109 protein-coding genes, 2 tRNA genes, 2 rRNA genes and 5 pseudogenes (1 of these 118 running past the window's edge) are annotated in these 115,343 nt (G+C 52.7%); 41 read left to right on the top strand and 77 right to left on the bottom strand.

Going from position 1 to position 115,343, the window contains the following annotated elements; genetic code table 11:
- From HF685_RS14275 to cyoA, 5 genes are all read right to left on the bottom strand, one after another.
- Positions 1–481, bottom strand: partial view of an SURF1 family protein gene (locus HF685_RS14275; RefSeq protein ID WP_168820563.1) — the 5' portion only. It extends 362 nt beyond the left edge of the window; only the first 481 of its 843 coding nucleotides appear in the window; it begins with the start codon at positions 479–481; the stop codon falls past the left edge of the window.
- Positions 478–873, bottom strand: coding sequence for a cytochrome o ubiquinol oxidase subunit IV (cyoD, locus tag HF685_RS14270; RefSeq protein ID WP_211051232.1), 396 nt, complete (start codon positions 871–873; stop codon positions 478–480). The genes HF685_RS14275 and cyoD overlap by 4 nt, the downstream gene beginning before the upstream one ends.
- Entirely contained in the window at positions 873–1,505 is a 633-nt protein-coding gene (gene cyoC, locus HF685_RS14265) for a cytochrome o ubiquinol oxidase subunit III (RefSeq protein ID WP_168820562.1), read from the bottom strand. Before cyoC ends, cyoD begins: the two co-directional genes overlap by 1 nt.
- Before the next feature lie 4 nt (positions 1,506–1,509).
- On the bottom strand, positions 1,510–3,513 hold the full coding sequence (gene cyoB, locus HF685_RS14260; RefSeq protein WP_168820561.1) for a cytochrome o ubiquinol oxidase subunit I: 2,004 nt from the start codon (positions 3,511–3,513) through the stop codon (positions 1,510–1,512).
- 62 nt (positions 3,514–3,575) lie between these two features.
- Complete coding sequence (cyoA, locus tag HF685_RS14255; RefSeq protein WP_425500164.1) at positions 3,576–4,619, bottom strand: ubiquinol oxidase subunit II; 1,044 nt, start codon at positions 4,617–4,619, stop codon at positions 3,576–3,578.
- Positions 4,620–4,737: 118 nt separating this feature from the next.
- Here cyoA and HF685_RS14250 point away from each other — a divergent pair, with 118 nt between their 5' ends.
- Entirely contained in the window at positions 4,738–6,063 is a 1,326-nt protein-coding gene (locus HF685_RS14250) for an MFS transporter (RefSeq protein ID WP_168820560.1), read from the top strand.
- Positions 6,064–7,878: 1,815 nt separating this feature from the next.
- Here HF685_RS14250 and HF685_RS14245 read toward each other — a convergent pair.
- From HF685_RS14245 to HF685_RS14215, 7 genes are all read right to left on the bottom strand, one after another.
- Positions 7,879–8,328: a hemerythrin domain-containing protein gene (locus HF685_RS14245; RefSeq protein ID WP_168820559.1), complete on the bottom strand. Its 450-nt coding sequence runs from the start codon at positions 8,326–8,328 to the stop codon at positions 7,879–7,881.
- 74 nt (positions 8,329–8,402) lie between these two features.
- A complete protein-coding gene (locus HF685_RS14240) occupies positions 8,403–8,879 on the bottom strand; it encodes a UdgX family uracil-DNA binding protein (protein ID WP_168820558.1) in 477 nt (158 codons plus the stop codon).
- A complete protein-coding gene (locus tag HF685_RS14235; protein WP_168820557.1) occupies positions 8,873–9,892 on the bottom strand; it encodes a TIGR03915 family putative DNA repair protein in 1,020 nt (339 codons plus the stop codon). The genes HF685_RS14240 and HF685_RS14235 overlap by 7 nt, the downstream gene beginning before the upstream one ends.
- Positions 9,873–11,114 (bottom strand): putative DNA modification/repair radical SAM protein, encoded by a 1,242-nt coding sequence (locus HF685_RS14230; RefSeq protein ID WP_168820556.1) that lies wholly within the window; start codon positions 11,112–11,114, stop codon positions 9,873–9,875. Before HF685_RS14230 ends, HF685_RS14235 begins: the two co-directional genes overlap by 20 nt.
- A gap of 440 nt (positions 11,115–11,554) precedes the next feature.
- Positions 11,555–11,782 carry a hypothetical protein gene (locus tag HF685_RS14225; RefSeq protein WP_168820555.1) on the bottom strand — a complete coding sequence of 76 codons (228 nt, stop codon included), beginning with the start codon at positions 11,780–11,782 and terminating at the stop codon, positions 11,555–11,557.
- 75 nt (positions 11,783–11,857) lie between these two features.
- Positions 11,858–12,595: a Crp/Fnr family transcriptional regulator gene (locus HF685_RS14220; protein WP_168820554.1), complete on the bottom strand. Its 738-nt coding sequence runs from the start codon at positions 12,593–12,595 to the stop codon at positions 11,858–11,860.
- The gene (locus HF685_RS14215; protein WP_168820553.1) at positions 12,595–14,100 is read right to left on the bottom strand and encodes a sensor histidine kinase; all 1,506 of its coding nucleotides are present in this window, start codon (positions 14,098–14,100) and stop codon (positions 12,595–12,597) included. Before HF685_RS14215 ends, HF685_RS14220 begins: the two co-directional genes overlap by 1 nt.
- Positions 14,101–14,251: 151 nt before the next feature.
- On the opposite strand from HF685_RS14215, the gene HF685_RS14210 reads away from it, so the two are divergent.
- A complete protein-coding gene (locus HF685_RS14210) occupies positions 14,252–14,737 on the top strand; it encodes a pyridoxamine 5'-phosphate oxidase family protein (RefSeq protein WP_168820552.1) in 486 nt (161 codons plus the stop codon).
- A gap of 77 nt (positions 14,738–14,814) precedes the next feature.
- Here the strand turns inward: HF685_RS14210 and HF685_RS14205 are convergent, their stop codons facing one another.
- A complete protein-coding gene (locus tag HF685_RS14205; protein ID WP_168820551.1) occupies positions 14,815–15,105 on the bottom strand; it encodes an ElaB/YgaM/YqjD family protein in 291 nt (96 codons plus the stop codon).
- A gap of 160 nt (positions 15,106–15,265) precedes the next feature.
- Here HF685_RS14205 and HF685_RS14200 point away from each other — a divergent pair, with 160 nt between their 5' ends.
- Entirely contained in the window at positions 15,266–16,048 is a 783-nt protein-coding gene (locus HF685_RS14200) for a response regulator (protein ID WP_168820550.1), read from the top strand.
- A 163-nt stretch (positions 16,049–16,211) separates the two neighbouring features.
- On the opposite strand, the gene HF685_RS14195 is transcribed toward HF685_RS14200, so the two are convergent.
- From HF685_RS14195 to HF685_RS14180, 4 genes are all read right to left on the bottom strand, one after another.
- The gene (locus tag HF685_RS14195; RefSeq protein ID WP_168820549.1) at positions 16,212–16,799 is read right to left on the bottom strand and encodes a sigma-70 family RNA polymerase sigma factor; all 588 of its coding nucleotides are present in this window, start codon (positions 16,797–16,799) and stop codon (positions 16,212–16,214) included.
- Positions 16,792–16,974 (bottom strand): NepR family anti-sigma factor, encoded by a 183-nt coding sequence (locus HF685_RS14190; protein ID WP_168820548.1) that lies wholly within the window; start codon positions 16,972–16,974, stop codon positions 16,792–16,794. The genes HF685_RS14195 and HF685_RS14190 overlap by 8 nt, the downstream gene beginning before the upstream one ends.
- Positions 16,975–17,306: 332 nt before the next feature.
- Positions 17,307–17,726 carry a BLUF domain-containing protein gene (locus HF685_RS14185; protein ID WP_168820547.1) on the bottom strand — a complete coding sequence of 140 codons (420 nt, stop codon included), beginning with the start codon at positions 17,724–17,726 and terminating at the stop codon, positions 17,307–17,309.
- A gap of 117 nt (positions 17,727–17,843) precedes the next feature.
- Positions 17,844–19,148, bottom strand: a complete 1,305-nt coding sequence (locus HF685_RS14180) for a mechanosensitive ion channel family protein (RefSeq protein ID WP_168820546.1) — start codon at positions 19,146–19,148, stop codon at positions 17,844–17,846.
- Positions 19,149–19,362: 214 nt separating this feature from the next.
- Here HF685_RS14180 and HF685_RS14175 point away from each other — a divergent pair, with 214 nt between their 5' ends.
- The 3 genes from HF685_RS14175 (at position 19,363) to HF685_RS14165 (ending at position 20,395) form a co-directional block, all read left to right on the top strand.
- Complete coding sequence (locus tag HF685_RS14175; RefSeq protein ID WP_168820545.1) at positions 19,363–19,803, top strand: ferritin-like domain-containing protein; 441 nt, start codon at positions 19,363–19,365, stop codon at positions 19,801–19,803.
- Between the two features lie 47 nt (positions 19,804–19,850).
- Positions 19,851–20,036, top strand: a complete 186-nt coding sequence (locus tag HF685_RS14170) for a PLDc N-terminal domain-containing protein (protein ID WP_168820544.1) — start codon at positions 19,851–19,853, stop codon at positions 20,034–20,036.
- A gap of 212 nt (positions 20,037–20,248) precedes the next feature.
- Positions 20,249–20,395, top strand: a complete 147-nt coding sequence (locus HF685_RS14165) for a hypothetical protein (protein WP_168820543.1) — start codon at positions 20,249–20,251, stop codon at positions 20,393–20,395.
- On the opposite strand, the gene HF685_RS14160 is transcribed toward HF685_RS14165, so the two are convergent.
- The 6 genes from HF685_RS14160 to HF685_RS14135 all read right to left on the bottom strand — a co-directional run bounded on the left by HF685_RS14160 (position 20,388) and on the right by HF685_RS14135 (position 26,523).
- Positions 20,388–21,761: a phospholipase D-like domain-containing protein gene (locus HF685_RS14160; protein WP_246218635.1), complete on the bottom strand. Its 1,374-nt coding sequence runs from the start codon at positions 21,759–21,761 to the stop codon at positions 20,388–20,390. The genes HF685_RS14165 and HF685_RS14160 overlap by 8 nt on opposite strands.
- A gap of 151 nt (positions 21,762–21,912) precedes the next feature.
- The gene (locus HF685_RS16760) at positions 21,913–22,233 is read right to left on the bottom strand and encodes a VOC family protein (RefSeq protein WP_211051228.1); all 321 of its coding nucleotides are present in this window, start codon (positions 22,231–22,233) and stop codon (positions 21,913–21,915) included.
- A gap of 54 nt (positions 22,234–22,287) precedes the next feature.
- Complete coding sequence (locus tag HF685_RS14150; protein ID WP_168820541.1) at positions 22,288–22,527, bottom strand: Cif family virulence factor; 240 nt, start codon at positions 22,525–22,527, stop codon at positions 22,288–22,290.
- 1 nt (position 22,528) lies between these two features.
- Entirely contained in the window at positions 22,529–23,875 is a 1,347-nt protein-coding gene (locus HF685_RS14145) for an MFS transporter (protein ID WP_168820540.1), read from the bottom strand.
- A 3-nt stretch (positions 23,876–23,878) separates the two neighbouring features.
- Positions 23,879–25,123 carry a DUF418 domain-containing protein gene (locus tag HF685_RS14140; RefSeq protein ID WP_168820539.1) on the bottom strand — a complete coding sequence of 415 codons (1,245 nt, stop codon included), beginning with the start codon at positions 25,121–25,123 and terminating at the stop codon, positions 23,879–23,881.
- A gap of 20 nt (positions 25,124–25,143) precedes the next feature.
- A complete protein-coding gene (locus tag HF685_RS14135; RefSeq protein ID WP_168820538.1) occupies positions 25,144–26,523 on the bottom strand; it encodes an MFS transporter in 1,380 nt (459 codons plus the stop codon).
- A 246-nt stretch (positions 26,524–26,769) separates the two neighbouring features.
- On the opposite strand from HF685_RS14135, the gene HF685_RS14130 reads away from it, so the two are divergent.
- The 9 genes and pseudogenes from HF685_RS14130 (at position 26,770) to HF685_RS14090 (ending at position 33,372) form a co-directional block, all read left to right on the top strand.
- Complete coding sequence (locus tag HF685_RS14130) at positions 26,770–27,021, top strand: winged helix-turn-helix domain-containing protein (RefSeq protein ID WP_168820537.1); 252 nt, start codon at positions 26,770–26,772, stop codon at positions 27,019–27,021.
- A 236-nt stretch (positions 27,022–27,257) separates the two neighbouring features.
- The gene (locus HF685_RS14125; RefSeq protein ID WP_168820536.1) at positions 27,258–28,391 is read left to right on the top strand and encodes a tetratricopeptide repeat protein; all 1,134 of its coding nucleotides are present in this window, start codon (positions 27,258–27,260) and stop codon (positions 28,389–28,391) included.
- 824 nt (positions 28,392–29,215) lie between these two features.
- Positions 29,216–29,956, top strand: a complete 741-nt coding sequence (locus tag HF685_RS14120) for a hypothetical protein (protein WP_168820535.1) — start codon at positions 29,216–29,218, stop codon at positions 29,954–29,956.
- A gap of 8 nt (positions 29,957–29,964) precedes the next feature.
- Positions 29,965–30,906: an HNH endonuclease gene (locus tag HF685_RS14115; protein ID WP_168820534.1), complete on the top strand. Its 942-nt coding sequence runs from the start codon at positions 29,965–29,967 to the stop codon at positions 30,904–30,906.
- A gap of 178 nt (positions 30,907–31,084) precedes the next feature.
- Positions 31,085–31,486: a hypothetical protein gene (locus tag HF685_RS14110; RefSeq protein WP_168820533.1), complete on the top strand. Its 402-nt coding sequence runs from the start codon at positions 31,085–31,087 to the stop codon at positions 31,484–31,486.
- A gap of 23 nt (positions 31,487–31,509) precedes the next feature.
- Positions 31,510–31,782, top strand: a complete 273-nt coding sequence (locus tag HF685_RS14105; RefSeq protein ID WP_168820532.1) for a hypothetical protein — start codon at positions 31,510–31,512, stop codon at positions 31,780–31,782.
- Positions 31,783–31,795: 13 nt separating this feature from the next.
- Positions 31,796–31,972, top strand: coding sequence for a hypothetical protein (locus HF685_RS14100; RefSeq protein ID WP_168820531.1), 177 nt, complete (start codon positions 31,796–31,798; stop codon positions 31,970–31,972).
- 84 nt (positions 31,973–32,056) lie between these two features.
- Positions 32,057–32,182: pseudogene (locus tag HF685_RS16755) on the top strand (hypothetical protein); the annotation flags it as partial.
- 146 nt (positions 32,183–32,328) lie between these two features.
- Positions 32,329–33,372, top strand: coding sequence for a LacI family DNA-binding transcriptional regulator (locus HF685_RS14090; protein WP_168820530.1), 1,044 nt, complete (start codon positions 32,329–32,331; stop codon positions 33,370–33,372).
- A 9-nt stretch (positions 33,373–33,381) separates the two neighbouring features.
- On the opposite strand, the gene kduD is transcribed toward HF685_RS14090, so the two are convergent.
- The 8 genes from kduD to HF685_RS14050 form a co-directional block, all read right to left on the bottom strand.
- Complete coding sequence (gene kduD / locus HF685_RS14085; protein WP_168820529.1) at positions 33,382–34,155, bottom strand: 2-dehydro-3-deoxy-D-gluconate 5-dehydrogenase KduD; 774 nt, start codon at positions 34,153–34,155, stop codon at positions 33,382–33,384.
- A 40-nt stretch (positions 34,156–34,195) separates the two neighbouring features.
- A complete protein-coding gene (locus HF685_RS14080; RefSeq protein ID WP_168820528.1) occupies positions 34,196–34,828 on the bottom strand; it encodes an RpiB/LacA/LacB family sugar-phosphate isomerase in 633 nt (210 codons plus the stop codon).
- Positions 34,829–34,855: 27 nt separating this feature from the next.
- Positions 34,856–36,493: a hypothetical protein gene (locus tag HF685_RS14075; RefSeq protein ID WP_168820527.1), complete on the bottom strand. Its 1,638-nt coding sequence runs from the start codon at positions 36,491–36,493 to the stop codon at positions 34,856–34,858.
- A 184-nt stretch (positions 36,494–36,677) separates the two neighbouring features.
- A complete protein-coding gene (locus HF685_RS14070; protein ID WP_168820526.1) occupies positions 36,678–37,958 on the bottom strand; it encodes a TRAP transporter large permease in 1,281 nt (426 codons plus the stop codon).
- The gene (locus HF685_RS14065) at positions 37,959–38,489 is read right to left on the bottom strand and encodes a TRAP transporter small permease (RefSeq protein ID WP_168820525.1); all 531 of its coding nucleotides are present in this window, start codon (positions 38,487–38,489) and stop codon (positions 37,959–37,961) included. It abuts the gene before it with no gap.
- Complete coding sequence (locus tag HF685_RS14060) at positions 38,482–39,528, bottom strand: TRAP transporter substrate-binding protein (RefSeq protein WP_168820524.1); 1,047 nt, start codon at positions 39,526–39,528, stop codon at positions 38,482–38,484. Before HF685_RS14060 ends, HF685_RS14065 begins: the two co-directional genes overlap by 8 nt.
- Before the next feature lie 124 nt (positions 39,529–39,652).
- Positions 39,653–40,390: a FadR/GntR family transcriptional regulator gene (locus tag HF685_RS14055; RefSeq protein ID WP_168820523.1), complete on the bottom strand. Its 738-nt coding sequence runs from the start codon at positions 40,388–40,390 to the stop codon at positions 39,653–39,655.
- 112 nt (positions 40,391–40,502) lie between these two features.
- Positions 40,503–43,544 (bottom strand): TonB-dependent receptor, encoded by a 3,042-nt coding sequence (locus HF685_RS14050; RefSeq protein ID WP_168820522.1) that lies wholly within the window; start codon positions 43,542–43,544, stop codon positions 40,503–40,505.
- Positions 43,545–43,796: 252 nt separating this feature from the next.
- Here HF685_RS14050 and HF685_RS14045 point away from each other — a divergent pair, with 252 nt between their 5' ends.
- A complete protein-coding gene (locus tag HF685_RS14045) occupies positions 43,797–44,051 on the top strand; it encodes a hypothetical protein (protein WP_246218634.1) in 255 nt (84 codons plus the stop codon).
- Positions 44,052–44,170: 119 nt separating this feature from the next.
- Here HF685_RS14045 and HF685_RS14040 read toward each other — a convergent pair whose 3' ends face one another.
- The 6 genes and pseudogenes from HF685_RS14040 to HF685_RS16445 form a co-directional block, all read right to left on the bottom strand.
- Positions 44,171–46,111 (bottom strand): DUF11 domain-containing protein, encoded by a 1,941-nt coding sequence (locus HF685_RS14040; protein WP_211051227.1) that lies wholly within the window; start codon positions 46,109–46,111, stop codon positions 44,171–44,173.
- A gap of 371 nt (positions 46,112–46,482) precedes the next feature.
- Positions 46,483–46,992: a helix-turn-helix domain-containing protein gene (locus tag HF685_RS14035; protein ID WP_246218633.1), complete on the bottom strand. Its 510-nt coding sequence runs from the start codon at positions 46,990–46,992 to the stop codon at positions 46,483–46,485.
- A 68-nt stretch (positions 46,993–47,060) separates the two neighbouring features.
- Positions 47,061–47,225: pseudogene (locus HF685_RS16750) on the bottom strand (JAB domain-containing protein); the annotation flags it as partial.
- 29 nt (positions 47,226–47,254) lie between these two features.
- Positions 47,255–48,121, bottom strand: coding sequence for a DUF1295 domain-containing protein (locus HF685_RS14025; RefSeq protein WP_168820518.1), 867 nt, complete (start codon positions 48,119–48,121; stop codon positions 47,255–47,257).
- A 2-nt stretch (positions 48,122–48,123) separates the two neighbouring features.
- Positions 48,124–48,564, bottom strand: coding sequence for a thiolase C-terminal domain-containing protein (locus tag HF685_RS16450; protein ID WP_246218632.1), 441 nt, complete (start codon positions 48,562–48,564; stop codon positions 48,124–48,126).
- Entirely contained in the window at positions 48,558–49,352 is a 795-nt protein-coding gene (locus HF685_RS16445; protein ID WP_246218631.1) for a thiolase family protein, read from the bottom strand. Before HF685_RS16445 ends, HF685_RS16450 begins: the two co-directional genes overlap by 7 nt.
- Positions 49,353–49,654: 302 nt before the next feature.
- Here HF685_RS16445 and HF685_RS14015 point away from each other — a divergent pair, with 302 nt between their 5' ends.
- Together HF685_RS14015 and HF685_RS14010 are read left to right on the top strand one after the other, a co-directional pair.
- Positions 49,655–50,827 (top strand): thiolase family protein, encoded by a 1,173-nt coding sequence (locus HF685_RS14015; protein ID WP_168820517.1) that lies wholly within the window; start codon positions 49,655–49,657, stop codon positions 50,825–50,827.
- Positions 50,828–50,875: 48 nt separating this feature from the next.
- Positions 50,876–51,805: an acyl-CoA thioesterase gene (locus HF685_RS14010; protein WP_211051225.1), complete on the top strand. Its 930-nt coding sequence runs from the start codon at positions 50,876–50,878 to the stop codon at positions 51,803–51,805.
- Here HF685_RS14010 and HF685_RS14005 read toward each other — a convergent pair.
- The 3 genes from HF685_RS14005 to HF685_RS13995 form a co-directional block, all read right to left on the bottom strand.
- Positions 51,802–53,550, bottom strand: coding sequence for a class I adenylate-forming enzyme family protein (locus HF685_RS14005; protein WP_425500163.1), 1,749 nt, complete (start codon positions 53,548–53,550; stop codon positions 51,802–51,804). The genes HF685_RS14010 and HF685_RS14005 overlap by 4 nt on opposite strands.
- Positions 53,551–53,580: 30 nt before the next feature.
- On the bottom strand, positions 53,581–55,617 hold the full coding sequence (locus HF685_RS14000) for a 3-hydroxyacyl-CoA dehydrogenase NAD-binding domain-containing protein (RefSeq protein WP_168820516.1): 2,037 nt from the start codon (positions 55,615–55,617) through the stop codon (positions 53,581–53,583).
- Between the two features lie 298 nt (positions 55,618–55,915).
- On the bottom strand, positions 55,916–56,149 hold the full coding sequence (locus tag HF685_RS13995; protein WP_168820515.1) for a hypothetical protein: 234 nt from the start codon (positions 56,147–56,149) through the stop codon (positions 55,916–55,918).
- Between the two features lie 309 nt (positions 56,150–56,458).
- On the opposite strand from HF685_RS13995, the gene HF685_RS13990 reads away from it, so the two are divergent.
- The 3 genes from HF685_RS13990 (at position 56,459) to HF685_RS13980 (ending at position 59,842) form a co-directional block, all read left to right on the top strand.
- Entirely contained in the window at positions 56,459–57,385 is a 927-nt protein-coding gene (locus HF685_RS13990; RefSeq protein ID WP_168820514.1) for a hypothetical protein, read from the top strand.
- Positions 57,382–57,924: a hypothetical protein gene (locus tag HF685_RS13985; protein ID WP_168817455.1), complete on the top strand. Its 543-nt coding sequence runs from the start codon at positions 57,382–57,384 to the stop codon at positions 57,922–57,924. The genes HF685_RS13990 and HF685_RS13985 overlap by 4 nt, the downstream gene beginning before the upstream one ends.
- Before the next feature lie 397 nt (positions 57,925–58,321).
- Positions 58,322–59,842, top strand: coding sequence for an acyl-CoA carboxylase subunit beta (locus HF685_RS13980; RefSeq protein WP_168820513.1), 1,521 nt, complete (start codon positions 58,322–58,324; stop codon positions 59,840–59,842).
- A gap of 392 nt (positions 59,843–60,234) precedes the next feature.
- Here the strand turns inward: HF685_RS13980 and HF685_RS16125 are convergent, their stop codons facing one another.
- The 4 genes from HF685_RS16125 to lptB form a co-directional block, all read right to left on the bottom strand.
- The gene (locus tag HF685_RS16125) at positions 60,235–60,393 is read right to left on the bottom strand and encodes a hypothetical protein (protein ID WP_211051223.1); all 159 of its coding nucleotides are present in this window, start codon (positions 60,391–60,393) and stop codon (positions 60,235–60,237) included.
- A gap of 256 nt (positions 60,394–60,649) precedes the next feature.
- Positions 60,650–61,624: an endonuclease/exonuclease/phosphatase family protein gene (locus HF685_RS13975; RefSeq protein WP_168820512.1), complete on the bottom strand. Its 975-nt coding sequence runs from the start codon at positions 61,622–61,624 to the stop codon at positions 60,650–60,652.
- A gap of 109 nt (positions 61,625–61,733) precedes the next feature.
- Entirely contained in the window at positions 61,734–62,642 is a 909-nt protein-coding gene (locus HF685_RS13970; protein WP_168820511.1) for a haloalkane dehalogenase, read from the bottom strand.
- Positions 62,643–62,940: 298 nt separating this feature from the next.
- Positions 62,941–63,711: an LPS export ABC transporter ATP-binding protein gene (gene lptB / locus HF685_RS13965; protein ID WP_168820510.1), complete on the bottom strand. Its 771-nt coding sequence runs from the start codon at positions 63,709–63,711 to the stop codon at positions 62,941–62,943.
- Positions 63,712–63,836: 125 nt separating this feature from the next.
- On the opposite strand from lptB, the gene HF685_RS13960 reads away from it, so the two are divergent.
- Complete coding sequence (locus HF685_RS13960; protein ID WP_168820509.1) at positions 63,837–64,586, top strand: endonuclease/exonuclease/phosphatase family protein; 750 nt, start codon at positions 63,837–63,839, stop codon at positions 64,584–64,586.
- Here the strand turns inward: HF685_RS13960 and HF685_RS13955 are convergent.
- Together HF685_RS13955 and HF685_RS13950 are read right to left on the bottom strand one after the other, a co-directional pair.
- Positions 64,555–64,728 carry an acetyl-CoA hydrolase/transferase C-terminal domain-containing protein gene (locus HF685_RS13955; RefSeq protein WP_168821542.1) on the bottom strand — a complete coding sequence of 58 codons (174 nt, stop codon included), beginning with the start codon at positions 64,726–64,728 and terminating at the stop codon, positions 64,555–64,557. The genes HF685_RS13960 and HF685_RS13955 overlap by 32 nt on opposite strands.
- Before the next feature lie 171 nt (positions 64,729–64,899).
- Positions 64,900–64,974, bottom strand: a tRNA-Thr gene (locus HF685_RS13950).
- A gap of 137 nt (positions 64,975–65,111) precedes the next feature.
- Between HF685_RS13950 and HF685_RS13945 the strand changes: the two genes are divergently transcribed.
- On the top strand, positions 65,112–65,255 hold the full coding sequence (locus HF685_RS13945; RefSeq protein WP_168820508.1) for a hypothetical protein: 144 nt from the start codon (positions 65,112–65,114) through the stop codon (positions 65,253–65,255).
- On the opposite strand, the gene HF685_RS13940 is transcribed toward HF685_RS13945, so the two are convergent.
- Positions 65,252–65,743, bottom strand: coding sequence for an acyl-CoA thioesterase (locus tag HF685_RS13940; protein ID WP_168820507.1), 492 nt, complete (start codon positions 65,741–65,743; stop codon positions 65,252–65,254). The genes HF685_RS13945 and HF685_RS13940 overlap by 4 nt on opposite strands.
- Positions 65,744–67,522 carry an aminopeptidase P family protein gene (locus tag HF685_RS13935; RefSeq protein WP_168821541.1) on the bottom strand — a complete coding sequence of 593 codons (1,779 nt, stop codon included), beginning with the start codon at positions 67,520–67,522 and terminating at the stop codon, positions 65,744–65,746.
- A gap of 183 nt (positions 67,523–67,705) precedes the next feature.
- Between HF685_RS13935 and HF685_RS13930 the strand changes: the two genes are divergently transcribed.
- Positions 67,706–69,787, top strand: a complete 2,082-nt coding sequence (locus tag HF685_RS13930; RefSeq protein ID WP_168820506.1) for a S9 family peptidase — start codon at positions 67,706–67,708, stop codon at positions 69,785–69,787.
- A gap of 241 nt (positions 69,788–70,028) precedes the next feature.
- Positions 70,029–70,427: an acyl-CoA thioesterase gene (locus HF685_RS13925; protein WP_168821540.1), complete on the top strand. Its 399-nt coding sequence runs from the start codon at positions 70,029–70,031 to the stop codon at positions 70,425–70,427.
- An 11-nt stretch (positions 70,428–70,438) separates the two neighbouring features.
- Here HF685_RS13925 and HF685_RS13920 read toward each other — a convergent pair whose 3' ends face one another.
- The 3 genes from HF685_RS13920 to hemC all read right to left on the bottom strand — a co-directional run bounded on the left by HF685_RS13920 (position 70,439) and on the right by hemC (position 73,114).
- Positions 70,439–71,413 carry a mitofilin family membrane protein gene (locus HF685_RS13920; RefSeq protein WP_168820505.1) on the bottom strand — a complete coding sequence of 325 codons (975 nt, stop codon included), beginning with the start codon at positions 71,411–71,413 and terminating at the stop codon, positions 70,439–70,441.
- 61 nt (positions 71,414–71,474) lie between these two features.
- A complete protein-coding gene (locus tag HF685_RS13915) occupies positions 71,475–72,113 on the bottom strand; it encodes a uroporphyrinogen-III synthase (protein ID WP_168820504.1) in 639 nt (212 codons plus the stop codon).
- A gap of 38 nt (positions 72,114–72,151) precedes the next feature.
- A complete protein-coding gene (hemC, locus tag HF685_RS13910) occupies positions 72,152–73,114 on the bottom strand; it encodes a hydroxymethylbilane synthase (protein WP_246218630.1) in 963 nt (320 codons plus the stop codon).
- Between the two features lie 65 nt (positions 73,115–73,179).
- On the opposite strand from hemC, the pseudogene tsaD reads away from it, so the two are divergent.
- From tsaD to HF685_RS13895, 3 genes and pseudogenes are all read left to right on the top strand, one after another.
- Positions 73,180–74,213: pseudogene (gene tsaD / locus HF685_RS13905) on the top strand (tRNA (adenosine(37)-N6)-threonylcarbamoyltransferase complex transferase subunit TsaD).
- Positions 74,210–75,211 (top strand): NAD(P)H-dependent glycerol-3-phosphate dehydrogenase, encoded by a 1,002-nt coding sequence (locus HF685_RS13900; protein WP_168820503.1) that lies wholly within the window; start codon positions 74,210–74,212, stop codon positions 75,209–75,211. The pseudogene tsaD and the gene HF685_RS13900 overlap by 4 nt, the downstream one beginning before the upstream one ends.
- 99 nt (positions 75,212–75,310) lie before the next feature.
- Entirely contained in the window at positions 75,311–76,849 is a 1,539-nt protein-coding gene (locus HF685_RS13895; RefSeq protein ID WP_425500162.1) for a lipopolysaccharide biosynthesis protein, read from the top strand.
- Between the two features lie 6 nt (positions 76,850–76,855).
- Here the strand turns inward: HF685_RS13895 and HF685_RS13890 are convergent, their stop codons facing one another.
- Positions 76,856–77,854 (bottom strand): adenosine kinase, encoded by a 999-nt coding sequence (locus HF685_RS13890; protein ID WP_168820502.1) that lies wholly within the window; start codon positions 77,852–77,854, stop codon positions 76,856–76,858.
- Positions 77,855–77,960: 106 nt separating this feature from the next.
- Between HF685_RS13890 and HF685_RS13885 the strand changes: the two genes are divergently transcribed.
- From HF685_RS13885 to HF685_RS13875, 3 genes are read left to right on the top strand one after another with little or no spacing between them, the layout of a single operon-like run.
- The gene (locus tag HF685_RS13885) at positions 77,961–78,383 is read left to right on the top strand and encodes an EI24 domain-containing protein (RefSeq protein WP_168820501.1); all 423 of its coding nucleotides are present in this window, start codon (positions 77,961–77,963) and stop codon (positions 78,381–78,383) included.
- Positions 78,380–78,646 carry a hypothetical protein gene (locus HF685_RS13880; protein ID WP_211051526.1) on the top strand — a complete coding sequence of 89 codons (267 nt, stop codon included), beginning with the start codon at positions 78,380–78,382 and terminating at the stop codon, positions 78,644–78,646. Before HF685_RS13885 ends, HF685_RS13880 begins: the two co-directional genes overlap by 4 nt.
- Positions 78,647–78,648: 2 nt before the next feature.
- Complete coding sequence (locus HF685_RS13875; RefSeq protein ID WP_246218629.1) at positions 78,649–79,014, top strand: hypothetical protein; 366 nt, start codon at positions 78,649–78,651, stop codon at positions 79,012–79,014.
- Here the strand turns inward: HF685_RS13875 and queG are convergent.
- Complete coding sequence (gene queG / locus HF685_RS13870) at positions 79,011–80,069, bottom strand: tRNA epoxyqueuosine(34) reductase QueG (RefSeq protein WP_168820500.1); 1,059 nt, start codon at positions 80,067–80,069, stop codon at positions 79,011–79,013. The genes HF685_RS13875 and queG overlap by 4 nt on opposite strands.
- A 44-nt stretch (positions 80,070–80,113) precedes the next feature.
- Between queG and HF685_RS13865 the strand changes: the two genes are divergently transcribed.
- The 4 genes from HF685_RS13865 to HF685_RS13850 all read left to right on the top strand — a co-directional run bounded on the left by HF685_RS13865 (position 80,114) and on the right by HF685_RS13850 (position 83,543).
- Positions 80,114–81,076, top strand: coding sequence for an ABC transporter ATP-binding protein (locus tag HF685_RS13865; protein WP_168820499.1), 963 nt, complete (start codon positions 80,114–80,116; stop codon positions 81,074–81,076).
- A complete protein-coding gene (locus HF685_RS13860; RefSeq protein WP_246218628.1) occupies positions 81,073–82,287 on the top strand; it encodes an ABC transporter permease in 1,215 nt (404 codons plus the stop codon). The genes HF685_RS13865 and HF685_RS13860 overlap by 4 nt, the downstream gene beginning before the upstream one ends.
- Before the next feature lie 436 nt (positions 82,288–82,723).
- Positions 82,724–83,065, top strand: a complete 342-nt coding sequence (locus HF685_RS13855; protein ID WP_246218627.1) for a helix-turn-helix domain-containing protein — start codon at positions 82,724–82,726, stop codon at positions 83,063–83,065.
- A gap of 214 nt (positions 83,066–83,279) precedes the next feature.
- Entirely contained in the window at positions 83,280–83,543 is a 264-nt protein-coding gene (locus tag HF685_RS13850) for a hypothetical protein (protein ID WP_168820498.1), read from the top strand.
- A gap of 9 nt (positions 83,544–83,552) precedes the next feature.
- On the opposite strand, the gene HF685_RS13845 is transcribed toward HF685_RS13850, so the two are convergent.
- A complete protein-coding gene (locus tag HF685_RS13845; protein ID WP_168820497.1) occupies positions 83,553–84,347 on the bottom strand; it encodes a DUF6065 family protein in 795 nt (264 codons plus the stop codon).
- A 29-nt stretch (positions 84,348–84,376) separates the two neighbouring features.
- The gene (locus HF685_RS13840; protein WP_168820496.1) at positions 84,377–85,573 is read right to left on the bottom strand and encodes a S8 family peptidase; all 1,197 of its coding nucleotides are present in this window, start codon (positions 85,571–85,573) and stop codon (positions 84,377–84,379) included.
- A gap of 369 nt (positions 85,574–85,942) precedes the next feature.
- Here HF685_RS13840 and HF685_RS13835 point away from each other — a divergent pair, with 369 nt between their 5' ends.
- Both HF685_RS13835 and HF685_RS13830 read left to right on the top strand, forming a co-directional pair.
- On the top strand, positions 85,943–87,283 hold the full coding sequence (locus HF685_RS13835; RefSeq protein ID WP_168820495.1) for an alpha/beta hydrolase family protein: 1,341 nt from the start codon (positions 85,943–85,945) through the stop codon (positions 87,281–87,283).
- A gap of 27 nt (positions 87,284–87,310) precedes the next feature.
- Positions 87,311–89,029: a solute:sodium symporter family transporter gene (locus HF685_RS13830; protein WP_168820494.1), complete on the top strand. Its 1,719-nt coding sequence runs from the start codon at positions 87,311–87,313 to the stop codon at positions 89,027–89,029.
- Here the strand turns inward: HF685_RS13830 and HF685_RS13825 are convergent.
- The 3 genes from HF685_RS13825 to HF685_RS13815 are packed head-to-tail and all read right to left on the bottom strand — an operon-like array spanning position 89,022 to position 92,086.
- Positions 89,022–89,957 carry a TauD/TfdA family dioxygenase gene (locus tag HF685_RS13825; RefSeq protein ID WP_246218626.1) on the bottom strand — a complete coding sequence of 312 codons (936 nt, stop codon included), beginning with the start codon at positions 89,955–89,957 and terminating at the stop codon, positions 89,022–89,024. The two genes, HF685_RS13830 and HF685_RS13825, sit on opposite strands and share 8 nt — an antisense overlap.
- A gap of 9 nt (positions 89,958–89,966) precedes the next feature.
- Positions 89,967–90,920, bottom strand: coding sequence for an aldo/keto reductase (locus HF685_RS13820; RefSeq protein ID WP_168820493.1), 954 nt, complete (start codon positions 90,918–90,920; stop codon positions 89,967–89,969).
- Positions 90,920–92,086 (bottom strand): Gfo/Idh/MocA family protein, encoded by a 1,167-nt coding sequence (locus tag HF685_RS13815; protein WP_168820492.1) that lies wholly within the window; start codon positions 92,084–92,086, stop codon positions 90,920–90,922. The genes HF685_RS13820 and HF685_RS13815 overlap by 1 nt, the downstream gene beginning before the upstream one ends.
- A 154-nt stretch (positions 92,087–92,240) precedes the next feature.
- Between HF685_RS13815 and HF685_RS13810 the strand changes: the two are divergent.
- Both HF685_RS13810 and msrB read left to right on the top strand, forming a co-directional pair.
- A pseudogene (locus HF685_RS13810) lies at positions 92,241–93,553 on the top strand (cytochrome P450).
- A gap of 107 nt (positions 93,554–93,660) precedes the next feature.
- A complete protein-coding gene (msrB, locus tag HF685_RS13805; protein ID WP_246218625.1) occupies positions 93,661–94,164 on the top strand; it encodes a peptide-methionine (R)-S-oxide reductase MsrB in 504 nt (167 codons plus the stop codon).
- 18 nt (positions 94,165–94,182) lie between these two features.
- Here the strand turns inward: msrB and HF685_RS13800 are convergent, their stop codons facing one another.
- The 13 genes and pseudogenes from HF685_RS13800 to HF685_RS13745 form a co-directional block, all read right to left on the bottom strand.
- Positions 94,183–94,566, bottom strand: coding sequence for a VOC family protein (locus HF685_RS13800; RefSeq protein WP_168820491.1), 384 nt, complete (start codon positions 94,564–94,566; stop codon positions 94,183–94,185).
- A gap of 56 nt (positions 94,567–94,622) precedes the next feature.
- Positions 94,623–96,422 (bottom strand): hypothetical protein, encoded by a 1,800-nt coding sequence (locus tag HF685_RS13795; RefSeq protein WP_168820490.1) that lies wholly within the window; start codon positions 96,420–96,422, stop codon positions 94,623–94,625.
- A 21-nt stretch (positions 96,423–96,443) separates the two neighbouring features.
- On the bottom strand, positions 96,444–96,896 hold the full coding sequence (locus HF685_RS13790; RefSeq protein ID WP_168820489.1) for a GtrA family protein: 453 nt from the start codon (positions 96,894–96,896) through the stop codon (positions 96,444–96,446).
- Positions 96,897–96,902: 6 nt separating this feature from the next.
- Complete coding sequence (locus HF685_RS13785; protein WP_168820488.1) at positions 96,903–98,486, bottom strand: NAD(P)/FAD-dependent oxidoreductase; 1,584 nt, start codon at positions 98,484–98,486, stop codon at positions 96,903–96,905.
- A gap of 213 nt (positions 98,487–98,699) precedes the next feature.
- Positions 98,700–98,822: a hypothetical protein gene (locus tag HF685_RS16580; protein WP_281352797.1), complete on the bottom strand. Its 123-nt coding sequence runs from the start codon at positions 98,820–98,822 to the stop codon at positions 98,700–98,702.
- Positions 98,823–98,831: 9 nt separating this feature from the next.
- Positions 98,832–99,083 (bottom strand): annotated as a pseudogene (locus HF685_RS16745) (GFA family protein); the annotation flags it as partial.
- Positions 99,084–99,190: 107 nt separating this feature from the next.
- Positions 99,191–100,753, bottom strand: a complete 1,563-nt coding sequence (locus HF685_RS13775) for an amino acid permease (protein WP_168820486.1) — start codon at positions 100,751–100,753, stop codon at positions 99,191–99,193.
- Positions 100,754–100,832: 79 nt separating this feature from the next.
- Positions 100,833–102,197: a hypothetical protein gene (locus HF685_RS13770; RefSeq protein WP_168820485.1), complete on the bottom strand. Its 1,365-nt coding sequence runs from the start codon at positions 102,195–102,197 to the stop codon at positions 100,833–100,835.
- The gene (gene nhaA, locus HF685_RS13765) at positions 102,194–103,486 is read right to left on the bottom strand and encodes a Na+/H+ antiporter NhaA (RefSeq protein ID WP_168820484.1); all 1,293 of its coding nucleotides are present in this window, start codon (positions 103,484–103,486) and stop codon (positions 102,194–102,196) included. Before nhaA ends, HF685_RS13770 begins: the two co-directional genes overlap by 4 nt.
- A gap of 87 nt (positions 103,487–103,573) precedes the next feature.
- The gene (locus tag HF685_RS13760) at positions 103,574–104,575 is read right to left on the bottom strand and encodes an LLM class flavin-dependent oxidoreductase (RefSeq protein ID WP_168820483.1); all 1,002 of its coding nucleotides are present in this window, start codon (positions 104,573–104,575) and stop codon (positions 103,574–103,576) included.
- Complete coding sequence (gene gspN / locus HF685_RS13755; RefSeq protein WP_211051218.1) at positions 104,544–105,353, bottom strand: type II secretion system protein N; 810 nt, start codon at positions 105,351–105,353, stop codon at positions 104,544–104,546. The genes HF685_RS13760 and gspN overlap by 32 nt, the downstream gene beginning before the upstream one ends.
- A complete protein-coding gene (locus HF685_RS13750) occupies positions 105,319–105,810 on the bottom strand; it encodes a thioredoxin family protein (RefSeq protein WP_168820481.1) in 492 nt (163 codons plus the stop codon). Before HF685_RS13750 ends, gspN begins: the two co-directional genes overlap by 35 nt.
- Before the next feature lie 11 nt (positions 105,811–105,821).
- The gene (locus tag HF685_RS13745; protein WP_168820480.1) at positions 105,822–106,757 is read right to left on the bottom strand and encodes a hypothetical protein; all 936 of its coding nucleotides are present in this window, start codon (positions 106,755–106,757) and stop codon (positions 105,822–105,824) included.
- Positions 106,758–106,832: 75 nt separating this feature from the next.
- Between HF685_RS13745 and HF685_RS13740 the strand changes: the two genes are divergently transcribed.
- Positions 106,833–107,342, top strand: a complete 510-nt coding sequence (locus HF685_RS13740) for an RrF2 family transcriptional regulator (protein ID WP_168820479.1) — start codon at positions 106,833–106,835, stop codon at positions 107,340–107,342.
- A gap of 3 nt (positions 107,343–107,345) precedes the next feature.
- Here the strand turns inward: HF685_RS13740 and HF685_RS13735 are convergent, their stop codons facing one another.
- The 3 genes from HF685_RS13735 to ispG all read right to left on the bottom strand — a co-directional run bounded on the left by HF685_RS13735 (position 107,346) and on the right by ispG (position 110,339).
- On the bottom strand, positions 107,346–108,233 hold the full coding sequence (locus tag HF685_RS13735) for a histone deacetylase family protein (RefSeq protein WP_211051503.1): 888 nt from the start codon (positions 108,231–108,233) through the stop codon (positions 107,346–107,348).
- Between the two features lie 67 nt (positions 108,234–108,300).
- Entirely contained in the window at positions 108,301–109,197 is an 897-nt protein-coding gene (yghX, locus tag HF685_RS13730) for a YghX family hydrolase (protein ID WP_168820477.1), read from the bottom strand.
- A gap of 14 nt (positions 109,198–109,211) precedes the next feature.
- Positions 109,212–110,339: a flavodoxin-dependent (E)-4-hydroxy-3-methylbut-2-enyl-diphosphate synthase gene (gene ispG / locus HF685_RS13725; protein WP_168820476.1), complete on the bottom strand. Its 1,128-nt coding sequence runs from the start codon at positions 110,337–110,339 to the stop codon at positions 109,212–109,214.
- Positions 110,340–110,417: 78 nt separating this feature from the next.
- Between ispG and HF685_RS13720 the strand changes: the two genes are divergently transcribed.
- Positions 110,418–111,518 (top strand): isoaspartyl peptidase/L-asparaginase family protein, encoded by a 1,101-nt coding sequence (locus HF685_RS13720; RefSeq protein WP_211051215.1) that lies wholly within the window; start codon positions 110,418–110,420, stop codon positions 111,516–111,518.
- Positions 111,519–111,663: 145 nt separating this feature from the next.
- Here the strand turns inward: HF685_RS13720 and HF685_RS13715 are convergent.
- From HF685_RS13715 to HF685_RS13705, 3 genes are all read right to left on the bottom strand, one after another.
- Positions 111,664–111,740, bottom strand: a tRNA-Met gene (locus HF685_RS13715).
- Positions 111,741–111,971: 231 nt separating this feature from the next.
- Positions 111,972–112,086: ribosomal RNA gene (rrf, locus tag HF685_RS13710) — 5S ribosomal RNA — on the bottom strand.
- 178 nt (positions 112,087–112,264) lie between these two features.
- A 23S ribosomal RNA gene (locus tag HF685_RS13705) occupies positions 112,265–115,058 on the bottom strand.
- Positions 115,059–115,343: the final 285 nt, after the last annotated feature.

Below are 115,343 nucleotides of genomic sequence, written 5' to 3'. Positions count from 1 at the left end.
GGCCGGTTATAGTTTGCGGCCCCGGCGGCGGCGCGGCAAGCCCGCCAGTAGACCCGTTGGCAATGGACCCGTTTGCAGCGGCTCCTTTGGCAGCGGAATCGGCAATAAAACCGCGGTTTATAAGCACCGTAAAACCCTGATCGGTAGCAAGCGGGCTGATGACCCAGAAGCCACTGCCATAGGCTGTGACAGCTTTTGCCAACACGGGCTGCACAGGCAAAAAGCGCCCGCTGGCTGTCACTGGCAGATATTCGCTGTTATCCGCCGTGATCCCGGCCCAGGCGCTTGGCCCAGGCGCTTGGGCAGGCGCACGATGAACCCGGGCATCGACCCGCGCGATCAGCGCCTCTTTCCATTGCAAGCGCTCGACCTGCCAAATGCCAAGGCCGCAAAGCAGCACAAAGCAAAGGGTAATTAGCGCCAGCCAAGGCGCTTTTTTGCGCGCAGGATTGCGGCCAGCTTTATGCAAAGTGGGCGTCATTGCGCGAGCTGTTGCATGGCCTCCTGCGTCATCGGCGGCATCATATTTGTGTTCATATTATACATCACCCAGATCGAACCCGAGAGCGTGATCACCACAAAAATCGCAGTAAAAACCAGCGCCAAGAGCGACCAGCCCCCTTCGACACGCGCGTTCATGTGCAAGAAGTACACCATGTGCACGACAATCTGGATGACGGCGAGGCCAAGAACGGCAAGGACCGTGGCCGAGGTGCTGCCGAGCGCGCCAGTCATCACCAGTGCGAAGGGAATGATGGTAAGCATAGCCGCCAGCACAAAGCCAGTGACGTAGCCCTTGAAGCTACCATGCGGGGCGCCGTCATCATGGCCATGCGCGCCATGCTCATCATTGGTTGCAGGCATATTGCTCATCAGACCACTCCCATCAAATAGACAAAGGTAAACACGCCGATCCAAACGACATCAAGGAAATGCCAGAACATGCTGAGGCACAGCATCCGCCGCTTGTTGGCGCGGGTCAGCCCGTGGGTCAGCGTTTGCCCCATCAGCGTCACCAGCCAGATAAGGCCAAAGGTGACATGCAGCCCGTGCGTGCCAACCAAGGTGAAAAAAGCGGACCAATAAGCGCTGGTTTGCGGGGTGACGCCTTCGCCAAAAAGATGCGAAAATTCATAAAGCTCAATGCCCAGAAAGGCGAGGCCAAACAGGCCAGTGATCGCGAGCCAAAGCAGCGTTGCGCCCTTTTTCCCCTGCTCCATCACCAGCATGGCAAAGCCATAAGTGATCGAGGAAAAAAGCAGCATGGCAGTGTTCACCGCCACCAGCGGCAGCTCAAACATCTCGCGCGGCCCCGGCCCGCCGGCAAAACTCTGGCTGGAAACCGCAAAGGTCGCAAACAAGACCGCAAAGATGAGGCAGTCGCTCATCAAATAGATCCAGAAGCCCAGCATCGTGCTGTGTCCTTCGGGATGATGCGGCTCCTCGGCCAGATGATAAACCGGCTTATCGCCGTTGAAAAAAGAGTCTTGTGATTGGAGATTCATGGCTTCAACCCTGCATAGCGAGCGCTTCTGTGCGCAGCCCCTCAACCCGCTCGACATCGGCCTGCGGAATGTAAAAATCGCGATCGTAAATAAAGCTGTAGAAAATGGCGGCAGCGATAATGGCAAAGAAGCTGCTGCCCGCCAGCCACCAGATGTGCCAGACCATGGCAAAGCCAAAGGCAACGCTGAGCGCGGCATAGACCAGCCCGATTGCGGTGTTTTTTGGCATATGGATCGGCGCAAATCCGTCCACCGGTCGCTGATAGCCATTGGCCTTCATATCCCACCAGGCATCATTGTCATGCACCACTGGCGTGAAGGCGAAATTATATTCGGGCGGCGGCGAAGTGGTGGCCCATTCCAGCGTGCGGCCATCCCACGGGTCGCCGGTTGAATCCCGGTTTTGCGCGCGGTCGCGGATGCTGACGAAGAATTGCATCGCCATGGCAGCAATGCCCAGCGCAATGAGCGCAGCGCCAAAGGCCGCAACGAGGAAGAAGGGCTGCAAGCTGGGATCATCAAAATGCTGCAAACGGCGCGTGACGCCCATCAGGCCCAGCGCATACAGCGGCATGAAGGCAAAATAAAAGCCCGCAACCCAGCACCAGAACGAGCGTTTGCCCCAGACCACGTCCAGCGTGTAGCCAAAGGCCTTTGGCCACCAATAAATGATGCCCGCGAACATGCCGAACAAGACGCCGCCGATGATCACATTGTGGAAATGCGCCACCAGAAACAGCGAATTGTGCAGCACAAAGTCCGCTGGCGGCACCGCGAGCAACACGCCCGTCATCCCGCCAATGGTGAAAGTGAGCATGAACGCGATTGTCCACATCATCGGCAGCTCAAAGGTAATCCGGCCGCGGTACATGGTGAACAGCCAGTTGAAGATTTTGGCGCCCGTTGGGATCGAAATGATCATGGTCGTGATGCCGAAAAACGCATTGACACTGGCGCCCGATCCCATGGTGAAGAAATGGTGCAACCACACAAGATACGCAAGAATGGTGATGACCACGAGCGCATAGACCATCGAGGAATAGCCAAACAAACGCTTGCGTGAGAAAGTCGCGACGACTTCCGAGAACACACCAAAGGCCGGCAAAATCAGGATATAGACCTCGGGATGGCCCCAGATCCAGATGAGGTTGACATACATCATCGGGTTGCCGCCAAGCTCGCTAGTGAAGAAATGCGTGCCCGCATAGCGATCAAGGCTGAGCAGCGCGAACACTGCGGTTAGCACAGGGAAAGCAGCAACAATCAGGACGTTGGTGCACAAAGCGCTCCAGGTGAAAATGGGCATTTTCATAATCGTCATGCCCGGGGCGCGCATTTTAAGGATCGTCGCAATCAAATTGACACCAGACAGCAAAGTCCCCACTCCGGCGATCTGCAGCCCCCAGATGTAATAGTCCACGCCCACATCCGGGCTGGCCTCAATTCCTGACAGAGGCGGCATGGCGAGCCAGCCGGTCTGCGCATAATGGCCAACAAACAAGGAGATCATGGTGAGGATAGCGCCCGCAGCCGTCATCCAGAAGCTGACATTGTTCAGCATCGGGAACGACACATCGCGCGCGCCGATTTGCAACGGCACAACATAGTTCATCAGCCCGGCGACCAGCGGCATGGCGACAAAGAAGATCATGATCACGCCATGCGCAGTAAAAATCTGGTTATAATGTTCGGGCGGCAGATAGCCCTCATTCGGCCCAAAAGCCATGGCCTGCTGCAAGCGCATCATCATGGCATCAGCAAAGCCGCGCAGGAACATCACCAGCCCAAGGATGATATACATGATGCCGATTTTCTTGTGATCGACGCTGGTGAACCAGTCCTTCCAGAGCATTGTCCAGGCTTTGGCATATGTAATATACGCCAATAAGGCGATGCCGCCAATCGCCACCACGGCAAAAGTCGCCAGCACAATCGGTTCGTGCAGCGGCAGCGCATCGATCGTCAAGCGCCCAAAAAACGGACTGGTAGCAGGAATTTCATTGGTCATGGCAATTGTCCAAAATCAAAAAGTCGATCATTCATGGGCAGCTCCCCTTGCGGGCAGCGCGGCTATTTTCTGTTCGCGGGATATTTGTCTTCCGCAGCATATTGGGCACCGCGCAGGCGGCGCGTCGGTGACTGCGCTGGAGCTGGATCGGCGCGCATCATATCGGCCATGCAGCGCTGACCCGGAGCGACGCATTGGTTGACAATGGCGGTGTAAAGCCCCGGAGATACCGAAGAAAAGCGCATGACGGGCGCAGCCTCGCTTGGTTTTGCCAAGGCTAAATAGGATGCGCGGTCCAATGATTGTCCGCCCGCCTTGCCCTTCGCTACCCAGCGATCAAACTCGGCGTTGCTGAGGCCATGGAAGCGGAAGCGCATTTTCGAAAAGCCGCTGCCGCTGAAATTGGAGCTAAAGCCTGCAAAATCACCGGGCTTGTTTATGACTGCATGCAGCTTGGTTTCCATCCCGGGCATGGTGTAGATCATCCCTGCCAGCGCCGGGATATAAAAAGCGTTCATCACGGTGGAGGACGTCAAACGAAACGCAATGGGGCGATCAACCGGCGCGGCCAATTCATTCACTGTCGCGATCTGATATTCAGGGTAAATGAACAGCCATTTCCAATCGAGCGAGACGACCTGCACCTCCAGCGGCTTCACATTTGCGGCAACCGGGCGATTGGCATCGAGCCGTTCAATCGGCCGATAGGGGTCCAGCTTGTGCGTTTCCACCCAGGTGACGGCGCCAAGGCAGATGATGATCAGCAAGGGCGCGGCCCAGATCACCAGCTCCAGCGCAGTCGAATGATCCCAATCGGGCTGATAATCCGGATTGGCATTTTGCTTGGCGTAGCGCCGCGCAAACAGGACCGTCAGGGCCATTACTGGAATGATGATGAGCAGCATCAGCACAGTTGCGATGACAATGAGGTCGCGCTGCTGCGCTGCAACATCACCCGAGGGCGAGAGCACCACAGCCTGACAGCCACCCAAAATGCCCATGAGGCAAGCAGCGGGAACCACACGCTTTGCGGCGCGAAACGGAACGGGGGAGTCGAACAAATCTTTCATGCGGATCAAATAAGCGTTTATGTTGCGCTGTGACATTGGACAATTTGTCCTATCCCGCGCACGGGGCTTTTGGCTTAATACGGCATCCTAAGAACCGCCCCTGCGTATAATGCGCTCTTTGCAGCATGGGGCAAGCAGAGTAGACAAAAAAACCATGACCAAAACCGCCAAAACCCAGCCAGCCACGCTGGAGCAAGATGTTCAACGCATCAACAGCCGCGATCATAGGGTTCAGCCGGGCGAAATCGCAATTGGCGTTATCATTGGCCGCACATCCGAATTTTTCGACTTTTTTGTGTATTCGATTGCCTCGGTGCTGGTCTTCCCTGCGCTGCTCTTCCCTTATGTCGACCGCATGACAGGCACCCTTTATTCCTTTGCGATTTTCGCGCTCGCTTTTATCGCACGGCCCGTCGGATCGGTCATTTTCAACGCGATTGACCGCTATTATGGCCGGGCCGCCAAGCTAACAACCGCGCTGTTCCTGCTTGGCACTGCAACTGTGTCGCTTGCCTTTCTGCCGGGATATGCAGCCGTTGGTTCGCTGTCTGTCGTCATTCTTGCGCTGTTGCGCATCTGCCAGGGCCTGGCCCTGGGGGGCGCATGGGATGGGCTGGCCTCGCTGCTGGCGATCAACGCGCCTGTCAAGCGGCGCGGCTGGTATGCAATGATCCCGCAATTGGGCGCGCCCATTGGCCTGATCGTCGCCAGCGGCCTCTACGCCTTTTTCGTCGCCAATCTTTCGGCTGCAGATTTTCTGAGCTGGGGCTGGCGCTATCCTTTCTTCGTTGCCTTCGCCATCAATGTGGTGGCGCTGTTCGCCCGGTTGCGCATTGTCAGCACGCCGGAATATGCCGCCGCGTTTGACAATCGCGCACTTGAGCCCGCGCCAGTGATGGAAACAGTGAAAGCCGAAGGGCGCAACATCATAATCGGCGCCTTTGCCCCATTGGCCAGCTTCACCTTGTTCCACATGGTGACCGTATTCCCCCTGGCCTGGATATTCCTTTATACAGACGAAGTGCCCTCCCGCTTTTTGATGATTATGGCGGTAAGCGCGATTTTCGGCATCGGCGCAGTGATTGCCTCGGGCATTTTGGCCGACCGGGTGGGCCGCCGGTTTCTCTTGAGCCTGTGCGCGGTCGCCATCGCCATTTTCAGCGGGTTCGCGCCACAGTTGTTGAGCCTTGGCCAAGGCGGCGAAATTGCTTATATGATCGTGGGCTTTGCGCTGCTTGGGCTCTCTTTTGGCCAATCATCGGGCGCAGTAGCCAGCAACTTTGCCGGGCATACCCGTTACACCGGCGCTGCACTCACCTCCGACCTTGCCTGGCTTTTGGGCGCAGGCTTCGCTCCGCTTGCCGCGCTGGTTCTGGCCAATAGCTTCGGGCTTCTGGCCGCCGGCGGGTATCTCCTCTCTGGCGCCTTGGTTACTCTGGCTGCGCTGTATATCAACAAAGAGCTCGCACAAATGCAGTGAAAATTTTCATGAAAAAGCCTCATCGCGGCTTCGTGTTTATCGACAAGCCATTGACCAGCTATCAGCGTCATCGTGCAGGAATGGGAAGGGCGCAGCCAAGCCGATCAACAGGGGCGTCGAGGGCGCATTCTGGGATTCATTCACTAGAACTACCAAAGAGGTATAGGTCATTATCGCAGAGAACAAAGAGCCGCCTTCCAATTCGGCGGCAGCAGTCCGCTATGAATGGCTTGCCGGAAATGAGGCCCGACCCTGCGACTGAGTTGGTTTCATTCCTGAGGCACCCAGCAGCTCATGCTAAAGCTCGAGATAGGCTTTCTCCAGACTACACAAAGCAAAGTCATCGACGCTCGCAGCCAATTACGAACCGACGGCAGCTTGCCGCCTCTCGGGCGGAATAAGAGACTGTCGGCAGCGTCGAACATTGCTGCCAATTCGATTGAGCTAATCTGCTGTCAGCATCAAGTTGTTTTGCATAACTGATTGCAAATCAGAGATCGAATGGAAGTAGAAACTGAGCCCGTTTCCGATACGGCGAATCAACAATGAAGTGATTCGCAAATTTCCGTATCGGTCGCAGATATTCCTCTTTTAGGAATCGAACCTGTTTACTTTTTGTTCCTGATGGTACGACCGATGGACGAGCCTCCAAAATGCTCTATTTATATTAACTATTACAATCACATAAAGAAGCAATTCGATTCCCGTAGGGTCACCATTTTTCCGGAAACAGATAGCATCCGGGGGATGCAATCCCGGAAAAATCCCGAGCGTGAGCGAAGGGTCTCAGGGCTCCATCCAGACGGATTGACCTTCAAGCTATCACCCCAACCACCTTTTCATCTCGTCATATAAACTCCTTTCGTTGGAATTGACGCGCACAAAACTGCTGGCTTTGGTTGACACCAACCGCATATTTTATTTTCTGTGTCCTTTGCCTGTATCCTACGGAAAAGCGGGACCGGATAGCTGCGGTCAGCCCACAATGTGTGACCTTCTGCAGCGACCCTGCCCGCCCGGCTCGCACTGGTTGCGGGAGGAGACCAGCGCCCTGCCCACCCTACGTAATAATATTACAAAGTTTAGGAAAGTGAGCCTTACTCGTGCGCGCGCCCGCGCGCGTTGCAAGAAACGTTCCCAACATTTGGGCGGGCATCTGGTGCGGCGTCGGAAGAAGCGCGGCGGCTGGCGGGTTTGGGTTGAACATGCGATGGCTCATGGGGCGAGCATGGCATGGGGAGTGGTGTGTAGGAAAGGGTGTTGGATTTCTGTAGTTAGTTAAGCGGTGAAACTTCACCATATAGCTGTATCAAATGCTCAGATGACATATCCAGAATCGGTTCGTACATGAACGAGTTTATATGGATATTCTCTGGTGTCATTAAGTTGACTTTTTCCATGAGTTTAATGTCCTCGTCAGCACTTGCATCAGTGCTAAACTGACTTTTAAACCGCCCGATCAGCTTTCCTGTCTGGTTTTTAATGATTGAGCCAACAAAAGCTTCATCTGCAATTTTCTCAATTTAGTATTCCTCTGCCTTAAGCTTAATCGCAATTGATAGTGTGATATTTGCTTCGAGCGACGCGTCTACCCCTAGCGTCTTCATCTTCTTCTCACCACGATGGCGATATTTGACCATTCAGGTATCCCGAAATCAATGCCGTTCATTTTCGAGTAGCCGCGAATGCTGGCAATCCCGGCCAGCGCGACCATAACAACGTACACAACAAGCTGCACCAGCGCATGAGTACTAGTTGCACCTATTCTGAGCTGCCCAGTCTTCAAACGTGATAATGCTGTTTTCTTGCAGCGTTCTATATGACCTTATCGACCTCGGCTGGTTTGCGGTCATTGAATATCTTCAGTAATTCTCCAGCGCGCTGATCGCTCAGCCCCTCCTTGGCGGGTGGGAAGATATCATTTTCCTCTTCTTCCATATGATGTTCGAGTTCGTGCTTGAGCGTTTTGAACCGGGTCAGCCAGCCGGTGTCGTCAAAAGGTTTTTCAGATAGTTCTTCGAATATGTCGTCCGCTTCCTTATGCTCGGCCACCGAATGACGGCCCTTGTCCTGCAAATCAGGCCTAGAGAGCATCTCGGCATACAGCGACTGTTCCTCGGCATTGGCGTGGGCCGACACATCAATGCGCAATTGCTCGAAAGCTTCCCTGCGTTCCTTGCTGTCGCCGCTGGTGTCGGCAACTCTGGCCAGCATTTCGCGATGGCGGTCATGATCTTGCTTGAGGCGGGTAAAAATATCACTCATGTCTGTCTCCGTTTGTTCGTCTCTAACCCGAATTACGCTCGAGAACGAAAATAGTTGCGTTTTCGGATGAAGGATCAGCGGACGGCATTCATCGCGGCGGAAAGATCGCGGACCAGCTTTTCATATTCAATTTCCTGACCGGCTTTATCAGGAATTCTGAGGATATAGGAGGGGTGCGCTGTTATCATCAGAAGGCTGTGCTCAGCATGTTCCAGCAATTCACCGCGGGTTCGCGAGATTGTGACCGATTTCCCGGTCATGGCCCGCGCTGCAATTGCGCCAAGCACCACGATGATGTCCGGTTTGACCAGTTCGCATTCCTGTTCGAGCCACCAGCGATAATGCTTGATGTCAGCAAGTGATGGCGTCTGGTGAATCCGGCGTTTCCCTTGCTGTACATATTTGAACCGCTTTACTGCGTTGGTGAGATAGGCGGCTTCGCGGCTGATGCCTGCTCGCGCCAAGGCCCTGTCTAGAATTTGCCCGGCGGGACCGACAAAGGGGCGTCCGGCAAGATCCTCCTGATCGCCCGGTTGTTCACCTATCAGCATGATGCGGGCATCCCATGGCCCTCACCGAAGACCGCGTTAACAGCAGAGTTCTCGCTGATTGATCGGGTATGCGTAGCCATTTCTGCATTCAGCGCTTCGAGCGACGCCGGCTTGGTGCGGTGTTCAACAGTCGCTTCATCGCCCAGCACGAGTTGCTGCTCTTCTTTCTCCATCATCTGCTGAACCATTGCTCCAGACTTTTTGATCAGCGATGGAATGAGCGCTGTCTCCGGCAAGTTATGCCAGTATTTGACCGGCATCTCGGATTTCATCGCCCGCGTTTTCAATCGGGCCGGATTGAAAATATTGCGGTAATAAGTGGACCATTCCTGCTCTACTGCATCGTCCGTCGGCACATCCTGCTTGCAGCCACCCGGACCATTAATCAAAGACTTTCCATCCCAAGAAAGGCTGGCTTCGGGCGTAACGATGATCCAGTCCATCCCGGTGAAACGGTTACGGAAGAAAGGGCCGACGGCTTCGACAATATGATGGTCTGGCTCAAACCATGCGATAAATTGTTCACGGTTTTCACGGAGTCCTGTTTTCCGAAACCGGACAAAGGCATGCATTTTGTGAATATCGCGCCGCACCGATTTGGCGTAGGCGGATAGGCGTTTCCCATCGCTGTCCGCCGGATTTTGATAAATTTTGGGCGCGTGGCGCATCCGGAACAGCAAGCGGTATGCGAGATCAAACCGATCCTCATTGCGGTGCAGCAACGCGGTATTGATCAGCCGCAGACATTCTTTGGCGACACGAAAATCGGACGTGCCAGCTGCTGTTGATAATTTTGGCGGCTCGGCCACGCCAAAATCAAACTGGCTATTGTTCGCTCGGCTCCGCACTGTCCAGTCGAGCTGTTCCGGCGGTATATTATTAACTAACAGCGTGCGCGCTTCCTCTCGCCAGCCCGCAATGTCAGTTTCGTTTTTCACTTCAATACGATATTGTTCGGTCGGCGTTAATGATGATGAACAGTCTGCAGGCATGTCAGCTACTGAATAGGTCAAGCTGCTTTGGTGGTGGTTTCAGTCGGTCGTAAAGGCTCAATGAATCGAGCTGGTTTCCAGGATTCCAGTCGGTTAGAGTAACGAACGGCAGAATTTTCTTCACCGATTGGCAAATATTTTCCAAATCGCGCAATCGCAACGCTGAAAATCGGCGGGCTCGGAGGATTTTTCCCACGCCGGTTGTGCCCAAACCCGGCACCCGTAGGAGCTTTTCCTTTTCTGCACGGTTGATATCGACTGGGAATTGCGCCCTGTTCTGCAACGCCCAGGCCAGCTTGGGGTCAATGGACAGGTCGAGATGCCCGGTCTTCGCGCCCGACATGATCTCATCTACCGAAAAACCGTAAAAACGAAGCAACCAGTCGGCCTGATACAACCGGTGTTCGCGCATCAGCGGCGGCGCCTTGATTGGCAAACTCCGGCTTGCATCGGGGATAGGACTAAAGGCTGAATAATAAACCCGCTTCAGGCCAAATTTTCCGTAAAGACTATTACTGGTTCTGAGGATTTTTCCATCATCGGATGCATCAGCTCCGATAATCATCTGCGTGCTGTGACCGCCCGGAGCAAATATGGGAGCCTTACGCGAGATTGTGCGTTCGGCTTTTGCTTCACTGATTTTGTTGCCGAGACCGGCCATGGTTTTCCGAATCAGTTCGCCATTTTTTTCGGGGGCTAGTCTGGCGATGGATTTGTCATCGGGCAGCTCGATATTAATCGACAATCGGTCAGCATAGCGTCCCGCTTGTGCCAGCAGATCGGGATCAGCCTCCGGAATGGTCTTCAAATGGATATAGCCGCTAAACCGGTGGGTGGTTCGCAGGTGCCGGGCGACCTCCACCAATTGCTCCATCGTATAGTCGGGACTGCGAATAATGCCCGATGAGAGGAACAGACCCTCAATATAATTGCGTTTGTAAAAATCCAGCGTCAGGTCGACGATTTCCTTCACCGTGAAGGCCGCCCGGCGGACGTTACTCGACGTGCGGTTTACGCAGTAGAGGCAGTCAAACATGCAATAATTGGTCATCAGGATTTTGAGCAGCGAGATGCAGCGCCCATCCGGAGCATAGCTGTGGCAAATGCCCATTCCGCTGGTCGAACCGATACCGCCGGACTTTAATGAATTTCTCCTGGTAGAACCGCTCGATGCGCAGGACGCGTCATATTTGGCAGCGTCGGCGAGAATCGCCAGTTTTTCAGCTCGGGTGAGTTTGGACATTACTCTTCCTTAGCAAATGTTCTGTTTATGTTCTATAACATATGTTAGGAGGGTGTTTGTCTTTCAGGCGTCGCGCTTTTTTTTGGAAATTTTAAGGCGGGAGCGACGGCATCACAGATGGTATTCACTGTCGGGACAGCAGGAAATGTTGCGAATTATGCCACAAATCAAGCCGACGAAATAATTTTGATTATTTTAGGAACGAATTTGCGCAACCGCGGTTATCTATGAGATGATGTTTCGCACTTCACCCGAATTCGGATTTCATTTTCAAAAGTCAGGCTGGGAAATTGGCCTATTCATGTCCCCATTGATCCCGGGTACAGTTTCCCAGCCGAATTTTCCACACACACACTTCTTATGCATTCCAGACGAGAATTTATTGCGCAAAAAAAGGCCGGACAATTCGCCCGGCCTGATAAAATCTGGTATTTTCGAGACTATTGCTCGGAAGGCATCTTCACATCAACGTCAGGAACATCAACAGTGACTTCTTCGGTTCCTACTTCGATGTCAGCCGTTTCAACATCAATCTCTGGCAGAGAACCGGCATCGCCGGACACTTCTACATCCATTGATGGCATTTCGCCTTCTTCTTTTACACTTGCTTCACAAGCAGTCAAAGACAGTGCGGTAGCCGCAACAGCAACAATTGAAATTTTATTCATTAGTGAACTCCCTTCATTGGTTCAAAGGGATCAACGCTCGTCGCCATATCCAGTTCCGCACTCGCAAAATAATTTCTAGTCGCGCCCTAATCGCATCCGAAACGCATCAAGATGAAAGTAGCTCGGATCAAATTGGCATATCTCCGCCAATCGGCCGGCATCCTTGAACACAACCCAGCCTTTTTCACGTTCGATCAGTTCATCCCGCTCCAATTGCCGAAGTACCCGGTTGGTATGAATGGGCGTCAAGCCCAGCGCATCGGCAATCACGGTCTGGGTAAGCGGCATGCGGAATCCGTCTCGTGTACCCTCATCTGCTATTTGCAGCCTGCGATGCAACTCTAGTAAAAAATGGCCGATCCGTTCTCGTGCAGTCTGCTGTCCGTTGCGCACGATCTGTTCTCGCAGAAATGCTTCTTCTTGCACCTGCATCCACCAGAAAGCCAATGTCAGTCGGCCTGATTCGGTCAATAACCCCCGAAAGACTGATGGTTTGACCGACAGAGCATCCAGCGTGGTTATGGTTGATACCGAATGATCAGCTTCGGCCGCAACAAGCACCTGCAAATCAAACATATCGCCTGGAAGCAGCACGTTCAGCACCTGACGGCGCCCGTCTTCCAGCGTTTTATAACGAATGGCCCAACCGTCCTTGACGATCAAAATACTATCCAGCTCCTGCCCGGCATCTATAAGATCGGAATTGCGTTCAAACCGTTTTTCATGACCCTTAAGCTGTATGATGACGTCTTTATCGTTATCATCGAGATCGGCATAAAAGGAAATACGTCGCAAAAGCGCCTTTCGGGCCATTATTTTTTTCCATCTTCAGGAACGGGAAAAATAATCGTGCAGACCAAACCATCCGATGTCCAGTCACGATTTACCTTTCCCTGCAGGTTGCGAGTTATACTGTGGTCAATCAATGATGATCCAAAGCCCGTGCTAGCCGGGGCATCATCGCTTTTTCCGCTGCCTTGTTCGGACCAGCACAATTTGACTTGCGGTCCTGAATCGTTGGAATGGACTTCCCAATCGATATTAACCTCTCCTTCATCGGCTGCCAAAGCCCCATATTTAGCGGCATTGGTGGCCAGCTCATTCAGTACGAGAGACAGGGAGACCATCGCATTTTCCGGAAGCGTGATGTCAGGGCCGGAAGAGCGTACCCGCGGATAGGTCTGGCATAAATCCCGGACAAGGGCGGCGAATGATCCGGTGACAAAATTTGTATCGAGCAATATTTGCTGGGCCCGGTTTAGTGCTCGCAAGCGTCCGCTGATCCGTTCGATATAGTCGTCAATGGACGTGGCCGATTTTTTGGTGAGGGTCATGATCGACTGCAGCGTCGCGAATAAATTGCGGAGCCGGTGATGAAGTTCGCGTGTGTGGAGCCGCAATTTTTCCTGCTGGTCGACCGAATTGGTTATGTCCTTGTTGAGGCCGGTCAACGTATGGCGACCGTTAATCTCGATTTGATCCCCGACACCCTCGATCCAGCGTATTTCGCCAGAGGGCCATATGATGCGGAACCGCGCATCATATATCACACCAGGCTTTGCAGCTTCCGCCATCGCCTCCTGCACCGACTGACGATCATCAGGATGGATGCGATCCATCGCCTCATCAACAGTTACCAGTGATTCGCCCGCGTCTTGCCCCCAAACCTTCATATAAGCACCGGCCCACTCGATTTTGCCTGTCTCAATATCAACGCGAAAGCTCGCGGTATTGCTCAGCGCCAGTGTCAGATCTAGATTGGTACGATCCAGAGCTGCAGCTTTCTGTGCTTTTTCACGCAAGATAATTTCCCGGCGAAGTTCCATTTCGCTCATTACGATCTCGGCCATGCTTTGCAGCTGATCGAGCTGATTTTTAGTCGGTCGGTCGCGTGGTCCCGTATCTCCGATCCAGAGTGTTCCTAAAATCATCGCATTCGGTGCGACTAGGGGTGCACCTGCATAAAATTTGATAAACGGATCACCGGTCACCAGCGGGTTGCAGTCAAATCGCGAGTCTTGCGAGGCATCCTCGACAACCAATGTCTCCCCACTATCTAGAACGTGGGCGCAAATCGCAATATCTCGATGCGTCTGAGGCTCTTTCAATCCTACAGCGGATTTGAACCACTGTCTCTTGTGATCTATCAATGAGATAGATGCCATCGGCGCGCCAAAAACATCGGCCGCAAGCCTTGTCACGCGATCAAACGCGATCTCGGGCGCGCTATCCATAATGTGATATTGCGCAAGTGTTTCCAGCCGTCGATTTTCATACGACTGGTTTAGTCTGTGCTCAGGTCTGGCTATCGAGTTCATTCATGCTCCTGTTTCGGCTGAAGTGTCTGCCGCATAAAGTCACAACTATCAAATCTGAATTATGTTGCATCTCTCGGAACGAAAAGCGCTGTAATCCGTTGATTGGGCGAGACCTATTTGGATTTAAAAGCAACGAAAAGGAGAATTTTTAATGAGCGCTTACGATCGCGAAGAACTATACGACATGATTGACGATGTCGGCACCGCGATGCTTGTCACCGAAAATGAGTATGATTTGCGCAGCCGACCTATTAAAGGGAAGCTCTATCGCGATAGCGGAGAGATTTGGTTTCTTACCGAGACACCTTCAGACAAGACCGCCGAAATTGGCGCCGACAAGCAAAGCAACCTGACTTATGCTTGCCCGGAGAAAGAAACATATGTTTCGATGAGTGGGCATGCCGCTATTTGCCGCGATGCAGACAAGATTGATGACCTATGGGAACCTTGGGCCGAAGCTTGGCTGAAGTGCGATAAAGACGACCCTAAAGTCGCGGCGATTTGTTTTATACCGGAGATAGCCGAATATTGGTCCTCGCCAGAGTCTGCGCTCGTGCAAACTTGGGAACTCGCAAAAGCGAAGATAACCGGGAAGAAGCCAGAAATGGGTGACAACAAGACCATGATAATGAGCTGACAAAGACGGTCTCGGAAAGCGAAAAAAAACGTGCGGCTTTTGGACCGCACGCCTTTTTAAGGTTGTCTTGAGCAATTTCACCGGCGCGCGAGAAATGCACCTACAAGCAGTCCAATTCCTGCGGTCGCCGCGATACCGACCAATGGATTTTCCTTGATCGCTTTTTCAGCTTTGGCGCGGCCCTTGGCACCCTTTTTCACAGTAGTGGTACGCGCTTCTTCAATCTTCCCTGCGGCCTTGTCCCGTAATTCGCGCGCATTTGTTTTGGCATCTGCCGAAACTTTCTCGGTAAGCTTTGTCAAATCGTCTTTCAGTATTTTGAGGTCAGTTTTCACTGCACCCATCTCGTCGGTGTAATTACCAGTCATCAGAATACTCCTTTGGGTTGAATAAAAACTAATACGCTTGGCCAGAGCATAGGTTCCAAATAGAGTTTGCAAACCACCGCAAAAACAACGCTAAATTTGCAGTTGATTGCAACCATTGCCGATGCAAAACGTACAGGTGAGACCACGGAGTAAAATATTTATGTCACTATCCGAATCGCTAAAGCCGCATTTGCCTTACTTGCGCCGCTACGCCCGGGCTTTGACCGGTAGTCAGAAAAGCGGTGATACCTTTGTAAAAGCAACACTAGAGACCATTGTTGCCGATCCTTCAGTGATTGCCAGAGACAATGCCCGAGTGGGACTCTACAGGATTTTTTCCGGAATCTGGGAAAGCGCTAATGTCGACACCCAGACCGATGGCGAGGATGCCGACGGCCAAGATCATCTCAATAAAATTCCTCCGGTCAGCCGTCAGGTTCTTTTACTAACAGCGCTAGAGGGTTTTTCCATCAAGGATGTCGCGAAAATTGCCGACGTCGGACAAAATTCCGTCAACGGCCTGCTTGAGGATGCGATTGCTGATATTGATGAGGAAATGCGGTCCGATGTTCTGATCATCGAAGACGAAGCGCTTATTTCGATGGAACTCGAACAGATTGTGACCGATCTGGGTCATTGCGTTTGCGGTACTGCTACCACGCACAAGGGCGCTCTCGCTGCCGTCGAAAAAGCCAAGCCAAGCCTGGTGCTCGCCGATATTCAACTCGCAGACGGGAGTTCTGGCATTGATGCGGTCAATGATATTCTGAACCAATTCTCCGTACCGGTTATTTTTATTACGGCTTTTCCGGAACGCCTGTTGACAGGGGAACGCCCGGAACCAACATTTTTAATCACCAAACCGTTTCAACCCAATGCTATCCGCGCGGCGATAAGCCAGGCGCTCTTCTTCTCACCGACCAAACAGGAAGCCAAGATTTAATGAAAACTACTGAGACAGATGATATTCGCCAAGCCAGCCCTCGCAAAATGAACCGGCGGTCACTCGCATGGTCGCTTCCGCTCGCAATACTTGTGCTGGGTGCCATTGTTTTCTGGTTTGTGAGGTAGTTCGGGACCTACTGTTTCCCCGCCAGCTTTCGGGCTCAGGATGCAATCCTGTCGACGGCCCCTATAATATTTTCCAGCGCTGTTTCCGTGCTGTTGCGCGATTGATCGGGCCCGGTAAATTTGCCTGTTTCAAGGATATTTTCTAGCGTCGTGCGCGCTCTCGAAACGCGGCTCTTCATAGTGCCGATGGCACAGTTAGCTATCTCCGCTGCTTCTTCATATGAATAGCCCCCAGCGCCAACCAATATTATCGCCTCCCTCTGGTCATCGGATAATTCCATCAGACCGCGCTGCAAGTCGGCCAAGTGGATAGGGTCTTGCTGGGGCGCGGGCGCTGATAAAATCCGCTCCGCTGCTAACTCGTCATAATTGCCGGTAAATTTCTTGCGGCGCATGTTTGAGAAATAGGTATTGCGAAGGATAACGAACGTCCACGCCTTCATTGATGTGCCGGCAACAAAACGTTTGCGAGCGGACCAGGCTTTTAGCAAAGTATCCTGAACCAGATCATCCGCGAGGTCGGGATTGCCGGACAGACTTCGTCCAAAGGCCCTGAGGTGCGGGATTGTCTTAGTTAGTTCTGTCTTAAATTCTGCGCTGGGCAGAGACTGCTGTTCAGTCATTCATTTTTGATCCGGATGTGCCCGTCGCACGACCATCGTCATCTTCGTCGTCAAGCTGATCAAGCTGATCAAGCAACGCCAGCATATCGTCTGGAAGCGGCTCTTCCAATACGCTTCGATACATATTTTTCAGGCCGAGACCCAACCGCTCTTGCATGGTATTCTTACTCGTCATCAACTTGCTCTTTGATACACCCTTCGCATCATTATTTGGTGCGGGATTATCGTCATGATTATTCTGACCAACCAAACCGGCCCTCTTTCATAGTCACTTATCCTGACAACACCGACAGAACGGAAAGGTTGCATAAAAGTTTTTAGCCCAAAAGCCAATTGGCCAAAGCGATCAGAATCCATAATTTCCATTCGGAATAGCGGCCGTCATTGTTGCTATGCCGCCGACCAATAAGGGTCTCTAACCAACGTTTCTAGCACGCCCTGTGCCGGATCACGCAGAACATGATAAAATAGTGACGCCCGATTGGCTGTGTTCGGCTGGCGCTCACGTCAATTTTGATAGCCGAGCGAGCGGAAGCTATTGAAAACTTCCCGCGTTTTTGGATCGACAGACGGCTTCGCCAACATTTCCATCAATTGATCCGACAATACGGAATTCTCATATTGAAGAAAATACGATGCCATTGTCCAATCGGGAAACTGCCTACCCGAATGTTCAGTCCTAGTTAGTACAGTCATGCCGTTGTGACGATCATCCAGCCCGATAATATGTGCGCATTCGTTAACCGCAGATGCCGTGCCCTCAATCAGCTGCATGAAATTCGTGCCATTGTATGTGAGCAGGCCCGTGATTTGACTGTGTTGATTGTTGCTCTCGGCAACTCTCCGGATCGCGAGCAAGTCATCCTTCACCAGTCCCGGATCAGCGGTGCTCACATAGACCAGTGCAGTAATCAGGTCCTTGGGCACATCTATTTCCTTATGGAAGTGATCAATGATTTGAAACCCTGTATAATTCAGTGCATCTTGATCACGACTAGGCGATGGTTACAATTATTGCTCTAACCTAAGTTAGTCTAAGCCTTTTTACTCGACGGGCTGGTTATCGTTCAGCAGATCTGCCGCAGGATCGACAGCTCTTTCAGAATCAACCAGATTTTCAACGTGCTTCTCGCGTGATACATCGACCTTGGCCGTGGCTGGTTTTGTTGGTGCCTTTTCCTGTGCCGGCTTCGCGGCAGTTTGGGTTTTTCCCGTTTGTTCAAAAGGCCGGGCATCGCCGTCAAACCGCAGCCGGTAAATCGGTTCTGGCAGGGCGAAACCGGATTCCTCCAGAATATTTTTAGTCACACGAATGGCCGCGCCTCTGGCCTTGTTGAAATCACTTTCACGTTGATCGACCCAGCCGTGAAATGTGATAACGATGTTGGAATCGCCAACTTTCTGAATTTCGGCGGTAGCTTCGGGATCGTCCAAAACAAATGGCTGTTCATTGATCGCTCTTAGTCCTGTCTCGATCGCCGCTGCGGGGTCATCCTCCGCATCAACACCCAATTCGAAGGTAAACCGCCGCTGCGGGTTTGTTGAGTAATTCAGAATCTCGGCCTTGAAAACGGTGGAATTGGGAATTCGCAAATGATTGCCGTCGAGCGTCATTAATATGGTCGCACGCGAAGTCAGACGGACGACATGCCCTTCGCGATCGCCGATCAGAACGTGGTCGTTGGCCCGGAACGGCTGGCGGATGCTTAGCATGATGCTAGATACGTAGTTGTCCACCGTATCCCGAAGCGCAAAGCCCACCGCCAGACCGATGACACCGGCTCCGCCAAGCACAGCGCCAATAACAGCTGTCGCGTTCAAAATATCCAGTGCGATAAACAGGCCCATCCCGATAAATAGAACGCGCACGGTTGTCGCGACGAGTTCAGCCAGAAAAATATTGGGCGTAACCCGTTTCCAGAATCCCATGAGCGAAGCGAGAAAATGCCCGAGTAGTCCGACAATCAATGCAACCGCTAAAGCAATTCCGATCAGAGGAAGCGCAGACAGGAAACCACTGATATTGTCGCTAATCTCGTCGACAACGGGCTCCACATTGCTTCCCACTGACATGTTACGTTCAAATCCGGTTTCCACCGTGACGACTCCGGATACGCGTTGGGCTATGGCTTTGGCGCGAGCCGCTGTCGCTTCATCGGCAATCGGGCCGGACAGGTTTACTACACCTGCTTTTACGTTAATTTTTATCTCTCCCAGGCCGCCAATCTCGTCGAATATCCCCTTTAACCTGTTTGCAATGGCCTGATCCTCACTGCCTGCGACTTCGGACTCGATAATGGGCTCCGGGTCGCTTGCTCCTGACGCATCAGTCGATGCTAAATTCGGCATGGCATTTGCGGGAGTTTGTTGAATGAGAGACCAACAAAATAGGCTGCAACAGAAGATGATAAAACGGCACGGACCCAAAGTATAACTCCCAGTAGAAGATCGTTCTAAACGCGCCGCCATCGTTAAGGTTCCTCCGCGAATAAATATATATATTTGGGAACGCCGTGTCGTTTGCGCAGTTAATTGCTCATAACCACAAACGAATGAGGAAGATATGACAAACGAAAATTCAACTAAAATCTTAAACAATGTTCTTGAAACGCTGATAGACTCTGCTGAAGGATACGAAAAAGCTGCTGAAGTTGCAGATCGCGATACGTTCAAACAATTTTTCACACGCCGGGCTATTTCTCGCCGGGCAATGGCCGCTTCTGTACGAAACGAAATCGTCGGGCTCGGCGGAAAGCCAGAAGCGGACGGCACAATTCTCGCTAGCGCTCATCGGGTATTTATGAAGTTAAGTGCCGCTGTGCAGGATAATGACGAGGCTGCCATTGAGGCGGTCGATACCGGCGAAGAACATCTGCGTAAAAAAATGGACGACGCGATGGAAAACGATGATCTACTAGCCGCCGGCAAGGCCGTGCTCGGCAAATTCTTGGGAGAACTGCGTGCCGATGGCCGTTTGATCGACCACCTCGAAGAAACTACCTAATTTCGGCATGAGGCAGTTATCCCGGACATTGAGAAGAGGACTTTAACATGGAATATGGAATAATCGGATTAATCATTCTGGTGCTGGATATTTGGGCATTGCTCAACGTCTGGGGTGGAGGATCATCGGTTGGAAGCAAAATCATATGGACTGCAATCATCCTGATTCTGCCGCTTGTAGGTCTTATCCTGTGGTATTTTATCGGTCCTAGAGGTTCCGCCCGCGCTGCATAGGCGCCTATACGACGAAATAATAATAACTTAACATCAAACCTCAATGTCGGTCCTTGGGATCTGGCATTGAGGTTTTTTTCGGCTTTTGCGTATTGCCAACCGTTGGTTTCTGAGTTGGTTTTCCCTCTCTTCCTGTGGTTGCCAAAATGCAACCAAACCTTCTCTGGCGCGTAAATTTCCTGAATAATAACGAAGCACTACAGGAGATCAGCATGCGTTTCATTATCAGAACTCTGGCTGCCGGTGCCATTTCGATGGCTGCCAAGATTCTTATCAAGAAAATCCAGGATTCGAAGCGGCATGAGGACGGCACCAACGAAATTGCCTCGGCGAACCCAATAGCCACTCCCGCTAAATAATACCTGCAAAAGCATCGTCTGCCCGCTTTGGGTCGAGAATGTCATTTTCCGCCAGCCATTGCTGGACTTGAGTAAGATCTGGTGTCTGATAAATCCGCAACGTGCGGCCCGGCTTACGCAATGCGCCGATTGTAGCGATTAGCGACTGCGTTTCAGCTATTTTTGCACAGACTTTCGTTTCGGTTGATCCCAAATGTTCAGAAATCAGGTCATTGCGGATTCGACCGATGCTGTTGGTTGTTGCTTCGCCAGAAGAGGAAGATGCTTCCAGCGTAACGTCGCATTCGCTGTCAAAGCCCAAGGACCGATTGTTGAAATTGGACGATCCGACGCGAATTATCCGGTCGTCGATGATCAAGATTTTGGCGTGTACATATATTGGCGTTCCAACATCATTCACCGGATGAAAAATCCGAAATCTGTCGTGCACATCCCGCATTTTCACAGCCTCGAATAACCGTGCTCTGGTTGAATCCATGATTTCGGACTCTAGCCAGCCATCCGAGGTTTCCGGGTTGATGATGATTACCTCCGGTCCGTCCACCTCTTGCAAACGGAGGGAAATCGCCCCCGCAATTTTCGCCGAGGCGAAATACTGACTTTCGGCATAAATATATTTTTGCGCAGCACCGATCAAATCAAGATAAAGTTGCTCAATCTCGCGCGCGGGCTTTTGATCGTCCATCTCGGGCAGGGTCCGCGAAATAGCCATCGAACAATCAGAAAAATCCGGTTCAAGATCCCCTGGCCAGCAGTCGGTTCCAGAATTGCCATCGCACAGCTTCTTACCGCCTGCGTCATGCCAATGCTGTTCGGCAAACTCTGCCAAGGCTTTTGCAACATCCCCTTGCACCGCCATTGCTGCATCGTGCCAAGGTCCCGCGTCCTTGCCGTCAGGTTGTTTTCTTTCTTTCTGATCTTGCTCGTGAGCACGAGTATCCCACCGGTCATTTGTGACGTCAATGCCGCTGCAAAAAGCGGTGTCTTCATCGATAGCAACAACCTTTTGGTGATGGGCGGCCCCGGCCGGATGGTGGCCATCCAGCTTGAAGTGAACCCGCCGGTGGAAATACCAGCGAATGAGAGTCAAGAGACTACTGCCTCGAAAAAAGGATTTTATCGCGCCCGTGTTCCAGCGCAAAATATAGATGTTCAGGTCGCGATTATTCTTCAGCAACCAGTCAAAATAGTCGCCAATCCGCAGAGGACCTTCGTGCTGTTCGGTCGTGTCATGCATTTCGATCCGGGCATCAAAGTCCCAGCCGAGCAGCATGATCCGCTTGTTTGCGCGCGCCATAGACTTACGCACTGCGCGAAAATAATTTTCACCATCGATAAGAACCGAAGCGCGCTTTGCATGTTCCACGCGCCAGCAATTTTCTCCAACCTTAAAAAGATTTGGCGTAGAATCATCACTCTCCATACTGGTGGCCCTTCCCTATGCAGATCGCGCTGTAAATGGCTTCATGGTCGCCGATCAGGATATTTATTTTGTCGTTGGTACCGACTACACATTATTAGGATGTCCTGCATCCTCCATCTGAAAAATATGAGGCTTTGGACGCATGAGTAGAGGCTCCGGCATCAATGATCATTTGCGATCTTTGTTCAAGATCTTCCACTTCAGATTTATTATCCATTATGTTCGATGCCCTGACCAAAGCGCTGCGGGATGCATTGGCTGCCGCTTCAGCAAAAGTGTCCAACCAAGGTTTTGCAAGCGCAAGCACGCACAACTGGATACGTTGACGCACTTCAACAAATAAGGCGCTGTCCGCAAATGTCCATCCGACCACCGCGCCGTAAAATTCCTGCGCCGCGTCGGCATTGTCTGTCATCAGTTCATACCAGATAAAATCGCCTTGTTTATTGGGTATTGTCTGTCTCCTCTCCTATTTGTAGTCCAGCAGGGTCTCAAATCCGCCAAAGATCATGCGCTTTCCGTCCTCTCCATAAATCTGCGCATAGGTCATGCCGTCATCAAGCTGGAGCGAGGCATAGGTGTCCGCGTCATTGGTGTTGATCGCTTCGAAAAAACGTTCGACGACTTCGATGACCGCCTGCCGGTCATCTTCTTGCGCGGTGGCAGGAACGGTCCAGAACATCGGCAGGAGAGCGATCAGATATCGCATGTCAAATTTCCTTTTTGCGATTGACGCTGGCATCGATCCGGCTGAAAACCAGAAAGGTTACCAGCCCGAACAGGCTGGCCAGAGTTATCACATTCCAGAATCCGGTAACGCCGCCCCAGTCATAAACACCGCCCATCAGCGAAGACGAAACCACACGGGCCATCGAGGAAGTCGCGACCAGCAGCGAGAACTGGGTCGCCGAAATTGTATTGAGGCACATGTTCATAGCCGCCGCACAAAATATGATGAACATGGCTTGCGCAAAGATGACGTGAACAAAGACGTAAATTTGAAAGCTCAGATCGTTTAACTGGGCCGGTTTCAGCATCGAAAAGACGAGCGAGGCCAGCGCCAAAACCACAAACAGCGAGCTGCCAGTGAGCGTGGCGCCGATCTTCCTGGTGACCGCGCCAAGCACCAATACGCAAAGCAGCCCGGCAACGATTCCTGCGATACCGGCGAGCGAACTATAGCCCGTCTCGTCCCATTGCAGCACTTGCGATGCAAAGATCGGTCCTCCGACATCGAGAGCCGCATAGATGGCTCCGGTCGACATGAAGGCCGGTACGAAGAAAAACACTCGTGGCTGGAAAAACGCTTTTTTCAGGTCTTTCAGCAGAGGCAGCCACTCGCTGTGGTTCAGGGCTATACATTCCGCCGATGCCTTGCCGGCGGTCCACGGCAACATCCGCTCGCCCGGGCGTTCCCGCACGAGAATCACGATGGTCAACACCACAGCCAGAAACGCAGCAAAACAAAGCCCGACGGCGCCGATGCCGTAATATTTCAGCAACAGCCCCGCCACCGCAGCGGCGACACCGGTGCCGATAATCTGTCCGGCAAACATCACCGAATTGGCCGTGACGCGCTGTTCTTCCGGGGTTACGTCGACGGCAATCCCGTCAATGGCTGCGTCCTGAATCGTAATCGCTACATTCATGAAGAACGCGATGGCGGTCAGCAGCGCCAGTTCCTCCATGCCGGGCGCCAATATCGCAAGCACGATCAAAGACAGGATCGCACCGGCCTGTGCGGCCACCAGCCATATCCGTTTGCGGCCCATTGGCGGAAAGGTATAGCGATCCATGAACGCGCCATAGAACAGCTTGAACGTAGCCCAGGGGAGCATAGCCAAACCAATAAAGCCGCCGATTTCGCCAGCCGATGCGCCGTTTACCGCGAGCCAGGTGGGCACGGCAATTGTCCAGAGGCCAATCGGCGCGCCTTGCGAGAAATAGAGCAGGAAATAGCAGGCGTAACGGAGCGCCCGATTTTCGGTCAGGGCGAGTGATTTCGGGAAGGATGATGCGGCAAGCAAACTGTCGGTCTTTGCGTGAAGGTTTTGCATTTTTTATGTCGCCGCCCGAAGTCTGCGAAATTTGGGAAAGGTGCCGTAAGTCAGACTGCGCCAGAGCCATTCGGCGGGGCCGTAAGCGAAGTTCCTCATCCAGAAATGGCTCAATATAACCTGCGCCGCGAAGGCGATTATGCTGATGACGACTAGCACGCCCTGACCGGTATTTCCGGCCAGCCCAAGGCCCGGGCCGATATTGGTGAAGATCAGCAAGATGATGATCGTCTGGCAAAGATAGTTGGTCAGCGCCATCTGCCCGACCGGCGCAAATGGTTTGACGAGCCAGCTGAACGACGATCCGTGAAAGATAACCACCAGAGCGCAGATATAGCCAGCCGCGATCAGCGGTGTCGCAAAGGCGTGGAGGAACTGGGCCAATATTCCTGCGATGCCAAACCACGCGCCTTCAGGTTGTGCCTTCAATATTTGGGCCAGGATTTCCAGGACAAATCCGGCGACCAGCAGCCGAGCCAGATATTTTTTGAACTTCGGAAAATAGACGGCGGCGTTCTGAATCCATCCCCGGCGGGCCAGCCATGCGCCAATGAAAAACCGACCGATGACGTAAAAAAGCCAACCCAGAATGACGCCGCCCACGAAGAACAGATAAATCTGCCAGCGTGTCGTAACGGCGACCCATTCGCTGAAACTCCCCGACAGCGCCACCTCCTGTCGCCGGAGAACGGCCTCTTCGGCAAAAGCAACGCCCATTCCGGCTTCCAGTATCCCTGTCGCGCCCAGCAATATTTGCGCTACGGGTGCACCGAACAGAAACAGGATGGAACCGATACCCAGCAACATGCGGTCTGACAGGTTCCGGCAGAACAGCAGGATGAAGGCTACGACGGCGTAGATGTGCAGGATATCGAAAGCGAACACCACCCAGTGAAGCGTGCCAATGACGAGCAGGATTGCGGATCGGCGGAGATAGATGCTGCGAAAGGGCGCGCCGCGTGCTTCGAGCCTTTCCATCTGGACCCAGAAACCGAGTCCGAACAGCAACGCGAACAAGGTGTTGGCCTTGTCCGTGACCAGGATTTTCAGACCCATCAACACACTGGCATCGATATCAGCATTGGGCAAGGCTTTGAGCTGTTCCTCGGTTGCCAATATGCCCTCGCCGCCAAAGTCGGAGACATTCATCACCAGCACCCCAAAAAGGGCGAAACCACGCAAAACGTCCATGATGACATGACGCTCGCCGGATTTTGTGGGTGCTGAATCTATGGTGATGGATTTCATGACTAGCCTCCCCAGTGAACCTAGTCTCGCGCTGGCGTTGACCCTGGGGCGACTGCATCAAGTTCAAGATCAGTCGTGGGTTGCAAATCATCCGTTCCGATTTGCCGGGTCGGAAATTTTGCGATCAGGAGGATGATCACCGCTAGGATCTGAACCATCATCAGTAAGATCAGCATTTCTCTCGGTTCGGCCAGAATCGCGATTGAGCCGACCAATATACCCGCCAAGCTGATCCCCATGTTGGAGATTGCCATGAAGATCGAGAACTGGGTCGCCGAGATTGCGGGCGGGCTGAGCCGCATGTTCATCACGACCTGACTGATTCCGGTGAGGACATAAAGCAGCGTCCATCCCATGACGAAGGTTATCAATACCCGAGGATCGCTCCAATTATCCATCGACCAGACCATCCACCCCTGTAGGGTGACCGCGCAAAGATAGAACATCCAGAATGAGCGTTGCGCACCAATTTTACCGACTGCGTATCCGCCGATGACTATCGCTGCAACCGCTCCAACAATCTGCGCTGTGCCGTTTAGTGGACCTAACTGGTCCTCGGTCCAGCCGGTATGTCCGGCGGCAATCAGCGGCCCGGCGATGATGCATATCCCGTATGTCAGACCGGCGCATATCAGCACCGGCGCATAGGCCAAGCTTCGCATGGAAAACGTGTTTTTCAAAGCTTCCTTGATCAGGGAAAGCCAATTATCAGCCTGGATTGCGATATTGGCCTGCTGCGCCTCGCCCTTGGACCAGGGCAATCGACGCTCTCCGACACGTTCACGCACCCAGATGATGTGCACGGTCACCAGAATGACCAGGAAGGCGCATGCCATATAAGCGGCGCTTGCCCCGTAAGCATAGACCATCGCGCCAGTGAATGCGGCGGATGCAGCCACCCCGCTTGCCTGACCGCCCGATGCCAGCGCTCCGCCCATCGATCGCTCGTCTTCAGGAAGAATATCAACTGTCAGCCCATCGACTGCAACATCCTGAAACACTGTGGCGGAGTTCACCGCCAGCGCCACAATGCCGAGGATGAGAACGTCTTTCGCGCCCGGATTTGCAATTGCGAAGGCTACAAGCAGCGCAATCATCACGGCTTGCGCGCCCATGATCCAGACCCGCCGTCTGCCCATGGAAAGCAAAGTGTAGCGGTCCATGATGAAACCAGCGATAAATTTGAAACTCCACGGCAGCGAAGCCATGGCCACCACAAAGGCGATGTCTTGGCCAGAAGCGCCGTTCACGGCCATCCATGCGGGTATGGCGAAATCAAACAGACCAAGCGGAATGCCCTGACCCGCGTATAACAAGAATATCGTGAATAGCCGCAACTTGCGATTTTCGGCCAGAGAAATGGATGAATGCGGGCGATCCGCCAATGCAATGGATGCCAAAATCGTTCCCCCAGGAATTGTGAATTTACAAAGCTCGCGCCACCGTTTGCGTTTGAAAAAACTGTTATTCAGACTGCCCGGCGAATGACGGGTCGCAATTCATTCGCCGGACATGTGCTTGGGTAAATCCAGACACCGTCCAAAGTCCTGATGGAAAATATGATTTTTTTATGATGGACCGGAGCAAGGATTCGGGTAACACTGTGTAACATTGACGTTAAAAGCAGGGCACTAGCGGATTATTCCATGACAAATGCTCGGATATCAGAGGGAAAAAGGGAGCCGGGCGACGAACGTCTGGACGGCATTTTCTTCATCAATGATATCGCTGCCAACAAATTTGACCATAGTTTGAGACTGGATGATCAGGTTAAGCATGTTGAACCAAAAGTTATGGATTTGCTGGTTCAATTGGCCGCTGCTCCGCGTCAACCAGTCAACCGGACTGACTTGCTGGATTGCATTTGGCCTAACGGAGGGGCGGCGATGAGTCTCTGACTCGGCTAGTCTATCAGCTCCGCCGGGCGTTTAAATCTTTCCCAAGCTTTGCGGGTGCAATCAAGACCGTATCTAAATTTGGATACCGACTGGACGCATCGATAGAAGGCAAGGTTACGAATACGGAAACCACCAGACTGTTTGAGGTACCGGCGCGCGAATATAATCTGTCCATCGCAATCCTGCCGATTGCCGATCACAACGCAGATGTCGAAAATAGGTATCTCGCTGATGGCATGAGCCGGGATTTAACCAGCCTGCTCGCTACCACTCCCATGCTGTTCGTTACGCCTCATAGTTCAGTAAGGGCGCTCGGTGATGACAATATACCGCCGGCAAAAATTGCCGGAATGCTCGGCTGCCGGTTTCTTTTGTCCGGCAGTTTCCGAAGGAACGGCAATGACATAAGGCTACGCTTCGAACTCGTCGACACGATTGATTCATCACTGGCCTGGTCGGAAAAATATAATACCGTTCTCGACCAGTTTTTCGAAGTCCAGAGCGATGTCCTGCTCAATGTTTCAACCGCCATTTCCGCGCAGGTTCGATTTGCGCTGGAACCGCCAGTGGTTACTTCCCGGCCCTTTCAAAATGATGTGTACCGGATATTGCAGACGGCGGAAACGCTCAGATACAGCTATGGCAAGGATAGCGCTCTCGAGATCACCCGACTTTTGCGCGAAGGGCTGAAAATAACGCCTGACCATGCAGCCTTGCGCGCCGGTCTGTCTGTGCAGCTCAGCCAGAATGTGGTCAGCCAGTGGGAAGATGATCCCAAGTCAGCCGAACAAATCGCTTTTGAGCATATCGGGGCGGCGCTGGCAAAGGAGCCGTCCAATCCTGAAGTCATTGCCGCTGCAGGAATCGTAAACGCGATGTTCCACCGTCAGTCGGAAGCCATCGGTTTTTTAAGGCGAGCGGTAGAACTGGATCCCAATAATGCGCATGCCCTGGCGATGCTGGGCTGGCAAATGTGTCTGGTGGAAAGCGATCCGAACGGTATTGCCTTAATAGAATCCGCCGAGTATCGCGCACCACATCATCCGCGCTTTGGACTATGGGCGACCTACCGCGCTACTGGTCATTTGTTTCTGCTGCATTACGCATCAGCGGTACCAGCCTGCAAACAGGCCATATCCCGCACGCCCAACTACTATCAGCCCCGCCTCTCGCTGGCGTGGGCACTGCTCGGTCTGGGAGACCGAAAAGGTGCCGAGGACTCTATTCGGGAGGCTGAAAAATTTGAGGGAGTGGGGATCACCCGCAAATTTGTCGAAGAAGTTAAGCAATGGACAAACAATTCTCCCAATGCAGCCAAATGCGCGACAGCGCTTGATAACCTGATCCCGCTATCGGGCAATTTGGAATGATCATTAAACCCGCTCTCGGCTCGAAAGCGGGTAATCAAGTTTTGATCTAGAAATCACCGAGTCCTGTTTCTTGAAGATGCGACAGGATAATTTTCGAAAGTTGAGGAATCGAACCTTTTTACATTTGGACACTGATGGTATCGGCGATGGATCGGCAACCTGGCACCTATATTTTATGCTTATTTATCTGATGTGTAGACCTTGTTTTCGATTCCCGTAGGGACCGTTTTTCCGGTTCAAGATTGCATCCGGGGGATGCAATCCCGAAAAAATCCCGCAACACGCGCACGGGCTTGATACCCACGCAACGATCATTCCTTGATTCCAGTTCCTTTCGATTGAATCTGACCCAGCTTGCACATTTAAAGCCAAGTTCCATCGGCCGCCCGCGCCAGCATTCCAAACTTGCCACAATTGCCACCAAGGAAGCGCTGTTTTCCGCTACATGACCGCCAGCACTCCGGCGTGCTGGCCGGAGCACAAATGCGTTAGGGTCACACAGGGTCACACCCCCTGAACGCAAATAACCCGGCTCCGCTTTCCACAGCCCCCTGTAGGAAATAATATTACAAAGTTTAGGAAAGTGAGCCCTGTACGTGCGCGCCCGCACGCCCGCGCGCGTTGCAAGAAGCGTTCCCAACACCGGATGGATCCCAGAATATAGGGCTTTGGTAGCAAAGTCGGATGGCTCATGGAATGATCATCGCATAGACAACGGCCTGTAGGAAAGCCTGTTGGAATTCCCCAATTACGGCCACAGGCGACAAAGCAATTGCGCGGCGCAGGGGCTTTGGGCATGAGGACAATGTCTAAGGGGAATTGAGTTGGCAACAACCGAACACACTATAAACGATGCTATCGCCAATGCATTGCGCACAACACGACATGGCTGGAATGATGAAAAAGTTGTTCGATCCGAAAACACTGGTACGCTTACCGGCAATAGCAAACGGCCTGACATTCTCGTTACGGAAGATGGTGTTTCACCGGTCGTAATTGAAACCGAAGTTTTGCCAGCGATAACCGTGGAGCCCGAAGCAAAAGACCGACTGGGTGAGACACTCAGGTTAAATGGCCGAGCTATATTGTCCTCTATTGCCGTGCGAACGCCTGAAGGTTTCAGAAAATTATCTGGTACAGCACTAGCCGATGAGATTGCCAAGACCGAAGATATGGAGTTTGCCCTTTTTACAGGCAACAAGCCAGATGATTGCACCCGCTGGCCTCTAAAGGGATGGATTAAGGGATCAATTTCTGATTTGTCAGTATTGGCACAAGCAGCAACCGTTCCACCCGCCATTGTCGAAAATGCGGCCGATGAACTGATGCTCGGAGTAACGCAAGCCGCAGGTCAACTGGAGGGAATTGAGAAAAGTTATCCTGTCGCACTTGATTTGATTGCAGAAGCGCTTTGTCAGGAAGATAGCGACCAAACGCGGAGAATGGCCACCACTATTCTGGCCAATGCCTTTGTGTTTCATGAGAACCTTGCTCATGGACTATATTCATTCTTAGGTAGAAATATCCTATCATTCAAAAGGTACGCCAGCGAGGTTCGGTCATGAGAATGTGGGTGGCCAATACAGACCCCAATTGGTTTGATTACTTGGCAGCACACGATAACATCGATGAGGTCAACTTTTGGCAACCGAGCGGACACGCCAAATTTGGCGCGGTTTCTCCAGGCGAATTGTTTTTGTTCAAGTTGAAAGCGCCGCGGAACGTAATCGGTGGATTCGGAGTGCTGAGCCAAGCATCTAATTTGCCGCTGTCACTTGCTTGGGATGCCATGGGCACAAAAAACGGTGCGGCTAGTTTTGATGATATGAGGGCAAGGGTTGGACAGTATCGCAAAGAGGTGAATCCCGCTGCAGATTGTGTTATTGGCTGTAGGATAGTTGTTCAACCAGTGTTTTTCCCCCAAGAGCTTTGGATTCCCCAACCCGATAGCTGGGCAAACTCGATTGTCGTTGGCAAAACATACGATACCGAAACAACTGAAGGTATGCGCCTGTGGGAGGCTTTGCAGAATTCTGCCACCCAAATGTCCCTCCAAGATTCAGCCAATAGCTCGTACCTCAAAGAGGGCTCGCTACCGTTTTCACACAAGGGCTCAAAATTTGGCGCACCAACCCTGATCAAACCCCGTTTAGGCCAAGGAGCGTTCAGATTGGCAGTGACCGATGCCTATCGAAGAGAATGTGGAATTTCACATGGAAGGGTCTTACCCGCACTCGATGCGGCACACATAAGACCCTATGGGCAAGGCGGCGAGCATGAAGTGCAAAATGGAATCCTACTACGCAAGGATATCCATAGCGTGTTTGATGCAGGATACGTTACATTTGATGATGAGTTAAAACTTGTTGTAAGTGATCGCGTAAGAACCGACTTCAATAACGGTAATGAGTATAGGCGTTTGCATGGCAGCCAATTGGCCGTGCCGGAAATTGAAGAAGGCCGTCCATCCCTTGAGCATATCCAGTGGCATCAGAATCAATGCTTCCTTGGATAATGCTAAGGATCTAAGCGTTGTGCTCTTTCCTGCAAAAGTGGGAAAAAAATATTTGCTTCGAAGCCGTTAACCAGGGGATTGGTCGTCTAGTCTGCACATCAATCAGAACTTTCGATTCAACAGTCAATCAACAGCGATGCAATATACAAATCGCTTAATTATCGGTGGGCAGGCCTGGATGACACTGAAATTTCCAAAACCGGAAATGGAAGCGGCGGTGGCGTTGTGGGGAAACACCTCGCTCGGGCTTCTGATGCATTGGTGGCAAGCCAACAAACAGCAATCAGGGCGAGGCAACATTGGCAAGCAGGCACTGGCCAAGATGACATTACTTGATCCGGCCATGCTTTCTGCGGTTCAGTTGAATCAATCTGCAGCGTTGCTGAAGAAACGGTCTGACATTCCCATGCTACCTTTCAACGAAATAGATGTGGATAAAGCGCGCGCAGAACTGGACGAAGCTTTTCTGATTGGTATATTGGCAATACCGAAGGTATTGGCACAACCGGGTGGTTCACTGGAGTTGCTTCGCCATAAACTGGCCGATGAGCCGTCCGTTTATGGCGGTAAAAGGCGGTAAATGTCTTAAGTTGGAGTGATGAGTTGGCAGATCAGAAAATGCAGTTGGGATTTGATTTAGGCGAGCCAGACGAAACCGAATATGTCAGTTCACATTCGGTGCGATTAGAATTGCATGCACTGCTTGATGCAGCAAAAGCGGCGACGAAAGTGGCACCGTGGGACGAAAAAACTATGCGCCATCATCGCAACAGTTTTCCAATCAAGGCAAAGGTTCTACCTCCTGAAGAAGCGAACTTTCTCTGGCGGCAATTTGAAGTGGAACTGAATCGTATTGAGGGGTTTCAATTAGCCTAAATAGCTGGAAAGCATGGCCGACGAAGAGGCCGAGCAGGGTGATGCCTTTTCGCCGACAGGGCGGACGGTCAATTTTGATCCCGAAATCTATGCCGCGATTTGTGCGGCGGGTGGGTTGAACCAGGAAAACCCCTCCTCTTCAGAGGAGGGGAAAGGGGTGGTGGTGACGCCGGGAGGCGGCGCTCGCTAAGCGAAAAGTGCGCAGGCCGGGAGAAACCACCCCAACCCCTCCTTTGAAAAGGAGGGGCTTAAGGATTTCCGCAAAGCAACCGGCGATGATCGCCCGACCGAGGTCAAGGTTTTCGACTATATCTATGGCGTGCTGCACGCGCGCGATCATGTTATGACAGGCGGTAACTTCCCTATCCTGTCGTCATTCTTGCTCAAAAAAGCCGTATAAGACACGCTGTCAGTTGCAAGTTTCATTGGCGATGGAATGTTAAGTGAATCGCCTTATGGCCTTTTGACTAGGGAATATTTCGGACTATAGATGCGATAGGACCTTGATCATGGAGGTTGGAACTTTGTTGGAGCAGATATCCAAATATGGCGAATCCCAAATCCAGATCCCAGCCCACGATTAATGATGTCGCCGCTAAAGCCGGCGTTTCAAAAAAAACGGTCAGCCGGGTGATTAATCGCTCCCCTCTTCTGGCCGAAGCCACGAGGGAAAAAGTGGAAAATGCCATTCGCACTCTGGGTTTTGTTCCTAACCCGCAGGCCCGGGCATTGGCTCTCCGGCGAAATTTTCTGATCGTTCTGCTGCACGACAATCCCAATGCCCAGACTGTGTTGAACTTTCAAACCGGCGTTTTGAATGCGATCAAGGAATCTGATCTTGCTCTTGTCGTCCGACCGGTTCAGCGAAACTCGAATGATATTCTGCATGATGTCAGGACGTTTCTCGAAAAACAACGGCCGCTGGCTGCTATGTTATTACCGCCAATATCCGAACGGGATGACTTGGCCGAACTCTGTAAAGAACTTGGGGTGCGTTATGTGCGCATTGGCTCGGCGATATTGGATGGTATTGATAATTGTGTGGCATCCAATGATCAGGAAGTAGTCAGGAAAGCGTGCGCTACATTGATTGAGCGCGGCCATAAAACCATCGGATTTGTTCGCGGCCCAAAAGGATTCCGGTCTGCGCTCGAACGCGAAACCGGATTTCTCGCTGCTATCGCCGATGCAGGCATTAATTTTGACAAAAAGCTGGCCGCCGAGGGTAATTATCGTTTTGAGTCAGGTGTTACGGCGGGAACGAAATTATTGTCCCAGCAGCCCCGGCCAACAGCGATATTTGCGAGCAATGATGAAATGGCAGCTGGTGTGCTTCATGCAGCACGCTCGAAAGGCATCGCGGTGCCTGAACAGCTTTCCATCATCGGCTTTGATGACTCTCCTACCGCCTCACATATCTGGCCTCCGCTAAGCACGGTACGCTGGCCCATTACCGAAATGGGCGAACTGGCGGCACGGAAACTGGTCCCGGAATTTCTGCCCGAACGAGATGACGCTGAACTCCCGACAATATTGGAATCGACCTTTATTGACCGGATGTCAGTTGCCGATGTTCCGCTGGACAATTAGCCTAAGTTATCAGCGCGCCAACCAGCCGCCATCGACCGCCAATATGTGGCCCTGCACATAATCTGAAGCCGTTGACGCAAGAAACACTGCAGCGCCGCCCAAGTCCGAAGGATCGCCCCAGCGGCCCGCCGGAATACGGTCCATAATCTGCCGGTTGCGGCTTTCATCGGCTTGCAAAGCCGCTGTGTTATTGGTGGCGATGTAGCCCGGTGCAATCGCATTCACACAGACCCCTTTGGCGGCCCATTCGTTGGCAAGTAACTTGGTCAAGCCGCCGACGCCTGATTTTGAAGCCGTGTAGCTCGGTACCCGAATACCACCCTGAAAAGTGAGCATCGAGGCAATGTTGATGATCTTGCCAATACGGCCATCGGCCTCATACGCGGCAATCATCTCGCGGCCTGCTGCTTGGCACAGGAAAAACAGGCTTTTCAGATTGGTGTCCATGACGGCATCCCAATCGTCTTCGGAGAAATCTACCGCGTCGTTGCGGCGGATAATCCCGGCATTGTTGACCAGAATTTCAACGCTGCCGAGCTTTTCCCTGGTTTCATCAATGATGCGTTCAACGGGCTCAATGCTGGAAAGGTCAGCCGAAATAATTTCCGCCTTACGGCCCTGCGCCCGCACCTTTTCAACCGTCTCTGCCGCTGCCGAGCGGCCGACAGCAGCAATATCCGCGCCCGCTTCGGCAAGGGCCAGAGCAATGCCCTGCCCTATCCCGGTGTTGGCACCTGTAACGATGGCGACCTTGCCAGCAAGATCAAATGGATTACTATTCATCGGTTACTCCGGATTTTGTGACGTGTGTGCTGCGTAGAAATTAAAGATTGCGCAAATAGTCGCTAATCTCGTCATCCTGCGAATTGGGGTAGAAAAGTTCTGCAAACTTTTCGCCAGCAATCGCCGATTTGAGTAAATCCTGATCAACATTTTTCAGCACGGTAATCATGTCATTTGATGCTGCTGCTTTTAAATCGTGCAGAATTCCGCGATTGGTTTTCATGATCGCTGCACGTTCTTTAGGATAACCAGCGCCTGCCTCGTTTTCAAAAAGCTTGCGGTAGCAATCTTCAAGGTTCAGCTCAGCCGCCCAGCCAAAGCCCTTTGCATAAGGCATTGAAATAGCGTTCCCGGCGTTAATCTGGTTGAATAAAAACGCGTCGGTCGGGTCGATAACCAGGCCGCAGAAAACGCCAGGCATGGCATTACAAGCCAGCATCGAACCCATGCCGGTGCCGCAACCTGTAACCACAAAATCGGCAGCTTTGGAATTGAGCAATATACCGGTCAGCAATCCGTTCATGACATAGGTCAGAGACGCGCTGTCTTCTGCGGTATACATTCCGTAATTATGGACGTCATGGCCCAATGGCCCGGCGACTGATGTCAGCGCGCTATGGATGATGCCGTTTTTTGCGGCTTGGCTATTTTCAGAAATTAAAGCGATTTTCATAATATTTCCTTGTTTGTTAGGCAGCCGCTATTTTTTGCGCTGCGACATTTGATAATCATAAAGCGATGGTGCTTGCGTTATCGCTTCGTTGGTTGCGGTAATTGTCGCCTCTGGATCATAGGTCACCGAATACCGACGGTTTCCATGTAATCCTGCGATAGTTTTTCCCGGCCCTTCCAGACCGCTAGTGATGTTCACCGTTGCATCTGCTGGAACGCTATCGGGCGTGAACAGGTTGATATTCCATGTGGTATTGCCAATACCGTGGCCCGGTTTCCAGTAGGGCGCGCCGCCGCCGACATAGAGGCGGTACTGCCAGCCGTCATCGCCCTTTGCCGGATCAATATACATGGTAATCTGGTCAAACAGGTTCTGGTGGTTTGATCCGCTATGCTGATCCAGTATTGCCTCGCGCAAAACGGTTGCACGCTGATAGACTGACCGGGTCGAGCGGGTATTCACGCTAACTGGATGCACGACCGGATTTTCGACGCGCAAATCCTTTACCAGAACATTATGCACCGATCCGACATGCACGGAATAATGCGCGCGGTGGTCACCCGTGGTGGTAATATCTGCAATGGTGAGATTAGCGGCATTGTCGGTGAGGATAGCACTATCGCTGTCATGCACCGTCAGATTTCTGATCCAGCCATCAAAAACGCCAGTCATATAAATGCCGTTATATCCTTGTTCCAGATGATGCCCGAACCAGGGATTAGCCGGAAATTCCAGCCGCATATTCTGGATGCCAACATTGGTCAGATGTTCCCATTTGGCAACCGCTGCAGGCTGATCGGAACGGATGTCATGGAGCAGCGGATCACCGATAGTAATCGTCTTGCCTTTAATGCCGGTAATCCGGGTGGATTGCCCGACAACCGGGCGGTTCGGGAATGTCCAGTGATGTGATCCGATGGGAAGATCCGTATCGCCATAAAGCGATTTGATAATCGCACTGTTTTCGCCGTCACCGGAAAACCATTGTAACTGGATAACATCATCAGTCTTTAAATTGGCGGTGCTATCAACGGTAAAGCTACGACCAAATTGCTTACCAGACACGCCATTAGCTAAAACCGGATCGCGCTTGTCCTTGCTGCCATCATAGCTGACGGGCCGCGTCCCTTCGGGGCCAACGAAAATAAATCCGCCAGACCAGCTATATTCGGTGAACAGATAATCAATGTTGTTTTCCGGCTCCTTCTGGAATTTATTCTCCCGAACCAGATAATCACGCAGCTCATCAAGATCACTCGATTGATCAATGATTTTCAAAGGACGCGGAAAATAAAGCTCGGTGCCGCCTTTGCCATCACCAAAACCTTCGAGTACAATATCGCTGCGCGTAATACGCAGCACTTCTGTGACTTGCACCCTGCCTTTAGGAAAGCGTAATGTGACCTTGCCAGCCACAGCATTGGCCGCCGCAAGTGCTCTCAATATCGCTTTGCTATCATCCAGTCCGTCATCGGCTATTACGCCGTAGTCGGTTACATTAATGATGGAACCGCCTGCGCGCGGTAATTCGGCCAGACCAAATCCGTAACCGGCATAGCTGAAATCGGGCAAAGGATTTTGTGCCGCGATCGTCTTATCACCAAGAATTGCTGGCAGCGCTGGCTCGCTAACCGCCGTTTGCGCCATCACGCAGGATGCTGTCATAACGGCGAAGGCGGGGATTAATATGAGACTATATTCAGAAGGTTTCACGAAACTATATTCCTCTTTTTCTGAAGACCGTAAACATTTGAATTAATGCTACCGGTGTCATAAATATGTGGCGGCGTCAACGATGGCACGTTTTTAAAGGCTATATTCCGAGTAAAATTAGGATGTTTTATACATTTTACTTTAACGCATTCGGCAATGCCATCGACAATAGCGGGATATAAGTGACCAGCAGCAGTGCGGCGATTAGAGCCAGATAAAATGGCCAGATTGTCTTGATAGTTTGTTCAACCGGAATTTTGCTGACTGCGGCGCCGACAAACAAGACCGAGCCAACCGGCGGCGTGACTAAACCAATACCAAGGTTCAGCATCATGATTACGCCAAAATGTACCGGATCAATCCCGAGTGCACCGACAATCGGTAAAAATATTGGCGTGGTAATAACAATCAGCGGCGACATATCCATGAAAGTACCCAGAACAAGCAGCATGACATTAACGATCAGCAGGATCAGTATTGGATTATCGGTCAGCGCGGTAAGCAGCGAAGCAAGATCGGTTGGCACTTCCAATATCGCTAGAACATAGCCAAAACTGCTCGCTGCCCCAATAATCAGTAGCACCATTGCAGTGATCCGGACTGATGCTATCGCGGATTCAACAAACTTGGCATAACCGATTGTTCGGTAGACCAGAACTCCGACCATTATCGTATAAAGCACCGCTACCGCAGAAGATTCCGTCGCCGTAAATATACCGCTCAATATACCGCCGATAATGATTATCGCTGTCAGTAATCCCGGAAGAGCAAACACAACAGCCCTCAAAAAAGGTCGCCAACCAGGAAATACGCCGGCAGGATAACCGCGCCGGCAGGCAATAAGCCAAGCCACCACCATGAGCATTCCGCCTGTCAAAATTCCGGGAATAACCCCTGCAAGAAACAGGTCACCGATAGAAACGCCTGTTCCTGAAGCAGCCGCATAAATGATCATATTATGCGATGGCGGGATCAGTAGTCCGACAATGGCTGCTGTAATATTCACATTGGCGGCATAGTCCCGGTCATAACCTTTTTCCTCCATCAGCGGAGATATTGTCGAACCCATGGCCGAGACATTGGCAATGGCTGAGCCTGATACTGCGCCAAATAGCATCGACGCGCCGATGTTGACTTGACCTAATCCGCCTCTTGCACGGCCAAGGGAAGCCTCTGCAATATTGACCAATCGTCCGGCTATGCCCGATCGGTACATAAGGTCGCCGGCAAATATGAAAAAAGGAATGGCCATCAGCGAGAATATACTGATGCCAGCGGCTGTCCTTTGCAACGACACGGCAAGCGGTATATCCAGCGCTAGCAAAGTGGCCGCGCTGGCGATAAGCAGAGCGAAGGCCACGGGAACGCCCAGCATCAACATCGCGATTAGAAGAATTAGGAGAAGAGCCAGTTCCATCTAATTGGTCCCCGCCTGATTCATTTGTGACTCGACTGGCTTCTCGGCTGTCCAGCCTGGACGAATAATTTCTCCGGCAAATCTCGTACCAGCAAAAAGGATAATCAGTGCGCCGGAAATCGGTAGCGGCAAATATGCCCATGATCGGGAAATACCAAGGGACGGGATTACATGGCTTGATATGATGCCGGTCAGTTCAATACCCCAGATCAGCATCATTACACCGCAAATGATGACAACTGCTTCAGCCAGCAGGCGCATCGCTCGCGCTACCGGTTCAGAGACAGAAGTTTGCACAGCGAGGATACGAATGTGGAATCCTTCATGAAAACCTGCCGCAGCGGCGATTACAGCATACCAGATCATCAGTATAAGTGATGCCTGCTCGGACCAGCTCGGGCTGTCGTTCAGCACGTAACGCGCAAATACCTGCCAGCCGATGATGAATGTCATCGCAACCAATCCAGCAGCGCTGAGCCACAATATCAGATGACAAAGCCGGCTATTAAACGCAGTGACCTTCTCAAGCATGATCGGCTCCCATCTCGCGTATTTCGTCAACCAACCGTTTCTGCGCGGGCGATTGCACATATTCATCCCAAACCGGTTTCATCCGTTCGACAAAAGCTTCTTTGTCATCGACTTCATTGACTGCAACCTTGGCTGCAATGATGTTTTCCTGAGCCTCTTTGGTTTTTGCATCCCACAATTCGCGCATGACGGGGACCGACTCTTTGGCTGATCGTTGAATGATTTCCTGATCCTTCTCGGATAGCCGGTGCCAGCTTTGGGCTGACATAATCAGAACCTCCGGGGCAATTACATGCCGCGTCAGGCTATAATATTTCGCAACCTCAAAATGCCGTCCTTCAAAATAGGACGGCCAATTATTCTCGGCGCCATCGACAACCCCCTGCACCAGAGACTGATAAACTTCACCCAGTGGCATCGGCGTCGGGTTGGCTCCCAATGCCTCAACCAGCGATATATAGAGATCCGAATTCTGAACACGCAGCTTCATACCCGCCATATCTTCGGGGGTGCGAATAGGTTTTTTGGTATTATAGAATGATCGCGCTCCGGAATCATAATAACAAAGCCCGATCAACCCGTGTCTTTCTAGCGAGGTCATTACTGTTTGACCTGGCGCACCGTCCATCGCGGCGCGCATATGAGCGACATTGTTGAATATGAATGGCAACGCCGGTATCGATGTCATCGGCTCAATACTGTTCAACGGCGCAAGCGCGACACGGTTAATGTCGATACCGCCAAATGTTGTCAGCTCAAGCGTGTCACGTTCCGAGCCCAACTGGCTGCCCGCGTAAAGTTTCAGCCCCAGTGTACCATTTGAATAGAGTCCCATAAGCCGACCCATTTCAAGAATGGCTTGCGAGGTAGGATAATTGGGCGGATGAAACTCGGCTGCACGCAGAGTTCTGACGGACGATTGCTTGCACCCAGCAAGCAGCGCCGTTGCCGCAGCACCGCCCAGTATTTTTCGCCGTGAGAATAGTTTTCCAGAATCTATCAGATCGTCTCCGCTATATTCTTGATAAGATTGATCCATATTTCTCGCTCTCATTCGGGACTGTCAGAAATCTGATTCAGCCGTGCTTTTTGTTCCTGCTTTTTTGTAGGAAAGAATGCTGTTGAGCCAAAACAGTGGATATGAAGATCAATGTACACGCCATTTATATCTGTGTGACACGAAGGTACTTCTGACGATTCTCTCTGCTTTCGCGTTTGATCTCTTCTAAGGCGTCATTTTCGGTCACTGTCAGCATTTCCTGAAACAACCGATCAAAATGTAAACGCATGGCAGAGCGAGCGGCAGGAGGGTCTCGTCGGTAAAGTGCGTCCAGTATTGCTGCATGTTCTTCCGTCCTTGCTGCACCATCAACCCGACACACTTTGGCATATACACTGCTAACCTGCGGAACCTCATTTCGAATACGCCATAATGTCTGGATTATATGTTCAACAGCTGCATTGCCTGACAGGCGCGCGATTGTGAGGTGAAATTTTTTGTCGACGTCTTCTCCGCTATCGTCAGTCTCGGGATTGGAATTTGCCATCGCCTGGATTAACAATCGCAGTTCTTCCAAACCCGCATCCGTGATGTTTGTCGCTGCCAGAGCGGCGGCTTCTGGTTCAAAAACGGCACGAGCAGCCGTCAGTTCAAACGCACTCATTTCGGGCAACTCGCTAACGAAACTGATATCCCGCCTTTTTACAAATGCACCCGAGCGATCTTTTTCTATATAACCTTCTGCTTCAAGAGCAATTTGTGCTTCTCGGATCGTTACCCGGCTAACACTCAACTTTTTCGCCAATTCGCGCTCACATGGCAGGCGGGTGCCGACGGGATAGTGCCCCTCTTTAATGTCGCTTATGATATCTTGCGTGATCGAAAGGTATAATCGTTTCATTACATTTATTTGCCCTCAGTTTACGCCACTTCAAAAATATTTGAACTGCGCCATCGCACGGCAAGTAATAGGTCAGCCTCCCCCCGTTGGCATGACTGACCTATTCCTCTTGTCAGAACTTAACGCTGACGCCCGCGGTCAAACGTCGGTCAGGCAATCCTTCAAAGCAGAGCAACGCGCCATCGTTCACACAATATTGGCGAATTTTCGATTTGGTCAGGTTCACACCTTCAACGCCGATATTGATATTTTCCGTCACGTCATAGTTGATACCGCCGTTGAGCTGTCCTCTGGCTGCTGTAACGGCATTGAAGCCAAAGATACTTGCCAATGACGCACCACCCACGGTGTCCTCGGTACGGAACGCACTGCGCCATGTGTAACGCAAGCGAGCCGACAGGCCGTATTTTTCATAATATCCGGTAATATTGTATGAATGCTTGGAGAACTCCAGCAGCCCCTGCTTTGCAGTAACCGGAACAAAGTTGGCGTCGTTATAGATACCATTTATCGCATTGAAGACATCAGTTCCCCGTGCAGCAGAAGTGTTTATCGCATCACCACCACCAAATTTTTGATACGTATAATTTGCTTGGAGGCCAAAGCCAGATGCGAAACCAAGCTTGTCTTCAAATTGCGAAAGATCATATTGCAATGCAACTTCAATACCGGTTTGTGTTGTGCTGCCAGTATCGTTGATTGTTGTCTCAATCGGCACACAAGCACCCACACCAGTGTCAGGAGAACTTATACCCCGGTTTGCAATTGGATTAAATATACCACCGCCTTCACAGGGAGCCGTAATATCACGGAAAGGAAGTCCGCCAATTGTAGTAAATTCAACATCTTCAAGCCGTGTCACGAATAAGTTTTTGCGTTTCTTGTGGAAAATACCAACGCTGATTACCGATGAAGGCGCAAAATACCAATCTAGTGATGCATCAAACGATGTCACGGTTTCAGGAGCGAGGTTCGGGTTGCCGATTGACACCGAAGCATTCTCACTTGTTCCGAAAGAAACTGATGTTGATAATTTGTTGAAGTCAGGGCGGTTAATGTCTTGGCCGAAACTTCCACGCAGCAACAAATTCTCAGATAAATCAGCTGCAACATTCAACCGTGGTAATAATTTTGTGTAGCCACCTCTTGTAACTGGCGAATCAATAATATCGCCCGCTGTGTTAACAATGTTACCAGTTGATGCCAAAGACGTGTTTACCCACCGCAGACCAAGGTTTCCGCGAACTGGTCCTGCTTCAAAATTCAACTGGCCATATACTGCATGAGTGGTTTCATTAATTGAAAAGAAACCGCCATTGGCTTCAGCAGTTGCGCCGAGCTGCCTCGTGCCGCCATAAGCGGTAATTGCCTGTTGCAAGGCAGCGATTGTACCGGCTTGGTCACTAAAAGCCTTATCTGGGTCAATCAGCAAGAAATCACCAAAAAACAGGCTTCGACCATCGGCATCACCGAAATTATTGGGCCCAGCGACCAAAAGATCGGAGAAGAATGAACCATTAGGGCTGTCAGAAAGGCGACTTAAGCTCAAATTTGCACCGATATCTCTAAAGCTGCTTGACCGTTTATTAAAGCGATAGCCCCATTCAAAAGAAGACAGGAAAGATGTTAAATCTTGCAAATCCAAAGCCATATCAAGGCGGAATGCATCCTCCTTATTTCGCGATGTATTATTTCCGACATTAACGGCGTTAAGTACAACATTATTGGGATCGAGCAACTGTGCTGCTGTTGGCGCAAATGGCGACGAAGAATCTATACCGAACGCCAGTGATCCTCCAGACAAATCATAAGCGAAAGGTACCGCGTTATCATTTCCGGTTCCAATCGGAGTGTTGGGGTTTAGGAAATTTAGCGTCGTACTCAAGTCGGGGTTTCTAGAGTTTGAAATTGCACGCGAGGCTTCAACCGTAGCGGAAAAGAGGCCGGTTTCGAATTCACTACCAAGTCTGTACATTTCTGTTTTTGTAATCCGCGCACCAACATCACTTGAAAAACGAAGATTTGGATCATCGCCATCAGCAGCAAGGTTTACAGCAATGGAGCCGGTTTCGGCGGCTTCAATGCTACCCAAATTTACACCGTCCAGCGAACCAAAATTAACGGTTTGAAATGTATTGGGTACATTGAAGTTTAGTAATGCGCTGACGCCCGACCCCTGAATACGCGAGCTGTCCTGTCTACGTTCCTGATCATTATAAATCGTGTCAAAATAAAACTTCAAATTGTCGCTTGGTGCCCATTCAAGAGTACCCGCAAAATTTATCGTGCTATATTCAAAATTCTCCAGTTCTTGGTTTAAGAACTGGATACCAAGAAAGTCAAAGGCTTGCGCGGCTGGACGCCTAGTTGCCTGATTTTCTATTCGACCATTTCTAATAACGGTCGCTCCAACATTCTCAACAAGACCACCGTCACGGTCGACGCGGGGACGAAATGATGTTGCTTCTTGCTCAGCATAGCTACCGCTGAGAACGATACCGATTTCACCTGCGCCAATTTCCCATTTATTGGCAAAGCTTCCTGAGATGCGAGGAGTAACACTATCGGAAAGCTCGCTATATTCGCCTTGTACTCGCGCACTGACAATCATGTCTGACACCTCAAGAGGGCGAATGGTGCGCAAATTGATCGTACCACCAACGGAACCTTCTGTGGTTTTTGCTGTCGGCGCCTTGATTACTTCCACGGCAGCGATGATGGCTGCATTGATATCTTCAAAATTTATACCGCTGCGACCGCTGCCAGCGCCCACGGTTCCAACACCATTGATTTCAATTCGGTTATCATTGGAGCCACGAATTTGAACACCGGTACCGACACCTGCGGTTCTGGTAATTTGAACGCCAGTGACGTTTTCTAGAACTTCAGCAAGATTTTGATCGGGCAGCTTACCGATATCCTCTGCCTTAATAACTTCTATTAAGCTGTCCGCAGCCCGTTCCTCATTCAACGCGCTGGCAAGAGAAGCACGAATCCCGGAAACGATAATCACATTTTCTTCAACTTCAGCTTCATCAGCGGTTTGCGCCCAAGCTGGCGTCGCCAACATCGACAAAGCAGTTCCAGCCAGAAGTGCCGCCGAACAGCGTCGCTGTGAAACAGTCTTGCGCAAATTTACCCCAAGATTTTTCATTGAATTCTCTCCCTTTTTTTATTTTTGAGTGATTTCACAAACTTAAACCGTAAAACCATATGACACCGGTATCATTAATGACACCGGTGACATAAAATTTTGTGGGCGTCAATATCTGATGGCGTAAAAAATGCATTGGACCATGCTATTTTTAGGCCCAACCGCCTACCACGAGTACACAATGGGATCTATTGATGTTACTGATTGTCAAACCCCGGGTTCGGGTTAAGGAGGCAGCGCCTGGCGCTCTGTGTGACGCGCAACGCCGCGCTCTATGGTTTCAATGATCGGGGCTCGCTAGAAGTGGGTAAACGCGCTGATATCAACGTCATCGATTTTGATAAACTTAGCGTGGGCTCTCCCGTTGCTTACAAAGATTTACCAGCCGGAGGTACCCGTGTGATGCAGCCAGTCACAGGCTATATTGCAACATATTGCAATGGTATAAAGATCAGGGAAGATGATTCCGATACTGGCGCTCGGCCGGGTCGGCTGGTGCGCAGCTAGAGGATTAGCGCCCGATCCTTTAGGCTTCGGCTTTCGAACACCATCGCGCTGCCTATGATATGTTTATCTGGGCTATTTGCCCCGATAGACGAACCTAATGGATTATCAGACTTGCAGAATTAGTCGATTGTCACTCGAAAAACCAAAGCAAACGCACTGGATGGCGCCAATGATACAGCATTGGCGGTTATGACCGAACCACTAATGGAAGCGCCATAGGGGTCGCTTTCGTCAGCACCCGAGGCGTCTTCATCTTCCGCGTATGTCAGGGCGGAACAATTGGCACCGCTGGTCATGGAACCAGTGACGTACGTGACATCGGACGGCAGCGTATCGGTAGCCGTTATCGCCGTCGCGGTCGCCCCCGCGCCATTGGTGATCAAAATGCAATATTGCAGCGTCGCCCCGGGAATCGCCTTGGGATTGGTAACACCGTTAACCGGATCGCTCAGCACGCGGCTGATTTTTGTAACGGAGATATTGGCGCGCGTGACGTTGAAGGTAATTTCGTCAATATTCCAGTAGTTCGCCTCAATTTCCGGAATTGGTAGACCGTTGCGATGGACCAGACCATTTTGCGCGCCGATCGTGCTCGCGCTCGCATCCTTGGCAAAGACGCGGACAATCCAACCTGTCGTAGTGGCTGTACCAAGCGGGATCGTGTAAGTCGGTTGTGCCGGGACACTGTTATTGTTGGTCCAGATCGCATCGCCAGCGGTCACATCTCCATGCGTGCCATCATTATAGAGAAGGATGTTTGATCCGACCAAAGTACCCGCTTGATTGTAAACATTGGCTGTTACGGGATTGGTCGCCGCTGTCGGCCGGGCGTCCACTTGCGCTGTGATGGTTAAGGACTGTCCCGGTGCCAATGTGCTGGCATTGGCAGGCAAGGTCGTGACCACGCCAAACCCCTCCGGTGTGCCGAGCGTACCGTTGACAATCGACCATTCCATATCATCGATCATGAACCAGCTGCGAAAAGAGGCCGCATGGTTGGATGAAAAACGCACCGTTACGGTTTGGCCGGCATAAGCAGCCAGTGATGCCGAGTGCGACCACCAAGGTTCGCTGCCGTTTGCGACGGTCATACCAGCGGTATGGACTCCTGTCGTCGTCATGTCCCAGCCATTATAGGGACCATAGCCGGATCGCCCGGTATTTGCCGCGCTCGTTCCGAAATTGGGGCTGAAAGGCCGCATTACATAGTTGCCCGCCGTCGGCCCCACTATTTCAGTCGTTGTTCCTCCAACAATCTCAATCCGTAAATAGTCCCACTGCGTCGCACTATTTGCTGAGCTGTCCCATCCCTGGGGTTTCCAGCGCACCGTTAGGTTCCCAGGATTGGTTGCCGGAACTGCGATTGTCCGCGTTAGCACGGCACGATCTGTTCCGTTACTATCGGCGTTGGTCCGCGATCCGATCAGATAGGAAAAACTACCGGTATTGGCATTACCATTGGTGTTGACGGTTGTATTGTCTGCAACACTGACTGTTTCGTTGGGCCTGACTTGGGCATCGTAGTTCGTGACGGCCGTTCCACTCCAACCAGTCGGATTTACTTGTCCCGTCGTTCCGCGCTCGAAGTTTGCATTGATTGGAGTTTGCGGGTTTGCAGTTTTTGCGCCATTTTGAGTGATATCAAAATAAATATAATAGGTTTGCGTACCGCCATCCTGAACTATCCACTTGATCTCGCCGCGGTTGTTATTGGCGGCATCGGTGGCATCGTTAAATATCCCGTCGGTATATTCCTGTATGGTGGCCAATGTGCCATTTGGCCGGACAACACGGACCGAGTTTACGTCAAATGTCCCGCTGATTCCCAATTGAGTCATTATGGTTGTAAAGTTCACATTGACCTTGGCGGTGCTGTTGATGCTGGATGTAGCGGGAAGGGTAACTGGTACGCGATAATGCCAATCCTGTCCGGTAGAAACACCGTCAGGATCATACCATCCCGGTGGTGCCGGGGTCCTGAGGTCAGCAAAAGCCACTATGGCCGGAAGCACAACAGCGGCCAATAGCAGACTAAGATAGAGAACTGATCGACGCAACATGGTTCCAGCCTATATCGGCCCCTTTCGTTATCGCGTAAATTGTTTCTGGTTCAAATGGTGTAAAATGTTCAATCTGAATGCCTCTGTTGATTCCAGCCCCGCCGCGCGCTCAGCAAAAGCCCACCAGCTAGCTTGATGAAAAAGACAGAAGGCAACCCGAATGACAGGGTGTAGCAAATAAAAGTTCCCTATTTGTTAAGTTTAAACAACCAAAGCGGGGGGAAAATAAGCTGTCAAATTGCTTCACTTCCGCCGGGATTTAAGTTGCCTTGCCTTATGGGCGCTCTCCAACCTTCGGGGAGTTCATCTTTTTGTAGGTTGCTATGGTGTCCCGGAATAACATTTGTTCTATTCACCAGGTCATGCGGATTTTAGCCCAGGGGCATGACAAGCGCGATGGGACCACTCCGATTATCCTGCATCAGCATCGCAATTTTTTCCGTGGCGCTGGACTTTAACTTAACACAGACGCGGCGCTTGTCTTCCGCGCATTTTCCGCGATCTATCCATCCCGCAGATGTCAGGCTATCAATGCAGCCTAATCGGGTCGTGGGAGGTATGTCGGCATCCGTTACAATGTCGGACACATAGATTGTGCGATTTTCGCATTGGGCAATATAAAGAAAAATGACAATATCCCAGATGGGTTCTTCCAGCCCCGGCAGTTCAGACTTTAACAGCCTGTCCCGCGTTTGTCTGCTATTGTAGACACCACGAGCAACATCCAGACCGGTCAACTGGTCTTTGCCGCTGATGTTTGTCCCGTTGATTGTTTTTGGGCGGTCGGTATTTGGGTGATCCGGGCCGACGTGGACTTGATGATCGGAGCGGGAAGCAATTTTATCATTACTAACCGAAAGACTTTTGAAAGTGGATTGCACGAACCTGGGATCATTTTCCGGGTTTGTTGGATATCGTGCGCGCTTGGTTTGACGCATCCGCTGGGATGGTTGTGGACTAGTATCAGAGCCGAAGCGCCTGTTTCCAGCGCTTTTTGAATGACTTCCCGGGGATAGAAGGGAACAGCTGAGACCGTTCCTGTGGCCATTATATGTTCTTTGATGAGATGATTTTGGGAATTGAGAAAGTGAACACGGAATTGTTCTTTGCTCATGAAACCAACATCCGACTGCAAGTTGGTGTTTAACCCTTGGGCGGCCGCGGTATCACCAGCGGGACCGATGCAACATAGTCTTGATATATTTTTTCACCGCCCCATTTTTTCTTCGCACTCGCTTCCAGTTTCGGAACGCCACTGATGCGGATGATCAGGAAGGCAACGAATATGGGCGATATGATCGTCACCCATTGCCAGCCGCTGAGCACCGGCAAAGATGCGATGGTCACACCGGTCCATAATGTTATTTCGCCAAAATAATTGGGATGCCGGGACCATGCCCATAGGCCGGTGGAGATAAAACGCCCCTTGTTGGTCGGCACTTTTCGGAATTCCCGCTTTTGCCTGTCGGATATCACTTCGATGGCAAAGCCGGCAATCCAAAGTCCGATGCCGAAAAGGGCAAATATATCCAGCGGTATCCTTGTGCTGTTGGTGATAATCACCAGAGCACTGGCGGCAGTCAGCAGCACCCAAATGGCTTGCATCGTCCAGGTCAGAAAAAAACGGGCGGGGGATTTTTTTATTTCGTCGAAGCGCTGGTCGCCGCCATCGTCGCGGATGCGCAGAAACAGAAATGACCCCAGTCGCATCGCCCAGATAACAACCATCAGCGCAATAATCCCGGAACGCAGATCAAGCGGTGCTGACAGAACGCAAGCCACCACCATCAACGACAAATAAGTGAAGGAGCCTGTCAGATCATAATATTTCTCTGTCTTTGCGGCATTGGCCGGGATAAATGCCAGCCAGTTAATCGCAAAGGCCATGATGCCGCAGATTAAAAAGACCGGCATTGCGCCAGCGGTTGCTCCGCCCTGACTGCCAGCCAGCGAGACCAGTCCGCCAAGGAGTATCGTTACGACTAAAGCGATGAATAATTTCAGGTTCATGACTAAACTCCCACGACAAACGCACAATTGGTCGTGCCCGATCCACCGACGTTGAACGTGCCGACCGTCGCTGCGCCTTCTACCTGATAATCACCGGCATTCCCGGTCACTTGCTTGGATGCATCCAGCATCATGCGAACGCCGGTCGCGCCGACCGGATGCCCCATACCGATCAAGCCGCCGGAGGGATTGACCGGAAGCCTGCCGTCAAAGGCAATGACGCCTTGCTCGATAGCCTTCCATGCTTCGCCCGGCGCGGTGACGCCGAAATGCTCAATCGCCATATATTCGGTCACCGAGAAACAATCGTGGGTTTCAATCACGTCCAGCTGCTCAGGCCCGGCGATGCCAGCGCGGCGATAAGCGTCGGTGATCGCCTTGCGGGTCCACGGCAAAACATAATCATCACTGGCGCTATCAACCAATTTTGTTTTCATCAGCATGGGGGCTGTCGTGTGCCCCAGCCTTTGATCTGGGCCAGACTCTCAAGAGGAATACCCCTGCTTTCGGCATATTGCCTGGCGCGGGATTCCGATGCGAGGAAAACAACCGCTGCGCCATCGGAAACCTGCCCGCAATCCTGTCTTCGCATCCAGCCTTCAATCACCGGATTACATTCATCATCGGCGGTGAAGCTCTTGTCTTCAAACTGCCAGTTGCGGCTTTGGGCATTGGGGTTACGCCGTGCATTGTCAAAATTGGTTTTGGAAATTTCCATCAAATGTTCGTGCCGCAAGCCATAACGGCGGTCATATTCTTCGGCGAGATCAGAGAACATCGCCGGCCAGATATATTTCACATCTTGCCCCTCCTCGCCGACGAAAATGGCGGCGCCGAGATTATCAGCGGCCTGCGCGCCAGAGACATTGCGCATAAGCTCGACCCCGGCCACGCAGGCCAGATCATAGCGACCGCTTTCAATATCGGTCATCGCGCCCAAGATCGCCAGCGACCCGGAAGCGCACGCTCCTTCATGGCGAGAGGCAGGCATACCGGAGAAATCTTTATGCACATGGCCAAAAAAGCCACCCAGCATCCCTTGGCCGGTGAATAACTCCGCCACGAAATTGCCGACATGGCCCACGTCTATATCCTTGGGATCCAGTGCGGTCTTTTCGAGCGCAGTGAGGACCGTTGTGGAAAACAGATCAAACAATGACAGGTCTTCGCGTGTCCAGTTTTGCGCGAAATCGGTCTGATAACCGCCTAATATATAGATATTCTGTGACACCCCTGTCTCCTCTCTTTCAACTCACCAACACCGGCAATGCAACCAATGCAACCTTCGAGATAGCCGTCACCCTCTGATGTCGCATTTTTACGCGCAATGAAAGAGTTCTCGATATTACATGGTAAGGCGCTGAGCCAGAATTACGGACCCTGCCGCAGTTCGCTTCGAAAAATCTAAAAGTCATAAGGCACAGCGCCGGGCTTGAGACAACTATTCAAATCTCCACCCTCCCCAATCTATTGGCATCTTGACATCATATCAATTAGACTTAGGCCGAAGCAGCATCAAATGGAGATTCTAACATGCGTGAAGCCGTCATCGTATCCTATGCCCGCACGGGCCTTGCCAAAGCCGGGCGCGGTGGTTTCAATATCACCCCGCCAATGACGATGGCCGCTCATGCCATCAAGCATGCCGTTGCCAAATCCGGTGTGGAAAGCGATTTTGTCGATGATAGCCTGATGGGCAATGTTGCGCACGGCGCACCCAATATTGGGCGCAATGCAGCGCTGCTCGCCGGCCTTCCCAAAACCACGGCCGGTGCGACCATCAACCGCTTCTGTTCGTCGGGTATGCAGGCCATCGCCATGGCCGCCAACCATATCCGTGGCGATGGCGCCGATTGTGTTGTCGCGGGCGGCGTTGAGAGCATTTCAATGCAAGGCCCTCGTGCACCGGAAGGTTCTATCGATCAGGAAATCCTGAAAATTGCGCCAGCCATCTTCATGCCAATGATTGAAACTGCGGATATTGTGGCCGAACGCTATAATGTTAGCCGCGAATCTCAGGATGAATATTCGCTGCAATCGCAGCAGCGCATGGCAGCAGCCCAGGAAGCCGGGCTTTTTGCCGATGAAATCGTACCGATGCAGACCAAGATGAAACTGGTCGACAAGGAAACCAAGGAAGAAACGATAGTTGATTACACCGTTGATCGTGACGAGTGTAATCGCCCAACCACGACGCTGGAAGGCCTCTCGGGTCTGAAACCAATCATGGGCGAAGACAAATATATTACCGCCGGTAACGCCAGCCAATTGTCTGATGGTGCCGCTGCGGTCCTGCTGATGGAAGCCAAAGAAGCGGAACGGCGGGGACTGGAACCATTGGGCCGATTTGTATCCTGGGCCGTGGCCGGATGTGAACCCGACGAAATGGGCATTGGCCCAGTCTTTGCCGTCCCAAAACTGCTCGAACGTCAGGGTCTGAAAGTTGATGATATCGATATCTGGGAATTGAACGAAGCCTTTGCCAGCCAGTGTCTTTACAGCCGCGATAAGCTGGGCATTGATCCAGCGAAATATAATGTGAATGGCGGTTCCATCTCCATCGGCCATCCGTTTGGCATGACCGGTGCGCGCTGTGCCGGGCATTTGTTGCAGGAAGGCCGTCGGCGTAAAGCAAAATGGGGTGTTGTTACCATGTGCATTGGCGGCGGTCAGGGCGGCGCGGGACTGTTCGAGATATATTCCTGAACGTCTGACAGTGCGGCAATAGGAATTCTCTAAAGAATAGGACGAGTTTTGAAGCCATTACATGAAGACCAGATCCAGCGACGACTGTCGCAGGCTTTGGCGCACCGCAGCTCTGTACCTCCAGAAAAACTGATTGCAGGTTTGCTGCGGACATTTGATCTGAAAGCAGGCGACGAAGATGAATTTATCTTTCCCGCGCTGAACTCGACAGCACGCGAACGCATTTTTGGCGGGCAGGTGATTGCGCAGGCTATCGTTGCTGCGGACAAAACGGTGGATGATGAAAAGCGTATCCATTCGCTCCATTCCTATTTCCTGCGCGCCGGAGATGAAACGAAGCCTTTGCATTTCCGGGTTCACCGGGACTTTGATGGACGCAGCATTTCCAACCGCAGGGTCGTTGTCCGGCAGGATAATAAAGTCATATTCAACCTGACGGCCTCCTTCCAAAAGCCCGCCGACGGGCTTAACCATCAGGTGCCAATGCCGGATGTCCTGCCACCCCAGCAGTGCATGAGCATGATGGAACATATAGCCCGCAACCCGCAGGTATCAGATGAGCATCTCGAGCGGGCAAGCTTGCCCCGGCCCTTTGATGTGCGCAGCTTCCGCCCGGAAGGAAAAACCGAGCCTGCGCGCCATTATCAATGGTTCAAGACCGTTGCCCCGCTGCCCGATGATCCGCTTACACATTGCGCGGCCCTGGCTTTCGCTTCGGATATGGGGTTGCTCTCGACTTCGATGATCCCGCACGGCCTGCACTGGACCACGCCCGGGCTATTCTCGACCAGTCTCGATCATGCCATGTGGTTCCACGATGATTTCAGGATGGACCAATGGATTTGCTATGTGATGGATAGCGACTGGACCGGCCATATGCGCGGTCTCAATCGCGGTTCGCTTTACACGCAGGATGGCAAGTTGGTTGCGTCCGCCGTGCAAGAGGGCCTTATCCGGTTGACACCACCAAGCGATTAACCCTCAAAAAGCGACTTCAGATCCTTCTTCAGGATTTTTCCATTGGCATTGCGGGGCAAGCTCTCCGTGCTGAACAGGACTTTTACCGGCACTTTGAAATTTGCCAGGCGCTCCCGCACCCACTCCTGTAATTCCGCTTCACTGGCGGTTTTACCGGGCACCAACTGCACAATCGCCGCTGGCTCCTCGCCCAACGTTTTGTGATCGATGCCGATTAAAGCTGCGTCCATCACCGCCGGATGATCATAGAGGACATTCTCAACTTCGGATGAGTAGATATTTTCTCCACCGCGGATGATCATGTCTTTTGCGCGGTCGACAATATGGCAGAAGCCTTCATCATCCAGTCGAGCCAGATCGCCGGTCCGGACCCAGCCTTCGACGAAGGTCTCGGCGGTCGCTTCCGGACGGTTCCAATAGCCTTTCACGACCATCGGGCCACGCGCCCATAGTTCACCCACTTCGCCAATGGGTAATTCGTTGCTTCTATCTTCGCTCATGATTTTCAGGTCGGCCGCAGCTACCGGCGGACCACAACTGGTTGGGCGATTGAGATAATCCTCGGCGCTATGCGAAGTCACTGTTGCCATGGTTTCGGTCATGCCCCAGCCGTTGCCGGGCAGCGCGCCAAAAACTTCGTGGATTTTGCGTGCCAGCTCCGGCGCGGAAGGCGCGCCGCCATAGCTTATGGAATCGATGGAACTCAGATCATATTTGTTCCGGTCCGGATGTTCGATCAATTGCCACGCAATAAACGGCACGCCGCCAGTGGCATTGACCTTTTCCCGCTCGATAATTTCCATCGCCTGCACCGTGTCCCATTTGTGCAGGAAGATCATCTTGTGCCCTCCGTGAACGGTCGGCATCATGATGGCGGAACAGGCGGTACAATGAAACATGGGCACAACCGTTAACCCAACCCGGACCGTAGGCTCGGGCAATTCATCGCCGCGCCGCAGCGCTTGGGCTGCGCCCGAGTAACCCACTGAAACGGCGTTTGTAGTGAGGTTGCGATGCGAACCAAGCGCGCCTTTGGGCTGTCCAGTTGTGCCGCTAGTATAGAAAATCGTCGCCGGATCATCGGGCGATATATCTCCAGTCGGCAGATTAATATCAGGCAGCTTGGCATAGCCATTCGGTCGACCGATAATTTCTTCCAGTGTGCGGGCCGAACCCGCCAATGGGCCTTGACTGCGCGCCACGATGACATGTTTCAAATCAGGCAGGTCCGACCTATGCGGAAGTATGCGGTCCCATCGCTCGGCATCACAGAGAAGCACACTCGTGCCGGAATTGGCGAGACCAAAAACCAGCTCCAGATCCGTCCACCAGGCGTTGAGCGGAACAACAATGGCTCCGATCGAAGCGGCAGCAAAGAAAATCACCGGCCATTCCGGCAAATTGCGCATCGCAAGCGAGACACGATCTCCCTTGGACACACCGATTTTCTGAAGCTCTACGGCCAAAACGGCCACTGCCCGATACCAGCTATCATAAGTGACGCGCTCATCCGCATATATCAGAAATTCGCTGTCGCCATGGCCGCGCGCATGTTCCGCCATAGCGGCCAGCGTGGGATGCGCATTTTTCCAGACGCGGGTCGCTACACCGTCAATATCGACCATTTCCATTTCAAACGGCTGGCCCGGCGCACATAGCAGCGCGTCGACGTCCTTGCGTGATCGCACAGGCCATCCAGCAGGCGGTGTCCACTTTTCCAGTGGATCTATGGCTTCAGCTGACAAATTTTTCTCTCCCGATCGATAGGCGTAAACCTACCCGTTAAACTTGCCTCCTACGGCTGCCTTCTTCTGAAGCAGGTCCGCAACCGGCAGCCCATGTTTTTCCAGGCCGGCAACTAGATTGTCGAGCCCAACCGTATCGGCCCAGAACATCGGGCCGCCGGTATAAAGCGGCCAGCCGTAGCCATTGATCCAGACCACATCGATATCACTTGCGCGCTGCGCCATGCCTTCCTCGAGGATTTTCGCGCCTTCGTTGACCATCGGGTAGAGCAACCGTTCGCGAATTTCGTCCTTCGAAATCTCGCGTTGTTCCTTGCCAGCTTTGGCCGCGAATTCCGCGATGATCTGCTTGACCTCGTCAGAAGGCGTACGTTGCCGCGCTTCATCATAATCGTAGAAGCCTTTGCCGACTTTCTGTCCCCAGCGACCCACGGCACATAGGGCGTCCCGCAAGGTTTCGATGCGCTCCGGATCACGATGCCAGCCAATATCGACACCGGCCAGATCAGACATTTGAAACGGCCCCATCGGAAAACCGAATTCCAGAAGCACATCGTCCACATCCCAGTAATTGGCGCCTTCCATGATCATCAGATTGGCCTGTTCCTGACGCGGGCTGAGCATCCGGTTGCCTATAAAGCCGGGGCAGACGCCGGAAACTGCTGCGACTTTACCGATCTGTTTGGACAGCTTCATCGCGGTCATCAGCACATCATCTGCGGTCTTCTCGCCGCGCACGATTTCGAGCAATTTCATCACATTGGCGGGTGAGAAAAAATGCAAACCGAGCACATATTCCGGGCGCTTGGTCACCGCAGCGATCTCGTCAATATTCAAATAGCTGGTGTTGCTGGCAAGGATCGCGCCCTGCTTTACAATCCCGTCCAGCTTGGTGAACACTTCCTTTTTCACATCCATATTCTCGAACACCGCTTCGATCACCAGATCGCAATCGGCGAGATCGTCATAAGACAGGCTAGGCGTCAAAATGCTCATGGCATCTTCAACCTGCTGCTCGGTCATCCGGCCACGCTTGGCCGTATTCTCGTAGTTTTTGCGGATGACATTAACGCCGCGTTCCAACGCTTCCTCTTTCAACTCGACAATGGTCACGGGAATGCCAGCCGACAGAAAGTTCATACCTATGCCACCACCCATCGTCCCGGCGCCCAAAATGCCGACCTTCTTGATCGGGATGAGGTCAATTTTAGGATCAATGCCGTCAATCTTGTTGGCCGCGCGTTCGGCAAAGAAATAATGCCGCATGGCCGCCGACTGGGTCCCGGTCATCAGCTTCATGAACAATTCCCGCTCTTTGGCTACGCCATCGGAATAGGAGAGTTCACCGGCTGCTTTCACCGCCTGAATGCCTGCTTCGGGAGCCTCGAACCCGCGAATTTTACGGCCGTTTTTCTGCCGGAACTCGTCAAATATCGCAGGATTCCTGATGCCGTCTTCATTGGCCGTGCCCTCAGACGACCTCGGCGGCGCCTTGCCAATTTGTTCTCGCGCAAAGGCTATGGCATCATCGGCCAGACTGTCTTCACCAACCACCTTGTCAACCAGACCGATAGCGTGCGCCTGTTTCGCAGAAATCGGATTGCCGATCACCACCATCGGCAAGGCAGCCGCAGCGCCAACCACGCGCGGCAATCGCTGGGTTCCGGCAGCACCTGGAATCAATCCCAGCTTCACTTCCGGCAAGCCCATTTTCGCAGAAGGAACCGCAACACGATAGTGGCACGCCAGCGCAACCTCGCAGCCGCCGCCCAAAGCCGTGCCGTGGATCGCTGCGACGACGGGCTTGCTGCTTGCCTCCAAACGATCAAGCGCCTCACCGAGATTGGGCCCCTGCATCGGTTTTCCAAATTCTGTAATATCCGCGCCAGCGAAAAACGTCCGACCATCACAGCGAATGACCACAGCCTCGACCGCATCGTCCGACAGTGCCTCGTCAATCCCATCAACGAGTCCTTGGCGAACCGCTCCACCCAGAGCATTGACCGGCGGATTATTCGAGACAATGACCAGAATATTTTGATGTTTTTCAGTGGTAACTACAGACATTTTTTTCTCCAGCAAGGCCATGGTTCAGTCACAAAAAGATGCGGCACGGCATAAAATAAAGCGCGAAAATCGAACAAGCCCGATGAGTATCACAATGGGTAACGATTGGAAATCAGGCTTTTGCCCGGGAGCATATTAAACAGGTGCAAAAGGACCGCTTTGGGCCACGGATATTGCTGGGCTGTGAAGCCGGTGCGGACACAATATTGATAACAGTCTTTTGTGCAATTGCTTGCAAATCAATAGCGCAACCACCTTTGTTCATGCGACAGAGAAACACATCTTTTGCTTTTTGACATCAGTTATTTTCTATGCTCCATTGTATTTGAAAACAGTAGAGGTTTACGTTGGCGGTATCACCTTCTTTTAGCGGATCCAAAAAGCGGCTTTGCGTCACAATATTGGCAAGCTCGCTTTCAGGCTGTGTTGCTATGGCACCAGTCGCATTCAATTCACAAGCTGGCACAGGGCAATTTCGATATATATCAGAATTTGATGCAAAGAGATGCGAAGCCAGCGGACTGAACATCATGAATCCGTCCGAATGCAAATTCTGGAGCCAGCCTATCAACTTACCCAAAAATAAATATATGAGGCTTGGAAACTACAGAGTTTTATCGCAGATTGATGGCGCTTCTCCATGCTTGACAGGTCTGGAAGTTCAGCATGCAGACAATGGCCATGCCGCATCAGAAACGCTTGGCCCATGCAAACGTTAGCTGTATTTCACCATCCGGTTCCGGAGGTAAAAATTTGTTTATTCCGGGTCTATAAAATGGTTAAAAACGTTATTTGATAGTAGTATCCAGTATATTTATTCCCGATCCTGAAAGGGAAGAAAATGGCAAGATGGCTTCTGTTTTCCACAATCATCCTATTGGGTGCTTGCGGCGAGCCGGATAAGGCAAGCGATGATAGCCAATCATGGCTGGATCAGAACCAAGAACCGGAAGACGCAAACACATCTGCATTTTCCGGCCCGAATGGCCTTGACGACAGATTTAATGAGGCTCAACACGTTGCGAGGACGATAATGGGCCAGCGAAAAAACACACTATACGCTGATCCGAATTTGGAAAAACAATTCAGCTTTTTCAAATCCTACTTCGAGGCTGGTACAACTGATCTGGCCGACTGTGGATCGTTCAGCAGCTTTGGCTCGCAACCTCAATCTACCGATGAAAACGATGCAGACAGATTAACTTCAGGCGAAACGCAAAGCCGGCAGATCGAAGAGCTGGCTACTTACAGTGAAATTACGAGATCTTTCCTGAATCGATTGGGTTATTCCAATCAAGTAATAAATCAGCCGCTCGAAGGCTATATTCAATCGATGTTGAAAGAAATGCGGGACAGCAATGGTGCATATTTGGGAACGGAAACACGCGATCAGTACCAACAAAAACTCGCTGAAACCATGAATATATTAAGACTGGAATACCAGCCAGATATGCCTCAAATCATTTGGGAAGGAGGATGCGGCGCTTTTGACGAGCCATTTGATATCGTGTTTAAACCGGATAATGGTGTCGGCTGGATTATAGGAAAATTTGATTTCGAACTATGCCGATTTCGCAAGCAAGATCCTTGGAATGTGAATGGGAACTGTCGGGGTTGGGAGGAAATTTCAGACGGTGACCGGATGCGTCTATCCGGTAACTACATCTACCAGGCCAGCTGGCCGAATGGTAAAAAACGAAAAGGCACAAAATCTGCGGTCGCTGATGAACTATCGGAAACAAATGTAATAACATTGAGGGCACCATGACGAAAGAGCGCACTACCCTTAAGGATTTCACGGATAATATGGGTCTTGTTATCGGATTGGCCAGTGGTGCTGCTCTACTGACGTTTTTCGCCAATTTTGCCGGACTTGATCCACCATCCTATCCGCAAATAAAATATGTTGGTGCTGCCTTGTCAGTCGCTTGTGCGCTGATTGTCTGGAACAAGGCCCGAAACGCAACTGTCAAATATCGGTCACGGATGATTGCGGTTTGCGCGATCTTGATGATCGCTGGTTTGCTTACCTATTTTTTTGCTTATTCACTATTTGTAGAACCGGGACCGGGACCGGATATCCGGATAGTGAGGGGATATGAATGCACTACCGCAGCCTTGGCGGTCTTTGGCAATAGTTGCCCCGACCTTCCTTCAAGTGCGCTGGCTGATGCCCAATGGGATACTCGCCAGTTGTGGACCCGGCTCTCGGTATCAATCGTTGAATTTGGGCTGGTTACAACGTGGCTTGTTTTTACGACCGCACTCATTGCGACGATTGGCGCAGTGATTGCGGGTCGCAAATGAGTCGAAAAAATACTGGCAACAACCTTTAGGATATATTTGGCGACTTATCGCCAAGACTGTTTCGTAATGAACCAGCCGCCAAGCATCGGTATCCGACACTTGGCGTCAAATTTCCCGCTTCCCCTAACTTAATCACTCAGTTAAACCCGAGTGATGATCCTGCCAGCAAGCAAGCCCAATCGACTCTGTCCTACATCCGTTCACCGCGTTATGCTCGCACGATGATGGATTTGCGCATGTTCAACCCGGCAACCACTCCACTTTTGCAAAGTCGCACTTTGCGCCACAATGGTCGGAAATATTTCTTGGTTTTGCAGTGCTTCCAGCCAAAAGTCACAGAAAATAAAAGCGGCATTTGCTGTCAATTTCACCACGCGAAGAAAAGGTAATCACCCCGATGAGCTGGAAACCCGAACTGGAGGAACTGGCCGAGCGCCAGCGCCTCGCCGAACAAATGGGCGGGGAAGAAAAGGTTTCGCGCCAGCATGGGCGCGGCAAGCTGGATGCGCGACAACGGATTGCTGGGATTGTCGATGAAGGCAGCTTTCGCGAGATTGGCAAGATTGCCGGACGCGGGACTTATGCCAAGGACGGAACATTTGAGGATTTTGCACCCAGCAACCTGATCTTTGGCCGCGCCAATATTGAGGGACGCCCAGTGGTTGCCAGCGCCGATGATTTTACCGTGCGAGGCGGAGCGGCGGATGCGGCGCTGCATCGCAAGTTCACCCAATGCGAAAAAATGGCGCACACGCTGGGCATACCGATGATCCGGATGATTGATGGCACCGGCGGGGGTGGATCGGTCAAGTCGCTTGAAGACATGGGCTTTACCTATGTCCCCGCCGTTCCGGGCTGGGAAGATATTATCAAAAATCAGGACACCGTGCCGGTCGTGGCGCTGGCGCTGGGCCCGACGGCGGGCATGGGCGCAGCACGGACGGTGGCCTCGCACTACTCGATAATGGTGCGCGGCCTGTCGCAGATTTTTGCTGCTGGTCCAGCTGTTGCCGCCGCAATCGGCGACATGCTGACCAAGGAAGAATTAGGCGGCTCCGACATTCATGCTACCAACGGCGTGGTCGATGAAGAAGTCGCCAGCGAAGCCGAAGCCTTCCTGACCGCGCGCAAATTTCTCTCTTATCTGCCGAGCAATATAAACCAGCTCGCTGCGCGGACGCCCTGCTCCGATCCGGTTGATCGCAAGGAAGAAAGCTTGCTCTCCGCCGTGCCACGCGAAGACAAACAGGTGTATTCCATGCGCAAGATCATGGACTCGGTCTTTGACGAAGGCAGTGTTTTCGAAATGGGCAGACGCTGGGGCCGCGCGGCGATCACCGCTTTTGCCCGGCTTGATGGCTATCCGGTCGCGGTACTCGCAAATGATCCCAGCTTTCTGGGCGGTTCATGGGAAGCAAAGTCTTCGGAAAAGGTCGAGCGCTTCGCCAAGCTGGCCGAACAGTTTCAGCTTCCGGTCGTCCATCTGGTCGACAACCCTGGCTTCATGATTGGTGAACATGCCGAGCGGACAGGCACCATCCGATACGGCGTGCAGGCGATGAACGCGGTTTATAAAGCGACTGTGCCGTGGGCGAGCGTCATCGTGCGCCGCGCTTACGGAATTGCCGGGAGTGCGATGAGCAATGCGGAGAATTTCCAATATCGCTTTGCCTGGCCCTCAGGCGACTGGGGGTCGCTGCCGATCGCGGGCGGGCTGGAGGTCGCTTATAAGGCAGATATCGAGGCATCGGATGACCCGGCGGCCCGATTGGCAGAAATAAAAGCCAAGCTCAATCTGGTCACATCGCCGTTCCGGACCGCCGAGCATTTCAGCGTCGAGGATATTATCGATCCGCGTGAAACACGTCCGTTGTTGTGCGAATTCGCAGAGCTGGCATGGCGCAAGCTGCAAGGATGAAAACGGAGAAAACAGTGACCGTTTTCGTCGAACCGTAACGCGCATTGCTAAAATGAACATTGCTCCTGCCCCATATCCGATTGGAGGCGCTGGCCAGAGGCTTGCGCGTTTGCTTCACGAGTCTTTCCACCAGAATGCTAAAAATTAACCCGGGGTATTAACCAGAATCAAAATTTATTTCCTCGCAATCACGGGACTTTATGCCTTGCTGTGCGCTCCATCACGCCAATATGGCGGAAATCTACTATCTAAAGTTCAGCAGATGGATATCATTTCATCTACAGTAATAAACGGTTCATCGTCGATTCAGCAACGATTTGCGATTTGAAACGAAGTCAGTTTGAGTTTGGCAACAGCAATAGAAGGAAGCGCAGATGTATTTATCACCCCGTTCATTCATCAACCATCCCGCCGAACCATTGAGTGCCGCACATACCGGTACTGTTCAGCGCGGATATCAGCCGCTCTATCACCTGGACATTGTCAATCGCTGCCCCGGGTGCGGCAAGTCGCATTGGTATGTGGGTCGGATGAGCGCGGAATGCGCGCATTGCGAAACCGCACTTCCACTAGCGATTGTAGCAAGTCAGCCCATGTCGCCGCGTTTCACGGAGCATTTTAGCAAAACCGCAATGGCGGCCTGATTACGGGATCCGCCAGCCTCGTCCCGGCGGACGGTCAAGCGCATTGCTCAGCTTTCGCGCAGGCTCTTCAGATAAGATCCTGCGGCATTGGATTTGATCCGCACCCACATCGGCTTATGATCGGATAGCTGAAATGTCCGCCAGCTGGACTTGTAATATTTGGTCAGCGCAGCCCCTGCTTGTCTTTGCCGCCTGCTTTTTTGCGCAATTCCGATTCATATTCCAGCGTGTCCTGATCGCGATAGACCGATTTGAACATCTCGAATATCCCGGCATTAGCGCGCTTTGGATCGTCGGTCTGGCGGTCTATAAACTCCAGAGTATCATCATCGGTCATAAACGCGATCTGGTCATAATATTTGGTCAGATCGAGATTGCTTGGGCGGTTCAGGGCGTTGGGAATACGAAAGCCATGCCGTTTGAGCGCCGTCATTGTTTCGTGATCGGGATGGACGATGTTGAAATCGCCGAGCAAGATCAACGACCGCTTGGTTTTCTGGGCTTCAGTAGCTCGCGCGGCAAAATATTCCGCTACCCGATCAATTTCCTGAACCCGTTCTTCCAGCTTCGTTCCAGACGCTGACCCGTAGAACAGATGGACGGTACAAAGGTCAAATTTAAACCAGCTTGACCTAAACGCGGTGACAAATGGGGTCCGCCGAAACTGCTTTCCCTGATATAGTTTTCCGCCTTCGCCTGCGGTCGCATCGGTAATCAGCATCGCCGTCGGCAGCACGATTTCGCCCGCGATATTCTCGAACTTCACTTTGCGCTTGTCATAGAGATACAGCAGCCGCTCGCCGCCGCTGCCGAGTTTATGATGGGTCTTGTCGGTCGCGATAAAATCATAATCGGGGCCAAGCCGGTCCATGATGTCATACCAGTCGTCGAGATCGACCACTTCCTGCACGGCAACGAGATCAAACCGCGACAAAATCTCGGCAATGTAAAACAGGCTTTCGGGCAATCGCGAGACTTTGCCAAAATTGCGGATATTCCATGTTGCTAGCAGCAAGGTCTGCTCGCTATCCTTGTCCGGCACTTCCCGATCAAGCTGCACCATCAGCCGTTCCAGGTTTGTAACTACCCGGGCGCGGTCGCTTTTGCGGATGCGTCTGAGATAATGATATTGCGGCATGATCTTCTCCGATTTTCCAGAACCCGATTATGCGACCTTATTATTATCTATCCCGTATAGCCTATTTTGCAGACCAGTTATACCCGCTAGGACTAACTCGGCCCTGACCCTAAATATCACCAAAGCTTTTGAGGGCGGCTGGCGCAACAATATCGCCCCATTCCTGAACAAAATGCCCTGCTTCGTCGATGAGCAAGGGTTCCGGGCAGCCGTTTATCAAACCATGCATCATTTTCATAACTGGCGGCCCCAAAACCGGATCAGCGCCGCCGATGGCCATGAAGCTGGGGCCAGACCATTCGCCGCTCCAAAATTTTGCCGCCTGCTTGCTGGTTTCCACCCCCTCCATATCCGGCGTCACCGGAACCAGCGCAGGAAATTTACGGGCACCAGCTTGAAAACTGGAATCGGGGTACGGCGCATTATAAGCTGCCGTTTCAGCCTCGCTCATGTGCGGTGTTCCACGCGCAATAATTTCTCCCGCGTCAAAAACTGGCACTGTCAGGGCATATTCTTTCCAGGCGTTGAAGCCGTCACCAGCGCCAGTGCCAAGGCCAAGAGCCGTATTCATAATAATTAACCGGGACAAACGCACCTTGAATTTGGGATCAACCGGCAACGTGAGACCGATGAGTCCGCCCCAATCCTGCACCACCAATGTGATGTTTTTCAGATCAAGCCGCTCGACCAGCGCCAATATATGGTCGCGGTGAAAATCAAATGTGTAGGTATCCAGTTCCGTCGGCTTGTCTGACCGGCCAAAACCGAAGAAATCCGGACAAATTACCCGGGCACCGGTCGCGATAAAATGCGGGATCATCTTGCGATAGAGAAACGACCAGCTCGGCTCACCATGCAAGCACAAAAAAACCTTGTCCGCATCCGTCGGTCCTGCCTCAACATAAGAGGCGCGAAGCCCTTCGTAACCGGGCAGATCATTCACATATTGCACCGGAAAATCAAAATCCGGGATGGAGGCAAAGCGTTCATCAGGGGTGCGAAGCGCAGAAATAGTCATGGCGGGTAATCCTCTCGAGTTGCGATGTGAAACTTGTCAGGCCACCGGGAACGCGTCAAGCAGAGCGTTCGAACGGAGCAGAATCTGCCATTCGCCCTCAACCAAAGCATATCATATCAGAAGCCCGATCATATACGGCTCGGCTTCGCGAAAATGGCGCTGGAACAGATCATCGACAAAGCATGGCGGAGCGGCGCATCTTTCCATCATGACGGCAGCTTTCGCCATGCGCGGTTCGCCAGTTCAGGCCGCTATGCTTGACAACCGCAATATCTGTTACGGCTTCGCCTTGGGGAAGCTAGAATTCATCGCCCAGATAAATCTCACGAACCATCTCGTCTTCCAGCATAACTTCGGGCGTACCATGAAAGACTATCTGCCCTTCATGGATGACGTATACGCGGTCGAGCAGATCGACCAGTTCGTGCACATTCTGATCGGTCATTAATACGCCGATATTATGGTCTTTCAGTTTTCGGATCATGTGGGTGATGTCCCGGACCGACATCGGATCAATCCCGGCAAAGGGCTCATCAAGCAGCATGACCGACGGCTGGGCAGCCATTGCGCGGGCAATTTCGCAACGACGCCGCTCTCCGCCAGACAGTGCTCTTCCTGGTGCGTTGCGGACATATTCGATGTGAAACTCTTCCAGTAATTCCTGCAGTTTCTTTTGACGTGCGACCGGGTCAGGCTCGGACAGTTCCAGCACCGTCAATATATTCTGTTCAACCGACATGGTGGCAAAAATTGAAGCCTCTTGAGGGAGGTATCCCAGACCGCGCAACGCCCGTTTGTCGAGCGGCATTTTTGAGACGTCATCATGGCCGATCAATATCTGGCCCGCATTTATCTTGACCAGCCCGAGGATGGAAAAAAATGTGACAGTTTTGCCCGCGCCATCGGGGCCCAGTAGTCCCACTATTTCACCGCGTTTAACATCCAGCGAGATTCCATGAAGCACCTCATGTCTGCCAAAAGCCTTGGACACCGAGACGACGGACAAGACGCTGTCCGGCACCGCAGTGTTCGAGGCTATTGCTGGTTGCGGGATGACAATATGCTTCACCTGCTGATTCCTGAATTCTGATCCACATCCCAGACTAGGCAATCGGTTCGCTTCAAAATATCAGGGAGACTACGTATATTGCATTCACAAAAACTGCGACTTGTTGACTGACAAGATTGTATCTAATGCTGTCAGAACAGATGCTGAAGGTTGCAAGTTACAATATCCACAAATGCGTTGGCACCGACCGGAGGCGTAATCCCGGGCGCACTATTGATGTGCTCAACGAACTGGATGCGGATATTGTTGCGCTTCAGGAAGCGGATCGGCGCTTTGGCGCGCGGGCTGCCGCTATCCCTTCACTCTTGCTGGAACAGAATAGCGATTATCTGGCGGTTCCGCTGGATGTCCAGACGGATTCGATGGGCTGGCATGGCAACGCAATATTGGTCCGGAAATCGGCCAATATCAACATGCATGACATTGTTCACATTCCCTGTCTCGAACCGCGCGGTGCGATTGTAGCCAAGATCGAAACCGGCGGTATGGAACTGGTTATTTGGGGTATGCACCTGGACATTTCCGGCCTCTGGCGACGCAGGCAGGCGTCAGCGATTGAGAAACTTGCCAGGGAACATGGCCGCGACATGCCGACTGTCCTGATGGGCGATCTGAACGAATGGAGGCCGTCAGGTGGCTGTCTGAAAGATTTTGGTCGTAGCTATAATTTTGCACCATGCGGGCGCAGCTTCCACGCCAGAGGGCCGGTCGCCGAACTGGACAGGATCATGCATTGCGACCGCATAAAGCTGATCGACTGCGGGGTATTCGAAAGCCCGTCAGCGCGAAAGGCGTCGGATCATTTGCCAATCTGGGCAAAACTGGAAATTGTTGCTACCCAGTTCAGCCCAGTGAATCTTGAAGCTCATCCCTGAATTTCGGATGCGCCAATCCGACTAGCGCTTCGGCGCGTTGATGGATTGTTTTTCCTTTCAGATCGGCCCTGCCATATTCGGTGACGATAATATGCGTATCGTTGCGCGGCGCGACCGCTTTCAAGGGAGGAAAATCAATCATCGCCTGCCAGTCCGCCGCCTGCGACGGCACAGTTCCGCGGATATTGGACGTTTACAGAGCGTCTCGGGACACCAGAAACTTCTCAGCCGTCACCGTAACCCTCGGGCATGGCGGGGCTAATTCCTCCACTCGGCGTGCACTTAAGATACTGGTAAATAAGGGAATAAATAATGGTGCTGCTAGAGAGAATTGAACTCTCGACCTCGTCATTACCAATGACGCGCTCTACCACTGAGCTACAGCAGCTTAACCATTGTATGGGGAACGATGCACCGATTGCATCTTCCCTACGATCAGCGCGCCTAAGACCAAATGGTTAAGGCAATGTCAAGCGGAGTTGCATTGCAGTTGCAATATCGGATTGGAAATGGCAATTGATCCTCATGCCAAAACCTGTCCCAAAGTCTGAAAAAGAGCGCAAGGAAGCCGCGAAAGCGGAACGTCTGGCCGAGCAGTTGCGGGCAAATCTGCGGCTGCGAAAATCGCAGGCGAAGGATATTAGTCGGGGCGAGCCGCCGAAGAGTTAAAGCGCTACAACCGCGCGTTCTGGCTTGATCGTCTCAAATTCCGTCACCGCATCAATGAATTTCTGTGAAACTGGAGCGACTTGCTCGGTTTTCGGATCGAACCAGACGTAGGTTAGCGTCACAACATTGAGCAGTTCCTCCCCGCGTAATATGTGGCAAAGCAGCGAATAGCTGGTCTTTCCAAAACGCGTGATCCGTACCGCTATGTCGAGCAGATCATCCGCTTTGCCCGGCGCGCGGAAATCGACATCGGCGTGACGCACCCAGTTATCGCCACCGAAATGTCCGATAAAGCCATGTAGCATATCACGTTCAGCGCTGCCGGTCTGTTCGACCATCAAAGCGCGCATATATTCGGTGAGCCCGACATCGGCGAAAGCCAGATATTGGGCATTGAACACGATACCCTGCAAATCGCACTCCGCATAGCGGACACGCAAGGGAGCGATCAGGCGGAAGCCTTCGCGGGGGTCTGGGTTTTGAGCCATTTAGAGCGCTTTACACTGCTCTTTGAGCCAATTGAGAGCAGCGCCCTCAATCTGGGGGCCGACAATCTCCAGCACTTTGGTATGATAATCATCCACCCATTGGCGTTGCGCGTCAGACAGCATGGCAACATCAATCAGCCGACGATCCAGTGGAGCATAGGTCAGCGTTTCAAAGCCTAACATATCCTGCTCTGCCCCATTGATCTCGCGTTTTTCAACGAGAATGAGGTTTTCAATGCGGATGCCGAATGCGTCGGTCTTATAATAGCCCGGTTCATTGGAACAGATCATGCCAGCAACCAGCGGTTCACCGAAGCCGCCAAACGCCGCGATACGCTGAGGGCCTTCATGGACCGAGAGATAAGCGCCAACGCCGTGGCCGGTTCCGTGAGCATAATCGACGCCATCGGCCCAAAGATATTGCCGGGCTAAAATGTCAAGCTGTCCGCCGACGGTGCCTTTTGGGAAAACCGCTTTTGCTAGCGCAATATGCCCCTGCAAAACCTGGGTGTAACGCTTGATCATCTCGGGAGTCGGTTCTCCGACAGCCATGGTCCGCGTTACATCGGTGGTCCCGTCGCGATATTGCCCACCGCTATCGACCAGATAGAGCGTGCCGGTTTCGATTTTACGATTGGTCTCTTCATTCACACTATAGTGGCAAAGCGCGCCGTTAGGTCCAGCGCCTGAAATTGTGCGAAACGATAGATCTCTAAGCTTGTCTGATTGCCCACGAAATTCGGCCAGCTTTGCTGCGACGGACAATTCATCCTGATCATTCAGCGCATTTTCCGAAAACCAGTGCAAGAAACGTGTGAGAGCCGCACCATCGCGCGCTTGCGCCGCTTTGTGGCCATTAATCTCGGTTTCGTTTTTAATCGCCTTGGCCAAGATCGTGGGATCGCGTTTTTTAATAATCGTCGCGCCAGCATTTTCCAGTTGTTCAAAGATCGCGCTAACAGAACGCTCTGGATCGACGCCGACTTTCTGACCTCTATACTCTGAAAGAGCGGTTTCAAATTCCGCGTAATCCCGAAGCGACACCGCGTTGCCCAAATGCACGCGCACGTCGTCCGTCAACTTCTCGGGTGCAACAAACAATTCCGCGCTGCCGTCTTTTTTCACGATCGCATAGCCACGCGGAACGGGGGTGTTGGAGATATCCTGTCCGCGAATGTTAAAGGCCCAGGCTACGCTATCCAGCGCTGCGATCACCGTCGCGTCCAGTCCTTCATCCATCAGCCAGTCAGCGATATCTGCACGTTTATCGGCAGAGCTTTTGCCGGCGAATTCATCGGGCTGGACATCAAGCTTAGCGAGTGAAGGCTCCGGCTGGTCCTCCCAAACCGCGTCAATCGGATTGGTTTGGACCGCCATCAGCTTCGCACCTGCTTTCTGAAGCTTCGCAGAGGCGGACTTGGCCCAATCTTGCGTATGAAGCCACGCGTCGTAACCGATGGTCGCGCCTTCAGGAGCATTGTTACCAAGCCAGTCAATCAAGCTGTGGTCCGCAGTACCCACATATTCATAAAGCTTGCCATCAACCTGATCGCGCACCTGAATAGTGTAGCGTCCATCTACGAAAATCGCCGCTTTATCCTTGAGGACAACCGCCGACCCAGCCGAACCGCCAAAACCGGTAAGCCATGCCAAACGCTGAGCATAATCACCGACATATTCGCTCATATGTTCATCGCAAATCGGGACGACAAAGCCGTCAAGACCATCTTTGGCCATTTGTTCGCGTAGCGCGGACAGGCGGGCTTCGTAAGTGGACATCAACATAGCGGCGAAAACTCCTTGAATTAGCGTGTTACCAAACACATAGGTGTTTCAGACCGTTTTCGCCACTTATTTCACCGAAAGCGGGCGCTTATGAAACTCCCTATTTTGCCTTTGGTATAGGCAGCGGCACTGATCGCGCAGCCCGCACTCGCACAGGAAGAAGCAGCAGAAACAACCATGACGGAAACCAAAGCCACACCAATGACATCCCCGCCCATCGCAGAGCAACGCCCGCATAGTTACGAGCGCCACGGCTACACGATTGAAGACCCCTATTTCTGGCTGAAAGATCAAAGCTATCCCACGGTCGATGATGAAGATGTGCTGGAATATCTGAAAGCCGAGAACCAGTGGTTCCAGCAAAATATGGCGGCGCAAAAACCGCTGACCGACGAGCTGTTTACCGAGATGAAGGCGCGGATTAAAGAAGATGAGTCTTCCGTACCGCAGAAAGACGGGGACTGGATGTACTGGACCGCTTTTGACGAGGGCGCGCAGTATAAGAAATGGTACCGCAAATCCGCGTGGGTCGAAGATGAAGACCGGCTGATCCTTGATGAAAACGAATTGGCCAAGGGCAAGGATTATTTTCGGTTGGGCGCGTTTTCAGTGTCGCCGGACGGCAAGCTGCTCGCCTATGCCTATGACGATAACGGCTCGGAACGGTTTGAAGCCCATATCCGCGATTTGGCGACAGGCGAAGATTTGCCGGACGTCATCCCCGGCACGCTTTCCAGTCTGGTCTGGTCTGCGGACTCAAAGTGCCTGCTTTACGGACTGGCAAATGAAAACTGGCGGACGGACAATGCGCGGCTCCATGTGCTGGGTACCGATATCAAAGATGATATCGAGCTTTATAAAGAAGAGCAGGACGGGTTTACCGTTGGCATCGGTCTGACCCATTCGGAAAAGTTTATCGCCATCGCCACCGGTGATAATGAAACAAGCGAAGTGCGGCTGGTCCCTACCGATAATCCGCGCGCCGAACCAATCCTGATTTCGCCGCGCAAAAAGGGCCGCGAATATTCGGTAGAGGAGCATGATGATACGCTCTATATCCTGACCAATGATGATCATGTGAATTTCCGGCTGGCATCGGCCAAGTTTGATAATCCGGGTGAGTGGTCAACGCTGATCGCCGGATCGGATGAATTTTATCTGACCGACATGACGCCGTTTAAGGATTTCTTCGTCACCGAAGGCCGCGAAAATGGCCTCGATCAGGTGGAGATACGGTCTTATGACGCGCCCACTGCATTTGAGCGCATCGCGTTTCCCGAAGCCAGCTATAATGCCGGCCTTGACGATAATCCCGAATTTGATGTGAGCAAGATGCGGCTGTCCTACGAATCCATGGTTACGCCGGATACGGTTTATGATTACAGCCTCGCAGGCAAGAGCCTTGAAACGCTCAAGGTACAGGAAATTCCCTCCGGCTATGACGCTTCGGAATATACAACCGAGCGGCTGACGATCAAAGCCCGTGACGGCGCGATGGTTCCGGCTTCCCTGGTCTATAAGAACGGCACGAAACTGGATGGTAGCGCGCCGCTGCATCTCTATGCTTACGGCGCTTATGGTTATGCCGTGCCGCCAAGCTTTTCAACCTCGCGGCTCAGCCTCGTAGATCGCGGGTTCATCTATGCCATCGCCCATATTCGCGGCGGCGATGATTTGGGCCGGAACTGGTATTTGCAGGGCAAGCTGATGCAGCGCGAAAATACCTTCAATGATTTTGTCGATGTCGCCAAAGGCCTGATCGACAAAGGTTACACCAGCAAAGGATCGGTAACCGCATCGGGCGGCAGCGCGGGCGGCGAGCTGATGGGCGCCATCGTCAATAGCGACCCCGATCTGTGGGGCGCGGTGGTCGCGCATGTCCCGTTTGTCGATGTGCTTAACACCATGCAGGATGAAAGCCTGCCGCTGACACCGGGCGAGTGGCCGGAATGGGGCAATCCCATTACCGACAAGGCCGCGTTTGAATATATCCGCAGCTATTCGCCCTATGATAATGTCAGCGCGCAGGATTATCCGCCGATGCTGATTACCGGCGGCCTCAACGATCCGCGCGTGACTTATTGGGAGCCAGCGAAATGGACAGCAAAACTGCGCGCCACCAAGACCGATGACAATATGCTGCTGATGAAAATCAACATGGGCGCAGGGCATGGCGGCAAATCCGGCCGCTGGAACCGCGTGCAGGAAACCGCCGAGGAATATGCGTTTATCCTTTGGCAGATGGGAATGGCTGAGTGAGTTTCTGCCTCTCCCGTGGGGAGAGGCAAGTAGAGCTTAACAGCTTGCTGTTTAGCGCCGCTCGGTGAGGGGCTACGCTCTAGAGTTTCATCCCCTCACCGACCTCCACTAGGCAGCCAAGCTGCCAAGTTTCGGTTGCCTCTCCCTATGGGAGAGGGCAGATCATGCTGAATGATTTAGGAAATAGAATTATGGCAGAAAGCATTTTTCCTGCACTCACTCCCCTGCACAGGAGCAGCCCCTGAACCCCTTCACCCTCACCATAACCGCCCAGCCATCCGACATTGACGAACTAGGCCATGTTAACAATGCGGTCTGGGTGCGGTGGATTCAGGAGATGGCGACCAGCCACTGGAACGCCATCGCGTCGCAGGACGCCATCGACCGTTATATCTGGGTCGTCAGTCGGCACGAGATTGATTATCGCGGCAATGTCGGCGCGGGGGACATCGTGACCGGCGAAACATGGATATCCGATCCGCCCAAGGGCGCGCGGTTCTGGCGCAATGTCCGCTTCACTGGCGCAGACGGCAAGATAAAGGTGGAGGCCAAAACCAACTGGGCGATTATTGACCGCACCAGCCAGCGGCCCGTCCGGGTTCCGGCGGAATTATCCGCGCTGTTTCTTGGTACCGATTAAGGCGCCAACTATCAAGGTGCCGGTATCGGCTTGGGCGCACCGAGTGCCGGAGCCAATGGCGATGGCTGATCAACACGCTCGCCGTCTGCCGCCCGCAACTGCTGTGGCTCCAATATGGCGGCCGTTTCTATCACGTCCAAGGCCCGCCGCGCTTCATTATAGCGCCGCGCTTTTTCCATCCATTTTGTGGCATCTTCATTGCCATTCATCATGCCTGGCAGTTTTTCCATCTCGGCAATTGCAGCTTCAACATTGCCATTTTCAACATAGCGTTTTGCCCGAATAAGGCGCTGCTGCGGCGCAGGGGATGGCGTTCCTTCTTTACGGATAACAAACAGCTCGGAAAGTTCCCGTTTCATATCGACCCAGAAACCCTGCCCGCTAGAGCCTGCAACGACCGTAGAGCCCAATTCATCAAGGTCGGCGGCCAGTTCCTCCAGCGTCACAGGTTCGCGCGATGCATTTACAATTGTGGTGACGGCCTTGGGTTGCGCATCGCCGAAGCGAAGCCGCAATTGCGATTCGATATAACCAAGTGGTGAGCCACGATCCAATGCGCGTCTGGCTGCAAAGGCAATAAGCAATCCTTCAGCGCGAGCGGCGTTGCCCGAAGCTGCCTGTGCTTGAACGTTGATGCGGGACAAGCGGTCTTCCAGATCACCGACCCGAACCGCTAGCGCGCGTTCCTTGTCAGACGTCAAAGTAAGTGTGTCGGAGTCCCCAGTTGCTGCAGGCGGCGGCAAAACCTTGCCATCAGCATCAACCCGCTTGGCGAGCGCGGCAGCTGGGTCTGTGACCTCAGCATCGCCGCTTTGCGAAGTTTCGATGGTATCAGCGCTCCCAGTATCAAAAGGATTGTAGCGCGAAAACACCCAGCCAGCCAAAATCGCTCCGCCGACAAATGCCACAATCATCAAGATCAATACATTTCGGGTAAGATTGCTTTTTGTACCCGAAGACGATGATTTTTCGTAGTCCCGGCTCATTCCGGCTCCTTATGTTCGTCCGCACAGACAGCGCGGTGTCGGCCTTTAACTGACCTTTATGTTATCCACATAGAGCGCTCGCCAATGACAGTAAAGCATCGTCGGTTGGCACCCTCGCAGCCTGCACGCTTTTCCAGCCGGTTCCCGCTGCTGTGGCGATATTTTCTGATAAAGCCGCAATATGGGTATGCGTTCTCTCTACACCGAGGCGATCCATTTCTGAACGCAAGATAGTTGCTGCTCGCGCAGAGTGGAGCAGAGTTACATTTTCGCTCGTCATAATGCCCTGTGCTTTACGCCCCAGTGGCTGCGCTACAGATTCATAAACTTGTCTGATCGTAATCTGGCGGTCATTGCGCGCGATTTTGATATGATGCTTTCCGGTAAGCCGTAAAATTCGGGTATATTCATTGCCGGGAAGTAGCCCCATCAAGTCATCGACCCCGCCATCACCGGTGACAGCGACTTGAAAACCGGCATCGCGCGCGGATTTTGCGGTTGCCCGCCCTACGCAAACTACTGGCAAAACCCTATAATCATATAGTTTCTCTTGCGAATAATGCACCGCATTGGCGCTGGTAAACATGAGGGCGTCAAAATCAGTTTTGGGCGGCGCTATCCACGGTTTTGACTGTATGGAAAACAATGGGTCGGCAACGCAATCAAGCCCCAGCTTTTTCGCCCGCTTAAGAGTTTGCATTGCACTGTCGGCAGGCCGCAAGATCAATACAGGCGGCATTATCGGCCAAATACAGCTTTAAGTTCGGCGCTGGCCTGACCCAACATTTTACCGGCCAGATTAGCGGCTGCTTTGACGTCTCCTACAGGAAATACAATGCTTTCCGATACAGATTCGCTACCATCGGGCAATAATATCTGCGCGCGCAGCTCTATCTCGGAGGTATTTTCATCATTTGCGCGAACCCTCGCCAATGCCGCGACCGGACTATGACAATCAGCGGTCAACTCGGCCAGAAAAGTGCGCTCCGCTATCACGGAGCGAAAAGTATCGGCATGGGAAATCGCGTGCAAAAGACGGCGAACATCCTGCGCATCGCTTAGCGTTTCGATGCCAATTGCCCCTTGTGACGGGGCGGGCAACATCAGCCCGGTGGAAATTTTCCGGCCCTCATCGCCCATGTCCAGACGGTCCAGACCAGCGGCGGCCAATATGCTCGCGTTATATTCCCCATCGGCAATTTTTTTCAGACGCGTTTGAACATTGCCGCGAATCAAACGGATATCCAGATCGGGACGGTGGCGCAGCAACTGGGCCTTGCGGCGCGGGGATGCAGTCCCCACTATCGCGCCCTCAGGCAGATCCTTGATGGTTTTCGCGCCAATTAAACGGTCATGGACGTCAGCGCGCTCCAGCATAGCGGCGATCGTGAAATCATCAGGGCGGATGGTTTCAACATCTTTCATGCTGTGCACAGCACAATCAATCTCGCCTTCAGCGAGAGCGCGGTCCAATTCCTTGGTCCAAAGCGCTTTCCCGCCGACATCAGCCAACGCACGGTCTTGGATTTTGTCGCCAGTGGCAATCATCGGCACTAGTTCAACTTGATCATTTCGCCATCCCTGCGCAGAGATAATCGCCTTGGCTGCCATCTTGGCTTGCACCATCGCCAATGGAGACTGCCGGGTTCCGATACGCAAGGGCCGGTCTATCCCGGGGCGCATTTCTTTTTTATCATCCATATTATCGTTAACCGGGTTACTCATAAGTCTTGTTCTAATCGCTCGAGTGTCTAACTACTAGGCTTATGAGCATCATATTGGGTATTGAATCAAGCTGCGATGAAACAGCAGCAGCGCTGGTCACTTCAAACCGCGAAATATTGTCCCATAAGCTGGCTGCTCAGGAGGCCGCGCACGCACCCTTTGGCGGCGTCGTGCCGGAAATTGCTGCGCGAGCACATGCGGAAATATTGACCCCGCTGATTGAAGCCGCGCTGGATGACGCCGAATTGAGACTGGACGGCGTCGACGCGATTGCCGCTACCGCTGGTCCCGGCTTGATCGGCGGTGTCATGGTCGGGCTTGTCACCGGTAAAGCGTTGGCAATGGCGGCGGGCAAGCCGCTTATCGCTGTTAACCATCTGGAAGGTCATGCTCTGTCACCAAGGCTGGCAAATCCGGATTTGGAATTTCCATATTTGCTGCTGTTGGCCTCGGGCGGTCATTGTCAGATATTGCGGGTCGAGGGCGTTAATCGATATCGCCGCCTCGCAACAACGATTGATGATGCGGCTGGAGAGGCTTTTGATAAAACCGCAAAGATTCTGGGTTTAGGTTACCCCGGCGGTCCAAAAGTCGAGGCGTTGGCGGCAACTGGAGACCCTTCTGCCGTCCCTTGCCCCGGCCTTTACTAAAATCAAAGGAACCGCATTTTTCATTTGCCGGTTTGAAGAGCGCCGTTGTCCGCGCACACCAAAGCGGGGAATATCAACCGCAAGACATCGCTGCGTCATTTCAGCAAGCCACCGTCGATTGTTTGATGGACCGACTGGAAAAAGCCATTCGCGAAAACGACCCCGTGCCTAGTCTCGTCGTTGCAGGCGGTGTGGCTGCAAACGGACCGATCCGCGCTATGCTCAAGCAGCTCGCGGCGGACCACGGCATGGAATTTACCGCGCCGCCATTGTGGCTTTGCACCGACAATGCTGCGATGATCGCATGGGCCGGAGCGGAGCGATTTGCCGCTGGACTTATCGATGGTCTGGACGCCCCGGCACGCCCCCGCTGGCCACTTGATCCGAACGCTGAAAAAGCGCGTGGTGCGGGGGTGAAAGCATGATCGTTGTACATGCCAAAGCGAGAATTGGTGTAGTGGGCGCCGGTGCCTGGGGTACCGCATTGGCACAGGTGCTCTCAGAAGGTCAGGATGAATTACTACTATGGGCCCGCGAACCGGAAGTCGTAGAGCAGGTCAACCAAGCTCATGAAAACCGGATGTTCCTCAGCAGTCATTCCTTACGACAAAATATCCGAGCAACACTCGACATTGCGGACATGGCCGAACGAGATGTTTTATTGATGGTAACACCTGCGCAGCATTTGCGTAGCTGCCTTGCCACCCTGCCGGAGACCAACGCCGCCATAATATTATGCTGCAAGGGCATTGAAGCGGATAGCCAGTTACTAATGAGTGAGGTTGCCCAGGAAATCAGGCCCGATAATCCGCTTGCCGTCCTTTCCGGGCCGACTTTCGCACATGAAGTTGCCAAGGGTTTGCCGACAGCCCTGACGTTGGCCTGCGAGAATGAAGCGCTTTGGGATCAGATCAACCCGTTGATCGCAAAAACAAGCTTCCGGCCCTATTTCTCTAACGACATTCTCGGCGCGGAAATTGGCGGGGCAGTGAAAAACGTGCTCGCCATCGGTTGCGGCGTTGTCGATGGCGCTGGGCTCGGACAAAATGCACGCGCTTCTCTGATCGGCCGTGGTTTTGCCGAAATGCTGCGTTACGGAGCATCACGCGGCGCAAAGGCAGAAACGCTATCCGGCCTTTGCGGACTGGGCGATTTGGTATTGACCTGCTCATCTACCAGCTCCCGGAATTTCTCACTTGGCAAGGGTCTGGGCGAGGGGCAATCTGCAGAAACACTTTTATCTGATCGGAATACCGTTGCAGAAGGCGCTTATACCGCGCCAGTTCTGCAGAGAGACGCGCAGTCGAGAGGTGTCGAGATGCCGATAGTCGATGCGGTCTGCGCGCTGCTTGCAGGCAACACCGATCCGAAATCAGTCGTTTCGCAGTTGATGAACCGTCCGTTGGTATCGGAACGCCGTTAAAGCAATATTCAGTCCGACCACTTCACAGCCAAAAGATGACAAGCTGCACTGAACTGTCTAAACTGGGAAATTGCTTGCTCGCTAGTCGGAGATTTCCTTTTGAACAGCCCTGAATCCTCAGGATCGGTTAGCGCTTCCCCTGCTGCACAGAAAATCGCCGGAGAGGACGAAAAGGAAGATATTGCCAAGCTAGCCAAAGGCGGGCGGACGAATATTTTCGGGTTTCTGTTGCGCTTGGCAGCGCGGCTTCCCTTTCTATTCATTGCAGGTCGGATGTATGGCGCAGAAGCGTTGGGCCGCTTTGCCTATGCCATCCTCATTGTGGAATTTGCTGCACAGCTTGCGACATTGGGTCTGCGGAGAGGTTTGGCTGAACAGCTAAGCCGGACGGATCGTCCGCATGTTCATGTTGTTTGGGATGGGCTTTTGGTCAGTTTTTTTGCGTCAACCATCGCCGCCATAATACTCATTAGTTTCCCGCAAATCATGTTTCCCAATAGCGAAATAAACGGGCTGGACCGGTTTTTACCACTGGTGATTTTCATGATTGCAGGCACTGATATTGCTCTGGCGGCCCTCGCATATCGCTATGACATTGCATCGACCGTGCGCACGCGCTCCGTTGTAGAGCCTTGGACGATCAGCTTTGCCGCCCTTTGGTTTGCACTGCCGTTTATGCCGTTCTTCTCGCTGCGCGACGGGCTAATCCTCTCCTATGTCGTCGCCATGTTTGCTGCGCTAATAGCGGCCTTGTGGCCATTGCTCAAAAGCTATGGGTTGCCTTGGGGCTGGCGACCCAAACCGTTAAAAATAGCAAGCCTCGCTAAACGTAACATGCCGCTCGCCGCCGCGGACGCCGCCGAATGGGGTTCGCGCCGCCTGGATCTTGCAATCCTCGGTTTGTTTGCTTCCCCTGCAATTGTCGGCGTCTATTATATAGCCCAGCAAGTTGCTAGCTTACCCCAGAAGCTTAAGACCAGCTTTGATCCGATTTTAGGGCCAGTGATTACCCGCAATCTTGAAGCGGGCAATATGAAAGCGATTGCTGGCCAAGTGAGCCAGGTCGGCTACTGGATTATCGCAGCACAAATCGGCATTGCTTTGGCTTTGGCCATCCCTGGCGAGGCTGTGATGGGATTGATCGGTCCCAATTTCGTTGGCGGAACCGGCGCTTTAGCGTTTCTGCTGGCAGCAGAAGCGGTAGCGGCCACTGCTGTGGTGAGTGAAGCGGCGCTGGTTTATATTGCGCGGCACCGCAACCTGCTGATTTCGCTCTCGATGCTGTTGCTGCAGGCCGCTCTCAGCGTCGCTTTCATCCAGATTTGCCTGCGCATGGGTTGGCCTCCGCTATTTCAAGCTGCTGCGGTCGCGGGTGCGTTGATGGTGGCATTGGGATATGCTTCGATCGTGAAGGCGATTTTCCTGTCCAAACTGCTCAAGGCACCGGTCAATGGGTGGCGCTGGACGCTGCTTCTCGCAATAGCGGTTGCCGTCGCCGTCGGTTACCTTGTGACCTTCCTGCCGGAGTGGGCAGAACTTGTCGTCGGTATTCCAATGATCCTTGGCAGCTATGCCCTGGTGATCTGGAAATGGGGTTTCGGCCCCGAAGATCGCACATTATTCAAGATGAAAAGCTAGGTGGCTTTAACCCAAGTGCGCAGTTACCAGCGCTTTCAAGTCGGCCTCGGGACGCGCGCCATAATGCGAAATGACTTCTGCAGCGGCAACCGCGCCGATGGTCAGGCAATCCTCCATGGAGCGTTGCTCAATATATCCGCTCAGGAAACCGGCAGCAAACAAGTCTCCTGCACCTGTTGTATCGACGATCTTCGCAACCGGTTCCGCAGCGACAGAATGAGTCGTTCCATTTTGTAGGGCAATCGCGCCCTTTTCGCTACGGGTGACAACAAGCGTTTCAACCTGCTTGGCAGTTTGCGCCACAGCGGCATCAAAATCATCTGTTTCGCAAAGTGATTTAATCTCATCTTCATTGGAAAAGAGAATGTCGATCTTGCCGTCTTTGATAAGTCCGACAAATTCATCACGATGGCGGTCGACACAAAATCCGTCAGACAAGGTAAACGCAACTTTGCGACCATTTTGGCGGGCAATATCGATACCCAATGCCATCGCCGCCTTTGGCTCTTCAGCATCCCACAAATAACCTTCAAGATAAAGAATCGCGCCGCTGGCAATCAGCTCTGCGTCAACAGCACTTGCTGGTAAAAATTGTGATGCTCCCAGAAACGTGTTCATCGTGCGCTGTGCGTCAGGCGTTACAAAAATCAGGCAGCGCGCGGTAGGCGGCTCTTTGCCCAGAGGTGCAACATCGAAATCAATCCCGGTTGCGCGGATATCATGTGCGAAAACTTCACCGAGCTGGTCATCTGCAACCTGTGCAATTAACGCGCATTGACGGCCCAATGTAGATGCCCCAGCCAGCGTATTCGCGCCGGAACCACCGCTGATCTCGCGTGCTGGTCCCATGTCATTATATAACTCAGTCGCCCGCGCCGCATCGATCAAGGCCATGCTGCCTTTGGTGAGCTGCTCTTCCTCCAGAAACGCATCGTCAGCCTGCGCGATAACATCAACAATTGCATTGCCAATGGCAACAATATCATAGCGGGCTTCGGTGGTCATAAAGAATCCTTTATATCATATCTGATCAAGGCCGTGCGATAGGGATTTGAACGCGCTTCATCAAGCAGAATTGACGCAGGGCCTGTTGCCGTGACATGGAACCCTGATGTTCAACGCCCTGTTCTTGTCAATCGGTCAATTGTTCGACCGCCGGATATTGATCCTGCTGCTCAAAGTATTTTCGCTGACGTTGCTATTGCTGGCGTTACTGGGGACCGGCACCTATTTTCTGCTCGTCTGGATATTCTCGTTCGCGCTGCCGGAAAATGGCGGTCTGGCAGCCGCTGCCACGGCCGTGGTGATCAGCCTGCTGACCGCTGCATTTCTGTTTCGGGTCATTGCGATCTTCGTGCTCAACATATTTTCCGATGATGTGGTGGATGCTGTTGAAACAAAACATTATCCGGCAAGAGCGGAAACCGCAAAGCCGCCAAGCTATGCGCTGGGTCTTAAAATGGGGCTGCGCTCGGCCCTTCGCGCTTTGGGATATAATTTGCTCGCGGCCCCGATCTATATCATGTTGCGGTGACTGGCATCGGTACGGCAATCGCTTTTTTTGTCGTGAACGGACTGCTAATCGGGCGAGATTTGCAGGATATGGTGGCCTCGCGCCATGTTTCAGGCCTTTCACAGATTGACAGCCATTGGCAGCTACCCAAAATGACGCGATTTGGCCTAGGCATTATCACCGCGCTACTTCTCGCTGTGCCCTTCGTCAATTTTCTTGCACCGGTATTGGGAGCCGCTATGGCTACACATCTAGTTCACAGCAGGCGCGAAGCAGGACAATAGCCATGATCCGTAAATTTTCTGTCGTTTTCTTGATACCAATGCTTGCAGCCTGCGCTTCAACAGGCAACGTCGCACCGGGATTGCCGGCGACCTACAACAACCCCGGTCTGCAAAATGTGCAGGGTCTCGATATCGTAATGGGAAAATCAGCGAGCAACCTGATCCGTCTTTTTGGCGATCCGGCGCAAGATGTTGCGGAAGCACCAGGCCGCAAACTGCAATTTTCGAGCGGAGCGTGCATATTGGATGCCTATCTTTATCCGCCACCGGGCGGTGGCGATGCGCGGGTCACCCATATTGATACGCGTCGCAGTGATGGTGCGGAAGTGGATCGGGTGTCCTGTGTGAATGCTTTGCGTATCCGCTAGTTCAACTCTTCAAGCGCCCACTGTGCTGCTTCTCTCACAGCCTCGTTATCGTCACCCAACAGCGCCTGAACTGGCGGAACAAGAGCTTGATCGGCACTATTGCCCGCCGCGATAAGCGCATTGCGCACTATCCGGTTACGACCGGACCGTTTGATCGGTGAACCGGAAAACACTGCCCGGAAACTGGCATCATCAAGCGCGAGCAAATCAGCCAATGCCGGGGCCGCCATTTCCGCACGCGGCAAAAAAGCCTTGTTTGCCGCAGCCGCCCGGGCAAATTTATTCCATGGGCAAACCGCCAAACAATCGTCACAACCATAGATATGATTGCCCATTGCTTTGCGATATTCAATCGGGATGGGCCCTTCATGCTCTATCGTCAGGTAGGATATACACGCCCGGGCGTCGAGCTGATAGGGCGCAGGAAAAGCGTTGGTCGGGCAGATGTCCTGACAGGCATTGCAGCTTCCACAGCTATCTTCTCCTGAAGGTGACGGAGATAGCTCCAGCGTAGTGTAAATTGCACCCAGGAATAGCCAGCTGCCGTGATCGCGACTCACAATATTGGTGTGCTTCCCTTGCCAGCCTATCCCAGCCGCTTCGGCCAGCGGTTTTTCCATTACCGGTGCGGTATCGACAAACACCTTCACTCCGACATCTGGATATACGTCTGAAGTTTCCCCAACCAGCCATCCGGCGATCCGTTTCAGTGCCTTTTTTACTACGTCATGATAGTCTTTGCCCTGTGCATAGACCGATATTCGCCCACGATCACCCTGATCTGCGAGCGCGAACGGATCGATTTTTGGTGCGTAGCTCATCCCCAGCATGATGACCGAGCGTACTTCCGGCCATAACCGCTTCGGATCAGCACGTTCATCCGCGCGGCCCTCCATCCAGATCATGGTGCCATGCGCACCTTCTGCCAGCCACTTTTGCAGACGCTTTCCCGTTTGTGGAGCCAATGACGCAGGCGCGATACCAAAGGCAACAAAACCTTCTTCACATGCCTTTTTTTCGAGTTTTTCGGTCAATCTTAACTTGTCATCGGCCATAGTCCCTCCCTATCAAACACATGATCTCTATTTGAAAGCCGTAAATGACTTCCAGCAACTTAGAATATGCGATTGAAGCCCGTAATATCATTAAGCGCTTTGATGGAGAGGCTGCCGTCGACGGCATCGATCTCAACATCAGAAAAGGCAGTATTTTCGGGATATTGGGACCAAATGGCGCAGGCAAGACCACGACGCTCCGCATGCTGCTGGGGATTATTGATCCGGACGAAGGCGAGCGGTTTCTGCTCGGGTCTCCGAACCCGATTAGCAAGTCCCATCAGGTCGGCTATTTGCCAGAAGAGCGCGGGCTATACCAGTCGATGAAAGCTTATGATGCGATTGCCTTCATGGGCGCGCTGCGCGGATTGCCTCTGGCCGAAGGACGCAAGCGCGGCAAGCAGATGATGGCTGATCACGGGCTTGGCGATGCTATCGACAAGCAAATTCGTGCACTCTCCAAAGGCATGGCGCAGACCGTACAACTGCTTGGCACAATCGTACATGAGCCGGATCTCATCATCCTCGACGAGCCATTTTCCGGCCTTGATGCGCTTAACCAGGGCAAGCTTGAACGGCTTATACGCGGTCAGGCAGACAAGGGTGTGACAGTAATTTTTTCCACTCATGTCATCGCCCATGCCGAGCGGTTGTGCGAAGAAATCGCAATTGTCGCCCACGGCAAGATTCCGTTTACCGGAAAAGTCTCAACAGCCAGAGACCGGTTGCGCCCTCAAGTTCACCTTGAAACGCGAGAACTCGATGGCACCTGGCGTTCGGCAATCCCTGGTGATTGCCAGCCGCTCGGCCACAATTGGCATTTCACACTTCCAAAGAGCGGCGTTGAACCCTTGCTGCATGCGTTGATTGAAGGGAAAGCCGGGATCGAATCCCTTTCCATCGAACGCCCGGGGTTGCATGATGCGTTTGTCCATATTGCGGGCGAGGCAGTTGCCAGAAAAATGGAAGCCGATGCTGCCCAAGCAGCAATGGGAGAGGCGGTATGATGGAAGGCTTCATCGAAACCGCCCGCGCGGCTTACGTGATTGCCCGACGCGATTTCACGGCGATTATTTTCTCAAAATCATTCTTTTTCTTTTTGCTGGGTCCCTTGTTCCCGCTTGGCATTGGAGTGTTTGCAGGCGGCTTGGGGTCTCAGGTTTCCAAAGACATTGATCGACCGGTCATCGGCGTGGCACTAACAGCTGAGCAATCGGAACAATTGCTGGAGGCGAAGAAAAAGCTTTCCGCCAGTCTCGGCGACGAGGCCATACCGGATTTGTTGCTGCTACCTGATGTGGCGCCAGACGCGACAAACATCAAAGACCAGCTCGATAGCGCTCAGAAGCCGCTCACCGCGATTATTTCCGGCTCTCTAGAAGCGCCCCTGCTAACCGGCTCCGAGCGCGATGTAAAACGCTGGCAAGGCAGAACCGCATTGCTGGCCGAAACCGCGCTCTCGGGCACACAGAGCATCCCGGTAAAAACCGATTATGTCGCCTCAACAGACAGTTCTGACCGACGCACACAGCTAGCCACTGCCCAGGGCGGGCAAGTGATACTCATCCTGCTGACCATGATATTGGCTGGCATGGTTTTATCCAATCTGGTCGAGGAGAAAACCAACAAGATCATCGAAATTCTCGCCGCTGCGATCCCGATGGACGCGATATTTCTCGGCAAGCTGTTTGCCATGCTCGGCATGGCGTTGGTCGGTATAACAGTTTGGTCAACCCTCGGCTTTATCGCGGTTGCAGCAATCGGAGGCGGCCTACCCGCGCTAGCCGCTCCTGCCGTTGGCTGGCCGATATTCTGTATCCTGCTCGTGCTCTATTTCTCGATGGCCTATTTACTACTCGGATCTCTGTTCCTTGGCATTGGCGCGATGGCAACTACCGTGCGGGAAGTGCAAACCCTCTCAATGCCGGTTACCATGGGGCAGCTTTTGGTCTTCTTTCTGGCAGCGTTGACGGTAACAAAACTGGGCGAACCAATAGAATGGTTCGCAGTTGCCTTTCCGTTCAGTTCCCCCTTCGCGATGATCGCGCGCGCTGCGCAAATGGACAATATCTGGCAACATGGTCTGGCGCTGATCTGGCAGGGTATTTTCACTCTCATCATAATACGTTTCAGCGTTATGCTGTTTCGCCGCAATGTTATGAAGTCCGGTCAAAGTGCCCGGAAAAAGGGTCTATGGAAACGGGTGAGGGGGCGCTAGGCACCGCGAATGTGAAGAGCTGCATCGATTTGTCGACAGCAAGCTGGCAAGAGCTTCTTCTTTCACCCAAATCTATCCGGTGATTCGCTTGTGTGGACTTACGAGTGATTTTCCTGACAGGAATTACTAAGGGAAATCAACCACACAGCGCCGCTCCAGTTTGTAAATCAACGTAAATTCAGAGACTTGGCTTGGGCATATTTATCCTATTCGTGCACCATTTGGAAAGGCTATAAGCTTAACATTGGCAGAAAGAAAATGTTATAGCCAAAGGGGTGATATTTGCTGAGGGGAAACAGCGCATATCGCAATTGGCAATGTTTTGGCCCGATTAGTGTAATGTGTAACCTTCTGGCCTTTTCGCGATTCGTTCGCGAGAATAAGAAGGCATCGCACCAGAAAATCATAATCGAATAAACCATCGGGGGCAATTGGGATGACAGCTGTTGTCATCTATGAGCTTTGGAAAGTGAGCCTTGTGATGCTGCAACGAAAAAGTTTGAACAGTGATCCGGTCCTCACCGCGCGTGAATTGGAGATTCTCGAATTTGTCGCGCAGGGATTATCGACAAAGGAAGTAGCCCAGCAGATTGATATCGCGCCGCGCACGGTTGACCGACATATTGAGAATATTCGCTTGAAGCTTCGTGCGAAGAACCGAACCCACATGATTGCCTGCGCGGTCATGGCGGGGCTGCTTCAGGTTGATGGATATCAAACAGAACCCATGATAGACAATGGACAGACACGCCTCAGGAATGGACAGGCGATCCAGTAGTCGGCGCGAATCGGGACCATAAGAGATGATCTTTTACAAAAAACGATACAACCCAACTGCCGTGTTGCAAGTCAGCCCTGCCCTGGCGCTTATCCTTGTTGGCTGCAGTCCGGTAGAAACTAACCAGCAAGACGCATCAAGCCCGATAGTCACTCCCCAAAACGATAAAAGCTTGTCCAATATTTGCAAATCTGCCGAATCAGGAGAAAAAAACATGGTCGATATTAGCGAAAACATTTGCAAGGGGTTTGAAGCCCACAAGGATAATCAAGCGCATGAAGAGCGGGTCATCATTACCCTGAAAGAGGGTGCTGCCCGTCCAGATCTGAAGAGCGAGGGCATCAATATTGTCTCTGAAATGGGTAACATGCCGATCATCGTGGCGACAATCACCGCGAACGGCTTGCGCTTGCTATCCGAACGAGAGGATATCGCGCGTATCGAACCCGATGGCGAAATGCGTGCTCTTGAGAATTAGATTCTGGTCCTAACTGACCAGCTCGCTAGATTCTTCCTTTAAATGATGGACCTTGGAAAGCCTTTTATAGGCCGAACGGTCCTTATCATGCTGGTTCTTCCATTCAGCCATTGCAGACAGCGTATCACGAGCTTTGCGGCGATGTTGTGCGAGCAGCACGAGGTCGGACTTAGCTGCATCCATTGCCATTGGAACTGCCTGAGCAATCGTTTCTCCCGCCGCGATATGGATGGCGCTTGGCATGGATGGTAGCTCAATCGCCAGATTGACCGCGTCGGCATACCAGCCGGTCTCTACCAACCCGGACATTATATTTAGTCTACTGCCGTTGTCGCGGTTAATCGGTGGGAGGAACAATAAACCACAGTCCTCATGCGTCCGGAAGATATAGGGAAGGTGCAGCTTCACCATATCCTGCTGATCGCTGCGGTTGAAAAAGCTTAACCCCGGAATCAAAAAAGGACCCGCGAGCTTCGCAATTTCGTCCGGAATGCTGAATTGATTATGTTCAAACCCATAAGCCGGATCATCAAGCACGTAAAATAGCCGATCAGCGCAACCCCCAGTGATCGGAGAACGGAAGGATCGGGCACCAGTCGGCACATCGTCCGGCAGACAAAAACCCCATCCGAATGGCGACGGGATGGAAAAACCGAGCGCGGCTGCCGCGACAAATGGCCGACATTGCTCTCTGGTCCCGTAACCGGATGGCACATTCTCCCGGGTGCGGGGTGACGAAGGGGCGGGCGAGCGGAACTTGTTCACCAAGCTGATGATCTCGATACGAAATCCATCTCCACTCATACGCCCGCCCTTTCCTGAACTTCCGGGTATCAGATCACAAATTCCGGAGGATTGTTTAGATAGAATGCAGCGGTATTTGCATCCACCCGGCCCTTGCCATATTTCAACGGGTCCTGATCACCGACCTTATCGACGAACGTATTTAGCAACCAGCGGACCTGTTTGTTATTGGAACCGCGATGCGATCCCCAAGCCAGCGCAGCCACACCCGACACATGAGGGCAAGCCATGGATGTGCCACTCATGGTGCCGGTCCCGCCGCCACGGGTGGTGGAGAGTACCTGCACACCAGGTGCGCAAACTTCCACTTCTGGTCCGCGGCTGGAGAAACCAGCCACAATATCCGAGCTATCCACAGCCGCGATTGCCATAACATGTGGGTATTTGGCCGGGAAGCCTACGGTATTCGGCCCGGGTCCTTGATTGCCCGCCGCGGCGACAAGCAAGACGCCGTCGTCGTAAGCCGCTTCACACATATCACCGAGCGCTGTTGGCGCGCCACCACCGCCAAGGCTCATACTTGCGACACGAGCGCCCTTCTTGTCCATGATCCAGTCGAGCGCCGCAATCAGCCAACTCCAGTTGCCGCTGCCATTGGCGGCGAGCACCTTAACCGGATACAGATAAGCATAAGGCGCAACCCCGACTACGGCAGTATTGTTCATCGCAGCGGCCACAGTGCCGGCGCAATGGGTACCATGACCGTGAAAGTCTTCGGTGGTGCTTTCGTTGGTCACAAAACTCTTGCCATCCCTGAGGTTGGAAACAAGATCGGGATGATCAGAGTCAATGCCGGTGTCGCAAATAAACACTTTGATGCCCTCGCCCTGACTGCTGGGCCACGCTGCAGGTGCCTTAACCTGAGTGACGCCGATGGGGGTGGTTTGCGCAAGCGCACTAGGACCATCCAGTGCGTACATTTTGCCATCCGCTTCAACCTTTGCAACATCACTATTCTTCTTGAGCTTGTCAATCTCATCGCTGGTCAGATTGGCCATGAGCAGAGGGGCTTTATAGCGGTTAACATCATAACCAATCATGCTCAGATCTTCTCCTGAACCGACTGCGCGCGCCTGCTTCGAAAAGTCATTGGACGTCAGAAAATTCACATCGGCGTTGATCGCCGATTGCAGAATTTCCTGCTTGTCAGATTTGGTCGAGCGTTTATCTTTACGCTTGAAGGTTACAATAACGGGTTTACGCTCATTTTTGGGGGATTTAGGCATGATCTTCTCCATAGAAAATTGTTTCAGTCATGCGCGTAACAAGGTGCATATTGCACTTGCACGGTGGCTGATACCACACCCGAGCGTTCCACTTTTTGCCGATTGATTTTCGACTGCAAATTCATTTCTATCAGCGGAAATCGCGATTCTTATGTACTGAAATTATCTTAGCCTAACAATATCTTGGCTTTACCTAGCATCCTTACCAAGCTGCATTACTAGGTGATTTTACCGCGTAGTTTTGCAGTTCGAAATAAGGACGGTGACCAAAAAAACCAGCTCGAGCAGGACCAATATGGTGACCATCGCAATGGCCTCTTATTCTTTTTGGACTCGCCTATCGTGAGCAAATCAAGGATAGGAATACGGATGAGAAAAAGAACAATATTTGGCGCAATTGCCGGATTATGTCTGGTTGGCGCAGGCACCGCTGCATATGTGGCATCACCAACCGTTCATGAAGGTCAAAACGGGGAGGCCCCTGAACTTGGTCGACCGGGCGAACATCAAATTGGAACAACCGTCAAACAATTTGTTCTGGATGGTCGCACAAAAATCACCGCATGGGGCGCGGTAACCGGAAATCTGACCGATGCAGATCGGACAGTCAGTGTCCGCTTCTGGTATCCGGCGGCTATCAAACCGGGCTCGCGGACAGCCGAATATTCACACCAGATGCAATTGCCGGGGAAGGAGCCGATTCCGCTGGTCAGCAAAGGCTTTGCCATTCCCGATGCACCCGCTCTTAGCGGCGAAAAATACCCGCTGGTGCTTATGTCACACGGCTTCGGTGGATGGGATACACAGTTCAGCAATCTGGCAGAGCACATCGCTTCACACGGTTATGTTGTTGCATCGATTGATCATAGAGACGCACCGATTGATGGCGTGACGTCGTTTTTGCTGTCTTTCGGCAATGTCTTGGTCGACCGCACACTGGACCAGCGGCAGATTCTTACCCAGATATTGCAAGCCGCTAAAGCCGGCCCTGGGGGATATACAGCGCAGATTGATTCAGAAAATGTCGGTTTGATCGGCTATTCCATGGGTGGTTATGGCGCTATTGCTTCGGCGGGTGCGCCCTATGCCTATGCTAATGATCCAATGGCTAATATTCCCGAAGACGCCCGAACGGCGATGCAAAAAGCCGCAGAAGAAAAATTGCCGATCAAGGCACTAGTGGCGATCGCGCCATGGGGTGGACAACCGGATAGCCGGGCATGGAATGCAGCCAGTCTCGCGAAAATCACACAACCAGTTCTCGTCATTGCAGGAAACCAAGACGATGTTGTGAACTTCAAAGAGGGCGTATCCTGGCTGTTCGACAATATGACCGGATCGGATCGCCATATGCTGGTCTATCGCGAGGCAAGGCATAATATTGTTGGCAATGAATTTGAGTTACCGGCCGACAGTGCCTTCACCGCTTCGGAATTCTTGAAAGAACCGGTTTGGCGGAGCGATCGTTTAAACGCGATCAACCAGCATTTTGTAACGGCTTTCCTAGACCTTAATCTGAAGGGCGATACGGCCAAAGCCGACTATCTGAATGTACCGACCGTTGATTCAAATGCAGGAACCTGGCCAACCGGTTTCGGCGAGCAACTCAACGGGAAAATGGCGGGCCCCGATCAGGAAAATCACTGGAGAGGATTCCAGCGCCGCTGGGCGGTTGGACTGGAGATGCATCGCAAAGAGAAACGGCAATAATCATGGCTGACGCGTTGAGGATGCATAGTGTCACAGGATAATTTGCTCCTTACCATCTCCAGCTGTATCTTCTTCATGGGACTCGTCGCTTGGATTTCATGGCGCAAGACACGCGGCGGCGTGGACAGCAAGGACGGCTATTTCCTTGCCGGGCGTGGGTTGGGCAGCGTATTCATTGCTGGCTCTTTATTGCTCACCAATCTTTCGGCCGAGCAGCTAATCGGCCTCAACGGCTCGGCCTATGGCTATAATATGAGCAGCATGGCGTGGGAGGTGACAGCGGCGGTCGCCACGATCGCAATGGCGCTGATATTCCTCCCGCGTTATCTGGCGGGAGCGTTTACGACCCTCCCCGAATTTCTCAACGACCGCTTTGATGCCAACGTCCGGCGGATGTCGGTGGTATTGTTCATGCTCGGCTATGGGTTGGTCACGATCCCTTCAGTGCTTTATTCCGGTTCGATTGCCGTGATGCAGCTGTTCAATGTGCCGGAGCTTTTGGGTTTGAGCTATTTCGAAGCACTGGTGGCGACGGTGGTGACAATCGGCCTAATCGGCTCGGTATATGCGATATTTGGCGGGCTAAAGGCCGTTGCTGTCTCGGACACAATCAATGGCATTGGGTTGTTGATCGTTGGGATTTTGGTGCCGGTGCTCGGCTTGATCGCTTTGGGCGATGGCAGTTTCACCGAAGGTCTTTCCAAACTTACCACCGATCATCCCGAAAAACTCAACGCAATAGGCAGCGCAGATGATCCAACGCCATTTGGCACGCTGTTTACCGGCATGTTGTTCGCCAATCTTTTCTACTGGTGCACCAACCAATATGTGATCCAGCGAACCTTGGGCGCAGCATCGTTGGCGGAGGGGCAAAAAGGCGTTCTCTTTTCCGGTTTCTTCAAAGTGCTGGTGCCGTTTATGATGATGATACCTGGTGTCATCGCCTTTCATCTCTATGGCCCTGGACTGGGATCAATTGATGAAGCCTATCCGCGCTTGATCCGGGATGTGATGCCGGTTTATCTCGCCGGTTTCTTCTTAGCGGTCTTGCTCGGTGCTGTGTTCAGCTCTTTCAACTCATTGCTCAACAGCGCCGCTACCTTGTTCGTTCTCGATGTCTATAATCCCTGGCGAAAAGACAAGGCAAGCGATCGGGATCTGGTCCGTGTCGCGAAGATTGCCAGTGTGGTAATCGCGCTCTTTTCGTTCGTCGTTGCACCGATGCTCTATTTTGCCGAGCAGGGTCTGTGGCAGATTATCCGGATTCTTACTGGCTTCTACAATATCCCGACTGTGGTGATCGTGATCATGGGCCTGTTCACCCGCCGCGTTCCGGCGCTCGGTGCGAAACTGGTGATCGGCTTTCATGTCATCGCCTATGGCCTGCTGCGGTTCGTTTTTGACGACGTTGTGACAATCCACTTCCTCCACCAATATGCGATCCTGTTCGGGATCGAAGTTCTGATCATGCTCATCTGTGGAGCATTATGGCCGCGCGAAGAGGCGTGGGAATTCACGCCCAATGCCAAAATCGACCTGACTCCCTGGCGCTTTGCGAAACCGCTGGCGGCAACACTATTTTCCTGCGTGATCGCTTTATACCTATTATTCTCGGGGCTTGGACTGTCATCAGTCGCAGGGCTTAGCAGTCTGTTCTACACGCTGATTTTTTCAATAATATTAGCCAACATCATCTACTGGATCTGGGCCGCCAAAATGCAACAAAAGGCGCCAGTGGTTATTTGATCAGCGAAGCCAGCACCTTTCGGGTGCCTTCAAACGGGTGCCGGCCATGCATTACCAGAAAATTATCAATTAAAACAACGTCTTCCGATTGCCATTGCAGATCAAAGCTGAGCTCATCCGCCAGTGCAATTGCTTTCTCCATCTTCTCTGAATCAATCGGCGAGCCATCGCCGAAACAGATGGATTTGGAAGGATCATTGCGCTTGTCTGCCCAACCACGATACGCGGCGATCAGCTGGTTGAAAAACGTCCTCCGGCCATCGGCCAACGTTCGGACGGCGTCCAGCTTTGGTGAAGTGACGTGTAGGGCATCATCTTCAAGCCATTGCCATTCATAGCCCAAGGCGGTGAGCCGTTGCTCGGCCTGATCTGTCTCATCAACTCCCAAAGTACTACGCCAGCTGCGCCCTTGCCCTGAGCCTGCATCATCCTGCCCAGGCATTGTATGGGAATAGCGCACGCCTTTGGTGACAAATTCTGTAACCAATGCAGGATCGGCCGCCTCCATTTTCTCCAGCAATATATCCGAACGGCAGAGCGGCGTCTCACCGCCTTTCTCTGCAGCGATATTGCAGTAGAAAAACAATTTCGACGGATAGAGGGGCGTCTGCGCCATTTCATGGTGCAGAAAGATGCTGGTCTCTGGGGGTGCCTCGTTGGCAGTAAAAACCCGCGGCGTCAGATTGATCCGCACCGCGTTGGAAAGCGATTCCTTATAGGGGAAATTCTCTGCCCCATAAGCCTGCACAACGGCATCGAAATCTTCTGTTTCCGGTACTGCAAACCCGCGAAACAGGATCGCACCTGTCTGATGAAGAGACTCATCCAAAGCATCGCGATTCCGAGACAGATGCTCTGGCAGTGATGTATCTCTGCCCGCTTCGACAATTTCCGGGAAATTCTGCTCATTCCACATTTGCTGTTTCATATCTGGTATTCAATCATAAATCGGGTGGAAGCGGCCAAAGGCCTGTTCGCAGAACACGCCTGGATCATTGAACCGGCGATTGGCATTGAGCGCAGTGATGGTGTTCATCTGTCTCTCGGTCAGGGAGAAATCGGTGATCGCCAGATTTTCGCGCATATGCCCGGGATCGGTGCTTTTCGGAATGATCGACGTCCCGCGCTGGACTGCCCAACGGAGTATGACTTGCGCTGGCGTTTTTTCGTGTGCTTCTGCCACCTTCTTCACTACCTGTTCGGTCAAAACACTGTCTGATTGCTCGGCCATCGCAATCTCGACATAAGATTTGGAGGCGAGCGGAGAAAAGGCAGTCACAGCAATATCATATTGTTTTGCCAACCGGATCAGCTTCTCTTGCGTCAGATATGGATGCGCTTCAATCTGCAATACCGATGGCCTGACCTTCGCATAAGCCATTAGATCATGGATCAAGGCGCTGTTATAATTACAGACGCCAATCTGATCGACCAGCCCCTTTTCCACCAAACCCTCCATCGCCGCCCAAGTCTGGTGTAGCGGGACCGACGCAAGCCGCATTTCGGGATTATCGGCGTCGGGATTGGCAAACCATTCGGGTGGATAACGGGATTCAAAATCGACATACTCCAGCGCAATCGGAAAATGGATCATATAAAGATCCAGCTTGTCGAGTTGCAGATCATTCAATGACCGCTGGCATGCGGCTTCGACATGCGCGGGGTCATGAAATGTATTCCACAATTTGGAGGTAATCCAGAGCGCATCACGGGTTACCAAGCCTTCGCCAAACGCTCGCTGCAAGCCTTCGCCCACCTCAACCTCATTGCCATAGTCCGCAGCGCAATCGAAATGGCGATAGCCAGCCTTGATCGCCTCGACCACCACATCGGCGCAGTTATCGCGATCCACTTTCCAGAGACCAAAGCCGATATCGGGCATTTTCTGCATTATAAATCCTTTGCATTTGCGGCGAAATCGAGTGCGACGGGTAGCCCTGTTTCAATCGATTGGTGGGCAGCGGCGCCCATTTGCACAGCCCTTAGTCCATCCAGTGTCGATACGTCCGGAGATTTGCCTTGTACCAGCGCGTCCTGAAACCGGGAAAGCTGGAAAAAGGTAGCGCCATGATGGTCGCCCGCCGCGAGTGCATCCGTCGGCGTGTGGATAATTTCGGAGACAGCACCTGATTTGTCCCTGGGCGACCACGTCAGTTTGGCTGAGGGTATGCCAACTTCCAGTTTGCCAATTTCCCCCAACGCATAAATTTGCTCCTGCTCTTCCGATCCTTCGGCAAACATGCACAAATCGAGCACCGCGCGTGTGCCTTTGCTGAAATCGATTATGACATAGGCATTATCGAGAATATCGGGTCGCCGCCCGTCATAGCGCTCATCCAGATGGTTCACATCCTGACCACCCGAAGCAAAAACGCGTACCGGTTCATCCTGCAAAATGCAGCGCATCAGATCGAAAAAATGGCAGCATTTTTCAACCAAAGTCCCGCCCGTATTCTCGCTAAACCGGTTCCAGTCTCCCACTTTTTCCAGAAACGGAAAACGATGCTCGCGGATTGAGAGCATTTTGACATCGCCGGTGATCCCATCCCTTACGCGATCAATAAATTGCGAAACCGGCGGCATATAGCGATATTCCATACCCACCCAGATCAAATGCGGATGGTTTTTGGCCATGGCGTGCAGCGCCCGCGCATCTGCAACTGTCGTACACATCGGTTTTTCGAGCAGCACCGCGACAGGTTGCTTCACAACCTGCTGCATAATTTCAAAATGGGTGTGGTTAGGCGATGCGATTATCACCGCATCCAGCGCGACATTCGGGAACATATCATCGATATTCTGGAAACAAAGAGGCGCGAAACCTGCCCCATTTGCATGGGTAAGAGATTGCTCCAATGAACCTGAATGCGGGTCGGCCAACGCGACAAGACCTGCTCCGTCTACCAAAGCAAGATTGCTCATGTGCTCCCGGCCCATCATTCCGGCCCCTATAATCGCATATCGTTTCAGCTTTTGACCTTTCGGAGTTGCAAAAGAGGTGAGCGACTTCGGCGAGCCAAAGAACAATGCCGCAATGTCCAATATCTTTACCAGCATTATTTGCAATCACAATGAAGCGGCATTGCAATCCAAGCGGCTCGACCCAAAATCTCCATTGACATTTTTGTCAATAACGGCAGTATCTCGGTTGCAAATCACAACCGACAGCGCGCCCCTCAAGGCAATAGACCGCAGCGGCAGGAGAGAGAATATGGCTACCCAACCCGTTTTAAGCGCGGAGACACTAACCACATCCCCCACGGCGCATGAAGCGCTCAAGGCTTGGTATAAAACCCAACCACCGCTTCCCGAACTTGATCTCACGTCGCGCGATGTCAGCCGCGCAGACCTGTATGTCAAAGACCTTTGGCGCATACCGTTTGCCGAAATGAGAAAAAATGCGCCGATCAATAAGGTTGAGGGTTCGGCTTACGGTGATTACTGGAACATTTGTAGCCACAAGACAATTCAGCATATCGAGGCGCTGCCGGATATATACTCGTCTGATATTTCTGTCGGCGGCATCACAATTTCCGAGCCAGAACGCGATTCGGATTTTAACCTGCCTATGTTTATTGCGATGGACAGGCCAAAACATACTGGCCAGCGCCGCACCGTAGCACCTGCCTTCACCCCGTCCCAGATGAAAGAAATGGAAGAGGAAATCCGCATGCGGACGGCGGAAGTACTGGATAGCCTACCCTGGGACAAGGAGTTCGACTGGGTCGACAAAGTCTCGATTGAACTGACGACTGGCATGCTGGCGATCTTGTTCGGTTTCCCATGGGGAGATCGCCGCCTGCTAACCTATTGGTCAGACTGGGCCGGTGATGTAGAACTCTCCCTCGCGCCTGAGCTGGACGAACAACGGCAAAAAATCCTCCATGAGATGGGGGCTTATTTCCAGAATCTATGGAATGAGCGCGTCAATGCTGAACCAACACCTGACCTGATCTCCATGATGATCCACTCCGAAGCGATGAGCGACATGGACCAGCTCGAATTTATGGGTAATCTCGTGCTGCTAATCGTCGGCGGCAATGATACGACAAGGAACACCATGTCCGGTGTCGTATGGGGACTTGATAAATTCGCCGATCAGCGTGAAAAATTGCAACAGAACCCTGAACTCATTCCAAACGCGGTTCAGGAAATTATCCGCTGGCAGACCCCCTTGCGCATATGAGACGCACCGCGCTCGAAGACACTGATCTTTTTGGGCACAAGATTAAAAAGGGCGACAAGCTTATCATGTGGTACATTTCTGCGAACCGCGATGAAGAAGTGTTTGAGGACCCGGACAAGTTGATTGTTGATCGCGAAAATGCGCGACGGCATTTGGCATTTGGCTATGGCATCCATCGCTGTGTTGGCGCGCGGTTGGCCGAATTGCAAATCCGGATATTGCTGGAGGAAATGCATAAACGCCGGATGCAGGTGAATCCCACCGGCGAGCATGAGCGGGTCCATGCCTGTTTCGTCCACGGCTTCCGCAAGATGCAGGTCAATCTCTCGAAATACTGACCGCTATCGCAGCTAGGGCGATTTTCAGCCGTCATTCACAATCTGAGTTGTAACCCGAAGTTTGTTCCGTGCGAATAGTTCAAGGAAACAGATAAAGGGTATTGAGAATGCGTTTGATGACACGCCGTAATATGGTTGCTACCGGAGCGCTAGGAGCCGGACTGCTTGGCATTGGCGGTTTTTCAAACTTTCTCGGCAGCGCCAAAGCGCAATCAGGCAAGAAATTCAAGATTACCCGGACCTCGGCAGAGTGGAAAAAACGGCTAGGTGCGGCACGCTATCGTATATTACGTCAGGAAGGTACCGAGCGCCCATTTTCATCGCCGCTTGACAAAGAGAAACGCAAAGGCATCTTTGCCTGCGCCGGTTGCAATCTCGGCCTATACAGTTCTGAAACCAAGTTCGATAGCGGAACCGGATGGCCCAGTTTTTGGGCTGCAATCGACGGTCGTGTTGGTATATCCACAGACTATAAAATTGGCTATAGGCGCACAGAAGTCCATTGCAGCCGCTGCGGTGGCCATCAGGGGCATATCTTCAACGATGGTCCGCAACCAACCGGCAAGCGCCATTGCATCAACGGACTGGCGCTAAGATTCATCCCAACTTAACTAGTCGGCCATGATCATCTAGCCGCTGCTTTCGGGGGCGTCTACTTGCTGCCAAAATTCCAGCTTGATGCCATCACAATCAAGAATCCAGGCAAATTTTCCGTAACCCTCGTCTACATGACCAAGGATTTCAATCCCCCTGGCCTTCAGTTTTAAAACATATGCGTCCAGATCATCGACTCTGAGATTGATCATGAACTTCGCCGAGCTCGGCGCCAGATAGTCACTATCTTCGTTGAAGTGGCTAATGAGACTATAGGGCTTGTCGCCCTTCTCATCCGACCAGTTGAGCATCGGTCCGAACTCGCCGTCCAGATCCAGATTTTCCTTATACCATTTACGCGTAGCTGCTGGATCTTTCACCATGTAAAAAACCCCACCTAAACCGGTGACCCCTGCCATTTCCTTCTCCATGGTTCTTATTATTTTATGCGACCATTCAAGGACCCTAGCACATTTTACATGTCGTTACGCAATGGTTTTGGTCCCACTCTCCAAATCAACAGCGGACTGTCCCGCAAATAGACAGGTTGCAACCAATACGGCTTATTCTTGCCGGCAAGTTTTCCCCAAAGTCCATCGGGGTGTTTATCTGCATAAATCTGCATTTCCGGATCATCCGGGCAGACAACGATATAGCGGACATCATATTTTTCCAGAAGCGTGCGAGCCTTGTTTGGCGATGATGCAAAAATTCGTATCTGGCTGGCCATAGCGCTGTCGTTGCGATGGTGGCTGGTAGCCAAAACGCTGTGCGGGGTCTTCACCAGGATTTTTGGCCCGAGGTTAAACGGCGCAACAATTTGTGAAGGCGGCAGAGCGTTGAGCTGAGCCAGCGATTCTGGCATTTTGCAAAGTTCTTCGGAATCTACACCTTTGGTATCACCGCCCATTGCCGCCACTTTGCCGCCGCCAACTTTAGTTTCAACGTTATTGTAGAGAGAAATAACCAGCGGGCCCGGCATAATAAGAAAAACCACCGAGGCTGTAGCAAAAATCCGAACGACGGATGATTGTATCAGCCGCGCGCGAACAAATGCCCGCTGCACTGCCCATGCCATTAGCGGTAAAGCATAGGCGGCGGCCACAGCAGATGCTCGTTGCACCAGCAAAGACACAATGAATGACCATAGAAACGCATAGCCAATCAGAAGCAGCTTCTCTGGCAGAACATCTGTCGGCCGCTTCCACCAGAGGTAGCCCAGCGTTACAAAGCCGACGAATATCGAACCGCCAAGCAAACTAACACTAGTTTTCCATTCTTGAACCCACACCGGCAAACCTTCTCCCACATTGACCAGCCAATATTGACGGACCAATGGATCAAGCTCACCAAAGGCACCACCGATGCATTGCGGTGCGGTGAAGTACATAACCATCAAAGCCGCAATGCCCGCTGCCGCAAGCAAGACGACTCTCAACCATATCGAACGTGGTCCAAATCGGATCGCAGGCAAGATGATAGCTGCACCGGCAGCACATGCAAATAGATGCGCTGGCGAAATCGCGTCGCAGTAATTTAGGGCTGAGTTAAACTGCCCCTGCGTTGCCAGATATAGTATCACGCTGCCACCAAGAAAGCTGGTTAGCGTCCAGAACAGGCGCGTTCCTTCATCTAGTGACACCACCCAGCGCCAAGCAAGCAACGCGATGAAAGCTATGGAGAGCGGCAAACCTTCTAGCGATATCGCTAGCCAAAGCGCCAATGCCAATCCCAGTGTAATGCCGCCTTTGCGCTTGTCTGGCCAGAACATGGTCCACAGCGCAACCAGCGCTAAAACTATTTGCCAGCCGTGGTGATCAATACGCATTGGGCGCAATTGGATGATGACCGGCACGGCCGTGGCCGTCAGCGCTGCAGCAAGCAACGCGACTTTTCTATCAAATACCGCTCCCGAAATTTTAAAGACCAACCACATAGCGATACCGAGCGCTGTAAGTGGCACAATGATCATCGCGCCCGTCTCAGCCAATGCCGCACCAAATATTGGCGTGAGCAAAAGCATGACCAGTGCCAGGGGGATTTCTATCAAGCGCGGCCAATGCATGGGCTGGCTGTCGGGCGCGGCTATTCTATATTGCGTAGTATCAAACCAGCTTTGACCGGCTAGCCAGTCGCGCAGTTGCACCTGGCGCAGTTGATCGTCGGGGTCCCAGCCCACACCGCTTGCGATTTGTTCGCGCGCAATGAAGATCAGCAACGCGCAAACCGCGAGCCAGATCAGCAAGAGAGCGAATTTGTTGCGAAATGCGATCAAAATTTAGCCCCTGATGGCGGTTTACCGGAAGACGCCATATTTCCGCATGATATAGACCACGAAGAAGCTTACGAACACCGCCGCTGCTTTGGCAACAACCGGCAAGGTGCCCAGACCGGTCAGCCAGCTTACAATGCTTACTGTAATTCCTAGCCCGAGAACGGCTGTCCCGACAAAGCCCAGTCGCTGTAATTGCAACGCTGTACCATCGCGTGATTTACCAGGAAAAACAAAACTGGATGATATGAGCCAATGCACGACTATACCTGCAGAATAGCCAGCCGCGGACGATATTCCGGCATCAAAAGCAAAGGCGACCAGCACCATGAACAGCGAGACATCAAACGCGAGGCTGACAATACTTGCCAGCAAATAGCGGGTGATCGAGAAACGACCTAAAGCAGCCAGTGGTCCGGGTAGATTACCTACCCAGACACCAACCGCTGATCGTCTATCGTCGCCGCTACGTTCCATAAATTATTACGCCGCCTTCTTGGATTTATCTTCGGGCGCTTCTTCAATCCGCGTTGGAACATCGCGCATGCTTTCCAAAGCCGCCACGCGGTCTTCGCTGATTTCGGCTTTCACAACCTTCTCGGCGCCCTCGTCGCCCGCTTCATGATATTCGGCGTCTTCATTGACGTTCCACACGTTCCACTTGCGCGAACCGGCTTCGATATTCTCGACAGTCAGCATCGCCGTCATCATCGCATGATCCTGGTTGTTATAACGATGCATGCCGTTGCGGCCGACCATGTGCAGTGTCGGGAAACGCGCTTCCAGATCATCACGCATCGTCTCGACATTGGTTTCATAGCTGTCATCGTAAACCGGATAGGCTTTTTCCTGGCGGACAACTGCGCCGCCAACTACATCCTCTGGTTTACAAAGGTTGAGGATCGCCATTTCTTTCTTGGCAAGTTCAACCAGTTCTTCGTCGGACGAAGACCACAGGCCGTCATTTTCAAAGCAGAAATATTCCAGACCGACGCAGGCGATATTCTCGTCCGGCACCATTTCTGGGGACCAGCTTCGGAAATTCTGCACACGACCCACCTGCACACGATCATCATGGATATAAATCCAGTTATCGGGGAACAAGTCTTCCAATTTCACCATGATCGCCACGGTCAGGAAATCGCGATAGTTCAGATCCTGCGCTTCCGGAAGAGACTGCGGCAGCGGGTGAATACGGGTCGCCAGTTCACGCATCGGCGCGCTGGAAATGACATGTTTCGCATTGATGACGGTTTCACCATCAGCAGTTGAAGCACTCACACGCCAGTTGCCATCGGCATCCTGCGACATCTGCTTCAGGCTATGCCCCATCAATACTTCATTGCCCTTGGCTTCAACGTGTGCCTTGGCGGCATCCCACATCATGCCGGGGCCGAGGCGAGGGTAGCGGAAGGTTTCGAGCAAAGTCTTGGTTTCCATGCCGTCATTGGGTTTCTTGTTCAGACCCAATGAGCGTTTCAGACCATCGACAACCGCACTCCAAAGGCTAAGACCTTTGATACGTTGTGCGGCCCAATCGGCCGACATTTCGTTGCAGGGCATGCCCCATACTTTCTCGGTATAGGTTTTGAAGAAGATCGAATAGAGTTTGTAGCCGAACTGATTGACCGTCCAGTCTTCAAAGCTCTTCACATTTTTATTCGGGAAGACTTTCGCCTTCGCATAGCTGACCATGCACAACGTCGAACGCCAGATACCGAGGTTCCAAAGCGCCTCAAACGCACGCAGCGGGTAGCTGTAAAATTTACCCTCGTAGTAAATTCTACTCATCCGCGGGCGTTGAATAAAGTCGTCGGGCAGAATTTCATTCCACAGATCAACAACCTCCTGAGATTTCGAGAAAAACCGATGCCCGCCAATATCAAAGCGGAAGCCTTCATGCTCCACCGTCCGGCTAATCCCGCCGACATATTTGGGATCTTTCTCGATCACCTTGACCGAATAGCCTTTTTTGGAAAGCAGATAAGCGGCGGTCAAACCCGCCGGCCCTGCGCCGATAATCGCTACATCTACCGGAGTTTCAGAGTTGTTTCCCTGCGTCGTCATAAAGTCCGTTCCCTGTCCATAAAGCGCCAAATCGGGCGCGTTTCATGTGTCAGAAACCGGAGTGAACGAAATTGGTTAACGAAAGGTTAGAGGGTGGGGTAGGAATTTAGAAGAGGTAAACCTCCAAATCGTCATGCTGAACTTGTTTCAGCATCTCCATCGGCAAAGCGCGGTCTAGGCGGGAGATCCTGAAACAAGTTCAGGATGACGAAATTAAGTGTGGAATACCCAGTCTTCCGGAAGTTCTATCCAGCTTACGCGATCATGATCCTGCACTGACAGTTTAGGCAAAGGCAGTTCATCAGAATCGAAATTTCCAGCGGCTAATCTCGTCATTTCGGGAAATGATGGCGAGGACCAAAATAGGGTTGAACCACAACGATGACAGAAGTTGCGAACTTGCCCATTGTCCAACGTATATTGCTGGCTCTCTCCAACGACTATTACACCGCTATCTGCGAAATGGGTCTGCCATCCAAAAGCGGAACCGGTGCGCTTCTTACAATCGCTACAACTGCATATCCCATTTATTGTCGGTTCGCCTGATACGGTAACGGACAGCTGGCCGCAGCAACAGCGAGAAGTCCGTTCAGTCATCACTCTTCAAATCCTCCGGCAACATCGGTTCACTCAACAACCGCTCCATCGCTTTCCAGCGCCAGACGGGGGCATCTCCCTGTGCTTCTTCCATTCGCGGACCACCACTAATCCTTAATCGGCGGCACTGGCTGCGGCGGGGCGTCGGCGTCCACTTCGTGCACCTCGATGCTGCCGCGCCCGACATGGCTTTTGCGGTAGCCATAGGCATAATAGAGAAACAATCCGATGCCGCCCCAAATCGGCAGCACCATTTTGGCTTCGAACGGGAGATTGTAGAACAGCCCCAGACAACCGATAATCGCCAACGGAGCGACAATCCAGACCAGTGGCGTGCGGAAGGGGCGATGTCGACCCGGATCGGTTTTGCGTAATATCAATACCGCCAGCGCGACCATCAAAAAGGCGAAGAGCGTGCCGCTATTGGAAATATCAGCAAGTTTTCCGACTGGCAGAAATGCTGCGAAAACGGAAACCGCCACGCCGGTAATCGCGGTCACAATATGCGGCGTTTTCCATTTCGGATGGATGGTGGCGAGTTTTTCCGGAAGCAGCCCATCACGCGCCATTACAAAGAATATTCTCGTCTGTCCGAACAGCATGATCAGGATAACCGAGGGCAACGCCAGGAAGGCGGCAATCCCGATAGCATTGCCAAAGGCGGGATAGCCGATGGTCCGCAGCACAAATGCCAGCGCCTCATGGCTACACACCAAAGGCTCATGGCCTGCTGATAGCAGCGCCTGACATTGGGTAGCAAATTCGGTGCTGCCGGGAGCGAGCACATTTCCCGCTGCATCGACAATCGGCTGCGCGCCGACCGTGCCAATCGCGCCTGCTGCCACAAGCAGATAAAATACCGTACAAATGGCGAGACTGCCAATCAGACCAATCGGCACATTGCGCTGCGGATTTTTGGTCTCCTCTGCCGCAGTCGAAACCGCATCAAAACCGACATAGGCGAAAAATATCGAGGCTGCGGCACCAACCGCGCCAAAGCCCCGGCTCTCGCCAAACCAGCCATTGGGCAGGAACGGATCGAAATTCTGGCCCTGCATCATCGGGATGGTGAGGATGATGAATATCGTCAAAGCAGTAACCTTGATCGCGACCAGAACCGCGTTAACCTTGGCGCTTTCGCTGGTACCGATCATCAACAACATGGTCACCAGAAGCGCGATCAAAAGCGCCGGAAGGTTGATAAATCCACCGGGCGCATAGCCGCCGATAGTGAGTGCGGTCGGCAGGGTTATGCCCGCATTGGCCAGCAATCCGACAAAATAGCCCGACCAGCCGACCGAGACCGCACTGGCCGCAACCGCATATTCCAGGATCAAAGCCCAGCCGACCATCCAGGCAAGCAATTCGCCCATCACGGCATAGGTATAGGTATAAGCCGAGCCGGAAACCGGCACCATTGAAGCCAGTTCGGAATAGCATAAAGCCGCAACCGCGCAGACCAGTCCCGCGATGACAAAGCTCCACATCATGCCGGGGCCAGCTTTCTGTGCGGCCTCCGATGTGAGTACGAAAATACCTGTACCGATGATGGCACCAACCCCAAGTAATGTTAGCTGAATAGGCCCCAGAGAGCGGGTGAGCGCCTTTTTCTCTGCCGTTGCCAATATCGCGTCTAGTGGTTTGATACGTCCGAAAAAATTGAAGGCCATGCAGCGATCCTATCCCGAAAAACTGAACGTGGATTACGCCTATTTTCGGGATACGCAAGATAGATTCGTACGACGCAACTTATTCAGAAACTGCGGTTTCCAAATCGTTTTTTAGTTCATGCGGCAGCATCGGTTCACTCAACAACCGCTCCATCGCCTTCCAGCGCCATACCGGGGCATCGCCCTGCGCCTCGATCCACTCGCGGACCATGTCCTGGCCTAGGCTGTAGTTGATGACATAGCTGCGATACTGGTCGTTAAAGTCGAGCATCTGTTCGGCGCGTTCACGGCTGACGAGCTGGTATTTCATCGTATAGGCGACCGCGTCTTCGCGGGGGATTTCCTTGTCGAGATAGCCCTGCGCGATGGTGATCCGCGCACCGGCCAGCGCCTGTTTCGCGATTTGCAGCGCCCAGAATGCGCCTGCGGTGTCCGGGTCCAACCCCGCCAGCGGGTAGAGCACATCGCGCTCATATTCGAGGCGCTTCACCCCAGGGAAGGCCAGCTCGATGCCGTAATTGGCGCTGCCCTCCGCAATCAACGACTGCGGCGAATATAGCGGATAGATGGAAAATTCTTCCCAGCCCTTGCCGCGGGTCAGATTCTGTTCGAGCAGCATATTATAGACATGATGACCCGGATAACCCTCATGACAGCCCAAGTCGACTGCGCGCGAAATCTTGATCGGCAGGTCCGTGTTGATCTGGATCAGGCTCTGATACTTGCCCTGATAATAATTATACCCGCTCCAGCTTTTTCCGGTGACAAATTCCATTTTGAAATTTTCGCTGGGCGGCAAGTCGAAATATTCCTCGGTGCGCTTCTTGCACTCGGCAATCGCGGTGTCGAACACGACCTTCAGCTTGTCTTTCGGAATGATGTAACCATTCTCAAACGCATCGACGCGCGCGCTTAGCGGGCCATTGCCGGGGACGAGGTTTTCGATTTCTTCAAGAATAGGATCAAATGTTTCGAGCGGCTTGATTTCCGGTTTGACGCCAAAAAGCCCGTCGGCTTCGCGCACAAAGGGCAGTGTTTCGCCCGATATCATTGCGTGACGGGTATGAGCGGCTTCCAGTTGTGCCGAAAGGAAAAGCCTGCGCGATTGTTCCGCCGGATCATCGCTTTTGGGGAGCGCGTCCAGTTGCTCCATCAGCTGCACGATATGGTTGCCGGCATCAACCAGCGTTTTGTCCAACACCTCAGCCGCATCCATATATTTTTGCGGTCCGTAATAGGCGTCAACGTAGCCCTTTTCGAATTTATCCATAACCAGCGTAAGAACGATATATTCAGACGCAATCGCGCCAATCGAAGGCGTTAGGGCAATGCTTTTTACCGGTTCGGCGGGAGCGTCTATATTCTGGCTGACAACAGCATCCGACAGCGTCGTGCAGGCACAAAGAGCCAGACACGGTCCGGCCAACAACGCCAGGCGGATCACAAATTGTCTTTCAGTTTCTCGGCCACCGGATCAGACAGGATATCCAGAAGTTCTTCGGCCTCCTCTTTATCGAGTGATTTGATATGCTTGTCCTGCGGAGCAAATCGCAGGATACAGTAGCCAACTACTGCAGACAGCAACGATCCCATCAATACACCGATCTTGGCTTCCTCGATCAGCAGTTCATTGCCGGGGAAAGCCAATGCGCCGATGAACAAGCTCATCGTAAAGCCGATCCCGCATAGGGTGGCGACACCGTAAACCTGTAACCAGCTTGCGCCGCCCAGACGTCCGGCAAACCCGGTTTTCACCGCCAGCCAGACACTCGCGAAAATCCCGATTTGTTTGCCGAAGAAAAGGCCGGCAGCGATACCCAATGGCAGTGGCGCAAAGATCTGATCCATGCCCATACCCTCGAGCGACACACCGGCATTGGCAAAGCCGAAAACAGGAATGATGAGGAAAGCGCTCCACGGCGCAATGCCATGTTCCATGATATGCAGCGGCGAGTTTTCTGCGTCGGGCGATGTCGGCGTGACGACAATCGGAATACACAACGCGGCCAGAACACCTGCTATGGTGGCGTGGACGCCGGACATGAGCACGGCGTACCAGAGGATGATCGACAGGATGATATAAGGCCAGAGCTTGAGTACTCCACTGCGGTTCATCGTGTACATGATGCCGAGGATGACAGCACTGGCGAGCAAAGCCGCGCCGTTAATTTCCGCAGTGTAGACCAAAGCGATAATCGCGACCGCACCCATATCATCAACAATCGCAACGGTGACCAAAAAGAGCTTGAGCGAGGCAGGCGCCCGCGATCCGAGCAATGCCAAGACACCAATGGCAAAGGCGATATCGGTCGCCGCTGGAATGGCCCAGCCGTTATAAAGTGCAGGCATATCTTTGACGACAAACAGATAAATAAGCGCCGGGACAACCATGCCAGCCGCTGCGGCCAAGACCGGCAAGCGCCTTCTGTCCCAAGTATTGAGCCGACCATCAACAAATTCGCGTTTGATTTCCAGCCCGACGAGAAAGAAGAAAATCGCCATCAAGCCATCGTTAATCCACAAATGCGGTGTCATCGGCCCCAGCTTCTTGGATAATGTCGGCCCCTGCAACTCATGCAGGAAATGGTGGTACATATCGTAAAGCGGACTGTTCGCCACAATCATTGCGAGCGCCGCCGCAACCATCAGCAATATACCGCCCGCCGCCTCGCTCTTGATAAAATTGCGAAGTGCGGAGTCTGAACCTTGTCGCTGTAGTTTTTCTTCAGCCATAAAGCGCCTTTGTGATGGGAATTACTTTTCCAATCTCTTGCGCAGACCGGCCCGTAAAATCAAGGCTTGTCTGGTGCAGACTGCCGATCAGGTCGCAAGGGAATCGCGAACGTCTGCGGCCAGCGAGTAGGAATTTTCACGCGCTGCCTGATCAAAAATCGACCCCGAAACGATCAATTCATCCGCTCCGGTTCGTTCCAGAAAAGCCTGTGTGGCAGCTCTCACCGTGCCAGGCGCACCGATGGCGCTGCCCTGCATGATGCCAGCCATCATGGCTTGCGCTTGCGGTGGCAGGCTTTCCCGGTACCCCTCAACCGGTGGCGGCATTTTTCCCGGATTACCGGTGCGCAACGCAACAAAGCTCTGCATCATGGAACTGGCCAAAAATTCGGCTTCTTCATCCGTATCGGCAGCGAAAATATTAAATCCGCACATCACATAAGGCTCCGAAAGCTGTTCTGATGGCTTGAAATCGCGGCGATAAATGGTCAGCGCGTCATCCAGCATCTGCGGCGCAAAGTGCGAAGCGAACGCATAAGGCAATCCCAAAGCTGCCGCCAATTGCGAGCCAAACAAACTGCTACTCAATATATAAAGCGGTACTTTCGCCCCCTGCCCCGGTGTCGCTTGAATGCCTAGTCGCGGGTCACCCGCGAGCAACGCCTGCAACTCCACGACGTCACGCGGAAAAGCATTGGGATCGGTATCAAGGCCGCGCCGCATAGCCTGTGCCACGCGCTGGTCAGATCCCGGCGCGCGGCCCAGCCCCAGATCAACCCGACCCGGAAACAGCGCTTCGAGTGTGCCAAATTGTTCGGCAATCACCATCGGCGCATGATTGGGCAGCATGATTCCACCTGCGCCAATGCGGATCGTCTTGGTCCCCTGCCCGATATGTGATAGCGCCACCGACGTAGCAGCGCTCGCAATACCCTCCATGCCGTGATGCTCGGCCATCCAGAATCGCTCATAGCCGAGCGCTTCGGCATGCTGTGCAAGGGAAAGCGAGCGGTCAAGCGCGGTTCGTACGTTGCTGCCCTGCGGCACTGGTGAAAGATCAAGGATAGAGAATTTTACTGTCTTGTTCATATTCACCTTTTTGGCCTAATTGTCCGGCTACTTTAATCGCATAACCGCTCGGCACCTTAAGAAATCCTAGCGTCGGCAATAGCAATGCCCAAGCACGCTCATTGCCAGACAAAAACAAACGCGCGGTATAGAATCCATTGCCTTGCAGTTTCAACGTAAGCGTTTCCATCCCCGACCCGCTTTGCAGTGGAAGCACCAGCACTCCATTCTGACATTCAGCATTACCCAGTAAACCTTGCTTCAAATCAAGGCCCGGAATATTCGCATCCAGCGATAGACGCACCTTGCCGCTTGCCGACTGGCAGCGTCCGTTGGCGAAAGCCACACTCACATTGTCCAGCATGATTTGAGACGTCGGCAGCGGTGCCAACTGACTGCCTACACTCAAATCTGTTGTTACATTCTCCACCAACAAGCTTTTACCCTGCCTGCCGATCGTTGCCCGCAGCCCTTGATCACTTGTATCAGCAGGGCGTTCCAGGTCCATCAATATCCGCCCGGTCAACAAAGGAAGAAATTTTACGCTAGCGTCCAGATCACCCAAATCAAACGGTCCTAATTGCGCGCTGTCAATTCTGCCACTCCAGATGCTGCCGCTAATCTCTCTCGCCGAAAATCGGCTATCCTCCAATCCCGCCATACTGACAGCCAGCCTCAATGGCATTAAGAACAAAGCCAGCGCGACGAGGGCGATGAATATCAGAATATATGTCAAAGCGCGGGACACCTGCTTTCCTTCAGAATCAGAGTTCAGGAACGAACTGGTCAAAATAGGCAAAGATATCCTCTTCAGACCGGCTGGCAGCATCGCGCCATTTGTGAGCGGAGTTCCGGTTGAGCAGCACCCCGTGCGGTGAGAGCACCAAAACCGTTGGGGTCCCCTTTATCGCCTCGATGCCAAAGCGCCGGGCCACATCAATATTGCGATCCTTGTAACCCACATCAATATAAACGACGTCATATTTCGGTTTCAGCATTTCGGCAAATCGTGGCTGGGCAAACCAGCCCGATAGACTGCGACTGTCATGACACCAATTTGCGCCCATCACGAGAATGACGCGTTTATCCGACGTTTCAGCCCACGCAAGGGCGGCATCGACCTGATCGGGAGCTACAGCCTCTTTGTCAAAAGGGCGAGCTTCGGGATGATCTATGCTGTTTGATGGCTTTTCAGCATGTGCCAATGGCGCATTCACAAACCAAAGCGCCGCGATGATTAATACCACATATCTCATGAAAATGGCTATTACACTTCCAGCGGCGTGAGGGAACAGGCTTTTGTTAGACCAAGCCCGCGTTTCATAGCCGGGTAAGCGCGCACCAAAGCAGCAGTCATCGCCAGTTCGAGCCTTATGTTGCGGCCATATTGCGCTTCGATCTGGTCGCCCAGTTCAAAGGCATTGATGCCTTGCGTTGCGATGGCTTCGCCAAATTTGAAGGCCAGTGCTTCCTCTTCTGGCATGTCGTTATCGATCACCAACCAGCGGTTGATAACATTATCAGCCACCCCATCAACCTGTGCCCAGCGAGCGCAGGTGAGAGCGCAGGGGCCGCAATCTTCGGCCATCGTCGCACCCATACGCACCGCATGGAAGATATTGGCGGGCGCTTCGTAACGGTGGATTGATGCGGGCATGAAATGTTTGAATTTCTCGAACGCAAAGTCGGGTGCCCCAGCAATTTCGCGCAGATACTGCGTATCGGTCTCGTCGACTTTTTCAGTCGCGAATTTCAGAAAGATGGATTTGGGAACCCCCATCGGCGCAATCCTTTGGCGCGCAAACAGAATACCAAGCGCGATAAAAACCAGCAGCGGCGGCCCCAATACGCCCGGCGCATCAGCGGCAAAAGCGGCAGGCGTACAAATGCCAACTGACACTTCATAAATATGTAAAACGCCGTGCAGCGATAGCCATAACGCCCCTGCAAAAGCGGCAAGCCACCGCATATGGATATTGACACTGGCATAAAGCAGGATGAAACCGCATGCCGCATAGGCAATCCCGATATCGCGGATGAAATGCTTGTTCGGCGGGCCGGTCGCGACAACGGTCGGCAGCGCTGTGTACCAATCGAGCGGCCATATGATCATGAATGCTCCAAAGACCAGCGCGAACAGACCAACCGCTAGGACGAGCAGTTGAGCGAGTCGGTCAAGGGTATCTGGTTTTCCAATCAGCATGGATTTTTCATTTATAATACACCAACTCTATGTTAATCGGATATTTATTGTCTGAATTATAAAAAGAGTCAAGCCGTGCAGATTTCCAAAGGTGTAGAATGGGCAGCCCATGCCGCCGCGATGATGATCGGATTGCCCGAAGGACGCGGCCTGAAAGCTGAAGCACTGGCCTGCTACCACGAAGTTCCGACCGCCTATATGGCCAAACAGCTGCAAGCGCTGAGCAAAGCCGGGATCGTACAAAGCTCTCGCGGAGCCCATGGCGGCTATCGGCTGGCTAAACTGGCGACCGAGATCACGCTATGGGATATCACCGCCGCGATTGAAGGGCGTGGTCCAGCCTTTCGCTGCACAGAAATTCGGCAAAACGGACCGTGCGGGTTAAAGCGAAAAAATTGCAAAAGCCCCTGCCATATTGCGGCTAGTTTCGCTGTGGCAGAGGCAGCCTTTCGAGATAGTTTGAAGGCGGTGACTTTGGCCGATCTTGGTATGCAGGTAGTACGGGACTCGACGCAGGAACATTTGCTGAATGTGATGGGATGGTTGGGTGAAGAGGCGGTGCCGTTGAGTGGTACGTCCAGTTAACGTCTAACCCTGTCGGCCTAAAAACTTCTCTGCCTCATCAGCCATTGCCAACATCGATCGGGCATGGCGCTCCGCCACTTCACGTTGATCATTGCCGTAACCGCCGCCCAGAGCGCTGGCGATAGGCAAACCGCGCTTCCGGGCCTCGCGAACAACGAAACGGTCGCGCTGTTCCAGACCATCATCGGTCAGTGCCAAACGGCCGAGCTTGTCATCAACATGCGGATCGACACCGGCTTGATACAATATGCAATCCGGCGCAAAACTGGCGAATATTTTCGGCAGCTGAAGTGCCAACTCGGCCATATATCCATCGTCGTCCATGCCATCTGCAAGGGCTATATCGAGCGACGACTGTTGTTTGCGCGCCGGAAAATTTTTTGCGCCATGCATAGAGAAGGTAAAAATATCATCGCGCTTTGCGGTCAGTGCCGCCGTGCCATCACCCTGATGCACATCAAGATCGACGATCAGGACGCGCCTTGCATCTCCCTCGGCAATTAAACGGTTGGCGACAACCGCGAGATCGTTGAACACGCAATAGCCCGCGCCCGTATCGTATAGCGCATGGTGGCTCCCCGCCGCACTATTGGCGGCATAGCCATGTTCCTTGGCGAGCTGGACCGCGAGCCATGTGCCGCCATTGGTATGGCGAACCCGCTGCGTGATGTGCCGCGTAACGGGAAAACCAATCCGCCGTTCAATGTCGCGAGGGACATTGCCGGTAAAAACCTGCTCGACATATGCGGGACAGTGAACCGCTTCCAGCCATAGACGCGGCATTGGATCGGGGGCATGCTCGGTCATCGCTTGCCCGCTTTCCCTTAAGGCGATCATAACCAGCTGATATTTGTCAAATCTGAAGGATCCACGCTCGGGGCGCGGTGCCATATAATCAGCGTGATGAACGACGTGGAGCACTTAAATCAATACTGCTGTATCAATAAATTCGATCCCATTATCCGCGCAGATGCGTTTCAAAAAAGGCCCGCGTTCGTTTCCACGACAATTTCGCCGCTTCCTCGTCATAACGAGGGGTGGTGTCATTGTGAAAACCGTGATTTACGTCCGGGTAAAAATGGATGCTGTATTCTTTTTGATGCTCATTCAATGCCGCCTCATAGGCAGGCCAGCCTTTATTGATCCGTTCATCCAATCCGGCGTGATGGATCATCAGCGGCGCTTCGATCGCGGGAACATCTGATGCTTCCGGCTGGCGGCCGTAATAAGGCACGGACGCCGCGAGATCAGGATAGGCAACAGCCAAAGCGTTGCAAACACCGCCGCCATAGCAAAATCCAACCGCGCCGACTTTGCCGGTTGAACCGGGATGATCGCGAAGAAATTCGAAGGCGGCGAAGAAATCTTCCATCAGTTTCGCACTGTCCAGCGATCGCTGCATCGTGCGGCCTTCATCATCGGTGCCAGGATAGCCACCCAGCGGCGACAGGCCATCCGGAGCCAGCGCCAGATAGCCAGCTTTCGCTACGCGCCGGGCCACATCTTCAATATAGGGGTTAAGCCCACGGTTTTCGTGGATCACAAGAACAGCAGGCAGCTTTCCGGTTGCACCCGCCGGCTTAGCCATCAGAGCAGTGATCTTGCCATGGCCCTCGGCGCTGTCGTAACTGATGCGCTCGGAGGTGATCGCCGGATCTTCCGGCTCAACCTGCGCCGCCCATGCATAATTGGGTTGCAACTGATCCAGTATCATCGCGCCGGTCACACCCGCAGCGGCAAATTTCCCGGCCTGGCTGATAAACTCACGCTTGGTGATAGCTCCATGAACATAGCCATCGAAAATTTCGAGGATATGCGGATGAAAGTCGGTTGCGCGTTTGCGTTTTATCGTCATCTCAACACTCCGTTTTAAGCCGCCTCGCCAACTCCCGCCTCGATCTCAGCCGCCTTCGCTTCGACCAGCTTCACAATATGTTCGACCATATCATCATCCTCGACATGGTGATCGGTTACGCCGGAGAGGTAGACCATGTGCTTGCCCTTGCCGCCGCCGGTGATGCCAATGTCGGTTTCGCGGGCTTCGCCCGGGCCATTGACCACGCAGCCGAGGACGGAGAGCGACAGCGGCGTCTTGATATGCTCCAGCCGCTTTTCGAGTGTCTGCACTGTGCGAATGACGTCAAAGCCCTGCCGCGCGCAGCTGGGACAGCTCACCACGCGAACGCCGCGTGTGCGCAGGCCGAGTGATTTGAGCATTTCATAGCCTACGCGCACTTCTTGTTCGGGTTCAGCGGACAGGCTCACGCGGATCGTATCACCAATACCGGCCCAGAGCAGGTTGCCCATGCCGATGGAGCTTTTCACCGTTCCGCCGATCAAACCGCCTGCCTCGGTAATGCCGAGATGCAGCGGACAATCGACCGCATCGGCCAATTGCGAATAGGCCGCTACCGCGAGGAACACATCGCTGGCCTTCACCGCAACCTTAAACTCATGAAAATCATGGTCCTGCAAAATCTTTATATGATCGAGCGCGCTTTCGACCAAGGCCTCAGGGCAAGGCTCGCCATATTTTTCGAGCAGGTCTTTTTCGAGGCTCCCGGCATTCACGCCGATACGGATCGCGCAGCCATTGGCCTTGGCCGCATCAATGACTTCGCGCACTCGCTCGGATGATCCAATATTGCCCGGATTAATCCGCAAGCAGGCTGCACCCGCCTCTGCTGCCTCAATCCCGCGCTTATAATGAAAATGGATGTCCGCCACGATCGGTACGCGGCTCGCACGCACGATCTGTTTCAACGCCGTCGTGCTCTCGACATCGGGGCAGGACACGCGGATAATATCCACCCCGGCTTCCTCGCAGCGGCGAATCTGGTCGATTGTCGCTTTGGCATCCGACGTCAGCGTATTTGTCATGGTCTGCACGGTAATCGGCGCATCACCGCCGACCGGCACATCGCCGACCATGATCTGGCGGCTCTTGCGGCGCTCGATATCGCGCCACGGACGAAGGGAGGGGTTTTCAGCGGTCATATTTTGCTCTTGCTCCTGCAGGCAACATGGCGGACATATAGGGTCAATAACGAAAAAGTGCGAGAGGGAGTTTTCCGTATGCGTCTATTTACACAATTTTATGGAGCTTTATCGGTAATGTGCCTTGTCCAACCGGCATTGGCAAAGGATATCAAGGATGGGGACAGATGGTCAATCGCTATCCACGGCGGCGCGGGCACCATAAATCGCGACAAGATCACACTGCAGCAGGATGCCGAAATCCGCGCCGCCCTACGTAAGGCGCTGGAAGCCGGATCAGATGTCCTGCGCAAAGGTGGCAGTGGGATGGATGCGATCACCGCGAGCATCATGATCCTCGAAGACGATCCCAATTTCAACGCCGGCAAAGGCGCGGTGTTCACCTGGGACAAGACCAATGAGCTGGATAGCAGCATTATGGACGGCAGCAATCTGTCCGCCGGCGCAGTTGCCGGAATTAACGGCACCAAAAACCCGATCCTGCTCGCCCGCGCGGTGAAAGACAAAAGCCCTCACGTCATGCTGTCGGGCGCAGGGGCCAATCAGTTCAGCCGCGAACAGGGTCTGGAGCAGGTGCCACCGGAATATTATGCGACGCCATATCGTCTCAAGCAGATCGAGGATGTGCTCGCCAAAAAAGTCAGCGTCAAAGACGTCGACTACAAGTTCGGCACCGTCGGCGCCGTGGCGATGGACAAGGCGGGTAATATGGCGGCGGGCACCTCAACCGGCGGGATGACGGGCAAACGCTGGGGCCGGATCGGCGACAGCCCGATCATCGGTGCAGGCACTTATGCCGACAACCGCAGCTGTGCCGTCAGCGCCACCGGGGATGGCGAATATTTTATCCGCGTCGGCGTTGCTCACGAAATCTGTACGCGCATCCGGATGCGCTGGCCGATCGCGATTGAGGAAGCCCAGAAATCGGTACCTAAAAACGCTGATGGCAATTACACTTATACCATCCACGCCAGCGAATTCATGCTTTCCGATGAGGAAGTGCACGAAATCGCCGATGAAGTGATCGCCGAAATGGGCAATCTCGGCGGTACCGGCGGCATCATCTTTGCAACCCCATGGGGGCAAGCGGGTTATAGTTTCAACACACCAGGCATGTATCGCGGGCGGGCAACGAGTGAGGGTGTGATGGGCGTATCGATTTATGGGGATGAAGAGTAGAATCAGCATTGCTGGCATCCCGGCGATGACACCAAAGCACTGACGTATAATCCCTCGGGGTTCGCCGAATTTATTTGCTGCCGAAACGCAAAAAGCCCCGCTGGCTACAGCGAGGCTGAATCAATAAAGTATTTCAAAAGCTTATTGGTTGCGGGAGTAGGATTTGAACCTACGACCTTCAGGTTATGAGCCTGACGAGCTACCGGACTGCTCCATCCCGCGTCACCAAAATTACACCACTGTAAACAGCAGTTCCAAGCATTTTTTTTGTTTCCGTTTCAGCTTACGCTTCAACGTTGGCGGGACTGCTCCATCCCGCGCCAACCAAATTGAATCGCGCAATAGCACAATCCAAAAATCAAAAAAGCGACCGGCCCATTGCTGGACAGGCCGCTTTTGAAAAAGTGAATGGGTTATTTCCGCATAACTACATCTAGATGCGCCTGCTGCAATGCCTGGCGACGACCTACTCTTCCATGCCTTAAGACAAAGTACCATCGGCGCTACCTGGTTTCACGGCCGAGTTCGAGATGGGATCGGGTGGGGCACAGGTGCTATGGCCACCAAGCAATGAAGCAAGCGCATAAGCTGTAATTACGGGTCTTTTAATCGATGTTGTCGTTGGTATGATGTTCACTTCTGACCAAATGGCCAATCCATGCACATAATACCGTGGGCTGAGCTTATAACGTCCAGCATCTACGACAAGTTGAACTAATCCAACATTGTTGTTGATGGCGGGATTCTACAAGCGCGAATTGAGTAATTAGGACTGGTTAGCTTCATGCATTACTGCACTTCCACACCCAGCCTATCAACGTGGTGGTCTTCCACGACTCTATGATAACTTATCTCGAGGGAGGCTTCCCGCTTAGATGCTTTCAGCGGTTATCCCGTCCATACATAGCTACCCAGCAGCACGCCTGGCGGCATGACTGGTACACCAGAGGTATGTTCAACCCGGTCCTCTCGTACTAGGGTCAACTCCTCTCAATTATCGACGCCCACGGCAGATAGGGACCAAACTGTCTCGCGACGTTCTGAACCCAGCTCACGTACCACTTTAATTGGCGAACAGCCAAACCCTTGGGACCTGCTCCAGCCCCAGGATGTGATGAGCCGACATCGAGGTGCCAAACGATTCCGTCGATATGAGCTCTTGGGAATCATCAGCCTGTTATCCCCGGCGTACCTTTTATCCGTTGAGCGATGGCCCTTCCACGAGGGACCACCGGATCACTATGACCGACTTTCGTCTCTGCTCGACTTGTCAGTCTCGCAGTCAGGCTGGCTTATGCCATTGCACTCTAACAGACGGTTTCCAACCGTCCTGAGCCAACCATCGCGCGCCTCCGTTACTCTTTAGGAGGCGACCGCCCCAGTCAAACTACCCGCCACAGAGGGTCCCTGATCCGGATAACGGATCTAGGTTAGACACCAGAAAACAATAGGGTGGTATTTCACATTATGGCTCCACTCGGACTGGCGCCCAAGTTTCAAAGCCTCCCACCTATTCTACACAATTCTTTCCTAATGCCACTCTGAAGCTGCAGTAAAGGTGCACGGGGTCTTTCCGTCTAACCGCGGGTACTCCGCATCTTCACGGAGAATTCAATTTCGCTGAGCATATTCTGGAGACAGTGGGGAAGTCGTTACGCCATTCGTGCAGGTCGGAACTTACCCGACAAGGAATTTCGCTACCTTAGGACCGTTATAGTTACGGCCGCCGTTTACTCGGGCTTCAATTCAGAGCTTGCACTCCTCCTCTTAACCTTCGAGCACCGGGCAGGCGTCAGACCCTATACGTCGTCTTGAAGCCGACTTAGCAGAGTCCTGTGTTTTTGCTAAACAGTCGCTACCCCCCAGCTTGTGCCCCCTGCATAAAGTTGCCTTCACGCAGGGCCTCCTTCTCCCGAAGTTACGGAGGTAATTTGCCGAGTTCCTTCAGAATACTTCTCTCAAGCGCCTTGGTATACTCTACCTGACCACCTGTGTCGGTTTCGGGTACGGTCTATATGGTGGAGCTATTTCCTGGAACCTCTCCGAAGCCTGATCAATCCAATAAGATCAGACAACACACGAGATCCGTCACATTCCACCAGGTCACGGAATATTAACCGTGTTCCCATCGACTACCCCCTTCGGGCTCGTCTTAGGGGCCGACTCACCCTGCTCAGATTAGCTTTAAGCAGGAACCCTTGGTCTTTCGGCGACAGTGCATCTCACACTGTTTGTCGCTACTCATGTCAGCATTCGCACTTCCGATACGTCCACCGTCGGTTACCCTTCGGCTTCATCCGCTTACGGAACGCTCCGCTACCGCTCATAATAAATTATGAACCCTAAGCTTCGGTGCATTACTTTAGCCCCGTTACATCTTCGCCGCAGGAACCCTTATTTAGACCAGTGAGCTGTTACGCTTTCTTTAAAGGATGGCTGCTTCTAAGCCAACCTCCTGGTTGTTTTGGGATTCCCACATGCTTTCCCACTTAGTAATGACTTGGGGACCTTAGCTGTAGGTTAGGGCTGTTTCCCTTTTGACGACGGACCTTAGCACCCGCCGTCTGTCTCCCGGACTTGTCTCTATGGTATTCGGAGTTTGGTTAGGTTTGGTAGATCTCGCGATCCCCTAGCCCATCCAGTGCTCTACCCCCATAGGAAAACATCCGAGGCACTACCTCAATAGTTTTCGCGGAGAACCAGCTATTTCCCGGCTTGATTGGCCTTTCACCCCTAAACACAACTCATCCAACAGTTTTTCAACACTGACTGGTTCGGTCCTCCAGTGCGTGTTACCGCACCTTCAACCTGGTCATGCCTAGATCGCCGGGTTTCGGGTCTAATCCATCTAACTCATTCGCCCTATTCAGACTCGCTTTCGCTGCGCCTACACCTAACGGCTTAAGCTTGCTAGATAGATTAAGTCACTGACCCATTATGCAAGAGGTACGCGGTCACCCCACAAGGGGGCTCCCACTGCTTGTAAGCATTCGGTTTCAGGTACTATTTCACTCCCCTAATCGGGGTGCTTTTCACCTTTCCCTCACGGTACTTGTTCGCTATCGGTCACATACGAGTATTTAGGCTTGGAGGGTGGTCCCCCCATGTTCAGACAGAATTTCACGTGTTCCGCCCTACTCGAGTCCTGATTGATCACTTTCGCATACGGGACTGTCACCCACTATGGTCAAACTTTCCAGAATGTTTTGCTAGTTTACAATCAGGCACTGGCCTGGTCCGCGTTCGCTCGCCACTACTAACGGAATCTCGGTTGATGTCTTTTCCTCCGGTTACTGAGATGTTTCAGTTCGCCGGGTTCGCTTCACCAAGTCTATTTTATTCAACTCGGTAATATCCTTCCCCATTTACCTTTGCTCCTGGCGAACCAGAAGCAAAATAAATGGTGAGGATGGGTTCCCCCATTCGGAAATCGCTGGATCAAAGATTGCTCACATCTCCCCAACGCTTATCGCAGCGTGCCACGTCCTTCATCGCCTGTATGTGCCAAGGCATCCACCAAATGCTCTTACCTCACGCTTGAGAATCCACACCACCAACAACAAGATTGGACAGCCACCTAGTCACCTTGCATAAACGTGATTTCGGACAACAGCCAATTTGACCTTGCCTGTGTGTGCGGACATTATTTACTCAGCCTTTTAGTAATTCAAATAATTGAATACTTTTGTGCCAATTATTGTTGCTCTGACCTAGCGGAAAACCGCCAAACCAAAACCGCAAAATTGCCACGGCATCGATTAAAAAAACCCATTCACAATGTCAAAGAGGAGCCAAGTGCTCCAACACCCACTTGCCGAAGATAAC

The sequence above is a fragment of the Parasphingorhabdus halotolerans genome (genome assembly GCF_012516475.1).
In the GTDB taxonomy this organism is placed as follows: domain Bacteria; phylum Pseudomonadota; class Alphaproteobacteria; order Sphingomonadales; family Sphingomonadaceae; genus Parasphingorhabdus; species Parasphingorhabdus halotolerans.
Note: the sequence above shows the minus strand (reverse complement) of the source record. Positions and strands in the feature narration are given on the sequence as shown.

Bases quoted from the DNA above. Each gene is read 5' to 3' on its own strand.
- cyoD (WP_211051232.1), bottom strand. From the start codon at position 873: ATGAGCAATATGCCTGCAACCAATGATGAGCATGGCGCGCATGGCCAT.
- cyoC (WP_168820562.1), bottom strand. From the start codon at position 1,505: ATGAATCTCCAATCACAAGACTCTTTTTTCAACGGCGATAAGCCGGTT.
- cyoB (WP_168820561.1), bottom strand. From the start codon at position 3,513: ATGACCAATGAAATTCCTGCTACCAGTCCGTTTTTTGGGCGCTTGACG.
- cyoA (WP_425500164.1), bottom strand. From the start codon at position 4,619: ATGTCACAGCGCAACATAAACGCTTATTTGATCCGCATGAAAGATTTG.
- HF685_RS14250 (WP_168820560.1), top strand. From the start codon at position 4,738: ATGACCAAAACCGCCAAAACCCAGCCAGCCACGCTGGAGCAAGATGTT.
- HF685_RS14245 (WP_168820559.1), bottom strand. From the start codon at position 8,328: ATGAGTGATATTTTTACCCGCCTCAAGCAAGATCATGACCGCCATCGC.
- HF685_RS14240 (WP_168820558.1), bottom strand. From the start codon at position 8,879: ATGCTGATAGGTGAACAACCGGGCGATCAGGAGGATCTTGCCGGACGC.
- HF685_RS14230 (WP_168820556.1), bottom strand. From the start codon at position 11,114: ATGTCCAAACTCACCCGAGCTGAAAAACTGGCGATTCTCGCCGACGCT.
- HF685_RS14225 (WP_168820555.1), bottom strand. From the start codon at position 11,782: ATGAATAAAATTTCAATTGTTGCTGTTGCGGCTACCGCACTGTCTTTG.
- HF685_RS14220 (WP_168820554.1), bottom strand. From the start codon at position 12,595: ATGGCCCGAAAGGCGCTTTTGCGACGTATTTCCTTTTATGCCGATCTC.
- HF685_RS14215 (WP_168820553.1), bottom strand. From the start codon at position 14,100: ATGAACTCGATAGCCAGACCTGAGCACAGACTAAACCAGTCGTATGAA.
- HF685_RS14210 (WP_168820552.1), top strand. From the start codon at position 14,252: ATGAGCGCTTACGATCGCGAAGAACTATACGACATGATTGACGATGTC.
- HF685_RS14205 (WP_168820551.1), bottom strand. From the start codon at position 15,105: ATGACTGGTAATTACACCGACGAGATGGGTGCAGTGAAAACTGACCTC.
- HF685_RS14200 (WP_168820550.1), top strand. From the start codon at position 15,266: ATGTCACTATCCGAATCGCTAAAGCCGCATTTGCCTTACTTGCGCCGC.
- HF685_RS14195 (WP_168820549.1), bottom strand. From the start codon at position 16,799: ATGACTGAACAGCAGTCTCTGCCCAGCGCAGAATTTAAGACAGAACTA.
- HF685_RS14190 (WP_168820548.1), bottom strand. From the start codon at position 16,974: ATGACGAGTAAGAATACCATGCAAGAGCGGTTGGGTCTCGGCCTGAAA.
- HF685_RS14180 (WP_168820546.1), bottom strand. From the start codon at position 19,148: ATGCCGAATTTAGCATCGACTGATGCGTCAGGAGCAAGCGACCCGGAG.
- HF685_RS14175 (WP_168820545.1), top strand. From the start codon at position 19,363: ATGACAAACGAAAATTCAACTAAAATCTTAAACAATGTTCTTGAAACG.
- HF685_RS14170 (WP_168820544.1), top strand. From the start codon at position 19,851: ATGGAATATGGAATAATCGGATTAATCATTCTGGTGCTGGATATTTGG.
- HF685_RS14165 (WP_168820543.1), top strand. From the start codon at position 20,249: ATGCGTTTCATTATCAGAACTCTGGCTGCCGGTGCCATTTCGATGGCT.
- HF685_RS16760 (WP_211051228.1), bottom strand. From the start codon at position 22,233: ATGACAGACAATGCCGACGCGGCGCAGGAATTTTACGGCGCGGTGGTC.
- HF685_RS14150 (WP_168820541.1), bottom strand. From the start codon at position 22,527: ATGCGATATCTGATCGCTCTCCTGCCGATGTTCTGGACCGTTCCTGCC.
- HF685_RS14145 (WP_168820540.1), bottom strand. From the start codon at position 23,875: ATGCAAAACCTTCACGCAAAGACCGACAGTTTGCTTGCCGCATCATCC.
- HF685_RS14140 (WP_168820539.1), bottom strand. From the start codon at position 25,123: ATGAAATCCATCACCATAGATTCAGCACCCACAAAATCCGGCGAGCGT.
- HF685_RS14130 (WP_168820537.1), top strand. From the start codon at position 26,770: ATGACAAATGCTCGGATATCAGAGGGAAAAAGGGAGCCGGGCGACGAA.
- HF685_RS14125 (WP_168820536.1), top strand. From the start codon at position 27,258: ATGAGCCGGGATTTAACCAGCCTGCTCGCTACCACTCCCATGCTGTTC.
- HF685_RS14110 (WP_168820533.1), top strand. From the start codon at position 31,085: ATGACACTGAAATTTCCAAAACCGGAAATGGAAGCGGCGGTGGCGTTG.
- HF685_RS14100 (WP_168820531.1), top strand. From the start codon at position 31,796: ATGGCCGACGAAGAGGCCGAGCAGGGTGATGCCTTTTCGCCGACAGGG.
- HF685_RS14090 (WP_168820530.1), top strand. From the start codon at position 32,329: ATGGCGAATCCCAAATCCAGATCCCAGCCCACGATTAATGATGTCGCC.
- kduD (WP_168820529.1), bottom strand. From the start codon at position 34,155: ATGAATAGTAATCCATTTGATCTTGCTGGCAAGGTCGCCATCGTTACA.
- HF685_RS14080 (WP_168820528.1), bottom strand. From the start codon at position 34,828: ATGAAAATCGCTTTAATTTCTGAAAATAGCCAAGCCGCAAAAAACGGC.
- HF685_RS14075 (WP_168820527.1), bottom strand. From the start codon at position 36,493: ATGACAGCATCCTGCGTGATGGCGCAAACGGCGGTTAGCGAGCCAGCG.
- HF685_RS14070 (WP_168820526.1), bottom strand. From the start codon at position 37,958: ATGGAACTGGCTCTTCTCCTAATTCTTCTAATCGCGATGTTGATGCTG.
- HF685_RS14065 (WP_168820525.1), bottom strand. From the start codon at position 38,489: ATGCTTGAGAAGGTCACTGCGTTTAATAGCCGGCTTTGTCATCTGATA.
- HF685_RS14060 (WP_168820524.1), bottom strand. From the start codon at position 39,528: ATGGATCAATCTTATCAAGAATATAGCGGAGACGATCTGATAGATTCT.
- HF685_RS14055 (WP_168820523.1), bottom strand. From the start codon at position 40,390: ATGAAACGATTATACCTTTCGATCACGCAAGATATCATAAGCGACATT.
- HF685_RS14050 (WP_168820522.1), bottom strand. From the start codon at position 43,544: ATGAAAAATCTTGGGGTAAATTTGCGCAAGACTGTTTCACAGCGACGC.
- HF685_RS14040 (WP_211051227.1), bottom strand. From the start codon at position 46,111: ATGTTGCGTCGATCAGTTCTCTATCTTAGTCTGCTATTGGCCGCTGTT.
- HF685_RS14025 (WP_168820518.1), bottom strand. From the start codon at position 48,121: ATGAACCTGAAATTATTCATCGCTTTAGTCGTAACGATACTCCTTGGC.
- HF685_RS16450 (WP_246218632.1), bottom strand. From the start codon at position 48,564: ATGCTGATGAAAACAAAATTGGTTGATAGCGCCAGTGATGATTATGTT.
- HF685_RS14015 (WP_168820517.1), top strand. From the start codon at position 49,655: ATGCGTGAAGCCGTCATCGTATCCTATGCCCGCACGGGCCTTGCCAAA.
- HF685_RS14000 (WP_168820516.1), bottom strand. From the start codon at position 55,617: ATGTCTGTAGTTACCACTGAAAAACATCAAAATATTCTGGTCATTGTC.
- HF685_RS13995 (WP_168820515.1), bottom strand. From the start codon at position 56,149: ATGATGTTCAGTCCGCTGGCTTCGCATCTCTTTGCATCAAATTCTGAT.
- HF685_RS13990 (WP_168820514.1), top strand. From the start codon at position 56,459: ATGGCAAGATGGCTTCTGTTTTCCACAATCATCCTATTGGGTGCTTGC.
- HF685_RS13985 (WP_168817455.1), top strand. From the start codon at position 57,382: ATGACGAAAGAGCGCACTACCCTTAAGGATTTCACGGATAATATGGGT.
- HF685_RS13980 (WP_168820513.1), top strand. From the start codon at position 58,322: ATGAGCTGGAAACCCGAACTGGAGGAACTGGCCGAGCGCCAGCGCCTC.
- HF685_RS16125 (WP_211051223.1), bottom strand. From the start codon at position 60,393: ATGCGCGCATTCCGCGCTCATCCGACCCACATACCAATGCGACTTGCC.
- HF685_RS13975 (WP_168820512.1), bottom strand. From the start codon at position 61,624: ATGCCGCAATATCATTATCTCAGACGCATCCGCAAAAGCGACCGCGCC.
- HF685_RS13970 (WP_168820511.1), bottom strand. From the start codon at position 62,642: ATGACTATTTCTGCGCTTCGCACCCCTGATGAACGCTTTGCCTCCATC.
- HF685_RS13960 (WP_168820509.1), top strand. From the start codon at position 63,837: ATGCTGTCAGAACAGATGCTGAAGGTTGCAAGTTACAATATCCACAAA.
- HF685_RS13955 (WP_168821542.1), bottom strand. From the start codon at position 64,728: ATGATTGATTTTCCTCCCTTGAAAGCGGTCGCGCCGCGCAACGATACG.
- HF685_RS13945 (WP_168820508.1), top strand. From the start codon at position 65,112: ATGCCAAAACCTGTCCCAAAGTCTGAAAAAGAGCGCAAGGAAGCCGCG.
- HF685_RS13940 (WP_168820507.1), bottom strand. From the start codon at position 65,743: ATGGCTCAAAACCCAGACCCCCGCGAAGGCTTCCGCCTGATCGCTCCC.
- HF685_RS13935 (WP_168821541.1), bottom strand. From the start codon at position 67,522: ATGTCCACTTACGAAGCCCGCCTGTCCGCGCTACGCGAACAAATGGCC.
- HF685_RS13930 (WP_168820506.1), top strand. From the start codon at position 67,706: ATGACGGAAACCAAAGCCACACCAATGACATCCCCGCCCATCGCAGAG.
- HF685_RS13920 (WP_168820505.1), bottom strand. From the start codon at position 71,413: ATGAGCCGGGACTACGAAAAATCATCGTCTTCGGGTACAAAAAGCAAT.
- HF685_RS13915 (WP_168820504.1), bottom strand. From the start codon at position 72,113: ATGCAAACTCTTAAGCGGGCGAAAAAGCTGGGGCTTGATTGCGTTGCC.
- hemC (WP_246218630.1), bottom strand. From the start codon at position 73,114: ATGGATGATAAAAAAGAAATGCGCCCCGGGATAGACCGGCCCTTGCGT.
- HF685_RS13900 (WP_168820503.1), top strand. From the start codon at position 74,210: ATGATCGTTGTACATGCCAAAGCGAGAATTGGTGTAGTGGGCGCCGGT.
- HF685_RS13890 (WP_168820502.1), bottom strand. From the start codon at position 77,854: ATGACCACCGAAGCCCGCTATGATATTGTTGCCATTGGCAATGCAATT.
- HF685_RS13885 (WP_168820501.1), top strand. From the start codon at position 77,961: ATGTTCAACGCCCTGTTCTTGTCAATCGGTCAATTGTTCGACCGCCGG.
- HF685_RS13875 (WP_246218629.1), top strand. From the start codon at position 78,649: ATGATCCGTAAATTTTCTGTCGTTTTCTTGATACCAATGCTTGCAGCC.
- queG (WP_168820500.1), bottom strand. From the start codon at position 80,069: ATGGCCGATGACAAGTTAAGATTGACCGAAAAACTCGAAAAAAAGGCA.
- HF685_RS13865 (WP_168820499.1), top strand. From the start codon at position 80,114: ATGACTTCCAGCAACTTAGAATATGCGATTGAAGCCCGTAATATCATT.
- HF685_RS13860 (WP_246218628.1), top strand. From the start codon at position 81,073: ATGATGGAAGGCTTCATCGAAACCGCCCGCGCGGCTTACGTGATTGCC.
- HF685_RS13855 (WP_246218627.1), top strand. From the start codon at position 82,724: ATGACAGCTGTTGTCATCTATGAGCTTTGGAAAGTGAGCCTTGTGATG.
- HF685_RS13850 (WP_168820498.1), top strand. From the start codon at position 83,280: ATGGTCGATATTAGCGAAAACATTTGCAAGGGGTTTGAAGCCCACAAG.
- HF685_RS13845 (WP_168820497.1), bottom strand. From the start codon at position 84,347: ATGAGTGGAGATGGATTTCGTATCGAGATCATCAGCTTGGTGAACAAG.
- HF685_RS13840 (WP_168820496.1), bottom strand. From the start codon at position 85,573: ATGCCTAAATCCCCCAAAAATGAGCGTAAACCCGTTATTGTAACCTTC.
- HF685_RS13835 (WP_168820495.1), top strand. From the start codon at position 85,943: ATGAGAAAAAGAACAATATTTGGCGCAATTGCCGGATTATGTCTGGTT.
- HF685_RS13825 (WP_246218626.1), bottom strand. From the start codon at position 89,957: ATGAAACAGCAAATGTGGAATGAGCAGAATTTCCCGGAAATTGTCGAA.
- HF685_RS13820 (WP_168820493.1), bottom strand. From the start codon at position 90,920: ATGCAGAAAATGCCCGATATCGGCTTTGGTCTCTGGAAAGTGGATCGC.
- HF685_RS13815 (WP_168820492.1), bottom strand. From the start codon at position 92,086: ATGCTGGTAAAGATATTGGACATTGCGGCATTGTTCTTTGGCTCGCCG.
- msrB (WP_246218625.1), top strand. From the start codon at position 93,661: ATGCGTTTGATGACACGCCGTAATATGGTTGCTACCGGAGCGCTAGGA.
- HF685_RS13800 (WP_168820491.1), bottom strand. From the start codon at position 94,566: ATGGCAGGGGTCACCGGTTTAGGTGGGGTTTTTTACATGGTGAAAGAT.
- HF685_RS13790 (WP_168820489.1), bottom strand. From the start codon at position 96,896: ATGGAACGTAGCGGCGACGATAGACGATCAGCGGTTGGTGTCTGGGTA.
- HF685_RS13785 (WP_168820488.1), bottom strand. From the start codon at position 98,486: ATGACGACGCAGGGAAACAACTCTGAAACTCCGGTAGATGTAGCGATT.
- HF685_RS16580 (WP_281352797.1), bottom strand. From the start codon at position 98,822: ATGACGAGATTAGCCGCTGGAAATTTCGATTCTGATGAACTGCCTTTG.
- HF685_RS13775 (WP_168820486.1), bottom strand. From the start codon at position 100,753: ATGGCCTTCAATTTTTTCGGACGTATCAAACCACTAGACGCGATATTG.
- nhaA (WP_168820484.1), bottom strand. From the start codon at position 103,486: ATGGCTGAAGAAAAACTACAGCGACAAGGTTCAGACTCCGCACTTCGC.
- HF685_RS13760 (WP_168820483.1), bottom strand. From the start codon at position 104,575: ATGAACAAGACAGTAAAATTCTCTATCCTTGATCTTTCACCAGTGCCG.
- HF685_RS13750 (WP_168820481.1), bottom strand. From the start codon at position 105,810: ATGAGATATGTGGTATTAATCATCGCGGCGCTTTGGTTTGTGAATGCG.
- HF685_RS13745 (WP_168820480.1), bottom strand. From the start codon at position 106,757: ATGCTGATTGGAAAACCAGATACCCTTGACCGACTCGCTCAACTGCTC.
- HF685_RS13735 (WP_211051503.1), bottom strand. From the start codon at position 108,233: ATGGCACCGCGCCCCGAGCGTGGATCCTTCAGATTTGACAAATATCAG.
- yghX (WP_168820477.1), bottom strand. From the start codon at position 109,197: ATGACGATAAAACGCAAACGCGCAACCGACTTTCATCCGCATATCCTC.
- ispG (WP_168820476.1), bottom strand. From the start codon at position 110,339: ATGACCGCTGAAAACCCCTCCCTTCGTCCGTGGCGCGATATCGAGCGC.
- HF685_RS13720 (WP_211051215.1), top strand. From the start codon at position 110,418: ATGCGTCTATTTACACAATTTTATGGAGCTTTATCGGTAATGTGCCTT.